Raw genomic sequence first — 115,343 nt, forward strand, 5'->3', positions numbered from 1 at the left:
CGCCTTTGTTCATGTCTTTTTCTAAAACTGAACCAACGGCTCCGGTCACGTCACGTCTTGTCGAAGTTCCGTATCCAATAACAACCACTTCGTTCAACTCGTTTGGAGCTGGAACTAAAGTAATCGTTCCGATATTTTGGTTGGCAGACATTTTAAAATCGCTATAACCAACGTAACTCACGATGACGATTGCGTCGCTATTTTCTACGGTTAATTCAAAGTTTCCGTCGATATCAGAAATGGTTGCGTTCTCTTTTCCAACTTCTTTGACCGTTGCGCCAGGAAGAGGCAAACCGCTTTCGTCAACGATTTTTCCTTTGATAATTTCTTTTTTACCAACTTGATTAATTGTTTTTTCAGAAGTTCCGGCTTTTAAAATAATCTGCGTTTCGCGCACTTTATAATCTGTGGAAGTTCCTTTAAAAAGCGTGTTTAAAACGTTGGCGATGCTTTCATCGTTGGCACGAATTGACACGACACGTTTTAAATCAATGTCTTTTAGATTGTAAATAAATCTAAAATCAGTTTTTCGTTCAATGGTTTCAATAACCTTTTCAACGGTTGTATTGTTTAATTTCAGGCTAACTTTGGTTTGAGCAAAGCTGTTTGCCTTGACATTAAACATTGCGACTAAGAGAAGCAGTGTTGTTAGTTTCACTTTCAGGTCAATTTTGAACAATGGAAATTTAAGCCCACCATTCTTTGGGTTTTTTTTCATAAATTTGTTATTGATTGTAATGGATCAGTTAGGTTCTCAATCACTTAATAAATCGGAAATTGTTCTCAGGCTTTTTCCGATTTTCCTTTTTTATATAATCACTTTTTCATTTTTAAAAAACGTTTTAGGGGGTTATTTAATAGTTACTTGTTTATTTGTTATCGTGTATTGGATGCCATAAACATCGTTAAAATAGCTCAGTACTTTTTCAATCGGCTCTTCTTTAAAACTTGCATTAAATTTCTCATTTGCCAATCGTGAATTTTTATTGGTAATCGTGACATCATATTGTCTTTCCAACTTTTTGCAGATGGTTTCAAAACTCATATTTCTCAAATAAAGTTCGCCATCAACCCAAGCTGTATAAACTTCGGTATCAACAGATTTCGTTGAAATATTATTATTTTTTCTATCAAAACTTCCTTTAAAACCAGGTTTTAAAATGGTACTGTTTTCAGCATCAAATTCTTTGTTCGCTTCATAAAGACCAACCGAACCCTCGACCAAAACAACATCGGTCATTTCATCTTCAGGATAATTTGAAATATTGAAATGAGTTCCTAAAACTCTCACATTCAGCTCATCAGCGTTTACAACAAACGGATGCAATTTGTCTTTTGAAACATCAAAATAAGCTTCACCGTCTAAATAAACCTGACGATTTTTACCAGTAATAAATTGTATCGGATATTTTAAAGTAGTTCCGGCGTTTAAGTGGATGGAAGTGCCGTCAGACAATTGCAATTCAAAACGTTTTCCGTAAGGAATTTTCAAGGTATTGTAAACCAATTTTCCCGCGGAAGCAGTTTTGTTATACACGATTTTGTTTCCAGTTTGGGTTCCAATTATGTTTCCGTCTGAATCTTTTACGTCGATTTTTGTCTTATCAGAAACAACTTGGATTTCGCCATTTTCTAACTGTAACGTAATTTCGTTTCCAGTTAAAATTTGATTTTCTGATTTATCAAAATTTCCAAGTTGATAGGAAATCCCAATTCCCAATAGAAGCAGGAGTGAAGCTGCAACTGCGGTATATTTCATCCAAGAACGGTTACGATTTGGAATTGGAATTACTTTTGGCTCATTAGATTTTGAAAGGATGTTAGCGAAAATTTTATCAGCCGTCATTTTTTCCATTTCTGGAAGATCTTGAAGTAAAAGCTGAATTTCTTCCACCGTCGGAAAATCTTCGGTTAAATTATTCGATTTGCAATAAGCAATTACTTGTTCTATTTCCAAAGAATTACATTGGTTCTTAACAAATTTTTGCAATAGTATTTTTATATCTGAATCTTGGATCATTCTATGATTTTTAGTAACTCTCTCTATAATACAGTTGAAAGCATTTTGAGTACTACTCAAACGTTATAGATTTTTAAGTTTTTTTTAAGATAATTTATAACTTTCTGATTTTTAGCTATTTATTTTTGAAATAAATTCAAAAAAAAATCACCTAAAAAGGTGATTTGATAATTTTCTACAACGTTTTAGGCGATTCCGTCGCCGTGATCCTTCAAATATATCCGAAGCGTTTCTAAAGCTTTGCTCATTTGATTTTTAACAGTGCTGACAGAAATTCCGAGTTCTTGGCTTATTTCTTCGTATGTTTTTCCATGCTTTCGCGACATTTTAAAAATCTTTTTCCGTTTTGGCGGCAGCTGTTTTATCGCTTGTTTTCGCAACTTTTTACAATCTTCTTCTCTTAAGGAATAATCTCCTTCGTCATATGATTTTTGGCTGGCGTAAAAAACCTCATCTTTTAAGGAAGCATCGTTTGCCGCTTTGTTCAAAAAATTAAAAGCGCCGTTTCTGGCAATCGTAAAAAGATATGCTTTAAATGATTTTTCTAAATCTAAATTTTCTCGGTGAAGCCAAACTTTTAAAAACACATCCTGCACATTTTCTTCGGCAAATTCTTTAGACTTTAATAAGCTGAAGCTGAACTTATAAATATCTTGGTAATAAAGATCAAAAAGACTGCGGAACGCAACTTCGCTACTGTTTTTTAGTTCAGTAGTGAGCGAGTTTATGTCGTGTGAATCTTTATTGTTCAACTTGGTTTTTATTTATAAATAAAATAGGTAGAAATTGATATAATCGTAATTTTTAGGGGAAAAAATAAATTATCCGCCAAATATAGATAAAATACTTGATAACATTATGATCAGATTTTTGCGGAGAAACGTCTAAACGAATTACTTAATTGAACAAGTTTTCTAATTTAAAGGAAATGTTTTTTGAAAATGTTACGTATCAAAACTTATTTATTTCTTTCTTCTTCGACAATTAATTTCAGTGAATTTATGTAATCGGTATCAAATTCAATTACTCTAATTTTACTCAGTTTGAAGCTCATTTCTCCTTCAAAAACACCCTCTGGACTTAAAAAATCAATCTCAAGTTCTTCTTTATCTAATGCAATCATTTTTCCTAAATAAACGGCTTTGTCAGATTTTTTGGCAAGCTGAAATATTTCATACTTATCTTTCAAAAAATTTAATATTGCGTGTAAATTGGTTAGCGGAATTATTTCTTCAGCGCTGGTTTTAGACCCTTTCAACTTAATTACTCTTTCCGTGAATTCGTGGTCTTCATCTTGAATAATCGATTTTATATTTTTATTTTTTAAAATTGTATATCCGTCAATAATAAAATCAACCGGATTATTTTTTATCAATATCCAGTCTTCTGTCCAATCAATCAAAAAACCAGTAAAAATCTCTTTTTTATCTTCAAATTCTATCGAAATTAACTGACGCAAATATTTTTCCATAATGTCTTACTTTACAAATTTCAAATTTAACTAAATTCATTTTTATTCTTCCCAAACAGCGATATTGATCTTTAAAATCCTCAAAGTTTACCGAATTCAATTTACTGAAAAGAAACAAGAATCGAATATTTAAATTCAAAAATAAAGCAAATAATAGCAATTGATCGACCTTTTTCATAACAAAAATTGCTGATTGTTAAAGATTTTTTCGCCTAAGTAAAAAGTACATCAGTTAAAGACAAATTTTATTCCAAATTTATTTTTAACAATTCATTTATATGATATTTAAGAAGATTTTTTCTCTACATTTACATTATGAAACACGCAAAGCAATTCTTAACTTCTTTTTTATCAGTTTATTTACTGGTATTGATGGTTTTGCCTTGTAATGACGCACATGCGACTACAGAAATATTCTCAAAAACACACCTTTCGCAAGTCACTCAAGACGAGCACCACGAAGATTTCTGCACGCCTTTTTGCATCTGTTCCTGCTGTACAACTCCAATAATCGTCGCACAGCCAGCAGTTATTTTTGAAGTTTCTTACTTTGAAAATTTTCAAACTCAAACCACAAGTTTTTATAAATCGATAACTTCCAATTTCTACGGATCGATTTGGCAACCGCCACAATTAGTATAATGTTTTGCCGATGCGAGTCGGCGGCTATTTCGTGGAATTTCCACAAATAAAATTTAGCGAAAGCTAAAATAAATCAACATTATATTAATAATCTATGTTAGATAAGATTATCCATTTCAGCATCCATAATAAATTTATTATTGGGCTGTTCACACTGGCATTAATCATCGTCGGAAGCTATTCTGCTTACAATCTTCCCATCGATGCGTTGCCAGATATTACCAACAATCAGGTTCAGATTATCACGAGTTCGCCCACTTTGGCAACTCAAGAAGTCGAGCAATTTATCACTTACCCAATTGAACAGGCCGTAAAACCAATCCCAAAAATCGTGGAATTGCGTTCCATCAGCCGTTTTGGATTGAGCGTTGTTACCGTTGTTTTTGAAGAAAATGTAGATATTTATTGGGCAAGATCTCAAATATCTGAACGTTTGAAAGAAGCAGAAAGTACTATTCCTAAAAATGTTGGAAGTCCAGAAATGGCGCCAGTCAGCACCGGTTTGGGAGAAATTTATCAATATGTAGTTTTTCCTAAAAAAGGCTTCGAAGATAAATATAACGCCACCGATTTGCGTACCATCCAAGACTGGATTATCAAGCCTCAACTTACCGGAACTGCTGGTGTCGCTGAAGTAAATACACTTGGAGGAAACCTAAAACAATATGAAATCGCTGTCCAGCCGGATAAATTAAAGAGCATGAGTGTCACGATTCCTGAGATTTTTGAAGCTTTGGAATCCAATAATGAAAATACAGGTGGCGCATATATTGATAAAAAACCGTATGCTTATTTTATCCGAGGCATCGGAATGGTCAGCAGTATCGAAGATATCAATAAAATTGTAGTCAAAAACCAAAACGGAATTCCGATTCTAATCCGTGATATTGCCAAAGTCCAAATCGGAAGCAGTATCAGATATGGAGCTGTTACAAAAGACGGAAACGGCGAGGAAGTCAGTGGTATGGTGATGATGCTCAAAGGCGAAAACAGCGGTGAAGTTGTCAAGAGAGTCAAGGAAAAAATGGAGCAGATTAAAAAATCCTTGCCCGAAGGCGTTTCCATCGAACCATTTATGGATCGCACAAAATTGGTTGACAAAGCCATAAAAACCGTTGAAACTAATTTGATCGAAGGTGCGTTGATCGTAATTTTCATCTTGGTTTTATTACTAGGAAACTGGCGTGCCGGTCTAGTTGTAGCTTCGGTAATTCCCCTCGCTTTATTATTTGCCATTTCAATGATGAAGCTTTTTGGCGTAAGCGGCAATTTGATGAGTCTTGGTGCAATCGATTTTGGAATCATAGTTGACGGCGCAGTAATCATTGTCGAAGCCATCATCCACAGACTTCAAGTCAGGAAAAAAGAAACTTTGACTTCAGACCAAATGAATGAGGAAGTTTATCAGGCTTCCGCCAAAATCAGAAGCAGTGCGGCTTTCGGAGAAATTATTATTTTAATCGTATATCTGCCGATCTTGGCTTTGGTTGGAATTGAAGGAAAAATGTTCTCGCCAATGGCACAAACGGTTTCGTTTGCGATTTTGGGAGCCTTCATTTTATCACTAACGTATGTTCCGATGATGAGTGCTTTGGTATTGAAAAAAGAAACCGGACACAAATTAACTTTAAGTGATAAAATCATCGGAAGAATTACCCGATTTTACACACCAATTTTGGAAAAAGCATTGCAAATCAAGGGAATAATTCTAGCTTCTGCTTTGGGATTATTTATTGTTTCATTAGTTATTTTCAATTCTTTGGGAGGAGAATTTATTCCAAATTTAGACGAAGGCGATATCGCAACCCACTTAATTATTGCTTCCGGAAGTTCGTTATCGCAGGAAATTGAGTCCACAACAAAGGCAGAAAAAATATTAAAAGCCAAGTTCCCAGAAATTAAAATGGTCGTTACCAAAATAGGAAGTGCAGAAATTCCAACCGATCCGATGCCGATTGAAGCCGGTGACATGATTATCCTTTTGAAAGACAAAAAAGAGTGGACTTCTGCCAAAACCAAAGAAGAACTGATGGAAAAAATGGAAGAAGCTTTGGAAGAAATTCCAGGTGCCACAACCGAGTTTTCCCAGCCGATTCAAATGCGTTTCAATGAATTAATGACCGGAATCAGAAGCGATGTGGCTATAAAAATATTCGGTGATGATATTGATATGCTGGTTAGCAAAGGCGATGAAGTCATGCAGTTAATTCAAGGAATTGAAGGTGTTTCTGATGCCAAATTAGAGCGCGTTGCCGGCCTGCCACAAATCACGGTTCGTTATAACAAAGACAAACTCGCGCTTTACGGATTGAACATCGGTGATTTGAATCGCGTCATAAGAATTGGTTTTGCAGGTGAAGCCGCCGGTTCGGTTTATGAGGGCGAAAAACGATTTGATTTGGTCGTAAGGTTGGAAGCTGACAGCCGTCAGGATATTTCTAATTTGAAATCTTTGTTTGTCACTTTGCCTTCTGGAAACCAAATTCCGTTAGAGCAAGTTGTCGATATTAAATACGAAGACGGACCGATGCAAATCAGCCGTGAAGATGGGAAACGCAGAATAGTGATTGGTTTTAACGTCAGAGGCGCCGACACACAAGGAGTTGTGGAAGAAATTCAAGCCAAATTAGATAAAAATCTAAAACTCCCAGAAGGATATTATACTACGTATGGCGGACAATTTGAAAACCTGATTGATGCCAACGCAAGATTGATGGTAGCGGTTCCAATCGCTCTGGGATTAATTTTTATTCTTCTGTATTTCACATTTAATTCCATCAAACAATCGCTGTTGATTTTTACTGCAATTCCACTTTCAGCAATCGGAGGAATCTTTGCTTTATGGCTTCGAGGAATGCCTTTCAGTATTTCCGCAGGCGTTGGTTTCATTGCGCTATTCGGAGTTTCGGTTTTAAACGGAATCGTCTTGATTGCTTATTTCAACCAGCTTAAAAAAGAAGGCGTGAACGATATTTATGAGCGTATAAAAGAAGGTACAAAAGTCAGGTTGCGACCTGTGATTTTAACGGCTTCAGTCGCATCATTGGGATTTCTTCCAATGGCAATCAGCAGTAGCGCTGGCGCGGAAGTACAAAAACCGCTGGCAACTGTTGTTATCGGAGGATTATTGACAGCCACAATTTTGACACTTATTATTCTCCCGATATTATATTATTATTTTGAAAAAGGATTTAAACGTAAAGGAGAATAGGCAATTGACAATGGGCAATTGACAATTTACAATAAAAAATTTAAAATAAGCAATTAGTAAGCCATATAAAAAAAAATTAAAATGAGTGTTAGAAACTTTAAAGAAACAACAGTATATAAAAAAGCATTTATGCTAGCGATGGATATTTTTAATAAAAGTAAAACTTTTCCAAAAGAAGAGCGATATTCTTTAATTGATCAAATGCGTAGAAGCTCGAGAAGTGTGTGTGCAAATTTGGCCGAAGCCTACAGAAAAAAACAATATCCAGCACATTTTGTTTCTAAGTTATCTGATTGTGACTCAGAAAACTCTGAAACAGGAGTTTGGATTGATTTCGCTTTTCATTGTGATTATATTGATCAACAAACCAGAATCGATTTTGCATCTAGAAATGAAGAAATAGGGCGATTATTACACCACATGATTTCTAATCCTGAAAAATATTAATATGAAAAAGTATAAAATAATTGACAAGTTTCAATTGGCAATTGGCAATTGGCAATGTGCAATTGGCAATAAGCAATCTACAACAAGCAAATGGCAATCGGCAATAGGCGACGAGCGATACACAATTGGCAAGTTGCAATTTTTAAAGTTGATATTTAAATTTCTTGTTATTCTTGCCAATTGTAAATTGCCAATTTTAAAATATTGCCAATTGCCAATTGCCCTTTGTCTATTGCTAATTGCCAATTGCCAATTTTCAAATGCACAAAGTTTGTCTTTAAAAGACGCTTTAGAATTCGCGAATAAAAACAACCTTACAATTCAATCATCTGAACTTGAAAGCAAGATGTATTCTCAATTAAAAGGAAGCGCATACGAATTACCAAAAACGGAAATTCTCGGCACGTTTGGGCAGATAAATACCAACGCCCAAGACAAAAATTTCAGCATTTCCCAAAGCTTCAGTCCGTTTCAATATGGTGCCAAAAAGAAGTTATTGGTAGAAAATAGCAATTTGAGCCAATTAAAAACGGGCGTTACAAAACAGGAAATTACGTTTAATATCCGCCAGTCTTGGAACTCGCTTTTGTATTATTCTGAATTGAATAAAATGTTGCAAAAACAAAACAATCTGATGCAGAAATTTGTACGTTCGGCTTCGTTGCGTTTTCAAACAGGCGAAACCAATTCGCTTGAAAAAACTACAGCAGAAGCCAAACAGCAAGAATTGGAACAAAAAATTAAGCACAACGACGCTATGATTTGGGTAGAAAAATCTAAGATCAAAACGTTTTTAAACCGTCAGGAAAACTTTGCTTCAAGCGATACTTCTTTTGTAGCCTTACCGACGTTTGGGATTTTAGACAGTACTTTGGTCAAGGAAAATCCGAATGTGAAAATGGCTTCGCAACAAATAAATGTAGCTGAAGCCAATCGAAAAGTTGAAAAATCAATTTTGATGCCTGATATTTCCGCAGGATATTTTATACAATCTTTTACAGGAAACCAAGAAGTAAACGGACAGGCGATTTATTATGACGGTTCACCTCGTTTTCAGGGGTTTTCGGTTGGGATTTCGCTTCCGATTTTTGCAGGAAGCAATGTGTCAAAGATTCAAGCTTCCAAAACAAATATTGAAATACAGCAGAAGAACGCCGACTACCTGAAATTAGAATTGTCAACCCATTACCAACAGCAAATCCAGCAGTTGAATACGTTTCAATCTTTGGTGGATTATTACAAAACTACCGCTTTGGCCAATGCAGATTTAATTACGAAAAACGCTGGCAAGGCCTATCAAAACGGCGATGTTTCTTATGTAGAGTATGTACAAGCTTTTGAAACCGCACTTGCAATCAGAACAAATTACATCAACGCAATCAATAATTTTAATCAGACTGTAATCAACTTGCAGTTTTTGGTAAATCAATAAAGATGAACAAAAAAAATATATTATACGGAAGCCTTGCGGTTACTGCAATTGCGGTAATCCTTTATTTTTTACTCCGCCATTCAGATGCTGACGGACACGATCATAGCGAAGAAAATGCAACCGAAATCGAGAAGCCGACAGCCCAGACGCCAATTAAGGAAGTGGAGCTAAACGAAGCACAATACAACGCTTCAGAAGTTGAGTTGGGAACTTTTTCGATGAAGAATTTAAGCGAAGTTGTGAATGCGAACGGTTACACCAAATTGCCTCCTCAGAACCAAGCCGACGTTTCAGTACACCTGACTGGAATTGTGAAATCTATCAATATTATTGAAGGCCAATCGGTCAAGAAAGGGCAGGTTTTGGCCACAATTGAAAGCCCAGAATTTGCGAAGTTGCAGGAAGCTTTTCTGACCTCAAAAAGCAATTTAGAATTTCTGACGTTGGAATATGATAGGCAGAAAACATTGAGTGATGAGAATGTAAATTCTAAAAAAGTATTTCAAAAGACCAAGGCTGAATTTGAAGTGGAAAAAGCAAGATTCAGCTCGTTGAAACAGCAATTGGCAGTTTTGAATTTGAATGCAGGAAACAATACCGGTTCGATCATGCCGATTGTTGCTCCGATTTCAGGATTTATTACCGAAATAAATATTAAAATCGGAAGCAATGCCGAAGTGGGGAAACCGCTTTTGAGCATCGTTGACAATTCGCAATTGCATGTGGATCTGTTGGTTTATGAGAAAGATTTACAGAAAGTAAAACCCGGTCAGAACATCAGATTTGTATTGACTAACCAAGACAATACTGAAATCAACGGTAAGGTTTTTAATGTCGGCAAAGCCTTTGAAAATGAAACCAAATCGGTTGCTGTGCATGCTGATATTTCTAACAAAAGTCAGACGCTGATTCCCGGAATGTATGTGAATGCATTGATTGACGTTGGCGCCAGAAATGTCCCCGCACTTCCCGTGGATGCAGTCGTGAAAGCTGATGGAAGGGAATTTATTTTTATCTTGGAAGAAGGCCATCAAGAGGAAAATCACGATGAAAAAGAAGGCCATTCTCACGAAGATGGCGACGCGCATGAGCATGAAGGGAAAACATTCCATTTTCAAAGGATTGAAGTGAAAACAGGTACTTCACAATTGGGATTTGTTCAGGTTTCAGTCTTGCATAAAATAGAGGAAAATGCCAAGATTGTCTTGAAAGGCGCTTATTATATCCAAAGCCATTTGGTGAAAAATGAAGGCGGTGGCGGGCACTCGCATTAAGATGACCAGTTAAATAATGTTGGGATATAGAAATAAAATCCGAAAAAAATATAAATAATTTTGATACTAATGAGCTCGATATTTATCGGGCTTATTTTATTTCAAATTTAATTTAAATCGTCTATCGATCGATAATCGGACTATTTTTCTTAACGCTTAATTAAGAAAATGACCTTTCAATTCTAATGTTATTCTAATGTTGCGCTTTAAATTTAGCCTTAAATTGCACTGCTAAATTTTCCCCCAACGATGCTGAATAGAATAAAAAATAGTCTTTTGTGCAAGTGCCTTTTGGTACTCATGACTGGTTATTTTTCAATCAGCAGTATTAATATTTCCCGAAGCCTTCTGCCAACAATAAACGACGCAACCTCAATGCAATCTATCGAAGGCATCGCTGGCAACTTGTTGAAAAAAATATTTCAATGCGAAGGTATTGCCGAAGAATTAGAAGAATTTGGAGCTAAAGAATGTAAAACATTAAAGCTGGCAAAGGGACTTGCACTGCAAGATTACTTACTCCCGATCGATTCATCGTGGTTTAGAATGCAATTTCAGATTAAAGCTACTGCAAGAAACTACAAAGAAAATCCTATTTTTCAATTCGACTTTCATGGTACCATTCAGGTGCCACCTCCACAAATAATCGCATAGATATTCATTCCGGTCTGAGAAAATCTCAGGTCATTTTGCATGGCTTTTTTTGCCGTGTTATTATCTATTAAAATTATTTTATAAAACTTTATGACACCTTTCAAACGTTTTACTAATTTGCTTAAACTTGACAAGCGCGATGTGTATCAAATCATATTTTACGCTGCTTTTGCCGGTTTGGTAAACCTTTCGTTGCCTTTAGGAATACAGGCAATTATTAATTTTATTCAGAGCGGTCAGCTCAGTGTTTCCTGGATTGTACTGGTTTTACTTGTAACTGTCGGAGTGGGTTTTGGTGGTGTGCTGACCATTCTGCAATTTCGAATTGTGGAAAATCTCCAGCAACGTATTTTCGTGCGCTCATCTTTTGAATTTGCATATCGTATGCCATTGATCAAATTTAAGGAGATGTATTCTGAGTACGCTCCTGAAAAAGCAAATCGTTTTTTTGATACGCTGATGGTGCAAAAAGGAACAGCGAAGCTACTTTTAGATTTTTGTGCCGCTTTTTTGCAAGTCGGTTTCGGGATCATATTATTGGTGCTTTATCATTCTTTCTTTATGGTAATCGGGTTGCTTTTCATCGCCATTTTGTATATTATTTTCAAATATTCTTATAAAGACGGACTTGAAACTAGCCTTAATGAATCAAAATTCAAGTACAAAGTTGCAGCTTGGCTCCAAGAAATTGCCCGAAGTCGCGAAAGCTTCCGAAAAAATAAAAGTTTTGAATATGCCTTAAAACGAAATGACGCCTACGTTTCAGAATACGTAAACTTTAGGGAAAGCCATTTTCAGGTAATGAAAAAACAATACATTCAATTGACCATTTTTAAAGTCTTAGTAACGGCTGCATTGCTTTCAATCGGAGGCTTTCTGGTAATTCACCATCAGATGAATATCGGTCAGTTTGTTGCCGCAGAAATCGTTATCGTTTTGCTGATCAATTCGGTAGAAAAAATAATATTTGGGTTAGAATCTTTTTATGATGTGCTTACTTCGGTAGAAAAAATTGGACAGGTCACCGACATGGAAATTTCATGTATTCCAAAGACAGCGGGAATTTCTGTTGAAGGATTGACTATAGAAACTGAAAATGTTGGCTATCAATATCCGGGTTACAGCAAACAATCCTTAAAAAATATCAATCTAAAAATAGCGCAAGGCGAAAAAATCTTGGTTACCGGATCTAACGGCGCCGGAAAAAGTACGTTTTTACGACTGCTTTCCGGAATGTTAGAGCCAGAAAAAGGAGCGATGTATGTGACCGACAATTATATGAATCGCTTAGACGAAGATACTTACAGAGCTCATGCGGGAACTTTTTTGCAAGGCGATACGCTTTTTGCGGGCACCATCAGAGAAAACATACTTTTTGGCAATGACACATTGGATAGCGAGGATTTGAAATGGGCTTTGGACAACGTTTGCCTGACGCCTTACATCAAGACATTTCCAAATGGTTTAGAAAATCAAATTCATCCGGGCGGAAGTGAACTTTCAGCATCTGATATCCAAAAAATATTATTAGCCCGAAGTATTGTTAACAGGCCAAATATTCTATTTCTAGAAGATCCTGTCGATAAGATGGACAGTTTGACTTCTCAAAAGATTGTGGATTTCCTGCTTTCTGAAGAAAATAATTGGACCGTCGTGGTAAGTTCGAAAAATGAAATCTGGAAAGAAAAATGCAATCGCATGATTACCATCTACGAAGGAAAAATTAGTAACGATATAAAACTCTAGCCATGCTCAATTTATCTAAAGAAAATAATGTGCTGATCACGCCGGGGAAATATCAGTCGATTACAAACGTAGCCCGAAGGCCTCATTATAAATTATTGAACCGAATTATTATCGGCTTTTTATTATTTTCAATCGGATGCCTTTTCTTGCCTTGGACACAAAATGTCTCCGGAAGCGGTGCTGTCACTACGTTAAAACCAGACCAAAGACCGCAAACGGTTCACAATGCAATTGCAGGTCGTATTGAAAAATGGTTTGTACAAGAGGGAGATTTTGTAAAAAAAGGAGATACGATTCTTTTTATTACCGAAATCAAAGAAGATTATCTGGATCCTAATTTAATTGGAAATACAAAACAGCAAGTCGATGCTAAAAAAATGGCAGTCGAATCTTATGGAGACAAGGTTAACTCGCTTGACACGCAGGCAGCATCACTTGGTACAGAACGACAACTGAAGTTAAAACAGGCGCAAAATAAAATCAAGCAGGCAATTTTAAAAATCAAAAGCGACAGCATGGACCTTCAGGCGGTAAAAACCCAATTGCGAATTGCCCAAACCCAATTTGACCGTTCAGTGGCGCTTAACAAAGAAGGATTGAAACCGCTAACGGATGTGGAACAAAAAAGGCTGAAGCTCCAAGAATCAGAAGCTTATATTATTACGCAGGAAAACAAGCTTTTGAGTAGCATGAATGAATTAATCAATGCGCGCGTGGAAATCAACCGAATTACGGCGGAATATTCAGAAAAGATTTCAAAATCGAAGAGTGATAAGTTTACGGCTTTGAGCACACAGTATGATACTGAAGCTCAAGTAAATAAACTGCAAAACCAATATATGAATTATAGCATCAGAAATGGATTATATTACATCACTGCTCCTCAAAGCGGTTATATAAACCGCGCTCTTTTGGCGGGTCTTGGCGAAACGATTAAAGAAGGAACTCCAATCGTAAGCATCATGCCAGAAAGTTATGATATTGCCGTGGAAACTTATGTCGAGCCGATTGATCTGCCGTTGATTCATCGCGGTGCAAAGGTTCGCGTTTGGTTTGACGGATGGCCAAGAATCGTATTTTCGGGCTGGCCTGGATTGTCTTACGGAACTTTTGGTGGAAAAGTCGTGGCGATCGAAAATTTCATCAGTGCAAACGGAAAATATAGAATTCTAGTTTCTCCAGAAAATCCGAACGAGAAATGGCCAAAAGAACTTAGTATCGGCGCAGGCGCACAAAGTATTGCTTTGCTTGAAACGGTTCCAATTTGGTATGAAATATGGCGTAACTTAAATGGTTTTCCTCCAAATTATTATGTCGGACAAAAAGAAGCCAATGGAAAGGATAAGAAATAATATGAAACTGATATTAAAAATAATTTTCCTGTTGGTTTTTGCAGGAATTACAAAATCAAGCGGACAAGATTTAAGCAATGATTTTAACAAAGAAGAATTGACCTACCGTGAATTTTTGGGCTATGTAAAAAAATACCATCCGATGGTAAAGCAGGCCAATCTTGAAGTGAGCGAGGCACAAGCTGCATTGATGGCAGCGCGTGGCGGTTTTGATCCGAAAATTGAAGTAGATTACAACAAAAAAGAATTTAAGGGAACAGAATATTATTCGCTGTTGAACAGCAGTTTTAAAATTCCCACTTGGTATGGAATAGAAGTAAAGGCAGGATTCGACGATACTGACGGAACTTATTTCAATCCACAAAATCGAACGCCAGAAGCAGGTCTCACATCTCTTGGAATCAGCGTTCCGTTGGGGCAAGGCTTGTTCATCAACCAACGAATGGCCGACGTCAGATCAGGAAAATTGCAACTCACATTAAGCGATGCGGAGCGAAAATTGAAGGCGATTGAAGTACTTTATAAAGCGAGCGAAGCTTATTTTGAATGGCGACGCTGTTTTAACGAAGCCGTTCTTTATAAGCGTTACCTTGGTTTTGCCAGCACGCGTTTTAAAGGAATAAAAAAACTGATTGAGTTGGGCGATTCTCCAGCGATTGATAGCGTTGAGGCGCGAATAACGGTAAGAAATCGTGAACTAAATTTGGAAAACGGAAATTTAAAATTGGCCAAAGCTTCATTAAATCTTTCCAATTATCTTTGGATTGAAAACGTGCCGGTTGAATTAAATGCAAACATGAAGCCCGAAGAAAATCTGATGGAAACGCTACCAGAAACGCTAAAAACCGACACAGCTATTTTTGACAGCCAGTCGCTTGGTTCACACCCAAAGATGACGGCTTTAGAAACCAAACTTTCGATGCTTGAAATAAACAGAAAGTTGAAAGCCAATTTATTGTTGCCAAAACTAAATGTAGGCTACAATTATATTTCAGAACCTGTATATTTTGATACATTTAATACCGAAGATTACAAATTCAATGTCGATTTCAGTATTCCAATTTTTTTGAGAAAAGAAAGAGGAAATTTAAAAATTGCAAAGCTTAAAATTCAGGATTTAAAATTTGATATTGAACAGCAAAGACTAGAACTTGGAAATAAAATTAAAGCACAACAGACAGAAATTTCGTCGTTGAAAAAGCAGAAGAATGTAATTGACAATTTGGTTCAAGATTACATGACGATGCTGGATTCAGAAGAACGCCTGTTTTCGTTTGGAGAAAGTTCTATGTTCTTAATTAATTCCAGAGAAAATAATCTGGTGAGCGCCAAATTGTCCCAAATTTCTATTGAAAATCAATATTACATTTCAAATGTACAATTGTATCGAATTTTAGCTGACCCAGATTAAATTTTAATACTTAGATTAATTTTATTTCCCGATGCAGAAAATAACTAATTTTAGCAGTACCTTGCAGGTTGCGAGGTACAATAGAGGTACAAATTTTCAAAAGTCAAACAAACCAATAGTTTGTGTCAGAGTTTCAATAAAAAATTGATACGGTTATTAGACAAAGATATGATTTTCAATATAAAGTGAGACATTTTTTTGATTTTTTGAAAGAATTATATTTCTCGAAAAAAGCACGAAATTCTCTAGAATAAGAAGTAAACTCTGGTAAAAAAAAACGCCACCTCTCTAAAGGTGGCGCTATTTGCCAATTGTGGAGCCAACGAAATATTACCAAATTTGTATTGGATAGTTTAATTTATCTAATACAACCTCTCAGTTAATTGAAGGTTAGCAAAGAAATTAATTTATTTTGACCAAATGCGCTTCGATTCCTGCTCTGTTGGCTTCATATTGAGCTGGCAACTTTAAGTTTTTTCCTAATTCTTCCAAAGTTTCATCAATCATAAAGCCCGGATTTTCTGTAGCCAATTCAAATAAAACGCCTCCTGGTTCTCTGAAATAAAGAGAATGGAAATACTGTCTGTCAATTTGTGGCGTTATTGATAATCCCAAAGCTTCAATTTTCTCACGGAAATGCATCAATATTGCGTCATTTTTAACTCTGAACGCCACGTGGTGAACAGAACCGTTGGCCACATGGCCGTGTTTCTCATCTGCCAATTCTACCAAGTCAATAATCGCCGCGTTTTCAACAGCGTCAGTTGCATATCGATAACGATTTACATCTTGTTCAATTAATTTATAACCAAAGATTTCAGTCAAAATTGACGCCGTCGCTTTGATACTATTTAAAGTCAAAGTTACATTGTGAAATCCTCTTGTGGCCACGTCAGCTTTGACTTCATCGGTTTCCCAAGGTTTTCTGTCGTCTTCTGTTTTGGACTCAATCAGTTCTAATTTCAATCCATCCGGATCTAGAAAAGTCAGGTATTTTTCTCCGAATTTTTCTGCTGGCTTGTTGTAAATTACATTGTATTTTTCAAAACGTTCTTGCCAAAATTTCAAGCTTCCTTTTGGTACAGAATAACCAATTTCAGTCGCCATTCCAGAGCCTTTTCTTCCTTGCTGGATGCCTTCGCCCCAAGGGAAAAATGTCAAAATTGTTCCGGCACTTCCGACTTCATCTCCAAAATAAAAGTGATACGTTCCCGGATCGTCAAAGTTGACCGTTTTTTTGATAAATCGTAAACCTAAAACTTTTGAGTAAAAATCAAAATTGCGTTTCGCATCGCCCGCAATTGCTGTAATATGGTGTAAGCCTAAAATTTTATTTTCCATGATATTTGCGTTTTATGAGTTGTTATTAATTTTCTTTTACAAATTTACTTCTATTGCAAAATGCGTGCATTGAACTGGAACAAGAAACAATATTTTGCATTTTTTATTTTTCGTAGTTTGTAAGCCAAATTATGTTCCGATTTATCTATATTGTTTTAAATCAATAGTTTATTCTTTTTTTGGTATTTTGGTTTATACGATATATCGTAATTTTATGGTTTCAAATCCGTTACTTTTATGAAAATTGTTAGCACAAAACAATTCCGATTACTTAAATTTACGGCAAGCCAATTTTTTAAAAATAAATTCAAATCATTATGCAAAAGCAAACCGATCAAACAGCAATTCTCATGAATCGATTGCAAGAAAGAGAACGAGAACAATCGCTGATTTTATCGATTTGTACCGAATTTGCAAAAGTTTTGAGTAGAAAGGATTTTCAAATTATTTTACAAAACACTTTAAAACCAATTTTCAACTTTGATGATTTTATAATTGCTTCAACAGATGAAAAAGAATCAGAATATCAACTCTTTCATCAGTTCTTACAGCCAAAAACTTCGGATAAAAATTATGAATTAAAGGATGGATTTTTTGATGTTTGCATGGAATCTGCCGAGACAGTTATTTTCGATTTGAAAAATTTGTCTGGAAAAAAGGTTCCTGATTTTATTTCCAAGATAAATGATTCAGGCTTTAAAAATGGCATCGGAATTTGCCTTCCTTATATAAACGGAAACCGAAATGTGCTTTTTTTGTTTTTCAAAAATCCTACGACTTTTACCAGAGAATCAAATAGAATTATCAGCCGAATTGGCACGCAACTTTCGATTACAATCCAAAATATTTTGACTTCAGAACAATTGGAAAATAAATTTTCAGACTATAAATCGATTAGAAAATCTTCAGAAGAAATAAAACCAGAAGTAAATTCTTCAGAAAACTTTCAAGGAATTATAGGCAAAAGTCCGTCCATGCAAAAGGTTTATGATTTGATTTCTCAAGTCGCAGTTTCACAATCAACAGTTTTAATTTCTGGCGAAACCGGAACTGGAAAGGAATTGGTTGCCAAAGCCATTCACAACTTATCTGGGAATTCCAATCAAAAAATGGTCAAGGTAAATTGCGCGTCGATTCCAGTAAATTTGATTGAAAGCGAATTATTCGGACATGAGAAAGGAAGTTTTACAGGAGCGACTGATTTGCGAATTGGGAAATTTGAACAAGCCGGAAACAGCACGATTTTTTTAGATGAAATCGGAGAATTGCCGTTAGAATTGCAAGGAAAATTGCTCCGGGTTTTACAGGAAAAAGAAATCGAAAGAATTGGCGGGAAGCAGACCATCAAAGTGAATGCGCGAGTAATTGTGGCTACAAATCGTTCACTGGAAAAAGAAGTGGCTGACGGAAATTTTAGAAGCGATTTGTTTTACAGATTGAATGTTTTTCCAATTCAAATTCCAGCTTTGCGTGACAGAAAGCAAGATATTCAAGATTTGGCGAATTATTTTTTGAAAAAACATTCCGAAAAAGCAGGGCAGAAAGTTAACGGTTTTTCTAAAAAAGTTGAAAAGGCAATGACAGCAAATTCATGGCAAGGAAACGTTCGGGAATTAGAAAATATGGTGGAAAGAAGCCTGTTGTTTGCAAAAAGCGAAACGATAAAAGAAATGGATTTTCCAGAAATTGTGGTCTCAGCATCCAATTCTGAATTCCATTTATGTACAAAAACGCTTCAGGAAGTTGAAAAAGAGCATATTTTAAAAGTAGTAAAAAATTGCAACGGAAGAATTTCTGGTCCGCAAGGTGCCGCAATTTTATTAGGCTTGCCTGCAACAACATTAATTTCTAGGATGCAGAAACTAGGAATCAAAAAAGAACATTTTTTAGCCTAAAAAATTAGCTTTTTGAAATATCAATTTTTCCAGAAGAAATGGCCCAATAAATCCACAAAAGCATGCTGATAAGCAAGGCAATTTTGGGAAACTCGAATGAAATTCCGAAAGCAATTAAATATGTAGGAAATCCATATAAATAATTATTTCGAATCTTTCTTATAGCCAAATCAGTGATTTCCGGACGAAGATGTTTTCGATTATGGCTGGCCAAAAACCACAATAAATTATAAGAAAGATTAATCAATACAAAAATTCCAGTGTAAATGGCGACTACAGTTGACGAAGCTTCTCCATCAAAAAAGCGTGCCAGTAAAGCCGTTGGATAAGAAACTGCCGAAGCCAAAAATAAAATCAATCCGTTTGAAAACATGATGGCGGTATTTCTCGTGTAAATCTGCTTGAAAATTTTGTGATGGTTCACCCACATTATAAAAATGCTGAAAAATGAAAGCGTGAAAGCCAAAAAGGACGCCCAATCTTCTTTTAAATAATTCCATAAATCACTTCCATTTTTTATAATTTCTGAACTAGGAACGTGAAGATCTAAAACCAAAAGCGTGATGGCGATGGCAAAAACGGCATCGCTGAAATTCTCGATTCTTACGGTTTCTTTTTCCATTTTTATAGTTTTATGAATATTGATTTTCGGGTTTTGATTTCAAGATTTTTGGTTTTGTGGCCTTTTCCAGTAACGTCTTCAACCAATAAAATGGAACCAGTTTCAAACTTTCTTTTTTGTCCCAAAGAACTTTCGATTTCCACGCCACCGTCCAATAAAATAATATATTGCCGATCTGGCGCATTGTGAAAATCATAATCATACGAAGGAAGAACTTCCCTGAAAACAATTGATTTAACAGCTTGATCTTCTGATAAAAAACCGATATCGCCATTGTTTTGCAACGAAATTTCAAAATCTTCAAAATGACTTTCTCCGTTTGAATCGCTATAAATTCTTGTAATCTGTATCATTATTTCAAGTTAAAAACAAGTTCATTGGCCAAGTTAATTTCGTCTTGGCTGATCGTATGTCCCATATTTTCATAAATTTTCTTTGTCAACGAAGCGCCCATTTTTTTCAAAAGCATTTCGGTTTCATTCACTCTTTCCACAGGAACGTGAAAATCAGGATCGCTTGTTCCGATGAAAACTGGCGTGTTTTCAAAATTTCCAGAATAAGTTTTTTCAGAGATAGTTTCGCCAATCAAACCTCCTGTAAAAGCGACGATACCGCCATATTTTGAAGCATTCCTAGCCGTAAATTCTAGAGCCAAACACGCGCCTTGAGAAAATCCCAAGAAGTAAATATTTTCTTTAGAAATTCCGTTTTCTTCAACAGTTTTTACAACTTCCGAAATTAAGTTTAAGGAATTTGAAAGTGACGGTTCGTTTTGTGAAGTCGGAGCCAAAAAAGAGTAAGGATACCAAGTATTTCCTTGCGCTTGCGGTGCGACCAAGGCAAAATCAGCAACATTCAAATGTCTTGCCAGCGACAAAATATCAGTGGAACCAGCGCCTCTTCCGTGAATCATGATCAACGCTTTTTTGGCTTCATTCAAAGGTTTTCCTGCAGTTGTATTTTCTAAATTCATAATCAGATAATTTAATTTTTAATTAATTGTAGCCCTGTTTGATGCCTAATTTTTTCATTTTTGAATACAAAGTCTGTGCTTGTATTTTCAAAAGTTCAGCAGCGCCTCCTGGTCCAGAAACTTTTCCGTCGCAGGATTTCAAGGCGTTCATGATGTGCTCTTTTTCCATTTCTTCCATAGATTTTAACGGACCAGAAATTTCAAGAAATGGCTTGGAAACAGTTGCTGGCAGATCTAAAGTTTCAATTTCAGAAGTTTTGGCAAGCAAGACATTTCGCTCAATAAAATGTTCTAATTCGCGAATATTTCCGGGCCAATCATAGTTTTGCAATTGTTCCAAAGCAATTTTGCTGATGCTTGAAACTTTTTTTCTGGAACTGGTCGAATATTTATTCAGGAAATAATTTGCCAAGAGGGAAATATCTTCCTTTCGATCTTTTAAAGCCGGCAATTCAATCGGAAAAACATTCAATCGATAATATAAATCGAGCCTGAATCGGCCTTCAGCAACTTCTTTTTCCAATAAACGATTTGTTGCAGCAACGATTCTCACATTCACTTTTATAGTTTTATTGCCTCCCAAACGCTCGATTTCTTTTTCCTGCAAAACCCGAAGCAGTTTGACTTGAGAATCTAAAGGCAATTCGCCGATTTCATCCAAGAAAATGGTACCTTCATTGGCTTGCTCAAATTTCCCGATCCGAAGTGAATTTGCTCCGGTAAAGCTTCCTTTTTCATGGCCAAATAGTTCTGATTCAATTAAAGAATGTGGCAAAGCGGCGCAGTTTACAACGACAATCGGCTTTGATTTTCTACTGGAAAATTCATGGATCGAATGTGCGACTTTTTCTTTTCCGGTACCACTTTCGCCCAGAATTAAAACTGAAGTTTCTGTTGGAGCCACGATTTTTATTTTCTCGATCACCTCTTTTAAAAGCTGGCTTTTTCCGATGATTCCGTCCATAGCTTGGTCGTTATTTTCGAATGAATTTTCTGTGCCTTTTTCAAGGTCAAAACGGTATTTGGCGATATCTAACATTACGATCAAATCGCGTTCTCTGAAGGGTTTTACCATAAATCCGTAGGGTTGCGTGGCTTTCACGGCTTCTAGCGTCGATTGATTTGTGTTGGCAGAAATGTACAAATAAGGCAATTGCATTTCTTTCAATTCCCAAGCCAGATCGATTCCGGTCAAGTCGCCTTTGAGCATAATATCAAGCAACACCCAATTTGGTTTTTTCTCGGCAATCAGTTTTCGGGCTTGCACTACCGAAGAAGCGATTCCGGTGACTTCATAACCAGCTTTTAGCAACATGATTTTCAAGTCATTTGCTACGATAAATTCATCTTCGACAATTAAAATTTTCTCCTTCATTTTTTGGGTTATAGCGTTGTTGGATTTTCTGCCGAAGCTTCAAATTCCATATTTTTTATAAACGTAATTTGTATTGTTAGTCCGTTTTCATTTCTTAAATCGAAGCTTCCGTCGAGCTGGTCGCTTAGGCCGCGCATCAAGTTCATTCCGAGTGAATCAGTTTCTTCAATGTTAAAATTCGTTGAAAGCCCGATTCCATTGTCAGAAATGATCAATTCATATTTATTTTCGCCGATATTTTTTAGGGAAACCAATACATTCCCTTTATTTCCATTCGGAAAAGCATATTTTATCGTATTGTTTACAGCCTCATTTATGATCAGACCAAGCGGCACAGCCTGCGCGACATCCAAGGATACTTTTTCAGTTTCTAAGTTGAAATTAATCTTCTTTTCGGTGCCAAAACATTCCTTCATATAATTGACCAATTCATAAATATACCAAGACATATCAATGCTTGCGAGGTTATTTGACTGGTATAATTTCTGATGAATCAGCGACATGGCGTGCATTCTGTGCTGGCTGTTTTGAATTGCCATCAGCGCATCTTCGTTATCCAAATAAGCCGATTGCGTGTTCAAAAGACTGATCACAATCTGCAGATTATTCTTCACGCGATGATGAATTTCCTTCAAAAGCCATTCTTTTTCGGTCAGCAATTTCTTCAGCTGTTCATTCTGTTCATCGATCTGCTGGCGTTTGATTTCCAGTTTTTTATTTGTTTTTTGTTTTAGCCGCGATCGGTTGTAAAGCAGTGCTACAAAAAGCGCCAAAACTACAATGCTTCCGATAAAAACATATTTTATGAACGTGTCGTTGGCAATTTTTACTTCCTGTAATTTAGATTGTTGGGTCAGAAAATCGATATTCTTGTCTTTTTTTTCGCTTTCAAATGCTACTTGCAGATTACTGATCTGCTTGCTTTTTTCACCCTTGAAAATTGTATCTGAAAGATTTTTATAAAGCTGGTAATGTTTTATGGCATCCAAATATTTTCCTTGTGTAGAATCAACTTTGAACCAAACCAAATGATTTTCTGACTGAATCAGGGTGTTTCCGGCTTTTTTTGCAAAAGAATCTAATAAAGTTGCGGTTCTGTAAAAGTCAGCATATTGTTTCGTTTGGTAATGATAAAATGAAAAACTTCGTAAAAGCGAAAGGCTGTTATTATTCTTTTCAGCGTTTTCGCCATAGTGATTTTTTAATTTTTCATAATAAATTTTGGCGTTTGCAAATTGCTTGATAATCGTATACGTGCTGAAAAGGATGTAATTCTCGCGCATCTCAAATTCTTGGTCGGCAATTGGATATTTCGCCTTGTATTCCTTGATGAATTTTATCGCTTCCTCAAATTTTCGCTGGCGGATGAGCATTGTAGAAATATTGGCAGCAATCGTTCTGACATAGCCATTATCATTGAATTTTTTAGCAATTTCTATGGCTTTTTGCCAATACTCTTCCGCTTCATTATTTTGTCGTAGATAATAATGAACCATTCCAACATTGCTGTAAATCGAGCTCAATTGCAACGAATTATCGTTCATCGCCAAGGCTGTTTTTTCTGCCAACAATCCATATTTTAAAGCTTTTTCATAATCAGATTTTTGAATTTCAGCTTCACTAAGTAAATTATAAACCGATTGTAATTGCTTGTAATTTATAGATTTGTACGTTTCTAAAGACTCTTTCAAATTTAAAAGGGATTTATTCGTATTTTCAGTCAATCCATATAATTCCCCCAAATCTTTCAATACGTCAGCTTGCCTTTTCTTGGAATTTGATTGTTTATAAAATGCAAGTGCTTTTTCTTTTAATCTTATCTTTTCATCAACGTTGCTGTTGTCATAATAATTCGAAAATTCGTCATAACCGTCGCCTTTTTGTTCGGTCAGATTATTTTTTTCTGCGTAAGCAATTGCTTCCTTGGTTTTTGATAATGAAACTTCCCTTTTTCCTTTTTCTTTATCAATTTTTGCATCGAGAAGCATTGATTTTGCTACACCAATTTTATATTTTTCTTGATTACTCAACTGTTTTCCTTGAAAATTCAATACGCTTGCGCTGTCCAAATCAGCTTTTGATTCTCCAGTTTTTGTCAAATAATAAGCACTCATTCTAAATAGCAAATTTGCTTTTTGAGTGTCATTTTTTGTATTTAAAATTAGATTTCTGAGTTGTTTTGGATTTTCTTCAGTTTGCGCGGAAACAGGAACCCTATTTAGCAGGAAAAAAATCACCAGGCAAAATAAGAGTATAGAATTTCTGTGGGGAAAAAAGTATCTTGAATTCATGTTTTAAAGATAATCTATTATCAGGAAAATGCAAGTTTCAATAGTTGCGACTAATTTTTTCGATGGTACATATAACACACGATCATTGCGATTCCGGGGAAGATTAATGTTCCTAAACCGAAAGATTTTCCGGCAACGGCACCTAAAAAACATCCGATAAGAAATCCGAAAATGGTAACTAATTGTTTTCTAAAACTTAGCATCACTTCAAGATCTTTGAATCCATTTTTCAAAAGATTTCCGAGATCTAATGAAGCTTGCGTTACGTTTCCTGTCATCATCGTCGTTGGTCCGTGCGTTTCTTTGGCATATAATTTTCCAAAGGCATTTTGAAGTCCCATCGCAAAAACGGTTGTCATTGCAATTGCATACATTGTCCATTCTGAAATGATTCCGAAATAGTTGAAAAGATACGCCGCGAGTCCGCTTAAAACCAGCAGAAATCCTTCCCAAAATAAAATCGTATAATGATTTGTAACGCGCAAGGCAATTCGTCCTCCGGCAATTACAGCAATGATAAACACAGGAAAAGTCAATAATTTCACCCAAGCGTGAATGTCAGAACCTTTGACAATTTGATAGGCAAAAACGATAAAATTTCCCGTCACGTGTGCCGAAAAGATCGTGTCTGCGGCAACGAAAGTTACGGTGTCGCAATAACCCGCAATTATGGTTAAAAGCAAGGTGACATACCAAATATTTGTTTTAATTTCCATAGTTTTACTTTAAGTGTGAACCAAGCATCCAGGCCATTTTCTCGTGCATTTCTAATAATCCTGTGATATAATCGCTGGTTCCGGCATCGTGCAATTGGGTCGCAAAATTGTTGCTGTTTTCACGTAAATGAATCAGGATGCTCTCGTGATCGCACAGCAATTCATTCATATAGGTCAAGCTGTCGTTGGTTTCCAAAGCGTGTTCCGAAAGATGCGTCAACGCCAAATATTCTTTCAAAGTTCCCGGAGCATAATGACCTAACGTTCGAATTCTTTCAGCAACAGCATCCACGATTTCATCAAGCTGATTATATTGCTGTTCGAAGAAAAGATGCTTGTTGTAAAAATCAGCGCCTTCGACATTCCAATGCGCTTTTTTAGTTTTGGTCAGTAATACAAATTCGTCGGCAAGAATTATTGATAGAATTTCTGCCACTTTCGACAGGTTTTCTTGTTTGATTCCGATGGAAGTTTTCATTTTATAAAAGATTTAATAAGTAAGTATCAAGTGAATATTTTCCGGCTCCGAGTGCTAAAATTAGGAGCAAGGACAAAGTATACATGTAAGGAACATCGCGTACTTCAAGCGAATCTTTGCGGTGAACTACAAAATATCCGATGGCCGTAACGCCGATGGTTGGAAGCACCGCCAGTCTTGTCCCAATTCCTAAAATGATTAAAAAAGGAACGACGGTATCTGAAAAAGTGGCCACCAATCCATTCAGTTTTTCAGGCAGATGCAGCGGATTTGGAACTTGTTCTTTTTGTCCGTTTTCAATCCTGAATTTTTTCAATCCGTGGACCCTGAAAAGTTCAATCGCAAGCAGAATCCTAAAAACAAGAAAAGCAGCATTATTGAACGACGATCCCAAGTCAGAGTAAAGTAGTTGTTTTATAATTTCCATAATGTAAGTTTTAAAATGCAAAGCAAGAACAGCCAAGCGCGCCCCAAAATGCGTTGTAATTATTGACAGGAACATTGCTCAAACGAGCCGCATCGTGATTATGCGCGTGAACGTCGCAACTGCCACCGCAACTGTGAATCTGCGAAGTCAATTTTGGTTTTGCATCGGCTTTTGAATTTTTCTCGATTGCGCTTTGCAAATGACCTCCAGCTGGATAATATCCGTTATAAATATTTGTAGGAGACCAATCTGGCAAAATGGGGATAGTAGGAGGTGAGAAGGAAGAAAAGTCACCTTTCGCATATACAATTTTTCCGTCAACAACCGTCATTTCTGCTTCGATGTTTTTCACGGCTTCGTCTTCCACATTGAAATAATCGTTGTCCAAAACCGCTAAATCGGCAAACATTCCCACTTTGATATCGCCTTTTTTCTGCTGTTCTTGCGAAAACCATGCGCTTCCTCTGGTATATAATTCCAACGCAGTTTCACGGCTCAATCTCGATTCATTGTACAATTGCAAGCCTCCGATAGTTTTCCCAACCGTAAGCCAATACATTGAAACCCAAGGATTGTAGCTGCTGACGCGCGTCGCATCTGAACCGCCACCGACAGGAACTTCCATTTCGAGCATTTTTTTAATTGGAGGCGTGTTTTCTGCTGCCTTTGAACCATATCTGTCAGTGAAATATTCGCCTTGATACGCCATTCTGCTTTGGATCGCGATGCCTCCGCCTAAATTTTTTACACGCTCGATGTTTCTTTCGTCGATTGTTTCGGCATGGTCAAAAATCCACGGCAATCCGTTAAACGGAACGTCTTGATTTACTTTTTCAAATACATTTAAAAATCTCGATATGCTTTCGTTATAAGTCGCATGAAGTCTGAAAGGCCAGCGATTTTCTACCAATAATCGAACGACTTTTTCCAATTCGGCTTCCATGTTTTCAGGAAGATCAGGTCTTGGCTGTAAGAAATCTTCAAAATCTGCAGCTGAAAAAACTAGCATTTCTCCTGCTCCGTTGTGACGATACATATCATCGCCTTGGTACAATTTCACAGAATCAATCCATTCGCTAAAATCTTCAAATTCGTTTTTTGGCTTCTGCGTAAATAAATTATAAGCAATTCTGACCGTCAATTGTTTCTTTTCATTCAGCTCATTCACGACTTTATAATCATCCGGAAAATTCTGAAAACCGCCGCCGGCATCAATCACGCTCGTGATTCCAAAACGGTTCAATTCTTTCATAAAATGTCTTGTCGAATTGATTTGATGGTCATAAGAAAGCGTCGGACCTTTGGCCAAAGTCGAATATAAAATCATGGCATTTGGCGTCGCAATAATCAGTCCGGTTGGTTCGCCGTTAGAATCTCTTTCAATCTGACCGCCCGGAGGCGCTGGCGTATTTTTTGTATAACCGACTGCTTTCAAAGCCGCACGATTCATGATTGCTCGGTCATACAAGTGCAAAATAAAAACTGGAGTTTCTGGTGCAATTGCATTGATTTCTTGCAAAGTCGGCATTCTTCGTTCCGCAAATTGAAATTCAGACCAGCCTCCGACAACGCGAACCCACTGTGGCGAAGGCGTTCTGTCAACCTGTTCCTGCAACATTCGAAGCGCATCTGAAAGCGAAGGAACGCCATCCCAGCGAAGCTCTAGATTGTAATTCAGTCCGCCGCGAATCAAGTGAATGTGCGAATCATTGATTCCGGGAACCACTCTTTTTTTATGCAGGTCGATTATTTTTGTGGTTTCAGAAGCAAATTCCATGATTTGGCTGTCGCTTCCCACGGCAATAAATTTTCCGTCCTTGATGGCAACTGCCGTAATATCTAGAGTTTCTTTGTTGAAACTGTAAATTTTTCCGTTGTATAAAATTAAATCAGCTTTCATATTTTGGTAATTTAGTATTTATTAAAACTTAAGCGTAAGCCTGCTGTTGACAAACATTCCGTCCTTTGAATTCGGAATCACTTCATTGAGAAATTCTCCTGTTTTGAAGTAATGCATGCCACTTGTAAAAGCAAAATGTTTATTGAAATTGTAAGTCAAATTCGCTAAAAAGGAAGTTCCGATGTATCGTTTTTCAGAGTCATTTCCTGCGATTAAAAATTGGCCGCTTGGTCGGTAAACGCCGTCGTTGAGCGAATGTCTCCAATTGAAAATAGCATCAGTTTGAAAGGTCAAATTTGATAGTATTTCCATTGTCGCATACGGATGTAAATCGATGAGATTGACCGGACCAACTTGCGGATTCGAACCAAAATAACCGCCTCTTGGAAACAACGGATTGAACGTCTGGAGATTTCCGTCGTCTTTATTTTTATCTCCCGAAACGTAATCGCTTTTCAGATTTATCGAAGGCTTGAACTTTACATTTTTAAAGGAATAGCCCATGTCGATGGAAGCTGTCCAAGCGGTAATTGTGCCGTTTCCGAAGCTTCCGAATTGGTATGCTAATTCCAAATTATAAAGGAAACCGCCGTTGTTTTTCCAGATTCTGGTTCCAATGGTATGTCTTTTTTCTTTGGAAATTCCTTCTTCAAAAACGGCGTCATTTCTTCGGATTCCCAAATAATAAAGATCAATATTTCCTGTCTTTGAGAACTTTGTTTTGGAATATATTCCCCAAAGATTGAGTTGTTTTGACATTTTGTTATCGAAAATTCCGGTTTCCACTTCATCTTCCGTCATAGCAAAACCGTCGATAGAAAATTTAGAAGAAGCATACATTAGTTTTCCTCCGTTGAAATAAATTCGCACGTTCGGAATTTCCTGAACGGAGATCAATCTTCCTGAACCATAATCTAATTCCTGTCTTCCGGCACGAAAAATCACTTGTTTTTCTGAATTTTCCCAAATATTAATGTCAAGAAATAAATTTTGAATGTTTAGCTGATCTTCATCAATTCCTCTCGGTCCGTTTTTTCTTCCGTCTTCTAAAGCGCTTCGGATTTGGGCAAATACCCTAAAATTTTCTCCAAATTGAACATCGACGTTTAAATCATATCGTTGCAATAAAAAAGTATTGTGACCGATATTTTGCCTTCCCCAATCTTCATTGTTGAAATCCATAAATTCATAGCGCGCTTCACCTCCAAAAGAAACATGAACTTCTTTATTTTTAGAAATCGGAAGGAATTTTACATTTTCATAAAAGCTTCGGGAAGAGTCTTTTAATAATTCATAATTTTCTTCAAAACGCAACAATTTGAAATTTTGCGCAGAAGCCTGTCCGAAAGCTAAAAAAGTAAATGCCAGCAGGAATAATTTAAATTTTATCGATATGTTTTTTATAAATTTCAACATTTGAAGAAGTAGAAAAGGAATTAGTGTTGCAACATTTTGTGTGCATATTGGATTCCCAAGCCATAAGAACCGCCATATTTTTTCATCAGATTCGTCACCGGAACATACGTTTCTTGGCGTGCCCAATCTCTTTGAAGCTCTAATAAATATTGGATGGAAGTGATTGGTTTTACGCCCGCGTGAACCATTCTTTGGATCGCTCTTTCGTGCGCTTCATTGCTAACGTCGCCACAAGCATCTGTGATTACGAATACTTCATAATTTTCGTCAAGTGCTGATAATGCTGGACCGACGATGCAAACGCCTGTCCATAATCCGGCAAGAACCAGCTTTTGTTTTTTGGTTCCGGTGATCGCTTTATAGGCATTTTCATCTTCCCAAGTATTCATCGAGGTTCTGTCGATATAGCCTGAAGTCGCTTGAGGATAAAACTCTTCAATTTCTGGAAAAACGGGTCCGGCAAAACTGTCTTCGGCAACTGTGGTAACGATTGTCGGGACATTGAAAATTTTTGAAGCGCCACAAATGATTGCTACGTTGTTGCGCAATTCGCTCAGTTGGATACTGCTTGTTGCGAAAGCCATTTGGCCTTCAAAATCAATTAATACGAGAGCGTGATTTTCTGGAGATAATAAATTTACTGATGGTTTCATAAAAAATAAGTTTAGATTATTTAAGGTTTAAGCCAATGAAATGCCAAATTTGTAAGCCTTTGGTATTTTGTGTTTTAATTGTTTTTGAGGAAAATTTTATTTACGATATTTCGTAATTTTATATACTTGTTATTTTCTTTTACAAACTTAATAGGCTTGAAATTTGCTCACATTGAACTGGAACAAGAAGTGATTTGGGTTTAATAAATTGATAGCTTTTTGATCATTTCTGTAGAAATTGCATCCGCATAAATTCCAAAAGCGCTGGTCAAAACGCCTTTCGTTTCATAAGAGTCAGAACTGATTCCATACACGATATCCTCATCGCCAGGATCGGTATCGCCTTCAAAACGAAATACATAATCGATTTTAAATTCTTCAGGCGACATCGATTGCTTATTATTATTGAATCGTATGCAGTTTTCATCGAGGTTAAAATTTTCTGTAAAACCTTCTGAATTCAGCCATTGCAAAGCTTCAGTAACGGTGTCAAAAGCGGGTTGTGCGTTCATATATTTGAATTTTAAAACTGCCTGTAACCAAGTTATAGGCAGTTATAGCTATTTTATTTTTTCAAGAATTTTATAAACTCAGAGTTAAATTTATCTTTTTCCTCAAGGAAAGAAGCATGGCCGCTTTTGTCAAACACAACCAATTGTGAACCGGCAATTGCTTTGTGCATCTGTTCTGCCAAAGCAAAAGCCACGATTTTGTCTTCTTTTGCATGTAAAATCAAAGTCGGAATTTTGATTTTTGGAAGATCGCCTCGCAAATCTTCATCTCTCAATGCAATCAAGGCTTGTTCCATCGCAAAAGGTGAAGATTGCATTTCAATGCCGCCGAGCCAAGCGCCAATTCCGGGAGAAATTGATGTGGGTGACAAAGTAAATTTCTCGCCAACGGCAGCCAACAAAGCGGGTCTGTCATTGTTGTTCAGTTCGATCCATTGCGAAATATCTTCTTTGGTAAAAAGCGGATATGGATAATCTTCTTTTTTAGTGTGGCAAGGCGCTGCCGCTGAAAATAAAGCCAATTTGCTCACGTGTGCGCTGTCATATTTTGCAACATAATGCAAGGCAATTGCGCCACCCATCGAATGCCCGCCCAAAGTTGCATCTTTGATATCTAACTTGTCTAAAACAACTTTAATGTCAGCTGCAAACTGGTCATAATCATATTTTCCGTAAGGCTTGTCAGATTGTCCAAAACCTCTCAAAGTGATTCCGATAACGCGGTAGCCTTCTTTTAAAAGTGCATGATATTGGTATTCCCAAGAAGCGTCGCTCAGCGGATATCCGTGGATTAATACGACTGGCTTTCCTTCGCCAAGATCAGTAATGTGGAGTTTTACGTTTGGTTCTACTTCGATGTATTCTGCTCTTGCAGCGCCAATTTTCTCGTTATTTTCTGTTTTGCTTTCAGCCGAATTATTTTCGGTGCTGCAAGAAACAAACAATGTGGTCAGCAAAATAACGGCACTCGTACTTGATTTGATTTTCATGATATTAAAATTTTAAAAGTTGTTTTTAACCGATTTATTTCTAAAACATTCGTTTGTAAATTGGTTGGAATTAAGAAAAAAGATTCTTTTTCAAATCTGCTGCAGCATGTTCAAACAAAGATTTTACTTGAGGCAAGTGCGCCAAAGGATTTAGTAATCCAAAATCGTGAATCATTCCGTTGTAGCGAACGGTTGTGACTTCAACTCCGGCTTCGTCTAATTTTCTCCCAAAAGCTTCGCCTTCTTCACGAAGAACATCGGCTTCTGCAACTTGAATTAATGTTGGAGGGAAATTTTTCAGCAATTCTATAGAAGCATTTAGCGGCGAAGCATAAATTTGTTCTCGTTCTGCCAAATCTGTGGTGTAATTGTCATACATCCACTTCATTAAAGAGGTAGTAAGGAAGCGGTCTTCGCCGAATTGTTTATAGGTTTCTGTTTCAAAATCAGCAGCAACGATTGGCCAAAACATAATCAGTGAAGTAATTTTCGGACCGTTATTTTCTATGGATTTCAAAGCGGTTACCGCAGTCATATTACCACCAACACTGTTTCCGACTACAGAAAGTTTGCTTCCGTCAACATTGATTTCGTTTCCGTTTGCAGCAACCCATTTTGTGGCAGCATAAATTTCGTTTACGGCAACGGGATATTTTGCTTCTGGTGAAGGTGTATAATTTACAAAAACGCCGACAGCTCCAGACAAAACGACCAAGTCGCGAACCATTCTTTTGTGCGTTGGATAATCGCCTAAAACCCATCCACCGCCGTGAATAAAGATAAAAACAGGAAGTTTTTCGGTAGAACCTTTTGGTCTGACGATGTTTAATTTGATAGAAAATCCGTCTTGTGAGATGGTTTTTTCTGATTCCTCGATTCCTGAATAATCAACTTCAACTGAGTTTTGTGCTCCGACTAGAACCTGTCTCGCTTCTTCGGGAGACAAGGTTTCTAGCGGAACACCGCCAGAATTTAAAGCAGTTAAGAATTTCTTTGTTTCTGCTGAAATGGCATCATCTTCTAAAAAAGGGATGCTGTTGCTTTTAAGTGTTGTTGCTTTGCTCATGAATTTACAGTTTAATTATTTGATGTAAATCATGTAGCTAAAAAACGAGCCTTTTTTTTAAATGTCTTGTTTTGAGTTATTTATATTTTAAAGGTATTTTTTAAATTACGATATATCGTAGGTTTATGTAGACTTCAAATTAAGCAATAATTCATAATCAGTAATATTGGTAAGTAATTCAGTAATTTATATACATTTAAATATATAATTTTATGGATCTTTGAAATTATTGAAAGCCAATAAATTATTATCATTAAAATTTCAATTCTGTTTCATTAATAATTAGAATTTAGTTAATTTTATATGAAACGGTAATTTGTAAAAAAACAAAAACTATGATTTCAATGAAAGTAAACGGTCGTTCCGTTGAACTTGATGCAGATCCAAATATGCCACTTCTTTGGGCGGTAAGAGATTTGCTCGGATTGACAGGGACAAAATATGGCTGCGGTGTAGCCCAATGCGGTGCCTGCGTGGTTCATATGGACGGCGAAGCAGTTCGTTCCTGCGTGACAAAAATGAGCCGTGCCGAAGGGAAGACAATTACCACGATCGAAGGCCTTTCACCGGACAATCTGCATCCGGTGCAAAAAGCTTGGGCAGAAATTGACGTGCCGCAGTGCGGTTATTGCCATTCGGGACAGATCATGTCAGCGGCAGTTTTGCTTAGGGAAAACCCAAATCCATCTGACAGCGATATTGATGATGCAATGGCTGGAAACATTTGCAGATGTGGCACATATCCAAGGATCAGAAAAGCAATTCACATGGCCGCCGAGCTGCAAAGAAAACAGAAAGGTTAACATTCAAAAAAACGACTATGAATGAAGATTTAAAAAAAGTCGCGCCAAAAGGTGTGAGAAAATATGCTTTAGTTGCAGTATTTCTTTCGATGACGATCCTGACAGCATTCAGTTTTGCAAGAAAAAATGCGAACGACGGAAAATATGAGGCGATTCCACTTATAAATAAAGACAGCATTGAATCAGTAAAAGCATTTCAAAAAGTTTACAGTGTCTTGATGAGCCCGAGGTGTATGAATTGCCATCCATCGGGAGACATTCCTTTGCAAGGCGATGACAGTCATTTACACCAAATGTCCCCAAAAAGAGGCGTTGATGGAAAAGGCGTTTATGCTATGAAATGCGCCAACTGTCACCAATTTGAAAATACAGCGGGATTGCATTCTCCTCCGGGAAACCCAAATTGGCATTTGCCACCTGCCGATATGAAGATGGTTTTTCAAGGAAGAACGCCACATCAGCTGGCAAAACAGCTTTTAGATCCAAAACAGAATGGAAACAAAGACATCAAGAAGTTAATCGAGCATGCTGATGACGGACTCGTTTTAGCAGGATGGAATCCGGGAGAAGGGTTAAAACTGCCGCCGATGAGCCACGCTGAATTTAAGAAAGCATGGATTACTTGGCTTGAAAAAGGAGCTTATGCTCCAAAAAAATAATTTAAAGTACCAAATTATGTCAAATACCGACAATCAAAATAATTTATCAAGAAGAAACTTTTTGAGGCTTGCAGGTTTAGGAAGTACAGCCTTGTGCCTCGGACTTTACATGCCGGAAAGCGCAGAAGCCAAAGTTTTAAAAGAAGGGCAGATTTACTCAGAAAATCTGGATGTTGAGCTTTGCGCTTGGATTATCATCAATACTTCTGGTTTGGTAACCATCGTAAGCCACCGTGCCGAGATGGGTCAGGGTGCATATCATTCCATCGCACAGATCGTTGCAGAAGAATTGGAAGTAGATCTTTATGGTGTTGATATAAAATTTGCGCCAGGAGATCAAGAAAAATATGGGAACCAGGTGACCGGGGGAAGTTCGACGATCAGAACTTCTTATAAAAATCTGTTGAAATTAAGTGCCACAGCAAGAGAATTACTGATCATCGCAGCCGCTTCAAGATGGAAAGTGTTGCCTACGGATTGCTATGCTGAAATGGGACACGTGATCAACAGGAAAACAGGAAAAAAATTCCACTACGGCGAATTGGTGGAAGAAGCCTCTGGAATGAAAGCGCCTGAAAATATAAAATTGAAAAAGATATCAGAATATAAATTGATACGAAAGCCGCTCCACAGAAGAGACACGCCTTTGAAGACCAATGGCGCCGCCGTTTTTGGCTTAGACAAAAAGCTTCCGGGAATGTTATACGCGGCCGTAGAAAGAAATCCGCGCTTGAGGGGCATCGTAAAAAGCTATGATGATTCAGAAGCATTAAAAATAAAAGGCGTAAAAAGAGTTTTCAAGGTAAAAATGGGCGTACACAATACGTTCCGAGAAGGAGTAGCCGTTGTCGCAGATTCCACTTGGGCAGCCATGCAGGGCAAAAAAGCGTTGCGTATTGTTTGGGATGATTCTGGTTTTGAGCACATCAATTCGGCCACTATTTTTAAGCGACAGGAGGAATTTATAAAAACAAAAGAAGGATTGATTTTAAGCACGCAGGGAAATCCGAATGACGTTATAAAAAAGGCAAAAAAGAAATTAGACATCGTTTATCAAACTCCTTACCAAGCGCATTACTGCATGGAGCCCGTAAATTGTGTCGCACATTTTCAAGGTGATAAGGTGGAAATCTGGGGTCCGATCCAAGCCCCCGACTGGGTACAAGATTACATCAGTAAAGAACTTAAAATTGAAAGAAAATCAGTCATTGTAAACCCGACTTTTCTAGGAGGAGGTTTTGGAAGAAAGGCTTTTATGGATTATCCGCACGAAGCTACGATGATCTCAAAAGAAATGGGAACGCCGATTCAGGTAGTGTGGACGCGAGAAGACGATGCCACGCAAGGGCCTTACCGCCCGGGAATTTCTTACCGTTGCGAAGGCGTGATTGACAATGGAGAAATCAGCGCACTTAAATTCAGAATGGCAGGACAAAATAACGACCACTGGCGTGGTGGAAAAAAAGATGTGGCCAACAGAAGTACTTCTGAAGGGTTTTTGAAGCCTTATTTTGATTCTATTAAAAGCTTAAGTTTTGCTGAAGTTCCTTTTGAAACTCCAGTGCCGACTATGTGGTGGCGTTCGGTATATGCTTCCACCAACGGATTTGCTTATGAAAGTTTTTTGGATGAGGTGGCTGTTGAAGCAAAAACCGATCCGTTAGATTTGAGAAGAAAATATCTGAAAGACGAGAGGAGCCAGAATCTTATTGATAAGATGGAGGCAATTTCTGGCTGGAAAAACAGAAAGAAAAATGAAGGTTTCGGAGTTGCCATTACAGAATGTTTTAAGTCAACCGTAGGACAGATAGTGAAAGTTTCAAGAAATGCATCCGGAAAATTGAAAATTGATAAAGTTTGGGCTGTTATGGATTGCGGCTGGTACGTGAATCCAGACATTATCAGGGCTCAAGTCGAAGGGTCAATCGTTATGGGCTATGGCGCGGCGGCTTTCCATGAAGTTCATTTTGACGACGGAATGGTGGTGGAAAAAAATTTCCATTCTTATCAAATGCCAAGAATAAACGACATCCCCGAAATTGAAATCCACATAATGGAAAACGAAGAAGATGCCGGCGGTGTCGGCGAACCAGGATTGCCTGCTTTTGCTCCAGCACTGACCAACGCTATATTTGATCTTACCGGAACAAGAATTAGAAAATTGCCTTTTGACATGGCTAAAATCTAGTTTTTGGTCAATTTTAACGATAACGAAAATTACAACGCGCCATTTTTCTGAAGAAATTTTGTACCTTAGTGAAAAGCCAATATTCCCCCAAATCTAAATTTTGGCCAAATCATATTTAGAATTGAAATGATTACGTCACAAAAAATTAAAAGATTATGAGAAAGACAACCTACACCACGATTTTTTCAGCATTCATGGTAACGCTGATGGCCTGTTCCTCTGACAAAGACAATTTTTCAGAACCCTTGCCAGACGGTCCTCCAGTGGAAACTGGGGAACCAAACACAACGTATGTTCCTGCTTTTGAAGGACAGACAAGAGCCAACGGAGCCACAACTTCTACGCCTTACTCGTCAACGATCATAACGTCCACTTTGTCATCGCCGTGGGGAATTACGAGTCTTCCAGACGGACGTCTTTTGATTACTGAAAAGGATGGGAATCTTCGAATTGTAACGCCTTCAGGTCAAGTCAGTGAACCAATTCAAGGCTTGCCAGCGGTTAATAATAGCGGACAAGGTGGCTTATTAGGTTTGTGCGTCGATCCTGATTTTGCTACAAATAGAATGGTATATTGGGTTTTTTCAGAAGCTATTTCTGGCGGCAATGTTACGGCTGTGGCCAAGGGAAGGCTTTCAAATAATGAAACCTTAATCGAAGCACCGACCGTAATTTATCGAGCAAATCCGGCAAACGGAAGCGATCTGCATTATGGCGGAAGAATCCTCTTTGATTCCACAGGAAATTTATTGGTCAGTACCGGCGAACGCTCCGTTCTTGAAACGCGACCTCTGGCACAATCGGTTTCGGCCGGTTTGGGTAAAATTGTAAGAATTACTACTACGGGTGCTCCGGCTTCTGGGAATCCAAATTTCAACCAGACAGGTGCCTTGCCAGAATTATACAGCATCGGACACAGAAATCCGCAAGGCTTGGCAATTCATCCCGTGACTGGAGATTTATGGCAGAGCGAACACGGACCAAGAGGTGGCGACGAAATAAATAGAGTTCAGGCTGGCGCAAATTATGGCTGGCCGACAATAACTTACGGAATCGAATATGGCGGAGAGCCGATCGGTGATGCGATTCAGCAACAAGAAGGAATGCAACAGCCGGTATATTATTGGGACCCCGTAATTTCTCCGAGCGGGATGACTTTTTACAGAGGAAATCGAGTTCCAGAATGGCAAAATAATTTATTCGTGGGTGCTTTGAGCGGCTCGCATATTGCAAGGCTGGTGATTTCCAATAACAAGGTTGTTGGTGAAGAACGACTTTTGGGACAAGAAAACCAACGATTCAGAGACATAACGCAGACTGCCGATGGCGCTTTGTATGCCGTTACCGACCAAGGGAGATTGTATAAAATAGACAAAACCAATTAGATAATTTCCAGCATAAATTCCAATATGAAAGAAATCACTGAGATATTAAAGTCTTATGCAAAGGCAAAAAAGGAAGGCAAGAAAACTGCTTTGGCAACAGTTGTCAAGGTAGAAGGTTCGTCTTACCGCCAGCCTGGAGCAAGGATGCTGGTGACCGAAGACGGAATTTTAACCGGAGCAATCAGCGGTGGATGTCTTGAAGGCGACGCGTTGCGGAAGGCGCTTTTGGCAATTAACCAGACGCAGAATAAGCTGATTACGTATGACACCAGCAATGAAGGCGATGTGGAATTCGGCGTGCAGTTGGGCTGTAACGGAATCGTTCACATCTTGTTTGAATACATAGACGATTCAAGATCAGGAAATCCGATGGAATTGCTCCAGAAGATTGCCGATGAACGCCAAGAAGCGGTGATGCTGACTTTATTTTCTTTGGGTAGAAATACGTCGCAAATCGGGACAAAATTACTGTATCGAAAGAACGAAATTCCTACCGAAAATGATTTTGGAATATTGGAAGATATTGACAATGTTTTGCTAAAAAGAGCAACAGTCATAAAAAAGATAAAGCTTGAAAATGCGGATCACGAAGCATTGATAGAATACATTGCGCCTCCAATTTCATTGATAATTGCCGGCGCTGGAAACGATGTACAGCCTGTAGTTAAAATGGCTGATTTAATGGGTTGGGAAGTAACTTTGGGTGACGGAAGGGCGGCACATTCCACAGAAAAACGTTTTCCGGAAGCCAAAAAAGTAATCGTTGCCAAACCGGAAGAATTGGTTGGAAGTACCAAAATTGATGCACAGACTTATTTTGTTCTGATGACTCATAATTACAAATACGATTTAGAAGTTTTGAAATTATTGCTAGAAACAGATTGCGTTTACATCGGAATTTTAGGTCCAAAAACCAAATTGGACAGAATGCTCGATGATTTGAAAAAAGAAGGAATTATGGTAACTGACAACCAATTAGATAAAATTTACGGCCCAATCGGTTTGGATATCGGAGCAGAAAATTCCGAAGAAATTGCGCTTTCCATAATTTCTGAAATAAAAGCGGTCATCGAAGGCAAAAAAGGAACTTCGCTGAAATATAAAATTGATAAGATTCATACTGCTGCGAACGTGGTTTAAAATATAAAAGATGATAAAGGACACTTTCGGACGCGTACACGATTATTTGCGGATTTCGCTTACAGACAACTGCAACCTGCGCTGTTTTTACTGCATGCCAGAAGAAAAATATGCTTTTGCGCCAGCTTCAAAATTGATGCAGGTCGATGAAATTGAAACCATCGCAAAATTATTTGTAGCTAATGGCGTAAAAAAAATCCGCTTGACGGGAGGAGAACCCTTGGTCAGAAAAGATGCCCCGAAGATTATAAAATCGTTAGGGAATTTAGGAATCGAGCTGGCCATAACCACCAACGGAATCCGGGTCCATGAGATGCTTGACGAACTTTTGGGAGCGAATATAAAAGCAATAAACATCAGCCTTGACACTTTACAGCCCGATAAATTTCTGAAAATCACAAGACGCGACTTATACCACCGCGTAAGAAGTAATATTGAATTATTATTACAGCATAACATCCGAGTAAAAATTAATGTTGTGGTAATGAAAGGCCTGAACGATAACGAAATTCTTGACTTTATCGCCTTGACAAAACACAATAATATCGAAGTGAGATTCATTGAATTTATGCCTTTCAGCGGCAACAAATGGACAAGCAACCAGGTTTTTACGCTGCACGAAATTTTGATGGAAGCAGCTTCAAAATACGACGCGATTCCGGTGGAACCCGAACCAAATGACACTTCAAAACGATACATGATTCCGGGCCACGTCGGTTCGTTTGCGGTAATCAGCACGATGAGCGAGCCATTTTGCGACACTTGCAACAGAATGCGATTGACTGCGGACGGAAAACTAAAAAATTGCCTTTTCAGCAAAGATGAAACCGATCTGCTTGGGGCGTTGAGACGAGGAGAAGAAATTTTGCCTTTGATACAGGAAACGATTTCGGCGAAAGCTAAAGCATTGGGCGGACAGTTCAGCGGTGTTTTCGAAAATATCGACGCTTCAAAATTAGAAAACCGAAGCATGATTACAATCGGAGGCTGATGGAAACAGGAATACTAATTTTAGCCGCAGGAAACTCCTCCAGACTTGGTCAGCCGAAACAATTGCTGCAATTTAATGGAAAAAGTTTGCTGTCTCACGTCGTGTCGCAAGCCCTTGAAATAACGCAAGCTGTTGTAATTGTCACGGGTTCGAAAAATGATGAAATTGAAAAAGAAATTCACGATTTAAAAGCTCTCGTAATGGAAAATCAAAATTGGCAAGACGGAATGGGATCTTCCATAAACGGCGGATTGAAAAAACTTCTGGATAATTTTCCAACTATTGAAACGGTCATTATCTCAGTTTGCGACCAGCCTTTTATCAAAGCTTCCGTTTTTTCAGAATTGATTTCAAAGCAAAAAGATTCTCAAAAAGGCATTGTCGCTTCCGCGTATTCAAACACGCTGGGAACTCCGGTTATATTTGCAAAAAAATATTTTCCAGAATTAATAGCACTTTCTGGAAATGAAGGCGCCAAAAAGCTTCTGGATAAATTCAAAGAAGATGTTGCCCAAATTAGTTTCGAAAAAGGGGCAATCGACATCGATACAATTGAAGACTATGAACAACTTATAAAACAAAAATGATTTCTGTAACCGAAGCAAAGCAAATTATCCAAAATTCAAGAACGCCTAAAAAAAGCGTCGTTTTGCCACTTTCTGAAGCTTTCGGTCTGGTGACTTCAACAGACGTTATCGCAACGACCGATATCCCGAATTTTGCACAATCTTCAATGGACGGCTATGCCTTAAAATATGAAGACAGGCAAACGCCACTTAAAATCATTGGCGAGATGGCGGCAGGAACTTCCAAGCAGTTAAAAATAAACAACGGTGAAGCCACAAGAATTTTCACCGGAGCGCCTTTGCCTGAAAATGCCGACACAGTCGTGATGCAGGAAAAAATACGTCTTGAAAATAATGCATTGGTTATCGAAGATGAAAATCTGCAATTCGGATTAAATGTTCGTCCAAAAGGCGCTGAGGTCAAAAAAGGCGAAGTGGCGATGGCGTCAGAAACCTATCTTTCGGCAGCGACAATTGGTTTTTTGGCAGGAATTGGATGTGTGGCAGTTTCAGTTTACGAGCCTCCAAAAATTGCAATTATCTTAACCGGAAATGAATTGCAGCAGCCGGGAAATCCGCTTGAATTCGGGCAGGTTTATGAGGCGAATTCGTTCCAATTGAAAGCCGTCTTGAACCAAATCGGAATTAAAGATATACAAGTTTTTACTGCAGAAGATAATCCCGAAGAACTTCAGAAAGTGCTGGAGAACGCGCTAAATAAAAGTGACGTAGTTTTATTAAACGGTGGCGTGAGCGTTGGCGATTATGATTTTGTGACGCAAGTGGCCAAATCGTGCGGTATTGAAGAGAAATTCCATAAAATCAAGCAAAAACCTGGAAAGCCGTTGTTTTTTGGAACAAAAGAGGACAAGCTTGTTTTCGGACTTCCGGGAAATCCTTCTTCTTCGTTGACTTGTTTTTATGAATATGTCTTGCCGGCTTTAGAAAGTGCAATGGGCTTGAATGCTGGTTTACAGGAAATAAAAGCTTCTGCAACACACGATTATCCAAAACCAATCGGCCTGACGCATTTTTTAAAAGCTTTTTATTCCGACGGAAAAGTAACACCGTTGCACGCTCAGGAATCGTTCCGACTGCATTCTTTTGCGCAGGCGAATTGCTTTATCGTTTTGCCCGAAGAATCTGCTGGTTGCAAGGCTGGTGAAAATGTTACCGTACATCTTTTGCCATTATAGCAAAAAAAACTTAAATTTAAAATCACATAATAATCGAATGTCTATAGAAATTTTTTACGTACTGCTTTTCTTTGTTGCTTTTTTATACGCGGCTGTCGGTCACGGCGGTGCGAGCGGTTATCTGGCCTTGATGGCGCTATATGGAGTGGCTCCTGAAGAAATGAAGCCGACTGCTTTGGTGCTGAATTTATTCGTGTCGATGACCTCTTTCATACAATATTATCGGGGCGGTTATTTTTCTAAAAAACTTTTTCTGCCTATTGCTGGAGCGTCGATTCCATTGGCTTTTGTAGGAGGAATGATTACGGTCGAAGAAAATATCTACAAGAGGATCCTGGGAATTTTACTGCTTTTCCCGGTCATCCGATTCTTCTTTTTTAAAAACGTGGCAGACAGCGAATTGAAATCCCATAATGTCACTATTGCGATTTTCACAGGAGGAATCGTCGGCTTGCTGTCGGGAATGATCGGCATCGGCGGCGGCATCATACTTTCTCCCATTTTATTATTGCTGCAATGGACCAACCAAAAACAGACGGCGGCAATCAGCGCGGCATTTATTTTCGTAAATTCAGTCGCTGGATTGGGCGGTATGCTGACTCAAGGAATTTCGTTTACTGGTGATATGGTGATGTACATCATTGTGGCTTTTATCGGCGGATTGCTAGGCGCTTATCTGGGTTCAAAGAAATTTAATCAAGATGTTTTAAAATATGTTCTGGCCACAGTTTTATTGATGGCTTCCTATAAATTATTATTCACAAAAGCTTAATCATGAAAAAAATAGCACTCATTATCTTATTTTTTGGTTTAAATGCAAATGCACAGGTTTCCAAGACGATTTCAGTTGCCGGAAAAATTGCAAAACCATTTACGATTAATTTTGCAGATTTAAAAAATTACGCATCGCAATCCATTGACAGTCTTGTGATTTTGAACCATAAGCAGGAATATAAAAGCACGCTGAAAAAACTAAAAGGGGTATTGCTGAAAGAAGTTTTGTCAAAAGCAGAGTTTACGGTAAATTCCCCAAAAGTATTGAGCGAATTTTATATAGTTTGCGTGGCTGATGACGGCTATAAAGTTGTTTTTTCTTGGAACGAAATTTTCAACAGCCCAACCGGAGACAAGGCACTAATTCTGACAGAAATCAATGGAAATTCTACAATTACACAAAAGGAAGGAATTATTTTAGTAACGCCAATAGACAAAGCTACTGGAAGAAGATACGTGAAAAACCTATCAAAAATCACAATTCACCAAGTGCAATAATTATGGAAATTAAAATCATCGCATTTGGGCAAATCGCTGAAATCACAGGCAAAGAAATTACGCTGGAAGCAAGTGATATTGATTCGTTAAAGATCATTTTATCTGAAAAATTTCCTGCACTTTCTGACCGAAAATTTGCGATTGCGGTAAACAAAAAGCTTAATCAAGTAAATCTTGACTTGAAGCAAAATGACACGGTAGCATTGATGCCACCTTATTCTGGAGGATAAATATGGAAAATTATAACGCGAGATACGCACGGCATTATTCGCTCAAGGATTTTGGGAAGGAAGGACAGCAAAAGCTTCTGGGAGCCAAAGTTCTTGTGGTTGGCGCTGGCGGTCTGGGCTGTCCGGTTCTGCAATATCTCACGGCGTCAGGAATCGGAACGATCGGAATTGTGGATCACGATTTGATCACATTGAGCAATTTACAGCGCCAGGTTTTATATGCCATCGAAGATATCGGGAAATCGAAAGCCAAAATTGCTTCTGAAAAATTGAAAAGTCTAAATCCAGAAATTCAGATTGACGTTTATGATTTAGAAATTAATGCCAAAAATGCTCTAGAAATTATTGCAAAATATGATATCGTCGTTGATTGTACGGACAATTTTGCTTCAAGATATTTGATAAATGATGCTTGTGTTTTATTGAAAAAGCCACTTGTTTTCGGAGCGATTTTTCAATACGAAGGACAAGTTTCCGTTTTTAATATTGAACAAGACGGGAAAAGCATCAATTATAGAAATTTATTTCCAAACCCACCCAAACCAGGCGAAGTTCAAGACTGCAACGAAGCTGGCGTTTTAGGAATTTTGCCCGGAATTATCGGAATGATGCAGGCTTCTGAAGTGATTAAGATACTGACAGGAATAGGTGAAGTGTTGGTAGGCAAGTTGCTTACATTCAATTTACTGAATTATGAAATATTTGTTTTGGAAATTACAAATGATAAAGATATTTCTCCCTTAATTCCGAATGATAAAACAGCATTTGAAACTACCGATTACAATTGGCTCTGCGGTATTTCAAACAGCAAAATTAAGGAATTAAGTCCAAGCGATTTTTTAAGTAAAATTGCTGAGAAGGATACGATTGTAATTGATGTCAGGGAAAAGTATGAACTTCCAAAAGCGGATTTTCCAAACCTTAACATTCCGTTGTCAGAATTAGAAGCAAATTTATCAGAACTTCGAGGAAATACAATTTTGTTATTTTGCCAAAGCGGAAAAAGAAGTTTGAAAGCGGGTGAAATTTTACTGGGAAAGTTTGGAGAAGCAAAAAAAATAAGCCACTTAAAAGGTGGAATTATTGCATTACAAGAGCAAAATAATGAGCAAGACAATTAAAAATATTTTTATAGAAGGCGCGATAAGTCCTTTGTTTATTTCGGAAAGTATTGCAAAACATGCTTCCAAGAAAGACATTGGTGCGCACAGCATTTTCTTGGGACAAATCAGGGAAGATGTTATCGATGGAAACACGGTAAAAGCAATAGAATATACGGCTTACGAAGATATGGCTTTGGAAAAAATGAACGAAATCAGGGAGGAAATATTTGAAAAATACGACTTGACTTGCATGCACGTCCACCACAGTCTGGGAGTTGTAAATGCTGGCGAAATCTGCCTTTTTGTGTTCACTTCTTCCAAGCACAGAAAAATGGCCATGCAGGCCTGCGACGAAATGGTGGAACGAATCAAGGCTGAACTCCAAATCTGGGGCAAGGAAATTTTTAACGATGAATCACATCAGTGGAAAGTAAATAAATAATGGTTGATATTACACACAAATCGTTCACGTTGCGAAAAGCAATTGCAACGGCAACAGTCCTGACTTCTTCGGTTGAAACGATTGAAGCGATCGAACAGCGAAAAGTTCCAAAAGGCGACATCTTCGAGTTTTCGCGCGCCGCCGCATTATTTGCCATAAAAAAGACGAGCGATGTGATTCCGGATTGCCATCCTCTGCCGGTGGAATTCGCCTCGATTACTTACAAAATTGAAAATTTATCCGTAATTATTTCTGTTGAAGTGCATACGATCTACAAAACCGGAGTCGAGGTTGAAGCAATGCACGGAGCTTCTGTCGCCGCTTTGGTGATGTATGACATGCTGAAACCGATCGATAAAAATGTAGAAATCCAAAATATCAGGTTGCAGGAAAAACACGGTGGCAAATCATCCCATAAAAAATATTCCGAGAAAGGGCTGAAATGTGCGGTTGTGGTTTGTTCTGATTCGGTTTACAGAAGTGAAAAAGAAGACTCTTCCGGAAAAGCAATTGTGTCGATATTAGAAAAACACGGTCTGAACACTGTTGATTATCAGATTATTCCGGATGATTTTGATACGATTCAATCGACATTTAAAAACTACAGAGACCAAGATACAGATTTGGTTATTTTCACAGGAGGAACTGGGCTTTCGCATCGGGATGTCACGCCAGATGCGATTTTGCCGTTGATCGACCAAGAAATTCCCGGGATTATGGAAACCGCCAGAAATTATGGACAGCAACGCATGAAGACGGCAATGCTTTCCCGTGGCGTTGCAGGATTTTCAGAAAATACGCTGGTACTTACATTTCCCGGTTCTAAAAAAGGCGTGGAAGAATCGATGGAAGCTTTGTTTCCGCAGGTACTGCATGTTTTTGAAGTACGCGAAAACCGTCCGCATTAGAGATAAAACAAAAAAATAGAGCTATGGAAACGAACGAAACACACCAAACCTCGTTGCGGGTAAATGGCACAGAGTACCGCCTCGATCTCGTGCCTTGGGTATCTTTGCTCGATGCACTGAGAGAAAAAATTCACCTCACGGGCACAAAAAAAGGCTGTGATCACGGGCAATGTGGCGCTTGTACCGTCCTGATTGACGGTAAACGAGTGTTGAGTTGCCTCACCCTTGGCGTAATGAAAGACGGTGCAGAAATCACCACGATCGAGGGCATTGCTGACGGAGAAAATCTGCATCCGGTTCAAAAGGCGTTTATCGAGCACGACGCTTTCCAATGCGGCTACTGCACGCCCGGACAGATATGCAGCGCAATCGGAATGATTCAGGAAGGAAAGGCAAAGACCAGAGAAGACGTGCAAGAATTGATGAGTGGCAACCTTTGCCGATGCGGCGCAAACCGTGGCATTATCGACGCCATAATGGAAGTGAAGGAAGGAGGCCATCATGAATAATTTTTCATACGCTAAAGTTTCAGATGTCGCTCAGGCAATCGCACAGCTCGATGGCAATGCAGGAAACAAGATTATTGCAGGCGGAACCAACATTAATGACCTCCTGAAATATTTCGTGACCCAGGCTGATAAATTGGTTGACATCAATCCGATTGCTGAAAATCATTCGATAGTTGAACTTGAAAACGGAGGTATCCGAATTGGCGCACTGCTGACCAATGCTGACACGGCCTATCACGCTATAATTGAAGAGAAATATCCGCTGCTTTCAAAGGCAATTTTGGCGGGTGCGTCCGCCCAGATCCGCAATATGGCGACCAACGGGGGCAACCTCATGCAACGAACGCGATGCTATTATTTTTATGATATAAATACGCCCTGCAACAAGCGAGAGCCCGGTTCTGGCTGTTCGGCGATCGGCGGTTACAATCGGATCCACGCGATTTTGGGACACAGCGAAAATTGCATCGCCGTTTTTCCTTCGGATATGTGCGTGGCTTTGGCCGCATTGGATGCAAAGGTAAATATTTCAGGATCAGATGGTGAAAGAACATTAGATTTTGCTGACTTTCACAGGCTTCCGGGCGATACGCCTCATTTGGATAATAACCTGAAACAGGGCGAAATAATCACTTCTATAGATCTTCCTGAAAATAATTTCAATAAAAAGTATTCCTATCTAAAATTGCGTGACAGAAGTTCTTATTCCTTCGCTTTGGTTTCTGTAGCGGTTGCTTTTGACATCGAAAAAGATAAGATCAAGGAAGCTAGAATAGCGTTAGGTGGCGTTTCCCATAAACCCTGGCGTGTGAAAGAAGCAGAGGATTATTTAAGGGAAAAAGAACCCATTCTCGAAAATTTCAGCAATGCCGCAGACCTGATCTTGCAAGGCGCGAAGGGCTTCGAGCACAACGAATTCAAGATTGAGCTGGCAAAAAAAGCAATCATCCGCAATTGCGTGATGGCAATGCATCCAGAAACGCAGCGTCCCGGTGCAAAACCGTCTTTATAATCTTCCAAATAAATAAAAATTATGACAAAGTTACCCTCTATAGGACAGCCGGTCAGCCGTTTGGAAGGCCGTGAAAAAGTAACGGGAACCGCAAAATATGCGGGCGAATATGATGCAACAGATTTGCTATACGGATATGTAGTGAACAGTAGCATTACAAAAGGAAAAATCAAGTCGATCGACACTTCGGAAGCTGAAGCGTTGCCGGGAGTCGTTGATATCATCACGCATAAAAATAGGCCGTCGACCGCTTGGTTTGATTTTCAGTATGCGGATATGGACGCGCCTCCGGGAACAGTTTTCAAGCCGTTAAAGGACGATGAGATAAAATACAATGGCCAGCCGATCGCTTTGGTGGTTGCCGAAACTTTTGAAATGGCGCGCTTTGCGGTGACTAAGATAAAAGTACGCTATGAAACGGAAGATTTTAATACAGATTTAGAAGCGAATGCAGCAAAAGCGCGCGAGCCTAAGAAAGGGCTGGCATCGATGCTGAAACCGCCGCCACCAAAACCTACAGGCGATTTCGATGAAGCTTACGAAAGCTCATTCGTAAAAACGGATTCCAAATTCAGGCACGGGACAGAACACCACAATCCGATGGAGATGTTTGCGACCACGGTCCTTTACGGAGGGAAAGGGAAGCTGAAGATATATGACAAGACACAGGGCACGATAAATTCACAGATGTATGTGGCCAATGTCTTCGGGCTGAAGATGAAGAATGTTCAAGTGATCGCACCTTTTGTAGGCGGCGGTTTCGGATCAGGATTGCGTCCGCAGTACCAGCTTTTTATGGCGGTCATGGCTTCCTTGAAATTAAAAAGAAACGTTCGCGTTACGTTAGACCGCACACAGATGTATACGTTTGGCCACCGCCCGCCGACATTGCAACACACTAAATTTGGCGCTGATGAAAATGGCAGGTTGAATGCAATCTATCATAAGGCGGTCGGGGAAACTTCGCAGTTTGAAGACTATGTGGAAGTCGTGGTCAATTGGGCAAATATGCTTTATCCCGCCGAAAATACTTTGCTTGAGCACGAAGTCGTGCCTTTGGATGTTTACAGTCCGCTAGACATGAGAGCGCCTGGCGGAAGCACGGGAATGCACGCCATTGAGGTTACGATGGACGAGATCGCTTATAAATTAGGCATCGATCCGTTAGAACTGCGCCTGATCAATTATTCAGAAATTGACAAAAGCAGCGATAAGGAATATTCTAGCAAGCAGTTGCGGGCTTGTTATCTTGAAGGCGCAAAGAAATTTGGTTGGGAAAAAAGAAATCCAGAGCCACGAAGCATGAAACGCGGCAATAAATTGGTAGGCTATGGAATGGCGACCGGAATTTGGGATGCCAACAGGATTTTAGGCAGGGCTCAAGCCATCATGACGCCAGACGGAAAAGTCGAAATTAAAAGCGCGGTGACCGATATCGGGACAGGAACAAAAACGATCATGACGCAGATTGCTTCCGATGAATTGGGCCTTCCGATTGACCATATCACTTTTTCGTATGCCGACAGCAAGATGCCTTTCGCGCCTATTCAAGGTGGCTCTTTTACGACAGCAACCGTCGGTCCTGCAGTGAAAGCGGCGTGCCATGCATTGAATAAAAAACTGTTTAAAAAAGTAAAAAATAGCGAAGATTCCCTTTTAAAACAGCTGAAATTTAAGGAAGTCGTTTTTAAAGATGGTTATATAATTTCTAAAGAAAATCCTGAAGCAAAAGTGAGTCGCAAGGAAATAATGGCGTCGAACGAAGGGAAAAGTATCAAAACGACAAATTCAGCAATGCCGAATCCGCTGACCTACGGAAAAAAAGCGAGAGCTGTTCACAGTGCCGTTTTTGTGGAAGTAGAGGTCGATCAAGAATTGGGTATCATCGAAGTTAAAAGAGCGGTTACGGCAGTAGCGGCAGGGAAAATCATCAACCCAAAGACGGCCGAAAGCCAAATATTAGGCGGGATGGTTTGGGGAATCAGCAAGACGCTTCACGAAGAAACGCTTCTAGACCATCGGTTTGGCAAATATATGAATCCAAATTTAGCGGAGTATCATATTCCCGTTCATGCGGATATTCATGATTTAAACGTACTATTTATCGAAGAAAATGATGATTTCGTGAATGATCTTGGTGTAAAAGGCGTGGGGGAAATTGGTGTGGTGGGAATGCCTCCCGCTATCGCCAATGCGATTTTTCACGCTACTGGAAAAAGAATCAACGACCTGCCGATACATTTTGATAGATTGCTTTAATTTACGGAAATTTCAAGTTCTGGGAAATTAGTTTTGCTCGAGACGAGTCCATTTGTTGTTGGTGGAAGTTCATTTATTGTTGGTAGAAGTTCATTTCTTTTCTCGAAATGCTTATAAATGCTACGATAGTATACGAAATATCTTTTGCAGTCTCTATTTTTTTTAAGATCTAAATTGCTTCACGAGCTCAGTGACCCTTAAAATGGCCTGTTCGATTTCTTCGAAAGTTGTAAACCTTCCCAAGCTGAATCGGATGGAACCCAGCGCATCTTCATCCGACAATCCCAATGCTTTTAATACATAAGAAGGTTCTGTCGTAACAGAAGAACAGGCCGAACCGTTCGATACAGAAATAGTCTGCAAGGCAAGAATTAGGTTTTCTGAATTAACTTTGGGAAAGCAGATATTGCTCGTATTGTAAAGCCTTTTTTCAACAGAACCGTTCACAAAAGTTCCTTCGATTTTTAATAGCGATTCTTCCAAAAAATCTCTGAGTCGTTTAATTCTTTCATGATCTTTTCCCATCTCAAGCTTTGAAATTTCACAGGCTTTTCCCAAACCAATAATGCCGGGAACGTTTAAGGTACCGCTTCTTCGGTTTTTTTGCTGTCCGCCGCCGGTGATCTGAGGAATGAGTTTGTTCTTGGCATTTTTTGAAACAAATAAACCTCCGGCACCTTTCGGTCCATAAAATTTATGAGCAGAAAAAGGCAAAAGATCAATACCCAATTCATTCACATCAATTGGAATTTTCCCTACTGCCTGCGTGGCATCGCATAAAAATAAGGCACCTTTTGAATGTGCCATTTTTGCAATTTGTTTTACATCTTGAAGCGTTCCAATTTCGTTGTTCGCCATCATGGCGATTACCAGCAACGTTTCTTCGGTTGCTGCTGCAGCCAAATCGTTTAAATTTATAAATCCTTGCTTGTCGACGGGCAAATAAGTCACCTGAAACCCTTTGGTTTCCATAGCATTGCACGTATCCAAAACAGCCTTATGTTCTGTAGAAACCGCCACGATATGTTTTCTTTTTTCGAAATCAAGACCTTTGACAGCCAAGTTTATGGCTTCCGTGGCACCTGATGTGAAAATGATCTCGCTCGGTTTTGCGCCGATCAAATCTGCGGTCTGCCAAGCGGCATTTTCAACGGCTTCGCTTACCGTCAATCCGGCCAAATGACTGCTGTTGGCATTGGCATAAAAATCGGTAAAATAAGGAAGCATCACAGCCAGAACACGCTGGTCGATCTCCGTTGTGGCGTTGTTGTCTAAATAAATCGAAGGTAAAGTCATACTATAGCTGTTGTTGTAAAAATACGATTTTGTAAGCCTAAATCAGTTCAAAATAAATGTTGAAGTTTTGTTAAAAAGGAATCTTGTTTGAAATATGTAACTTTTTCTAGATAACTATCATTAAATTTGAGAGACAACACATTTCACAGCTATTTGCTAACCTTAAAATTCCTAAGCATGGCCGACAAAAATACGCACAACGATATGCTGCCAGAAGACGATTCGAACAATTCACGTCGAGATTTCCTGAAAAAATCCAGCCTTTTTACCGCTTTGGCTATGGCGCCGCCTTCCTTGGTGATGGCTTCTGAAAACAAGTGGGACGAAAAGCTGGCTGCCTATTTTGAAACAGTGCCGCTTTCCCTAGAAATCAATGGCGAAAAACACAATCTGAAAGTAGAGCCTCGAACCACTTTATTAGACCTTTTGCGCGAGCAATTGCATTTGACCGGAACCAAAAAAGGCTGCGACCACGGGCAATGCGGCGCCTGCACGGTCCATGTAAACGGAACGCGGGTTCTGTCTTGCTTGACTTTGGCGGCAATGCAGCAGGATACCGAAGTGACTACCATCGAAGGACTTTCAAAAGGCAAGAAACTGCATCCAATGCAGGAAGCTTTTATCAAGCACGACGGCTTTCAATGCGGTTATTGTACTCCCGGACAGATCATGTCGGGGATTTCTTGTATTAAAGAGGGCCATGCCGGAAGCCGTGAAGAAATTAGCGAATACATGAGCGGCAATATCTGCCGGTGCGGTGCCTATCACAATATTGTCGATGCGATCCAAGAAGTTAAGGAAGGAGGGAAGCAGTTATGAAAAATTTCCAATTAGTTAGGGCGCTATCCACTGCTTCGGCCGTTGGAATTATGTCAAAAGATACCGCTTCGATGTTCATTGCAGGCGGTACGAATCTGGTCGACTTGATGAAAAAAGATGTGGAAAGACCAGATAAGCTTATCGACATCAACGGCTTGGATTTGAAAGGAATAAATCGCTTGAAAGACAAGATTTCAATAGGAGCTTTGGCAAAAAATAGCCAGGTTGCAGAAGATAAAATCATCCAAGAAAAACATCCGTTGCTGGCGTTGGCGTTGGCCGCTGGAGCTTCACAGCAAATCAGGCACATGGCTACAGTTGGTGGCAATATGTTGCAAAGAACGCGCTGCCCTTATTTTTATAATACCGATATGCCGTGCAACAAACGTGTGGCAAAAAGCGGTTGCGGTGCGATTGGCGGCTACAACAGGATGCACGCGATTTTTGGCGCGTCTGAAAGCTGCATTGCAGTTCATCCGAGTGATATGTGCGTGGCGTTAGCAGCTTTAGATGCGACGGTTTGTGTCGAGGGTCCAAAAGGAAAACGAGAGATCAGGTTTGGAGATTTTCACCGTCTTCCCGAAAATAATCCTGAGAAGGACAACACGCTGGAAAGCAAGGAATTGATCGTATCGGTAGAAATTCCGGATAATGCCTTTTCTAAAAACGTACATTATCTGAAAGTAAGAGACAGGAGCAGCTATGCGTTTGCATTGGTTTCGGTCGCGGTGGCCTTAGATATAAAAAACAATAGGATTAATGAGGCAAGATTGGCACTTGGCGGAGTGGCGCACAAGCCTTGGCGGCTGACCGAAGTTGAAAAATTTTTGAAAGGGAAAACGACAAGCGAAGCCATTTTCAGACAGGCGGCAGCAATGGCAATGCAAGGCGCAAAAGGACAGGGAGAAAATAATTTCAAGTTGAAATTGGCTCCAAACGCAATCACGGAAGCATTGACAATCGCAGCATCAAATAACAGATTATGAGCAAGACAAGCAACTTAAATAGAGTGGACGGACGTGCAAAAGTAACCGGTGCGGCGACCTATTCTGCAGAATATAAAACGAATGGTGTGGCTTATGCCTGTTTGGTCGGAAGCACGATTGCCAAAGGAAAAATCAAAAAGATAGATGCCAAAAAAGCCGAATGGGCTCCGGGTGTCTTGGCGGTGATTACGCACGTAAATGTGGACAAGCCGGCAGGCTACCAAAAAGCCAAGGAGCCTGCAAATTTGGCACAGCCGCTCCAGATTTTAAAAGATGATTCTGTCAAATATTACGACCAGCCGATTGCGATTGTGGTGGCCGATACTTTTGAAAGAATGCAATATGCGGCCAAGCTTATCAAAGTGGAATATGTAAAAGAAGAACATTCAACCGATTTGCACAAAGTAAAAAACAACGGAAAGATGCCTTCTGGCAAGCGTTCGCAAGATTATCTCCGAGGAATTGACAATGCTTATAAAAATGCGGAAGTAGTTTTTGAAGCAGAATATATCCAGCCGACAGAAGTCCATAATCCGATGGAATTGGCGAATATCATCGCAAAGTGGGATGGAAACAAACCAACGCTTTACACAAAAAGCCAAGGTGTGGAAGGAACGCGAAAAAGCGTGGGAGACGTTTTCGGAATGCCGCCGGAAGATGTTTCGGTGCATTCTGAATATCTCGGAGGCGCTTTTGGGATGGGACTTCACACTTGGCCCTATGAAATCGCAGCTTTAATTGCTTCAAAGAAATTGGCGAGACCGATAAAGCTGGTCCTGCACCGCGAACAGATGTTTACCAATGTGGGTTTTCGACCGATTACCATCCAAAAAATGGGCTTGGGCGCTACAAAAAGCGGAAAGCTTACGGGAATGACCCACGAAGCGGTTGCGCAGACGTCAAGTTATGAGGATTTTACAGAAGCGACTGTAAATATGTCCCGATTTATGTACGATTGCGAAAATGTGGCAACGCGATACAGAATCGCGTCGATCGATACGTGCACGCCGATCTGGATGCGCGGACCGGGCGAAGCCACAGGTTCCTTCGCATTGGAAAGCGCGATGGACGAACTGGCGCACAAGCTTGATATGGATCCGATTGAATTTCGGAAAATAAACCACGCCGAATCGGACTTGGAACAAAAAAAACCTTGGAGCAGCAAACATCTTTTGGAATGCTATGAAGCCGGAAAAGAAATGATCGGTTGGAAAAACCGCAAGAATGTACCGGCATCCGTGAAAGAAGGCGACTGGTTTGTGGGCTACGGAATGGGAACCGGTACTTTTGGTTCTTCAAGAAATCCCACATCTGTCAGGGCTAAATTTTTATCGGATGGAACTTTGGTCTTGCAATGCAGCGTCAATGACATGGGACCGGGAACGGCGACGATGATGACGGCAATCGGTTCAGAATCAACAGGAATCTTGGCAGAAAATATCAAAATTGAAATGGGAAGCAGCGGTTTGCCAAAAGGACCGACTCAGGGAGGTTCGGCAACGACTTCTTCTGTGGGATCGGCGGTTTTTGAAGCGTGCAAAGCGTTGGTCGAAAAAACAATTGCAATGGCAAAAGAAACAAACACGTTTAAAAATGCTAAAGTGGAAGATCTGGCTTTCGCCGAAGGCATTATTTCTTCCAAAAAAGAGAAGTCAAAATCAATTTCGCTGGCAGCACTATTGGAGAACCAGAAATTACAGGAAATAGAAGCGGTTACCGATTCTAAAAATACCGAAGAAGCAAAAAAATATTCGATTTATTCTTTTTCAGTGCATTTTGTGAAAGTTTTGGTGAACCCAAATTTGGGGAAAATCAGATTGGCGCACGTCGTTTCTTGTGCCGATATTGGAACAGTTATAAACCAAAAAACTTCCGCTGGGCAGATGTTTGGTGGCGCTGTTGGTGGCATCGGGATGGGAATGATGGAAGCTTTGGAAATCGATCACCGCTTCGGCCGCGCCATCAATAATAATTTTGCCGACTACCACGTTCCGGTAAACGCAGATATTGAAAAACAGGAAGTGTTTTTTGTCAATAAAAAAGATCCTTACAGCAACCCGATGGGAACAAAAGGGCTTGGTGAAACCGCGTTGGTGGGAATGGCGCCAGCGATTGCGAATGCCGTTTTCAATGCCACCGGAAAAAGGGTGAGGGAGTTGCCGATAACTTTGGATAAGATTGTGTAAGCATTAGGCTGCTAGCACCATTATCTCCCAGGGTGTTTTTTTTTAAGTACCTCAAGTAACAAAAAGAAAGCAGACAGATTAGTTTGCAATCGTTGGTATATCGAAGCCGTATTTCTAAACATTATTTTTTTCCTTATGAAACTAGCCACTTACAATGTAAACGGAATTAACGGCCGCCTTGATGTGCTGCTGCGCTGGCTGGAGGAAGCATCGCCCGATATCGTCTGCCTCCAGGAACTAAAAGCCCCTCAGGATAAGTTTCCGATCGAAGCGATAGAAAAAGCAGGGTACAAGGCGGTCTGGCACGGCCAGAAACAGTGGAACGGCGTGGCAATCCTGTCCAAAGATCTGGAAATAAAAGAAATCGGAAGACTGCTGCCAGGCGATGCCGAAGACGGCCAAAGCCGCTACCTCGAGGCGCTGGTTGGCGAAATGGTAGTAGCGTGCATCTACCTTCCTAACGGAAATCCCGCTCCGGGACCCAAGCTGGACTATAAGCTGCGATGGCTTGAAAGGCTGTCAAGACGCGCAGAAAAATTATTGGAACACAAGATCCCTGTAATAATTGCCGGTGATTTTAACGTGATGCCGACCGAGCTCGATGTCTACAAGCCGGAAAAATACGAAGACGACGCATTATTCAGGACCGAAGTGAGGCAAGCATTTCATGAGCTTCTGGGGCAGGGCTGGACGGACGCACTGAGATATCTTTATCCATACGAAAAAATGTATACTTTTTGGGATTATTTTCGAAATGCCTATGCGAGAAATGCGGGCCTTCGAATCGATCATTTTCTGCTGAGCCCTGAACTGCTGCCAAAACTCAAATCTGGCGGCGTCGACATGGAAGTCAGAGGCTGGGATAAAACCAGCGACCACGCTCCGGTCTGGATTGAGTTCAGTGCACCTTCTAAATAGCACATATATCTTGGTAGAATTAATTGCCAGTCAATAGGAACTGCCCCTAATTTAGCAATGCTTACCGAGTGCTGTTCGCCAATGCGATGGCAGCGTCCTACAAATTTATCTTTAGACAGGGTATGCACTGCCTTCAGGCATGTATGAAGGTATAGAACGGACGTCCCTGAATCTCTCCGGCAGGCTTTACGAAAAGCAGCGCGCGTATCGCTATCCTGCTGGGCATTTCCGACCGAGATGCGCCTTCAAGCGTGTTGCTGAAATTGCCACAGATCCAATTCGATTCTTCCCGTGACAGCGTATCACCGGCAGCCCAAGACTGTCTGACTGCCTCGAAGGGAGCAAAGGTTTCGGTTTTGCTAGCAGCATCGAATGGCAGCACCTCAATAAAATTTTCTAGATTTTCCATAAGGTATTTTTCTCTAAAGCTAAATAAATTTCACAGTCCGGGACTTACAGAGTTACGGTATAAAATTACAGTTATCCAGCGTCAAATAGTCTGTCGGGCCACTTCGGTGGACACGCTAATTGTTTTCTTTAAGCATGCTTTACCCTGCATTAAAGGAACTACATAGGGATATTGATAAATTATGTAGGGCAGGTTGTGAAGCTGCCCTATCTATTTGCGTACGATTTTATGAAGTGGTATTATACAATCGAATTTGCTCAAGGAGAAAAGGAAACTTATCTCTTTTTTATTGCCTGGTCTTGAGGAGTCAGGAGGCTGGTTATTTTCCTGAGGAGAGAATGAAGTCTTGCCACTGGTAAAATGTTGTGCCTCAGATGCCTAAAGTTTGATATGATGGAAACAGGTTACAGCCTGAAGGTGGTGCTGGTAGACGAGGACCCCGCCGACAGAACGCTGTTCGGATGGGGCAGGACTTTTACGACACTGCATCGGAAATCATGACGCATAACATGCGCAGGCGAAACTAGGTGTGGACCACCATTAAGGAAGGGAATCAGCCAAAAAATAGGTTGATATCGAAATCACTGCTGGACTTGTAGCCTTCGATGATCGTGTGCATATAGAGCTTCTCTTCGCTGTCAGAAATTGAATGCAGTAGAAATGCTTCTTTAATCTTGGAAAAATTAATATGGTTCTCCAGTCCGCAGGCGTAGCCGTAGCGGTACATTTCCTCGGTACGATCGCCGTTCGCCGTGGAAAGGGCAGTATACAGTTCGTTGCTGTTCATGATTGCAGTTTTAATAATTGAATTTACGGATTGTCTCGCTCCCAAAGTTTACATATTTCAATCTATTGGCTGCATAATTTTTTTGATAATAACGCGCGCCAATCAAGCGACTCTTATGCTATGCAAAATCCAGTTTAAAATAGTGCAATAAATTCTGACATATCTATAAAATCGTGTTGCTAATTTTTTAAAATTTCATCTTACATATTTCAAACTACATACGAGATATAATCATGAGCATTGTAGATTTTAGCCAGATAGATTTTGAAGACGATCTGATAAAAACTAAATTTAAAATTTATAATATTGGATGGCAGAAATCAATACGCCTTTTAAAATAACCGCGCCGGAATTGTCCATGCTAGACTTTAATTTCCCAGTCAGTGGGGAACCGGGTGTTGCAGTCTCAGGCTAACGCCAGTTCATCAAGGGTGCTGCTCGCAATTTTGGTTGTTTTGGTTTCCTGTTTCATCGTGGGAAGAGGAAGGATATTTATCGCCTGCAGGGTAAAAAAAGACAGATAAACGATACACGCCTGGTCGGTTTATTTCTTCTTTCGGGCACTATTGAATAGTTACGCCACAAGCGACCGATTCCTTCACGCCTAGATAAGTCTGGAATCGGAAGAATACGCAGGAAGGCCCTTTGTGAGTAACGCCACAAGAATTTCTGCAATTCCGAAGACGGCGTGTGGCAGGCAGACGCTCTCGTGGAATCCGAAGAGCCAAGGGGAGGAAGCCAGAAATATCCCCGACAGCACATCGATTAGAAGGTGCGTTTTCATGGGTATGATCTTCAAGACGCTGTTTTCATAGTCCGTCATGAGGCTGACGGCGATTGTCGCGACACCTAGCAACATTGGCACCAGGCTTTCCGGACCGGTAGGATTATAATCCCAAATCCATGGTAGAAGTAGAAGAAGCACGCCCGCAATATAATCTATAATGCCGTGCGTTTTTGTGGTAAATAATTTCATAGTACTACATTTTTATATTTTATTTTATATCTTGAAGCTTTACACGAGCGCAAGTTTTATTTGGCTGCTACATGAAAATTGGCGGGTGCGCCTTTTTTTAGATGCCACCCGCCAATCAGGAGCATTAGATAGTAGCCCCGGATTCTGGTTCTCCCGTCGCCTCGTCGGCCGCGGCCTCGAGATTGATTCCGTTATAAGCAGCCTCGGTGAGCTTTATGTCGGCTTCTTTTTCTTCTGCAAGCGTTTCTTCCAGAAGCGCCGCGACTTCATTCTCGCCAAGTATCTTAGCGAACGCCACCAGCGTCCCATAGGACGCAATTTCGTAGTGCTCGATCTTTTGCGACGCGGAAATGATTCCGGCATCGCGTACCGGTCCCGGTTCGGTTTCCTCAAGGATGCTTTCGCCTTCCTTGATTAGCCCTTCCATCGCGTCGCATTTCTTTCCCCTGTCCGATTCGCCGAGGATTTCGAAAACCTGCACAAGGCGGGCAACCTGTCCTTCAGTAACTGCCACATGTTCTTCTATGGATGCCTTGAGTCCGGGATCGAACGCATTGTTTGCCATTTTCGGAAGCGCCTTCACCAGTGCGCGTTCTGCGTAAACAATGTCTTTCAGCTCGTCGACGAACAGTTCTCGAAGCCCTTCGGCCGCAGCCGATTTTGGCGGGACGATTCGCTGCCCCCTGCCGTCCCCTTTCGGGTCTTTTTGGTTTGCCATGGTAATTGTATTTAGTGGTTATTAAATTATATACTGATTCTTCTGACTTAGCAAGGCACCGGCAATCAGTGCTGCGGTGCGGTCGATTGCCTGGAGCACTATAGCTTCAGGATCGCCTTTGAATACTTCGCGATGGGCGATAGACTCATTTGGAAAGACAATATGGAGAAACATTGTTCCGACAGGCTTCTCGGCTGTTTCACTGCCTCCGGGCGCGATCAGTCCTGTTACGGCAACAATAATCTCTGACTTGAACAGCGGCGCTGCATTGGCTGCAAGCGATTTGGTAACTTCGGCAGACTCAGCGGTATGCTTTTCTATCAGCGCGTGCGGTACTCTCAGGATGTTTTCCTTGATGAAGACCTCATAGCAGGAAATTCCCCCGCGCAGTATGTCCCCTGATTTTTCGGTGAGCGCAAATTCTGCGCACATCCTGCCGGCAGTAGCGCTTTCTACAAACGCAATTTTCCATTTCCGTTCGGCAATCGCTTGTGCGCATGCCTTGACTTTTTCTGATGGCATAATCTCAGTATTTATTGTATCTATTCTCCTGTTTCGCCGTTCGGAGCATCGACCGGCTTTGACTGCGAGGATCCCTTCTGGCGCAGGAATATGGACAGCAGTATGATCGCGAAAATAGACAGAAACTCACTCTGCCAGTTTTGCAGCGATTCGAACCAGAAGCGCGAGCTGCCTATAAACTCTGTTGGGCTTTCAGCAGGAAGCCCCCGAAGCGCATTCTGCAGGTTTTCGTCTTTTAGGCTTCCATAGAAGTGCGCCGCAAGGCTGCCCGCGAACAGCAGTGACAGTGCAATAGTGAGGGAATGCTTGTAGATCGACAGTACCCAACCCGATTCTCGAACTGGCCACGGTGCGCCTTTTCGCGCAGGGTCTGGCTCTCGGTCCACTTCCTCTTCCCGGTCAAAATCTTTTGATTCCGAGGATCCTTTCTGCTGCAAGAATATGGTCAGCACCACGAACAGTGCCATCTGCAGGAATTCCGACTCCCAGTTTTCAAAAGTTGCCTGGACGAAATGCCCCGAGTAGAGATACTCGTTTGGCGCGACAGGACCCGCGCCCAGTTCCAAGAGTTCCTTCTGGTATTCCTCGTACCCGAAATAGGCCTGGCCCGCCAGCGAAAGCACAAAGAGCAACCCAAAGCATATTGAAAGCGAATTATTCTTGAAAAATGTCCTCATCTTCAGTACAGTTGGAAATTTATTTAAAGTTCCGAAATTAAACAGTTGTTAATTTTATATTTCTAAAAGCAAATTTTATAGGATTCTACAGACTGCCGATTGCCATCGTCGCTATAAACGTTACAGCTGTAGTTGGACGGGACGACCCTGATTTACCCCATGCCTACCACTCGATTTTTATAGAACTGCAGCCGTTAAGGATGTATTCTTTGAACGCTCCCTTTGCAGTCGCAAGCGCATGCACCGGCATCCTTTTTTTGGAAGATTGGCCGGCGGCCACAGTCAACTTGGGAATCGGTTTATCTTTTTTTATGGGAACTGTGGCCATCCGACACTGCATTTCACTGCCGCCTTGCAGCTGGAAGGTCAGCGTATTTCCGGACTTCCTGAAATTTGCGGCAGGGTAGTCTGTAAATACCATCAGGTTGGCTTCATCTACCCGATGGTACTGTCGTGGGACGATTCCAAACGCCACTCCGGCGCCGTACACTTCCTGTCCCACCTGTCCGGACCTGTTCCAACCGTCTTGGAGGTCTTCGAGCGCTATCCATAGATTTGGGTCAATTTCTCCTGTTTTCACGTCTTCCTTATCTGCAATAACTTCGTTTGGGAGCATGGGAGGATAATAGTACGCCACCCTGTTGATGATGTGGCGCAGGCATTCGGCCAGCAGCATCTTCACAGAAGGCAGCACCTCATCGACGCTGTCGGCTTCGATTAGAAATTCGTGGAGTGCGGCAAAAACTTCCTGCTCTTCGTAAGCCGCCGTATAGGGCGCATCCTTGAGCGGGTAGACGGCAAAGAAAGTCGGGTAGTGCCTTGCGTTGCCGTAGTTGCATTCCCACAGCTGCACGTTATTCAGTATCGCCGCGATGCAAAGGTGGCTGAGGTCCAGGAATATCTTATCCTTGGTTTCCTTGTACAGGGAGAGCAGTGCTCCCGCGCTGAAGGCCGTATTGTTTGCCTGGTAGAAAACATCCAGTCCGAGGCCGTCCAATTTTTTCGCGGCCCTGCAGGCTTCTTCCAAATAGGTTTTGTTGCCGGTCAGCTTCCATGCCTGCAACATCAGGTGGGCGTAAGCGCCCGGAACGTCTTTTTCGCCTCCCTTTCCAGGAGCGGTTTCTGCTTTCAATACCTCCAACGTGGCCATATTGTAGAAAACCGGCCATTCATAGCTGAAGTGCCTTGCTACTTTGATGGTATAGGGAAGGGAATCCAGCAGCAGTTTTTTGGCATTGGCGTCGCCCTTCAAGGCGAGGCGGGAAAGGTTCAGCAGCGGGTGGTGGAGGTACCAAGAGTCCATCACGCCGGGCTCCTTCTGCTCCTCGCTCCAGTCTAAGTTTTTCTCCAGTGCAGGAAGCCACCGCACGATGGTTCCGAGCTGCGGATCGTAAAAGTTTTCGAGCCCGTTGTGGAGCGCTTCGATGATAGGGCTGTGGTCCTCGCCGCTCCATTCGTCAAAATCGGTCAGGGGCAGGAGTACGGCGAGCTGTACCATGCTCTCAGGCGGTGTCTTGTAATCGCTTACATAGGCGTTCAGGTACGAACGCCCATCCGCAAATTTCCAGCAGCCCTTGTGATTGCTGAGCCCGTCGAGGCCCCTTTTGAGGATATCGGGCCAGTCGTGGTATTTGGTTTCCGGAATCGGAAGCAATCGGTATACGGCAGCAAGGCTGTCCAGGTAAAGCCTGGAGATTTCATAATTGTCGCTCGGGACAGCGTCGCTCAAGCAAACATACGCATCTGAAATAACATATTCTTTGTCCTTTTTTAACGGCTTGCCGCTTGAAGTCTCGGGCAGCTTCAAGCCGATTTCAGGCCATGATCCCCCTACAAGATCTCCAGCGGACGTGCCTGTCGCTTCGCAGAAGGGGTTGAGTGCGGTAAGGTTTTGGAAATAGAATACGGAACCGCTCTTGGGCTGCTCGAGCGTAAAGAAAAGCAGTCCGGATCGGAGCCCGATCTGGCTGGCATGTATCCGGCCACTAGTATTCTGGGTCCGCCCTTGTCCTTTGAAAAGAGGCATAATGTCCCGCGCCGCGTTTGGGGGCAGCAGGTCGAAGGCCGGCGTAAAGGATGCAGTATAATGGAATATCGGCTTAGCCGGGTCTGGAAAATTCAGGTTTATTTTTGTACTGCCCGTCTTTCCTTCAAGCGCAATCTGGATGCCGTCGGTGGTCTCCCGCTGGGACTTCAATTGGAGCTTTTCGGTATTGAAAAGACCTGCACGGAACGCCATGCGCCCGCCGTCAGGCCAAATCGCGACGAGCCACAGGCAAAACCCATCGAAGAGGATCTGCAAGGGATAGCAACCGAATGCTTTTTCCAGAAGCACCGTACCGTTTTCGAGATTGTCTTGCGATGAAGATGTCAATGCAGAAATTGGCTTCATATGTTCTTGTATTAATTTAGAAAATCAATCCAGTCTAGATTCGCTGCAGGTGCGGCCTGATCTTTAATTCGACGACGTCGCAGCGTTTGGGCTGCGAAAGGCAGTACAGGATGCTTGCGGCAACGTCGTCCGCGGTGAGCATTTCCATCGCTGTTACCATTTTAAGTTTTTCAGTTCCGGACTGTGGCTGCATATCGGTATCCACGGCCCCCGGTTCGATGAGCGTTACTTTGATTCCCTGCTTGTTGGTGGCCTTGCGGAACGCTTCTGAAAAGCCCTGTACGCCAGATTTTGTAGCTACGTATACCGATCCGGTTTCTTCACGTACATCCGCGCTCATCGATCCGATATTGACGATGTGTCCGTCACCGTCCATGATTTTGACAGCTTCGGCGCTGCAGGCTATGTAGGCGAGCAGGTTTGTAGAAACGATACGGCTCCAATCTGTATAATTTCCTTCTTCTGCGTTTCCAAATGGGAGGGCGGCATTGTTGACCAACACGTCAAGTTTTCCAAAACTTGCAGCGGCATCAGCAAAAAGCTTTTCGATGCCGCTTTCAGTAGACAGGTCCGCCAGCACACCGTGCACATTACCAGTGGCAACGGTCTTTATATCATGGAGTGCGTCCAGCAAGTGCTGTCGGTCCAGACCTGCGACCATAACATTCGCGCCCAATTTTGCAAGCAATACTGCCGTGGCGCGTCCGATCCCGTGGTTGCTCCGGTGATCAAGATGTTTTTTCCAGCGACGGGCTGGGGAAGGTAGTGCGTAAGGTCATCCATGCTCAATGAGTTTAAGGTGCTGCAATAAGTAGCGCTGAGATGCAGGCATTTGCATCTTAAAATTCTTGCATATTAAAGTTACGACTGCTGAATTAGATTTCAAAATAACGAGATGTTAAAGTATGTAAATGATCCGTTAAAATGGGATGCACGTCCAGCATTGCCCATTTTGTCGTTTGCGCCTACTAGTGCAACATTCTTAGCGGTACATGCCGACAGGATTGATAATGCACAATCCGCTGGTAGCAAATAAACAGGCGGGTGGCAGTTGCGTTAGGTCAAAGCGCACTTGAGATCAGCGAACGACTTCCTTTCTTTGGTGTAACTATCACCTTGCATCCGTTCAACTATTTTACGCGATCATATTATTCCAAAATCTGGACATTTTTTTGTCGCTTTAGTTCAGTTCTCTCAGGTATGGGACAGGCTTAATTATCAGGGCACTGCATGCATTATTTTTGCCAGTTTTATAATATTAACAATTGTTTAGCGTTTTTTTATACAGTATATTTACCGCACCATGAAAAGAAGACGAAAACTTTTGCTCTCCGGACAGACCTTTCCCTGCATCGAAATTAGGTACAAGCACCGCGGGCAGCTGCAGGTGCGGACAGCCATCTGCATTGCTTGCTACGTAACCCTTCCCAAGGTATATCACTATGCAGCTGCCGAGTTCGGGGACTGTTCTAAAATTGCCACGAAAGCCTATCCTGGTATGATCTATTCGTTTCTTATCATTCCGGTCAGGAGCCACAGCGAAGCAGTCCCGATACTGGCACTTTTGGAGAGAGAAACGATCCTGACATTCGCGTAGGGAATCTCCAATCCAATAGGCCTGGGACTTAGATTGGTGTAGAGTGGGATAGATATCCATCGTTTTGACAGTCGCTGGCTGCCAGATCCCAGATCACTCGAAGCCTTCCGCTTACTGCTCTTGCGCATTTGGCGGGGTGATTTCCCCTGATACAGAATCCCTGCCGCCCGACATTCTGGAAGCATCAACATTTTGAAGCTTGGCGGTGTCCGCCTGCGTGGCAGAATTTTCGTTTTCGGAGCTGGCATCCAATGAATTTGTATTCTCGGTGCCAAGGCCGGTTGCTTCTGTACTTTCCGTTTTCGAATTACACGAGATCGCTGCGGCTGCGAAGAACAGCAATGCGGCCATTTTCTTTAAGATGGTAGTCGTCATAGGTTAACATTTTAGGTTTGAATTTTAAGGCGTGCAACGGTCGCATCCTCTATTTTTTATTTTTTTTGCCTTGTGATAGGGGCATACCTGCCTCTCGGCGCGGCGTTTTATTTGCAAGCTGCTGCAAATAGCAAATGTCAATTATACAGGTCAGTTTGACCTGCCTCCGGAAGCAGGCGATTTGGGAGCCACAGGCCCTACGGTGGCTGAGTCTTTCATCGCGCCTGTCTCCGTCCCGCTGTCGGTGCGAATGTTCCCCCCATCCTCCAGCGTCTTGTCTCCTTCGTTTTTCACATACGGCTGCTGGTCGGGCGCAGTCGTGTTGGACTCGTTACGATTGCTGCAGGCCTGCGCAACGAGGCAGATGGCGCCTACTGCTGTAATCTTCAGCATTTTCAGATTTTTCATATACAGTTAATTTTAGTAGTTAAGCCCATCACGCGGCGGTAACCATTTAATTATCAATACTGTAAATTTATGGAGATTGTGTGAAAATTGGTTACACCTTTTCCACCTAACCTTATTTAATCTTTAGTTTCAAGAAGACTCGGGCAGCGCAACTGCAAGCGAAAGAGATGGCAAATGCTACTCGTCGAGTGCGCTTTCCAGCTCCATGAAAATGGATTACGGGATGATCTTTTCCTGCCTTAGCTTATCAAACAAGTCGGTAAAGGAATCCAAGGTGCTCTGGTAGGCTGTGAATCCAGCTTTTCGGCTATTGGCCATGTCGGTCATTACTTCGATCGGCCTGCCTAGGTCCAGGTCTGTGTGCCAGGCGCTCGCGATTTTTGAGAGCTTGCTTTCCTTCAGTCCGTGGCGCTGCGCGATTTCCTCCCAGAGCAGCTGGTCGTGCTCGAGCTCTCTTTCCAATGGCCTTGCCGATCCGGCAAAGCCTTCGGGTTCGATCTGGAAATACGCCGCAAGCTGCAGCCATAGCCATTTCCATCTAAAGATATCGCCGTTCGTAATGTTATAGGCTTGGTTTTCTGCGCCTTCTGTCGTAGCGGCCCAGACCAACTGTCTGGCAAGGATTCTTGCGTCGGTGACATCGCAAAGCCCGTTCCACTGCTCTGACGAACCGGGGAATATAAATTTCCTTCCGGTTTCCTTGCAGATGCTGGCATAGACGGCAAGCGTAGCACCCATGTTCATGAGGTTTCCGACCGCATATCCGATCACGGTATGCGGCCTGTGGATGCTCCAGTTAAAGCCGTCCCTTGCCGACGCCTCATACACCGCGTCTTCCTGCGCGTAATAAAAGTTAGGGTATTCCAGGCGGGGCTGGTCCTCGCGCAATGGAGTCTCGGGCAGGCTTCCTGCTTTCGCATAGGCTTCGAATGGGCCCAAGTAATGCTTCAGACCGGTAACCAGGGCAACGTGGCGCACGGATTTTTTAGGGGACAGGACATTCAAGAGGTTCCGCACGAGCGCGCTGTTGATGCGGATATTTTCCTCTTCGGTGTCGTTTCTCATCCAGGTAGTGAAAAAGACATGCGTAGGGGAGATGCCATCCAGTGCGGCGGTAAGGCTTTCTTCATCCAGCAGGTCTGCCGTAACGGGTAGCAGACCCATCGTGCCATTGCTTGGATTCCTCGCCAGCCCGTAGGTTTTCCAGCCCTGATAAACTAATTCTCGAGCGAGGTTGCTGCCTGTTATTCCCGTGGAGCCGACCACCAATGCTATATTTTCCATGCTTGATTGTAATTTGATTAGAACACAAAGTTACGCAGCAGGATTTTCCTGGTACTTGACGCAGGTCATCAGTATTTCTTGATCTGCATCAAGAAATACTACCGGAGCGCTATCTTTTTCCGTATCCTGCTGACCGTTTCCGGACTCAGGCCGAGGTAGGACGCTATCAGGCCGTGGGAAAGCTTCTTGGCCATTTCAGGCTGGTTTTGCAGCAGGTTGAGGTATTTTTCCTCTGCCGTAAAGTTGTTGTGCATGATCAGCCGGTAGTCTTTGGTCACCAGGCTGTTTTGGTAGAGCAGCCTAAAATACCGGTCCATGACGGGTATTTCCAATGTAAGCCTTTCATAATCTTCAAGGGTGATCAGGAGCAGTTCCGAGTCCTGGACGGCGTCGATGTTCAGTACCGCCTTTTCCGCATTTAGGAAACTGCTGAAATCCGAGATCCACCATCCCTCGAACGCAAAGAGGTTGATGCGCTCGGTTCCCTTGTCATCCAGCACATACGATTTAAGCAGGCCGCTGTTTACGAATGCCAATGTCCGGCAGACCTCGCCCTCCTGGAGCAGGTACTGCTTCCTGCGGAGTTTTCTTAAAGTAAAGAACGACTGCAGGGCAGCCGCCTGCGTGTCGGTCAGGTCGACTTTCTGCCGGATATGCATAATTAGGACGTCTAACATAAAGCTGCGGGTTTGCGTAAGTACTGGATGATACAAAGTTACTCTTATATTTTAAGAAGCCCTCCTGGGCCAGACAAAAAAATATTTTCCAATGCTGTACTGCCTCCTATCAAGCGCCTGTTCCCGGAGTAGCTCTTCCCGGGAAGCGTTTTTTTTTTTAAGAAAACTGACGTGCCATTTCGGTGCGTCCAAGACAGCTGGCACGGAAAGCAATCTTTTTATGAGCTGGTAGCGATTGGTTCAATCCCTTTACCCCAATTATGGTAAAGCCGCCTTTCGCTGATCGAAAATTTCTTTCCCGCGCCCAGGACATGCACTTTTATCCCTTCTACGGTAATGGGGTCGCCGTCCTTTATTGATGGCAGATCGGTATATTCGATTTCCTTTCCGTCCACGATGATCACCAGGCCCGAACCGCAGACCTCCAGCATGCCTTCTCGGATGACCACGCAGGTATCTTCGCCGACGCCGAGTCCAAGGATCCCGGGATTGCAGGTAACGGTCTGGATAAGCCTGCCGAGCCGTGCCCGCTGCGTGAAATGGGTATCGATGCAGACGCTGTTGATCAGGTCCAGACCATTGGTAAGTTCTAGCGTGCCCTTGATCAGCGCATGTTTGCTGCTGCCAGAGATGATCATGGTATTGGACATGGCGGCGGCGCCCGCGCTGGTTCCCGCCACGACGAATTCGGCTTCGTCAAAATAGCGCTCCCTGATCAGGGAGAGGAGTTTGGTGCCCCCGAGCAGGGTGCCAAGCTTCAGTTGCTTGCCCCCGCTGAAAAGGACCATATCGCAATTTCTTACCTTCTCGAGGTTCTGCTCGCTGTCAGCCTCGCGGCGGGCGTCATAGTGGATCACCTCCAGTGAGGTTATCTTGAGGTCATCGAAGGCGCTCTTGTAGGCAGCGGCAACCTCTTCGGGCAGGTCTGTGGCAAGTGTGATCAGGCAGATTGCAGGATCGGCTTTACCGGTTTCTGCAATGATGCGGCAGAGCACATCCTTTGACTGCTGTTTGTCCTCGCCACCGCCGACTGGCACTAGTATTCCTTTAGGTTGGATATCTGTCATGATTTAATTGCTTTAATTTTTGGTGTGATCTTGCGCCCTACGCAGGCTTGTATGTTTTAGGTATCGCAAGCCCGCCGGCACAGTTGCTATTGTATTTTGATACACTTGCTTATTGCGCTTCGGATTGGAACTGGGCTGCAACAATTTTGGTCAGCCCCACCGTGTAGGTCGCATTGTCTGCGCAGATAACCACGACGCTTCCTTTTTCTGCAGTGGCTACCGCATGGTGTATCGCTGTCTGTGTATCGGGTATGACCTCAAATTGCCTTCCAGGATCCTTCTCGCGGATACCGCTCGCGAGGATGTCGAGGATTTGCTCCTGCGACCTGCCCCTGAGGTCCCTGTCAAACCTGATGATGATCCTGTCGTACATGGAGGCGGCAATCCGTCCGAACGCTGCAATGTCTTCCTCCCTTCGGTCGCCGGTTCCCGTGATGATACCGGTCTTAAATCCGGGAATGTTTTTAAGGTAGCCGGCCAGGGCAAGAAGCCCATGCGGATTGTGCGCATAGTCCACAATGACGTTGACCCCGTTAATTTCGAATTCATTGATGCGTCCGGGCGTGTGCTCGGCGCTGGGAACGAATCCTTTGAGCGCGTCGGCGATGGTCGATTGTCGGAACCCCGAGAGGTGCGCGGCAAGCGCCACCGGCAGGAGGTTTTCAATCATGAATCCCGCGAGCCCCCTGCGTGTTATAGGTGCCTCTGCTGCGTTCAGCATAAACAGGGCAGCCCCTTCATGGCAGACATAGATGTCTTGTTTCGCATCCATATATACTGCGGTGCCTCCGGCATTCAGGTGTTCCTGCAGGCGCGGGTTTTCATGGTCGGTGCAGAATAGCGCTACGCGGCAGCGGAGCGCCTCGCGCATCGCGAAGGCATGGTCGTCCGAGGCGTTGAGGATTGCCCATCCGTCCTTATGTACCGAACGCGGCACTACCGACTTTACTACCGCCAAGTCCGCCACGGTGTGGATGTCCTTCAGTCCCAGGTGGTCTGCCGCCACGTTGGTAACGATCGCGATATCGCACTGGTCGAATCCTAGGCCGGACCGAATGATGCCGCCCCTGGCGCATTCCAGCACCGCAAAATCGACCGTGGTGTCGTGCAGGATGGTACGCGCGCTCTGGGGACCGGAGCAGTCGCCCGACTGGATCTTTTCGCTACCGATGTAGATGCCGTCGGTCGAGCTGAAACCGACGGTCTTTCCGGCACTGGAAGCTACATGGGCCATGAGTCGGGTGGTCGTCGTCTTGCCGTTGGTGCCCGTGATCGCTACAATCGGGATGCGTCCCTGGTCGCCCTGCGGAAACATCAGCTCGACAATAGGAGCGCCGACCTCCCTCGAAGCGCCTTTGCTTGGGAACTTATGCATCCTGAGGCCCGGCGCGGCATTCACCTCGATAATGGCAGCACCGTTCTCGCGCAGCGGCAGTGCGATGTCGCCAGAAACGATATCAATCCCGCAGATGTCCAGGCCGATGACCCTTGCGGCCTTTTCGGCAGCCCTAATATTCAGGGGGTGTATCAGGTCCGTCACATCTTCTGCAGTACCTCCCGTGCTGAGGTTGGCGGTCGACTTCAGGCAGACCTGCCTGCCCATCACCGGGATCGAGCCGGTATTTAGGCCCTGGGATGCCAGCAGCGTCTCGGAGGACTGGTCCAGTCTTATCTTGGTCAGGGCATTCTCGTGGCCCTGCCCGCGCATGGGATTGTTATTTTCCTGCTCGACCAGCTCTGCCACAGTCCGAATCCCGTCGCCGATCACCATGGCCGGCGAGCGCAGGGACGCGGCGGCAAACTTGCCCCCGATCACCAGGATCCTGTAGTCAGACCCGGAAATCTCTTTTTCGACGATCACAGACCGTGAGAGTTCTTTCGCGTGCCGGAAGGCGTCGCGCAGCGCATCGAGGCTGTAGATGCCGCAGGTTACGTTGCGTCCCTGGTTGCCGTTGAACGGCTTGGCAACGAGCGGAAAACCCAGTCTCTCGGCTGCCGCCTCGAGGTCAAGCTCTTCGGCTACGACTACTCCCTTTGGAACGGGAAGGGCGGCGCTTTCCAGAAATTTTTTAGTGTGTTCCTTGTTGCCGGCGATGTTGACCGCGATGCATGAAGTATTGTGCGACATCGCGGCGCTGATTTTTTTCTGGTGCTTTCCGTATCCCAAAATCGTGTAGCCCCCCGGACCAGGTGTTACGGGAATATTTTTGCTCCTTGCCGCATCAATGATCATGGTCGTGGACGGCCCTTCCCCGTAGCGTCGCCTGGCTGCCAGGACGACAGCGGCCGCCTCGGCGAAGGTCGGCGGCTGGCCGCCTTCGAGTAGGCTTGCCAGTATCGATGATGCAAGTTCTACTGCCACCGTGCCGGCCTGCTCGACTTCATACCCTACCACCCCAAAGGTAAGGTCGGACGTGGGAGCGCGAAGTCCGTGGAACATTTCTGATCCCTGCAGTGCCGCGGCCAGGCGTACAGTCAGGCGCAGGAGCAGCGTTTCGCGCTCGGTACCGTCAGATTCCGTGATTGCAAGTGGCGCAAGGTAGTCGCTGATAGCCTGGAGCTGTCCCGTGCTGATGGACGGAACCGAGGGATGCATCTTGACAGCCAGCACGTGGCTGTGGCTGTCCGACCACATATTAGGGCCCCTCATGACCCTTACTTCCTGTATTAACATAGCTTGAGATGGATTGGTTATAGATTTCCATGCAGGCATATCTTGCCCTGCGGTTTGAATTATGGCAATAACGCGCCCGCCTAGCGGTCGCTCACCTGATAGTGGATGGGCTTGAATGTGCCTCCGTTGCTGTCCTCGGCGGAACAGGCAGTGAGGCACACGATCAGGTCCTGCTCGGCGCGGAATCGGATGCGGTCTCCCGCAACAGTGGTAGGCGGGAGGACGGACAGCTTTCCGTCGGGACCGAACTGCACGTTCATGAATATGTTGAAGGCGGTCGGTATATCGTCCAGCCCGATGCCGTACTCGGCCAGGTTTGCCCGCAGGTTGTTCAGGCAGCTGGGATGCTCCTCATGGTTGCCGTACATGATCTGGAAAGTCTCCGGACTGCAAGGAGCCAGCAGAAAGTCATTGCGGCCGTTGGTGTCCTCGATGATTTCCATCATCTTGCGGGAGCGGTTGCTCCAGAGGTAGTTGCCCTTGGTCAGCAGGATGGTCTCCTCGAAATCCATTGATTTTCCAGCGGAGATTTTCTCCCTTTTGTCCTGCAGGTTAAACAGCACCATGTCGCTGACCTGGCGTCCGAGCGGATCGGACACGGTCAGGATCTGGCCCTTTTTTATGGTGAATGCGGTGCCGGTCTGCGGCTCGATAATAGTATAGTTGCTCATTTTAGCTAATTTTTATGGCGGAAGGGGCACTTCCAGTCCGGTTCTACATTCCTGCCGCTGTACTGCCTGGTCTCGCTCGCATTTCCGAAGTCCGCGAGGGCGGGATTGATGCTTCCCTGCAGGGCCTCGTCCCTGCGGCGGATCCGGTTGCGGACCGTATCGTAGGACCCCATCTCGCGCAGCTTCTCAAACTGCCAGTGGAGGTTCAGCACTACCGTGCAATAAGGTGCGCGGCGCGCAAGGCGGGAGCTCACAGGATGCATCCCTATAATATAAAATGCGGTGCCGCCAAGGCTGAAGCTAAAATTGGCGTCGTCGGGATCGGCGCTGACTTTGGGGTCCCAAGGCGAGCTGTCCGCTTCATGCAGGCGCTGCAGCAATGCCCATAGGGCGCGCTCGAAGTCGCCCTCGCTGGCAAAGGAGCTGTGTTCAAAGCAAAGGATCAGGGACTCAAACTTGCTGGAGCTTAAATCGTACCCCTCAAGATAGGCACTGATATCTTTAAGTATGGATTCTGTGTTCGAAGCCGATTCGATATCGTCATACACCCGCAACTGGTAATTTTCCATCTGAAAGACGGTATTGGCCATCACGCAGGGATGGTTCTGTCCCACTATAAAGTCGGCGTATGCCGTGCGGATGGAATCATGCAATTGTGTTTTCATAGCTTGCTTTTTTTCCTCGTGATTTAATGTCGGCGGCATTTTTTTGGTCGTTGAGCCTGTGCCAGGGCCACTGGTACCGTACCGCCAGTTGAGTAAAATTACATCGAAAGAATGAGGGAAAAGTTATATGATTGCGCGCCAGAAGTTGCAGGATTAGTCAAGACCGTTACCTGCAGAAGTTATTTTGCATTACGGCCTTAGACTGCGTACGATTCTGTACCATGTCTGGACGGGAAATGGTAGCCTGTTAAAAATGTAACAGTTGCTGAAAAAGGTATAAGGCATTCTGCGTATCTTTAACTAACTTTGGAAGGAGCGGTCCTTGCATTTGATATAATATAATTGATATAATGGTATGTTCGGTCAAGCGAGACCCTAAGGTTTGCCATATCGTCCTTTTCTATTTCTATGGGTACAGCACTGGCAGTGAGAATATGACCCGGCAGGCTCAAGCTCCTTCGCATATCCCGCTTTGGATTTATGGTGAATTGCATTGATAGCAGATAAAAATGCCCGCTGCCGTTTGTAACGAAGATGACGGGCAGTCAGATTGCCGAGGAGGCTGTAACTGGTTCCTGCACTTTCCGCCCGTTCGTGCAGGATTAGACCAACGTCGGCGCATTTATGCGGAAACCGATCAGCAACACGGCAATAGGAACGGCGGCAGGTATTGCTCAGAAATCCCGGCAGGAATGCCGGGATTTTTCTTTCGGTGAGTCCGGGGAGATTTTCCCGCCACCAGGAGACCGCGCTGGTCCATTTTACGTCAGCCTGGGATTTGTGACTTGCGCTTCTTTTGAACAAATTGGAATACAGCGCTGCCACATGCGAACGATTTGTAATGCACGTGTTCGGGGTACTTTTTAGCCCGCCCTGCTTGGAGTTAGCAGACTGCCACGCGCTGCTTATTTAGGTATTCAAAGCACTCCGAATAGCTTGTCTTTGCAGTCAATGATCACAGTGTTGCTCAGGAAAAAGGCATTTCCAGTGAGCCCCCAGATATCGACATACTTGTAAAAATCCTGAAAGGTCTCCTGCTCACCATGGTAAAGGGTCGGGCCTTGAAGGACCTTATTCCCGAACTTTATCGGCTTCTTTGCCTTGAGGCCATAAAAGGTCAGCTTCTTTCCCCAGCTGTTTACGCTAAGGGAATTTATAACTGCGGCGCTTGACGCTTCGAGGGCTTCCTTTTTTGTGGTCTGCAGGGCGAAGATGCCCGACCCCGTATATTATAAACTATTTTTTAGTTGCCTATTTAGAACAAACCATCAACACATCTTGAAGCCAGTGCCAATTTAAAGTTAGGGTTTTGCGGACGGACTGAAAAGCTACAGGACGTTAATAATTGCAACCAAAAGTTAAAGATTGTTTCCGGCGTATAACTTGTCGGCAATGCTGTCGCGGGTCCGCTTTGATATTGAGAGGTTTTGAATTCCAGGTCACGCAGGCTTCGACTAGACGATCAACCTTATCGCATAGTTTGAATCAAATTTGCCATTGCAGGTATTTTTTATAGCTTTACTATATAAGTATTAAGTAAAAAAACAATGCTGTATGGGATAGACAGGGTTATGGCCGTGCTGGTAGATGACGATCCTAACGACAGGGATCTTTTTAAGGACGCCTTCTCCTCACTTCGGGTCAAGAGTACCCTGGCCTTACTGAAGGACGGAGAAGAGGCGCTGGAGTTTTTCAGCACTGCTGCTGAACTGCCCCATATCCTGTTCCTGGATCTCAATATGCCACGGGTAGGGGGCATGGAGGTGCTCAAGGTGCTGCGTTCAGATCCGAAATTCAGCAGCCTTCCCATAGCAATCTACTCGACCTCAAATGCTGAAAGCCATATTGAATCTAGCCTCAGCTTTGGAGCGAACCTCTGTATCGTCAAGACCAACAGTTTTGAAAAATTGAAAAGCGCAATCGAAAGCGCACTGAAAATACAGTGGCGGTATGCAACTTCGGCATTCGACATTGCCAATTATGTAATGGTAATCAACTAGGGGCTGGCGAGCATTGCCCCTTAAGTATTTTTCCTGTTTTGTAAAAACAGCTCCCTGCGCGCTGACAATTCCCAATTACTGTATGGGCTTGCATTTGTAATCCGGTGCGGGCCGGCAAGACGCTGCGGCCACACCCAAGTAGTTTTCTGATTTATTTTCAATGCACGATTAGATGTAACTAAATTTTAATATCATGTAATTAGTTTGCAGTGCTGCGTGCTACCTTTATCTGAAGAATCAAGCAACCAACTAACTGAAAATTAACATGAAAAATTTTAGATCGGCGCATGAAGAAGGTGTCAACACGAACAAATCTACTAACAAAGAAAATGGCAAAAATTATGACATGATTGTCTTTTGCCACCTCAGATGGCAGTTCGTGTACCAAAGGCCACAGCATATCATCAGCAGGCTCGCTAAAGATTTAAAAGTTCTTTTTGTCGAAGAGCCGATCGGTTTCGATCCAGAAGAAGAAAATACGGCAATCTTAACCGAAGTCAATCAGCAGCTTCATGTGCTGCAGCCCAAGGTAAGAACCATAAAAGACATTTCAAATGTACTTTCAAAGTATGTTTCCAATTCCCAAGTTTCCATGGGATGGTTTTATTCTGCAGCCTTCAGCGAGCTGTTGCAAGAACTAAATTTTGAAACCATCATTTATGACTGCATGGATGAACTTTCCTTGTTTAAAGGCGCACCGCAGGAATTAATTGACCAAGAAAAATTTTTGATTTCCAATGCAGATATCGTTTTTACCGGTGGAAAATCACTTTATGAATCTAAGAAAAAAATGCACGGAAATGCATACTGTTTTCCAAGTTCAGTCGACGAATCACATTTTGCACAAGCCTTGAACGGAATTGAAATCCCAATGGACATTGCTCATATCAAGGCGCCAGTCGTGGGTTATTATGGCGTGATTGACGAGCGAATCGATTTAGAATTATTACATGAAACTGCTGAAAAGTCGCCAGAAGTTTCTTTTGTAATGATTGGCCCGCTGGCGAAAATCGGTGACAGCGATTTGCCAAGATTGACCAATATTCACTATCTGGGCATGAAAACATACGATGAACTTCCTGCCTATTTGAAAGCTTTTGACATCGCCATGATGCCTTTCGCTTTGAACGATTCGACCAAATTTATAAGCCCAACGAAAACTTTGGAATATATGGCGGCTGGAAAGCCAATTATTTCCACCAAAATTAAAGACGTGGTCAGAGATTACGCAGATTGTGTGGCACTAATTGAAAACGCGGATGATTTTTGCGAAGCAATTTCATACGTTTCTTTAGGAAACAACTCGAATCTTTTGTCTTACAAAGAAATCCTTGCAAACACGTCTTGGGACGCTACTGCCCAAAAAATGAGTGCCATCATCAAACAAAAAGCTTTATGAAAAACATCGACATATTAATTATTGGCGCAGGAATTTCGGGAGCGGTTTTAGCGGAACGTTATGCATCTTTTGGAAAAAAAGTTCTTATTATCGAAAAACGCGACCACATTGCGGGAAATTGTTATGATTATATGGATGACAACGGCATCTTGGTTTCCAAGTATGGCGCGCACCTTTTCCATACCAATGAAGAAATCGTCTGGAAGTATGTGCAGCAATTTTCAGATTGGTATCCGTGGGAGCACAAAGTTGTGGCTCGCGTGGACGATAAAAACGTGCCGATTCCGGTAAATATCACCACGGTCAATACGTTATTTGGAGAAAATATCACTTCAGAAGAGGAAATGTCTGCGTGGTTAGAAACCAATAGAAAACCGTTCGAAAAACCTGCCAACGGCGAAGAAGCAGTTCTGAATCGAGTAGGCAAGGTATTGTACGAAAAAATGTTCAAGCATTATACCAAAAAGCAATGGGACAAATTTCCTGCCGAGTTGGATGCTTCGGTATTAGAACGAATTCCAGTGCGAAGCAATTATGACGACCGCTATTTTTCGGATAAATACCAAGCGCTTCCAAAAGGCGGTTACACCCAATTATTTAATTCAATTTTAGCCAACAATAACATAGAAATTCTCCTGAATACCGACTATTTTGACGTTATGGACGAATATGCGGGTTATGGAAAATTATTTTACACCGGACCTGTCGACCGCTTCTTTGATTTCAAGCACAGCATGGAGGAAAAATTGGAATACCGCTCAATAAATTTTGTCAGCGAAACTTTAGACCAACAATATTTCCAAGAAAATTCGGTGGTCAATTACCCAGGAATGGAAGTTGATTTCACTAGAATTATTGAGTACAAGCATTTTGGAAACCAACAATCAGAAAAAACCACGGTCGTGAAAGAGTTTACGGTTGATGGCGGCGAACCCTATTATCCGGTTCCAAATCCAAGAAACCAGAAGATATACGACAAATACAAAGAAGAAGCGGATAAGTTAACCGACGTTTATTTCGTGGGACGACTCGCCAATTACAAGTATTTCAATATGGACCAAGCATTTAAAAATGCATTGGATTTATTTGCTTCGCTCGAAGAAACAGCACCAGAAAATTATAAAGCCGTCATCTGATGAATCCGTTTCAAACATTTTTTATGGGCGGTTTCGAATGTGCCGACCATATAAATCGTTCTGGAGAAAGAGTCAATTTGCTCTTTGAAACCCAGCACAATATCCGCGTGGACGAAGATTATCGGCTATTGTCAGAAATCGGGATAATGACGGTTCGAGAAGGAATTTGCTGGAGCAATGTGGAGAAAGTGCCTGGAGAATTCAATTTTTCTGAGGTTTTACATCGAATGTATGCCGCCGAACGATATGGAATACAACAGATTTGGGATCTAATCCACTTCGGCTATCCAGATGGAATTTATCCAACGCATCCCAACTTTTGCGACCGATTTGTCAAGCTCTGTGAGGCTTTCGCGAAATTTTATGCGGCCCACGCAAAACAGCCGCTGTTGGTGGTTCCCATTAATGAAATAAGCTTTCTGGCGTGGCATTCCGGCGATGTTCGCGGTACCGTCCCCTTTGCGGTAAATAGCGGTTGGGATATCAAATACCATCTCTGCAAAGCCGCCATTCTGGGTATCAATGCCTTAAAAGCCGCTGACCCGTCCTGCAGGATTATCTTGGTGGAACCCATGGTGAAAATCCATTTGTGTGAAGATGAAACCGAAGCCTGTCTGCACGAAAGAAACCAGCATCAGTTTCAGGCAATGGATATCATTTCCGGAAGAATTTGCCCTGAATTAGGCGGCGACGAATCAATGCTGGACATTCTGGGCTTCAATTATTACTGGAACTGCCAGTGGCAAGGACCGGGACAAACTTTGCCATGGCCGGAAATGGAATCAAGAAGAAAACCATTGAGCAAAATGCTTGAAAGCGTTTACGCGCGTTACGGAAAGCCCATTTTTTTATCGGAGACGGGACATTTTGGCTGTGGCCGAATTCCTTGGCTGGAAGAAGTAACGGAACAAAGCATCATTGCTATGAAAAACGGCGTGGAATTTTATGGGATGTGCATTTATCCAGTGACCGATCGCCCAGATTGGGATGATTTGACCAGCTTTAGCAATTGCGGTATTTGGGATTTAGACGAACATTCAAACCGAATCCCAGAACGTGATTTTATTACAGCAATTCTAGCGCAACAGCAACTCGTGAAAGCATTCAAACGACCAATTCAGCCTTTGAGAATGACAATTTAAATGATAAAAAATGGAACCAAAACCAACCATCGGCATTACTTTCAGCACATTTGACCTGCTACACGCAGGCCATATCCGCATGCTCGCTGACGCAAAAACACAGTGTGATTACCTGATTGTAGGGCTTCAAACTGACCCCACAATCGACCGACCAGAAAAAAACAGGCCAACCCAAACCCTCGTGGAACGATACACCCAGTTAAAAGGGTGCAAGTTCGTCGACGAGATTATACCCTACACCACGGAACAGGATTTAGATGACATTTTACGATTGTTTCATATAGACGTCAGAATTATCGGAGAAGAGTATCGGGAAAAGGAATTTACTGGAAAAAGGTACTGCGAAGAAAATAGAATTTTACTCATTTATAATTCCAGAAACCATCGTTTTTCGAGTACTGGATTACGCCGAGAGGTATATGAAAATGAATGTGCGAAGCATTTGAAAAAGGTCTGATTTCAAATATTTGGCTTATAAAAGTTTAAGCAATTCACAACACATCATATAATAAACAATAGCGAATTATGTAAGGCTTATCGGTCTGAGAATCACGTACTTTATCTACAATTTAATCAACAAGCACAATGGAAAAAAATACAGGCAAGCCTAATCAGCAAGAAGCCAAACAAGAAGATTTGAGCATCAACAAATCAGACGGGACTAATAAGTTTTTGACCACAAACCAAGGTGTCAAAATTAATGATGACAATAATTCGCTGAAAGCCGGCGAACGAGGTCCGTCATTGCTCGAGGATTTTATTTTAAGAGAAAAAATCACACATTTTGACCATGAAAGAATTCCGGAACGAATTGTGCATGCGCGCGGTTCAGGAGCGCATGGCTTTTTTGAAGTCACCAACCCAATTCCGGAATTTACCAAAGCAGGTTTTTTACAAGAAATGAATCAGAAAACACCCGTTTTTGCTCGGTTTTCTACAGTTGCCGGTTCGAGAGGTTCCACAGATTTGGCGAGAGATGTTCGTGGCTTCTCTGTTAAATTTTATACTGAAGAGGGAATTTACGATTTCGTGGGAAATAACATTCCGGTGTTCTTTATCCAAGACGCCAACAAATTCCCAGACCTTGTTCATGCTGTAAAACCAGAGCCTCACAATGAAATCCCTCAGGCAGCATCAGCGCATGACACGTTTTGGGATTTTATTTCACTGATGCCAGAATCCATGCACATGATTATGTGGCTGATGTCTGACCGCGCCATTCCCAGAAGTTACAGAATGCAGGAAGGCTTCGGAGTACATACGTTCAGATTTATCAATGAGGCGAATGAATCTCATTTTGTCAAGATTCACTGGAAGCCAAAATTAGGAACGCACGCCGTAGTATGGGACGAAGCGCAGAAAATTTCCGGAAAAAATCCTGATTTCCACAGGCAAGATTTATGGGAAGCTATTGAACAGGGAAATTTTCCAGAATGGGAACTTGGCGTGCAGCTGATCCCGGAAGCAGATGAGCATAAATTTGGATTTGATCTTTTAGATCCTACCAAATTGGTACCTGAGGAATTGGTTCCCGTGACAATTGTTGGGAGGATGGTTTTAAACCGAAATCCAGATAACTTTTTTGCTGAAACGGAACAAATTGCTTTCCATCCAGGACACGTAGTTCCGGGCATTGATTTTACAAATGATCCGCTATTGCAAGGAAGGTTGTTTTCTTATACAGATACGCAGCTGTCTCGATTGGGCAGTCCCAACTTTCATGAAATTCCGATCAACAGAAGCATTTCTCCAACGCACAATAACCAGCGCGACGGACACATGCGACAAGAAATCAATAAAGGACGCGTGAGTTATCACCCAAATTCTTTGGGCGGAGGATGTCCTTACCAAGCGATGATCGCTGAAGGTGGCTTTTCAAGCTTTAATGAACGAATTGAAGCACACAAGGTTCGCCAACGAAGCGATAGTTTTACCGACCATTTCAGCCAAGCCAAAATGTTTTTCGAAAGCCAGACTACCACTGAGCAGAACCATATGATCAAAGCGCTGCGTTTTGAATTGGGTAAAGTAGAAAATACCGCAATACGTTCTCGCATGCTGGGATTGCTTTCACAGGTGAATTTGGAATTAGCCGAACGCGTCGCCACAGGGCTTGGAATGAAAGTCCCGGCGCAGCCGGAAAAACCGATGAACCACGGCGTGGGAGCAGATGATGTGGGAACAAAAGAGCCCAAGGAAGTTTCTGGAGATATCCAAATTTCGGACGCCCTGAGCATGATAAAAAATCCGACCGTGACACCTACGATCGCATCCAGAAAAATTGCCTTTTTGTGCAATGACGGGGTGAGCGAAGCTTCTGTGATGGGAATCAAGAAAGCACTATTGGAACAGGATGCGAAAGCTTGCATCATCGCACCGCACCTGGGTTTTGTCAGCACGGAAGAGGGCGGATCAATTGGTGTGGATTTCAGTTTTTTTACAGCTTCCTCAGTTCTTTTTGATGCCATTTTTGTTCCTTCTGGAAATACGCAGCTAGCCCTGGGCGATAATTTAGACGCTATGGAATTTATAAATGACGCGTACAGGCATTGCAAAATCATCGGAACGGAAGGCGACGGTATCGATCTGCTTTCCGCACCGCAGTTTTTAGCCAAAGGCGATGCGCTTATCGACGGGGGCATTATTTCGAGCAGTACCGTGGGAGATGCAGGATTCGCTTCGGAATTTATCAATGCCATCGCCGGCCACCGCTACTGGAAGAGAGAAGAGGTATTGAACGCTGACAAATAAATCTAACCAACAAAAATATACGTGATATGAAAAATTCAAAAGAATCAAGTAAAAAGGGTGCGGGGGAAAATGCGCCGAGCCAGGTGACTGTTGCCCCGGCAGCTGATGCCGCGACTAATCTTGGGGCGCTCTTTCTAGAATGCTTAAAGGATATCTACTGGGCAGAAAATGCGCTGGTGAAAGCACTGCCGAACATGGAAGCAAATGCCACGGACCCGAGTTTGAAATCCAGCATCAAAGACCATCTTGCCGTAACTAAAAACCAGGTGGTTCGGCTTGAGACTATTTTTGAGCTGCTGGGACAGGAAGCCCAAGGCAAGAAATGCGAAGCAATGGCTGGACTTATTCTAGAAGGAAACGGTATTCTTGAGGAAACGCATCCGGGACCGGTAAGGGATGCCGGAATCATTGCTGCCTCTCAAAAAGTGGAACATTATGAAATTGCGACTTACGGAACGCTTCTTGCTTTCGCAAAGGCGCTCGGAGAGAATGATGCCGCTAAACTGCTGCAACAGACGCTAGCAGAAGAAATTGAAGCCGATAAGATACTTACCGATGTTGCCATCGTATCGGTGAATGCAGATGCGATGGAATTGACTGGCGTGGCAGAAAAAAGGATGTAAGCTATATGCCAAGCTTTATATGTGAAGCCTGCAGGAATCCTATCCTGCAGGCTTTTTTGTAACCGATGCGCCTTGCAAAAATTACGCTTGCGTCAAGGTTTCTGAGGGCTGGAGCGCTCCCGACACGGACGGCACCGTTATATCGTTACGATAGTTATTGGACATGAGTCGCATAAGCCTGGCCTGCATTTATTTCTTAAGGCCTCCCAGCCTGGCAAATGACTTGGCCATCGATGCCGCGTCGGATGCATATTCTTTTTCGTAATACCTGGTCAGGCTGGACTTCGTCTGCTTTTTCTGCTTGCCGTGGCCTTCCCAGATGACGCCAAGCGAGGCGTAGGCCGGTACGGTGATGCCGATGCTGCAGAAAAAATTGGCAATATTCCCGGTCACGTGCTCGACGCCGTCGGAATCGCCGGTGATGATGACGCCCCCGAGCTTTCCATCCAGCGGCGAGGGCTTCCCTTCGTTGATGATATCGTAAACCTCGTCCAGGCGTTCAATGATGCGCTGTATTTCGGACGAATGGCTGTTCCACCATATTGGGGTCGCAAAGAGCACGATGTCCGCCTCCAGTATTTTCTTGTAGATGGCCGGGAAGCCGTCCGGCTTTTCCATCCGAATGTAGGTACCCCTGCCGATCTCGTGTTCCGCCAGGCGAAGGATCTCGCATTCTATCTTTTCTTTTTTCAGGTAGCCTGCAGCAAAATCAGCTAAAGCCGCCGTGTTGGATGTTCCGTTTTCTTTCAGTGTCCCGAGCAGGATGATTGCTTTCATGGTATCGTTTTATATTTATTAAGTTTTTGATGCGGCCGGCTGTCTTACCGGCCTGCTTGCAGCTGCGGGAGCGAGTCAGCTGCCAGCCTGACGGCTTTCCACTTCTCGAGCTTCTGTTCGAAGGTCATGGAGGCATAGGCGGGGCTGGGCGAGGGAAGCAGGCCGTATTCTATCGTGTCGAGCAGCGGGTGGTACTTCTGGTAGAATTTCTTGGCTGCCCTGCTGTCGAAAAAGACATGCCTGATTCTCGGATGCTGCGCCAGAAACCGGGGCACGTCGTTAGGCCTCTCGTTTCGAATCGCGCTGTCGCTGCTTCCGATGCGCTCGCAGCTTTCAAGAACCTCCCACAGCGCAATCCCTCTGGCCTGAAGAAACTTCATTTTTTCCTGGTAGCTGACCGCCGAGGACGTCTCGAATACAGCAAAAAGAAGCCTCCAGAACTGGTTTCTGGGATGGGCGAAATACTCTCCCGATTGCATCGCAAGGGCTCCTGGAGCCGTCCCCAGGATCAGCACCCTGCTGTCGGGGCCAGCCAGCGGGTCAAGGGTTTCTATTCGGCTGTTGGGTTCCATGCGTTTATTTTTGGTGTCAGAGTGCCATCGCCCCAGTGATGAGCGGTGGGTCACCTGCTGTTATCAGGGCATCATAGAAAAAAGGGCTGCCTGAATTATTTTCAGGCAGCCCTAAGTAGTATATTACAGCACTTCTTTGGACTGCGGTCCGTCCTTTGCCGCTTTTTCACCGGCTGCTTCCAGGTTGATGCCGCTGTAGGCGGCGTCGGTCAGCTTATCGTCGGCTTCTTTTTCCTCCGCCAGTGTTTCTTCCAGGAGGGCTGCCACCTCGTTCTCGCCCAAGATTTTTGCAAAGGCTACAAGGGTGCCGTAGGAGGCGATCTCGTAATGCTCTATCTTTTGGGAAGCGGAAATGATCCCGGCATCCCTTACGGGTCCCGGCTCTGTTTCCTCAAGGATGCTTTCGCCTTCCTTGATGAGGCCTTCCATGGCATCACATTTTTTGCCCCGGTCAGATTCGCCAAGTATCTCGAAAACTTTGACAAGGCGCTCCACCTGGCCTTCGGTTACGGCTACATGCTCCTCGATGGAAACCTTAAGGCCGGGATCGTGGGCATTATTGGCCATTTTCGGCAGCGCCTTGACAAGTGCGCGCTCCGCATAGACAATGTCTTTCAGCTCGTCAATGAACAATTCTCTCAATCCGTCAGCCGCGGCTGACTTGGGTGGCACGGTGCGCTGCCCCCTGCCGTCTTTTTTTGGTGCATTTTGATTCGCCATGTGTGGTTGTATTTGATTGGTTATTGATTTAGTGGGCTTGCGGCCCTTTATTTTTATCCTTTTCGCCCCGATTGGCGCCGCTTCAGCCGCCGCGCGCGACGGGACTTCCTGAATTCATTATAAAGCTACGGAATGTCTGCGGTCTATTTTTTTATAGAAAAGTTAATAAGTGCAAACAGATGTTAAAACTTCTCAGGCTCTCGGCAGCGCTTGCCGCTATTTCGGCAGTGGCACCAGGCGCGCGTGCTGGATCGCAAATTTCTGTGACGGCACCGAGGTGCTGTCGACGATCTCAGAAAAATTGGCGTTCATCACCCAGACCTTTCCTTTTGCGCTTGCCGCGGTAGAAGGGTAGGTGAACCTGTCTGCCGCAAGGGTAGAGGCCGAAAGCCTTGCTGTGGCCCAGCCGTCTTCCGATGCCAGCTCGTAGATCTTGTCGCTTCCTCCGTTCTGTACTACGACAAGCTTGTCCCTGTCGGTAAGCAGCAGTCCGTCCCCGTTAATAAAGAACTGTTCGGCAGCGACTCTTGAAACCTTCTTCGGATCCTTCGTGTCGATTTTGTAGAGGGCCCCGGTGCCGCTGCTCACAACGAGCAGGTAGCCGTCCGGATGCCAAGCGATGCCGTTGAGCCCTATGCCCTTTGTCTTGAAAAGCGGGCTGTCGGCAAATACCGAAGCCTTTCCCTGGGGCGTGACCTTGTAGACCACGTTGGCGAAGCTGTCGGTAATGTAGGCATTCTGGCCGCTGTCGAAAGCCAGGTCGTTTGGGAAATGTTCTCCCGGGACCAGGCCTGCCAGGTCGATATCGCTTACTTTCCTGCCGGTCAAAAGGTCGACCGCTACCAGGCGCGCCATTTTCTTTCGTGTGGCAGGGGAAGTGAACTTGCTGTAGTTGGCATCCCCGACGCAGGCAAATACGCGCTTGCCGTCAGGATGCACCTTGATTCCGTAGGTTGACTTAAAAGAAGAATCTTCGATCAATTTGGTGTAGGCGCCGCCAGGCGTCACCCTGCCCAGGGTCCCCAGCCTTGCGGAAGACACGATAAAAGAATCTGAGATGCTGTCATAGGCAATGCCTTCAGGGTAGCTCTCCGGGGCGGCAAATTCGATTCGTGCGGTTGGCTGGTCGGGTATCGCTGCCGCGCATCCGGCAAGCAGGAAACAGTATGCTAGTTTTTTCATAAGGGTTAGTTTTGTTTTATACAATAGAGTACTCCGTTGGCGTCATCGGTAACGTATACCGTGCCCGATGTGCTTATGGCTACACCCGCCGCCCTACCAAATCGGGTCTTTCCTTTCAGGAAGCCGGAAAGGAAGTCTTCAGCAGCTACGGGAATGCCGTTGGAAAATCGGATCAGCTGGACCTTGAAGCCGACGGATCCCTTTCGGTTCCAGGAGCCGTGCCAGCAGACCAGCCCGTTGCCTGCCAGCGTAGTGCCGGCCGGGAAGAACCGGAAGCCGATGGGCGCCATATGGGCCTGGAACTCAAGTACGGAAGGCTCGGTATTCTTTACCCATTCTTCCTTGCTGTTGCCCGCGGGGTCTTCCCTGGACTGGTCGACTTCTTTTTTCCCGTAAGCAAAAGGATAGCCATAATTCTTTCCCCCTTCTATGCGGTTGAGCTCTTCCGGAGGCCAGTTGTCGCCCTTGGCGTCGCCTCCGTTGTCCAGGCCGTAAAGCGCGCCGGTCTGTGGGTGCCAGTCGAATCCTATCATGTTGCGAAGTCCCGAGGCGTAGATGGTGCGGGTCCAGGAAACGGGATCGACCTGCAGCAGGGTAGCGGCTTCGCGGTCGGATTCCTTGCAGTCGTTGCAGAGCGTGCCCACGGAAATATAGAGCTTGCCGTCGGGCCCGAATCCCATGGTGCGGTTCGGGTGCTGCCCTGCACTAGGCATGTCCTTGAAAAGCATTTCTTTTCCTTCCAGCATGCCCCCGGCCCCGATGCGGTAGCGTCGGAGCTCGTTGTTGTTGCACAGGTAGAGCCAGCCGTCCTTTTCGGCTATCCCATGGACGCCCTTGAACTCGGCCACTACCGTCACGGCATCCTCGAACTTGCTGTCGCCGTCCTTATCCGTCAGCAGCAGCACGTCTCCCGCATCGCGGCGGGTGACATAAAGCCTGCCGTCCGGCATCAGGTGCATCATCCTGGGCTTGCCCAGTCCGGAAGCGGCTACGCTCACGCTCCAGCCTTCGGGAACCTTGAGCAGCTTGGCCATTTCCGGCAGGAAATCCAGGTGCTCGGCATATTTGGTAGTATGGGTGACCTTGGTCACGTCACCCGGGGGCAGTCCCCGCTGCGCGCTGGCGCCGGTTGCCGCCAGGAGCGCCATTGCTCCGATAATTCGTGCTGTAATTTTTCTCATGGTTCTATTTTTAATTTAAGTGGTTTCATTATTACGACATCGGGGCGGTCAGGAAGTGCCGCCCGAGCGGACGCTATCCAATGCCCCTTGCAATACTTTAGATGGCTGATAAAAAGCTTAACGACTGCTAGCATTGGTGGCTTCTATTAGCAATTCTGCCGTCCTGTCTATTGCCATAAGCACGATATCTTCAGGGATGCCCGTGAAGATTTCGCGGTGCGCAATCTGGCTGCCCGGCAGGATGATGTGCAGGAACATGGTGCCTACCGGCTTGTCGGACGTCTCGCTGCCTCCTGGGGCGGTCAGCCCTGTTACGGCTACCACGATTTCACACCTGAAAAGAGCCGCGGCATTGCGGGCCAGAGACGCTGTCACTTCAGCAGATTCCGGCGTGTGCTTTTCAATCAGCTCGTGCGGCACCTTCAGTATGTCTTCCTTGATGAAGACCTCATAGCAGGAAATTCCTCCCCGCAGGATGTCGCCCGAATGCGCGGTCAGGGAAAATTCAGAGCACATCCTGCCTGCCGTGGCACTTTCCACGAAAGCGATCTTCCATTTTTTTTCGGCAATGGCCTGCGCGCAAGCCTTGACTTTTTCTGATGGCATATTTGTTATTTTTTACGTTTTATTCTCCAGTCTCGCTATTCGGCGCGTCCACGGGCTTGGATTGCGAAGAGCCATTCTGCCGCAGGAATATAGAGAGGATGATTATTGCAAAGATGGAAAGGAATTCGCTCTGCCAGTTCTGGAACGACTCGAACCAGAACCTCGAACCAGCAAGATACTCGCTGGCGCTTTCCGCTGGCTTGCCCGCCATGCGCAGCTGCAGGTTCTCGTCTTCGAGGCTCCCGTAAAAATGGCCGGCGAAACTCGCCGCAAAAAGCAGCAGGAGCGCGATAGTGAGCGAGTGCTTGTAAGCTGCCAATATCCAGCCGCTTTGGCGTACAGGCCACGGCGCACCTCTTCGCAGAGGATCTGGCTCGCGATCGACCGGCTCATCAGTATCGAAATCTTTGGATTCCGACGACCCTTTCTGCTGCAGGAATATCGTCAGGACCACCAGCAGTGCCATCTGCAGGAATTCCGACTCCCAGTTTTCAAACGTGGCCTGCAGGAAATGTCCAGATGACAGATACTGCAGAACAGATACTGGGTCCGCTCCGCCCTCGGACAGTTCTTTCAGGTGCTCCTTGTAGCCGAAGAAGGTCTGGCCGGCCATGGAAACCGCAAAAAGCAGCGCGAAGGTCAGTGAAAGCGAATTGTCGCGGATGAACTTTTTCATGGTACTGCAATTTCGCATCAGATAAAATTGCAACATTTTACACCTGCTAACATTATATATCTTTATGGAATATTTATATAATTATCTAGCGCCGAGCTGCAGATAGCAACAGCTGAAGCAAGGGTAGTTGGAGTACGGCACAGCTACATACAGGCGATTACACGAAGATCCCGCTTCAGGGCGGCACCAGCTCTATCTGGCTCCTGCCACGGGGATCGAATGATGGCGAATAGACGATAACCAAATTCCTGGAGGCCACGCAGGCATTTGTGAAAGGTGGGCAGCGACCTGATATGCGAAAGGGCCACCAGCTCGCGACGGCTTGCCGTGAGCCTGCGCCGCCCGCCTTGTTCGATGGCGATATGCAACAATGCGGCCACGATCGCTATATGCCATGCGTCGAGCCGCCGGTCGTTTTGCAATGCCGCAAAGTAGGCGGAAGGGTTAACCTCGGCCATTGAAGATGCGCTCAAGGTCAGCCCTGCAGTGAAAGTAGGTGCCACGCGTTTCGCTGAAACCGAGCTTCCCGGAAACCCTGAGCTTTTGGAGCGAGCCGGGCGAGATCTGCAGCAAGCTGCGTACTGCCTTTCCATTCAGCCACTCGGCATCGGAAACCTCCGGGCCCTGGCATGACTCCTTTTTTTTAAGCATTTTCTCTAATTCTCCGAGCAGGAAGCTTCCAAGCTGCTCCAGGTCCTTTCGCGTTACATTTTCTTCCTTAGCCTTAATGTTTATAATGGGGCAGCAAGTTTGCAAGTTTAGAAGGAGCTGCCCCGAACAGGTTCCAGGGGGCGCGCATTGACCCACGCTGGCTGTGTACCTGCCACTGTCGGCAGGAAGCACGCTGCGCCAGCTTAATCCTATAGTAAATAAAAAGATCGAGGAAATTCTCAGCAAGAGTATTGGTACTTTAATTTTACCGTTATAGCAGTAAAACAACATTGGATTCATTCCATTGTCTTCGTTAATAAACATGTTTACTTACATTTACCGCTAAAACGGTAAAAATGGAAGATTTTAATTTAGGCGCATTTATTAAAATTCATCGTAAAGAAGCTGGACTAACGCAGTTACAGCTTGCAGATTTTGCTGGTATTGGCAAAACTACGGTTTTCAATATAGAGAAAAATAAGGAGTCGATACGATGGGACAACTTAAAGGCCGTCATGAAAGTTCTAAATATAGAGATTAGATTAATAAGCCCTCTAACAAATAAATTATGAGAAGTGCCATTGTTTACCTTCATGATATTAGAGCCGGAATTCTTTCCCAAGATGATTATGGAAAATATCAATTTACATATGATGATGGATATGCCTTAGCACCTGTTTCATTAACTATGCCTGTAAGTCATAGCACCTATTCATTTAACGATTTCCCCCTTTTTTCGAAGGGCTTCTTCCTGAGGGAATTATGCTCGAGGGACTCTTAAAGATAAATAAGATTGATAGAAAAGATGATTTGACACAGCTTGGTGCAATCGGGGGTGACCTGGTAGAAGCTGTAACTGTAAAAGCAATTGATAATGAATAGATATCTAATTACATATGAACCGTGTGGTGAAAATGTATACAGTGAAACAGGTTTGCGAATGCTTTCGCCTGATTTAAAAACCCTTAAGCGCCTTCCATTCTCTGCATCAGAATTGAGACAGGAAGCAGCGCAACGGCAACTAAGTTGTCAATTCAGGGCGTACAGCCAAAATTAAGCGCGATACTGTCTGCCAGAAACCAGCAGTTTGAGATTGTAGATCAGCATGGAAATTTCATTATAAAACCTCAGAGTTACATTTTTCCAGAATTGCCCGAAAATGAAGATTTGACTACGCGGATGGCCAAATTTTTTGGAATAAGCGTCCCGCTGCATGGACTGGTGTATGGAAAAGACAACTCAAAATCATATTTTATCAAAAGATTTGACCGCTTTGGCAAAAACAGAAAATACGCTACCGAGGATTTTGCCCAGCTGACAGGAAGTTCAAGAAATACCAAATATAATTTTACAATGGAAAAAGTTGTACAGGTTATTGACGAATACCGCACTTTTCCTTCCGTTGAGAAAGCTGCGTTTTTCAAAAGAATTATTTTTTGTTTTATAACCGGAAATGAATACATGCATTTGAAAAATTTTTCACTAATGACAAAATCTGGACAGGTTAAGTTGACTCCCGGATATGACTTATTGAATTTATCTATCGCTATTAAAAATCCTCAGGAAGAAATGGCTCTTGCTTTAAAAGGAAAAAAAAGTAATTTTAAATCTGGTGATCTGATAGAATATTTTGGAAAAGAACGATACAGTTAAGTGATAAAGTAATTGATCTTACGATAAGAAAAATGTTTGACAGCAATCCAAAATGGAAAGAATTAATCGAAATTTCTTTTTTATCATCGGAAATGAAAGAAAAGTATATTCGGCTATTAACAGAAAGACTGAGCAGATTTTAATTTGGAGAACATAATTTAATAGATTTACAAAGTTAGCTGGCTATTGTAGTTTAATTCATTGATTAAAATTCGTCATTACGTCAAAAATCATTTTATCTATATTGCTTCCGACAAGTTCTAACTTCGATAACCTGAATGTATTATCAAATGCATACAGCATGTAATATTTTCAGAGCAGTTTAGCTACATCTGCAGTTTAACTGATCCTAGTAGATTTTGAACACAGCCACGGATTGGTAAGAAATCTAGAATGCATTACCGATATTTTTAATTTTTAAAGGCATAGCTCCTCCGTATTACTTGACGGATAATCTTTTAGCGGGCAAAAATTTTGCTGAGAAGCATAGCGGGAGCAAAATTTGCAATTGACAGCTAACGCCCTTTGTGCGGCTTCTAAATTCCCTACTGCTACGAACGCCTTATTTCATTTCTTTATAAAATGAATATATCGAAGGTTCACTAGTCAATTAGGGAGCATTTAGGAATGATGTTTCATAATCAAAAAGGATTTATGCTCGGCGAGATTTTATAAGGCCTACGTAGTTCGGTTTGGGTCTTAACTTTAATTACATTCATGGCCTTTTAAAGATTGGCAACTTACTTCTTAAAAACCTCCTCTCTATGTTTTATTTCCCAATTTTTCAACGCATCTAGAGTGTGGCGGCATCCTGCCTTAAAGGTAGGGTTACTGTAAAAATGGCTCCATTCCCTTTCTGGCTGGAAGCGGTGATGCTTCCCTGGTGCCTCTTCGCGATTTTTCTGCAGAGCGCCAGCCCAAGTCCGTTTCCTTCATAATCGTCTTTTGAGTGCAGCCGCTCAAAGGTGCCGAAAATCTTATCGGTATAGGCTCGGTCGAAGCCAATTCCGTTGTCCTGCAACGAAACCTGTATAAAGTCCCTGCCTGCCTCGTTTACTTCCACGGCGGTTATAATTATTTTAGGAGGTTCTTCGGCCTTGGAGAATTTGAGCGCATTGTGCATCAGGTTGTAGAACAGCTGGCTGATGAGTATCGGAGCGCCTTCTATTTCAGGAAGCTTGCAGGCAACCAGTATGGCGCCTTTCTCCTTCATGATGAGTTCCAGGTCGGTTTTCACATTCTGAATCACAACGTCAAGGGCTATGGCTGTCACCGGCTGCAGGGTCTTGTCAAGGGTAGAGTAGGCCAAGATGCCCTCTATGATGCTTCCCATCCTTACTGTGGATTGCCCGATCTTGTCCAGAAATTTTCTGGATCGCTCGCTGATCCCGGCATCATCGCTGTCGTGGAGCATCGTATTGAAAATACTGATCTTGCGCACAGGCTCCCTGAGGTCGTGGCTGACGATGCTGGCAAAGTGCAGCAGGTCGTCGTTCGACCTCTTGAGTTCTGAGGTGCTCTCGGCTACCTGACGCTCGAGCTCCTGCTCAAATGCGCGCTGCTCGCTGATGTCCTGTACAATTCCGACAATCGAGTAAGGATTGCCGTCCTCGTCCTTGAGTATACTGCCATTTATCCTGGTCCAGCGCACGGTCTGGTCGTGATTGAGTATGCGGGCCTCGTAGGCAATTTTCCCTGTAGTTTCGGCCTTCAGGTGCGCCTGTTCGCGAACCGGAAGGTCATCGGGATGCAGCCGGTCTATGAGCTCGGCGCTGGTGAGTGGAGGCTGGGTGCCACAGATCGTGTTGAACCGATCGTTGGTTTGGACCAGACCTGTCGCCAGATCAATTTCGTAGGTTCCCAGACCCGATGAATCAATCGCGACGCGGAGCCGCTCCTCGGCATTCTGCACCTGGTTTCGCGCCTCGTGCAGGTCCGTAACATCAACGCCTGTATTCATGACGCCGTAGATGTTGCCCTGCCCGTCAAAAAGGGGGATGAAGCTGTAGTTGAAATAAAAGGTTCGGAGTTTCCCCTCGACTACGAGATCGGTCCTTTTGTCCTTGGCATGTACCGGGATGCCTGTTCTCAAGACGCCAAGGGCCTCTTCAAAAAACACATCGTCGCGTATTTCGGGAAGTACTTCAAGATAATTTTTTCCCACGATCTGATCTCCCTTTCCCCAGGCGCGGACCATCGCCGGATTGGCAAGTTCTATTTTGAGCTGTTCGCCTGTAAATACAGCAATCGGGAGCGGGGTGTGGTCCACGATATCTTTGAGGAACGTCATCTTTTGGTGCATAACTATTGTGTTTGTCGTGATGTCGAAAGCTATAGCATTTTTAAATCTCGCATGTTATATTACTTGGCCTCAATGCTGCGTCATTGCAATACGTGGAGGAGTCAGATTGCCGTGATTTTGCGATATTGGCCAACCTTATTTCTCTTCAACAGGAAAGTAAAAGGCTAGTACCGGCTCCGCCGCCACTGAGATTAGCGGTCGCTAATTTAGGAAGTTTTATAATTCTGTTTAGGTTTTTTATGAAATATTTAAACAAATTGGAATACATTTGTTTACAATGTGTTAGCGTGCGGCCCAAGGCAAGAAGTTTCAAGATGAAATGGCGAAGGCGGACGGATTGAAAAGGGAGGGTGATACCAGTGAAGCGTGGATCAAAATACCCTAGGTACTGAAGTTCCCAAAAAGCAGACGGCTCTGTCGCCAAGGCGACCTTTACAAGAGTATTTTTAAAGATGAGAATTGGATATCTGTTAAGCAAATACGGTGGAACATGATACAGATAGACAGGGAGGAAGTTATATTAAAGCGAGGCTACAATCATGAGTATAACGTACCCAATATGTCTATGATCAATTCGGAAATATAACATATGTAACCCCTCCGAACGTTACCAATCCAAATAGCCAGCTTGACGTACAATGCTACCAGTACCGGTATGATAGCTAAACCGAATAGCAAAGAAGAGATTGCTTGGAAGAAATCGGGAATACATCATATATGGCAAACTCGATCGGTTGGCAGCAAGTGGTCCCACAAGCCCTCCTTTCACAGATTTACATGGCCCGGGATGGCTTGTTAAAAAATATGATTCAAGCAATTGTATCGTATATACTCGCCAGATGGTGACTGGATCACTAAATAGTTCTGAAAGAAAGGCCATACAGGCTCAACGGAATCCACCTGTGCAGGCAGGTAGATTCAATGAGACCGGGACGGTATTGTTTATTCCGTACCGTCAATAGGACTTGCAAAAGAATACCCCCGACGGAATGCGCTTCAAATTTGGCATGCATCATTAATCGGCGGCTCTCGCTTTCGACATGTAATTCAGGCAGGCTTGAAGGCAGATACTTACCGATCCTTCAAATACCGGATAAGTCTTCCTGGGCTACCTGCAAGCTTAGCTTCTCCTGCGCGTACAGTTGGCCGCGCGTCCAAACAAGCGTGCTGGTAATTCCTGGCAAGCTGCCTACTTTATCCATGCTCGGGCGTCTCGCGCTATACAAGCCGTCTTTTCTTGAAGCCCGCTTTCAGTGTATTCGAACAGCTGTCTAAAGACTCTCCCAGTCCACCGTTATAGCTTCGGTTTTTTCCGGATTTTCGAAGAAAAGCCTGCGTGTACTCTCAGATATTTCATCCGCTGACTGCCAAGTGCATCAGGAGAGGAGTGGGACAGGGGGACGCCGTAAAGCCGCGCCGGACAAACCAAGCCAAGGTTAACTATTTCGATTTACGGTGGCGTCGCCTGCCGGCGGGCCAAAGGGTATCGTGACCGCAGTCTTACACCCTTCACCCGCTTTGCTCTGTATTTCCACTTTGCCGTTAAAAGCCTCGACCCGATGTAGAATATTGGAGATTCCCAGCCCGGTTCTTTTTTGTTTTATATCATATCCCTTTCCATCATCTTCCACCGTAATGCAGATACTGTCCTTGCTGGCAGCCAGAGCAATATTGACATTTTTTGCCATTGCGTGCTTCACGATGTTCTGCAATTGCTCCTGCACGATCCTGTATATATTCAATTTGAGATCATAAGGAAATTCAAATGGGATGGCGTAGGAAAGCTTAATACTCAGAGGAGTGTCTGTACTGCGGCCAATTTTTTGGATGAGTTCTGTAATAATTTCCTGCAGGTCAACATCTGCCATGGGCGTTGCCAGACTTTGGCATAGCGCTCGGATTTCCTCCATAGCTTTGCCGATTTGCTCTACGGGGGGCCTCAATAGTTCCTGTAAGGTTTTGTTCTCGTGCCCTGCAACGCCCAGATGAAATCGGACACCAAAAAGAATCTGGTTGATGTTGTCATGCAACTCCTGGGCAATATGGTTTTTTTGCTGTTCCTGGGCTTTTATGATAGCCTTGGAAATCTTTTTCTGTTCTTGTATTTTCTGTTCTTTGATTTGGCCTTCCAGCTTTTGCGCGGTTGCTTCCGCTTCCTTCCGTTCAGTTATGTCCTGCAGAATTCCTAATAGCCGTATCGGGTTCTTGTCCGCGCCATATTCGAGGCGCCATTCGATATGCCCGTATTTTTTTACTCCGGCGGCGCTCGCGAACCTGAAATCCATCCTGGCCTCCTTGAAATCACGCATAGCCTGGTTTAATAAGTCTTGTGCCATTGTTTTGTCCTCGGCATGGATGAGAGACAGGAAGAGGGCGCTCGATGGCTCGGTTTTCAATTTATGCAGGCCGAAGATTGTATATAATTCGTCCGACCACGTATGTAAATTCTTTTCAAGGTCAATATCCCAATTGCCGAAATGTCCAAGGGCTTGTGTCTTAGTGAGCTTCATTTGGTTTTCCAGAAGCCTTTGTTCCATAATCGTTTTTTGTGTTATATCATTTACGATCACTACCCGTACCGCTCTGCCGTCATGACTGAACGAGTGGGCTGTTGCTTCCACGGTCAGGAGAGCGCCATTTTTTTTCAGGTGCCGCCAGTTGCCATGTCTCGAGCTGTCAGAATCTTTCTGCACCTCGGCGATATCTTCCAGCAGTGCCGGTATATCTTCCTGGGGCCTGATATCTTTTATGGTCATCGATAGAAATTCATCGCGCGTATATCCGTAATGCTTTACCGCGGCGTCGTTTACGTCTATAAAGCGAAAACTTTCAAAATCGTACAGCCAGATGGGGAGCGGGCTTTTATAAAATAGCGTCCGGTATTTTTCTTCACTTTTGATCAGTTGGATTCTTGCCTTCTTGCTTTCGTCAATGTCTTGATAAAAAATGGTGAGCCCCGTATCCGAGGGGTAGACCTTGACAGAAAACCACTTCTTCATGGCTTCATAGTAGCTTTCGAACGCCATTATAGTGCCTGACGCCATTGCCTCGTGATAGGTATTCCAGAAAGTGGTTCCCACCAGTTTAGGGTGTACTTCCCAAAGCACTTTGCCTAGGGTCCCTTCGCGGCCCAGCGTATGGGCTTCAAGGGCCGCGTCGTTCAAAAATGTATACCTCCATTCATTATCGACAGAAACTACTGCGTCTGTGATCCTGTTGAGTGTTAAGTCCCGCTCGTTTTGCGACTCACGGTAATTTTTTTTGGACAGGCGACCCTTTTTCTGTGGTTCAGTGTAGTATTTTTCTCTGAACCAGAATGCCAGATTGACCAGCGCAATCAATGCGGGCACTTCAACAAGCGGACCGATAACGCCAGCGAATGCCTGTCCGCTGTTGATGCCGAATACGCCAATGGCAACAGCGATAGCCAGCTCAAAATTGTTTCCGGTTGCCGTAAAGGCAATAGAGGCGCTTTTGGAATAATCCGCCCCGAAGTACTTTCCAGTAAAGAAGCTGACCACAAACATTAGCGTGAAATAGATGACCAGCGGGATAGCTATCCTTACTACATCCATGGGTATCTGCACAATCAATTCGCCTTTCAGGCTGAACATGATCACGATAGTAAACAATAATGCTATTAGTGTTATAGGTGATATAAAAGGAACATATTTTGTCTCAAACCAGTCCCTGCCTTTTAATTTAATCAGTGCATATCGGCTGATAATTCCCAAGGCAAAAGGAATGCCCAGGTAGATGCCTACGCTTTCAGCAATCTGCCCTATGCTTATATCGACGTTGAAACCATCATATCCAAAGTAGGGCGGCAAGACTGTGATGAAAATATAGGCGTATACGCTGTAAAGAAATACCTGAAAAACGCTGTTTAGGGCGATCAAACCTGCTGCATATTCGCGATTACCGTCGGCAAGGTCGTTCCACACCACTACCATAGCGATACATCGCGCCAGTCCTATCAATATTACCCCGATCATGTACTCGGGATACCCCTTAAGAAATAGCAGTGCCAAGGCAAACATAAGGATCGGACCGACTATCCAGTTCAAGAACAGGGATGCGCCAAGTACTTTTGTATTGGAGAAGACTTCGCCCATCTTGCCGTAGTCTACTTTAGCCAGGGGCGGGTACATCATCAGGATTAATCCTATGGCGAGTGGGATATTTGTGGTACCGCTTGAAAAAGAATTGATGAAGTTACTGCTTGATGGCATGAAATAACCTATTGCCACGCCGATACCCATAGCCAGAAATATCCACAATGTTAGGTTACGGTCAAGAAATCCTAATTTTTTTCGCCCTGCCACGGGCGCACAATTATTTGCTGCCATAATTTTATTTGATTTGTGAGAATAGGTAAAACATTTCAGTTGCAATCTGCAGGCTTCTTTCCTGGTACTTTTCAGCTTGCTCGGGCGTATTGTCAAACGCCTTCGGATCTTCAAAGGTTATCGGAATTCGTTTTTCAGCACCGGCAACAAACGGGCAGCCGCCATCAGCCTGGGAGCAGGTCATTATTGCGGCAAATCCGCTTTCAGGGTTGAATGCATCATCATAGGTTTTTGAAAAGCCAATGACGGGAGGCGTATTTTCGCTAAATTTTATGGCATATACGGGATTGTTCCCATCGGCAATTACCTGAATCCTGAATCCCGAATGTTTTAAGGTTTCGGCGACCTTCGGAAACAAAGCAGTAGCTTCCGTTCCCCCGGAATAGCAAAAGACATTTTTGATGCCATAATAAGCTGCTGCCGTCTGTGCCCAAACTTGGGAAAGGTGGCTTCTGCGCGAATTATGGGTACATATCAGATTAAGCCTTATTTCTTCATGGGAAGTGTACTTTTCCTGAATAAAGTCGATTAAGGGCTGCAATACAGCCTTGCGCTCGACAGTTACGCTTTCGAATTCAAATGCAGTAACTACACTTTGAATTTCCTGAAAAAGATTTGTTTCTAATGTCATGGTCCTATTTTGAAACTAGCAGCAGCCTCCGCCCGGAGTACAGCTATTTGACTGAGACGAAATTGCTGATAAGCTCACTTTTTGCTTATCAGCCGGAACGCCGCACTGGTCTTGTGCAAGGCAGGCTGTCTGTTTATTCTGAAGTGTAAAGCTTTTACCATCAAATCCTAAATCGTATTTTCCGATTGTCGTGTCCTGGTATTCGACTTCAATTTCAAAATCTTCAATACCCAGTACCCTTTCAGATAAAGCAATAATGCTTAATAGCTTCTTTGGCTTCAGCCTGTGGTCTTCATCGTTTGAGTCTTCCCACAATTGGAAGTTAACGACCGTTTCTTTTCTGACAGTACCGCCGCAATCAATAAAGTTCTTGGTAATCAGCCCCACTTCAGTTACGTGGAAATTTTGCGGAACAAATGTGCCATTTGGAAGCATAAAGCTTAAAGCTTCCATACCGGCTAGATGATTTTTAATTTCAGATAGTTTCATTTTTCTTATTTTTTAATGTGTAGATCGATTTTTAACAGCATTCGCTTCTTTTCTTTTCCAGGCGCTCCGTTATATGCTGGAAAAAGCCCTTGATTTTTTCAAATCCCGGTTCGTTGATGCAATAGCAGATCGCATTGCCTTCAATATTTCCCTTTATAAGTCCTGCGCTTTTCAGCTCCTTCAAGTGCTGTGAAACCGTAGGCTGGGCCAAAGGCAGCTCGTTGACAAGATCACCGCAGATGCAGGCGTCAACTTTTAATAGGTATTCAATTATCGCTATACGGGCAGGATGCCCTAAAGCTTTCGCCAGAATGGCAAGTTCGTTCTGCTGGTCTGTAAAGTGATCTGTTTTTGTCGCTCCCATTGTAATATATTTATATTGCAATATTACGATATATATATTAGTTAGGAGCTATATTGAATTCATTTTTTTATTACCTGCTATAAAGCAAAATACTCAATCAGCTTCAAGATTTTTGACTGCTTTCTTCCGGGGTTAGGCACCAAGACTCTCAGGTTCTTTACAAACAGGTCATTTTTAAAAACCTGCCGCACAGTGGCAGGTGTTCTGACCTTGCATTCCTTTCTTGTCTTTCATTGCTTCCCGTTCATTTTTAAATGCAATAGCCAGCATGCTTTTGTCTCATTTCAGCAGCAAAGGTATTTCCGTGTCGGTAGCGCAATAGCAAGGCCGGGCCCTTCAGGTCTTTCAAAAAATCTCCACCCAGCCGGGTCGTATTTTTTGAAAGAGCGTTGCTATGGCTAGACACTGACCTTTTGATGCTCCCGAAACGAAACACAGCATACTCCGGCTCTTTAGACGAATAAAAAAAATGTCAGCAATGAAAAGTAAAATAGTAAAGATGGATTTGATGAAACAAAACAGCACCTCCTTTCATTGCCGAATAAAATTTCAAAAGAAAAGCATAAAAATTAATCACTTAAAAAGTAGAAATCATGAACATCACAGGAAGAGTGACAGCGGATGCGCAGGTGCGCAACGTGTCGGACAGCAGGACAGTAGTAAGCTTCTCGGTAGCCATCAACGACAGCTACAAAAACAGGGCGGGTGAGCGAATTGAGCAGGTGACATATTTCGACTGCGCCTACTGGCTCAGCCCTAAGGTTGCCACAATCTTGACAAAAGGTACGGTGGTAGAACTTACGGGAAGGGTAAGCGCAAGGGCGTGGACAGGAAAAGACGGGGAAGCGCGAGCAGGGCTGGATTTCAACACCTCCAGCATCAAGCTGCACGCAGGGGGCAGGAAAGCGGATGCGGAGCGTGCTGTTCCGATAACGGAGCGTGCAGCGCTCGAAGCAAAGCCTTTGGAAGAAGACGTCCCTTTTTAATTAATAGCATTCAGACAATTAATAAATATATAAATCATTTTATCATGGCACACAATATCAATTTCAACAGCGAAACAGGACGCTATTCCTTCTTTAGCGTAAAGGAAAAAGCATGGCACAAACTAGGGCAGATCGTAGCGCAATACCCGACAAGCGAGGAAGCTATCAAATTTGCAGGGTTGGATTACGAAGTCGTTAAAAGGCCGCTGTTTGCCAAAGGTTCGGGCATTATTCAAACGGCTGACAGTATCGAGATGGGCAGCAGCGAATTGGAAGTCCCTGACTACTTTGCCAATATACGCACGGATAACAATGCAGTATTGGGCGTGGTAGGCAAAGACTACCATATCGTGCAGAACCGTGAAGCGTTTAACTTCTTTGACGCCATTGTAGGCGGCGGCGAGGGAATTCTCTATGAAACCGCAGGAGCGTTAGGGAACGGGGAACGTATTTTCATCACAGCCAAACTGCCTGACTATATCCGTGTTGGAAATGGCGATGATGTTACGGAAAAGTACATTTTCCTGACCACTTCGCACGATGGCAGCGGGAGCATCACAGCCGCTTTTACGCCTGTCCGTATCGTATGCCAAAATACCCTGAACGCTTCCTTGCGCAATATGACCAATGTAGTACGTATCAGGCACACCTCGGGAGCAAAACAGCGTATTGAGAGCGCCCACAAGATTATGGGGTTGACGGACACCTTGAGCAGCCAATTAGAGTGCATTTTCAATGAATGGGCAAAAGTAAAGGTAACAGACAAGGAAGTGAGAAAGCTGCTGCAGTTGGCACTTTGTCCCAATAAGGAAACTTTCGATTTACTCAAAAAAGGTGCAGCGCATGAGGTTTCAGCACTTTTTAAAAATACCGTCGAGGATGCCTTTGCGTATGCAATGGCAAGCGACTCGCAGCAGATGGAAACGACAAAGGGCACGTTGTTCGGAGCGTACAATGCGGTTACGGGCTACTACCAAAACGTGAGAAATTACAAGAACGATGAAGCAAAGTTGCAGAGCATTGTTTTGGGCGGAACTGCACAGCTCAAATCACAGAAAGCATTTGACTTGTGTACAGGCTTTGCCTTGGGCGGTGCAGAAATCCTAAACCTTAATTAGATCACCAAAGGCTGCCGCCGATCAAGGAGGCAGCCTTTTAAACCAACCCGCATGTAAGGCGGGCAGCGATTATTTAGGAATCGTGCCGATTAAAAAATAAAAAACCGACTGCTGTCGGTTTTTTATATGTCACGGCAACTGGCTCAATCGCTGCTATTAAATTGAAAGCTTACTTTTCTTTCATTCCCGAAGCTATCTGAAATCCAAACATCAAACGACTGCGAGACGGCAGATGCAGCGGTATAGTATAACCGGAACTGCGCGGCTGGCAACGGATACAGATCATTGGGCAGGTAAGCCGGGTCATCGAAACAGCGAAGCGTACCTTCCCCGTCAAATTGAAAGTAGCGGAGGAAATACTGCGTGCCGCTATAGTTCCCGCTGCGCTGTATGGTGATGCGTATTTCTACGGTCTGCCCATTGGCAACCTCTTTGGGAACGGGCATCACATTGACCTCAAAAGGAAAGTTGTTCTGTATTTCGAGTTCATCATCTTTGCTACAAGATACTAAAGAAACCGAAGTTGCAAGGATTGCTAACGTTATATATATTGAGCTTAATCCTAATCTGAATTTATTGAATAGTGCTATCATTTTTCTGTTTTTAAAAATTAAATCTTATTCCCACACCAGCAGAAGGACGGAACTGCTTCATATCCGTACCCCAGAAGACTCTTGTACGCCCAGCTAGGACTAACACAAAATGGTCTGATAGGTAAGTCTCAAAAGTTATTCTTCCGCCAGCTCCGTAGATGATATTGTCTTCACTAATTATCTTTGCCCCGTCAAATAACAGTGCTTCGCCGCGATTGATGGTTTCATGCCCGGCTATGCCAGTTATTCCGAAGTTCAATGTGAAGTTCTTGCGGGCATCGCCCAGCAGGAAGAAACTGTAGCCGCCTTCTGCCGTATAGGTTTCCTGCGGAATTCGGATGTCCTTATATTGATAATAGTGGTGTGCATACTCTAAAGCCCAGAGACGGTAGTTTCCATTTTTACCGTTGATGGTCATTCCGATAGTGATGTAATAATCGTTGCCGATTTTATCATTGGTTAGTACACCGGCATTTACTTCCAGTCCTTTTTGCTTAGGCAGCATGCGTTGTGCGTTTGATATCATGATGGACGCCAGGAGGAGCATCACGGTATAGATATATTTTTTCATAGGATTGCTTTGAAAGGGTTGCTAAAATTTGAGGTGCATATCATTAATAAGGCGCGCCTTGATTAAGTCTGCGTTTTCGACTTGGAGTGTCTGGTGCCTGCCGCCGTTTTTCTCAAAAATGGCAATTAGCAGTACCTTGTCATCGGCGATTGTAAGCTGGTCCAGCAGGAATACGTTTTGTCCGGCCGATTTGCCGCCAATTCCTTCCAAAGGCTTGTAACTGCGAAGCGGCGGCACCGGTCTTTCCTGTATCACGGTGCGTCTGGCTACTTTCTTATCCACCACCTTGAAATTGATAAAATCAATCTGGAACGGAACATTCGTGCGATTTTCCAGTTCCGTATGGAAATAGTACTTGCCGTTGTGGATGTAGATTCCCTTGAGAATAAACTGGATTCCGAAACTTTTCGCCCCGATATGTTTTACAATGCGGCTGTCCTTTTTATAGATTGTTTCCAGTATAAGGCCTGCCAGGGATGGCGAATTGTTTCCCAACTCTTCAAATAGTACATCCTGTCCGGAAGATGTAGCCGCCGCCTCCTGCATTGCTTGCAGGCTGTAGCTCAATGTAGTCGGGCAGGCGCTGTAATAGGCGTCGAAGCTGTAAAAACGCCCGTCTTCGGTAATCACCGAAAAATTGGTTTCGGGCACAAAATCCTTTATCGACGCTTTTACGCGAAGCACATTTTCTGCATCAGCTGCTTTTCCTGCAATCAGGTACTCGCTTCCCATATCCACATAACGTATGGCGCTCGGGAAGATCAGATGGGAAGTCTTATCGTAGGTAACCTGCATTTCGTACGATGCTATCCTGCCCAAGGCAAGCGGGTTTTTTATAGTTTCCTGTGCAAGAGCGGCAGCGGCAGCGCCGATCATAAGGGCTGCAGCCCCAATGGTTTTTAAATAATTTTTCATTTTTAGGTTATTTTAGTTTGCTATTGTTTTTTAGAGACAAGAAATACCTGATGGCCCGCTTTCAGGGTCACTTTTGGCGTTTTTACTTTTTTGGAGAAATAGCCCGAAATGCCCTGAACGACGCCCCGGCTCAAATCGGCCGCAGCCTGCTGTCCCGCGGATTGGGTCAGCATCAGGCTGGTTCCTGAAGTCTGGCTCATGTTGCCTGCCATCTCGGCAAGGGCATTTATTTCAGGAGAATACGGGACGTGCAGGCCCTGCTGCCCGTCAAGGTCGTAAATGATGATGTCCACGGGGATAATATTGCCATCAAGTTCCAGGGAAGTAACTTTCAGCTGCAGGCGGCCGCTCTGGAATTTAGCGATTGCCGTCAAGAGCGTTCCCTGCGGAATGGTTCGGCCGGGGGTCTGGGCAGGTTCCAGTAAACGCAGGCGCACGCCAGTTTCACCAATCAGGGTCTGTGTTTCCTGTATGCAGGCTTTCACGCTGTTTTTCGGCTGGGCGGTCTGCCGTCCATATCCAGATGTATAAAAGTTCCTGTTTCTGTCAGCACTCCAGTCCGCTAAAAAAGCACTGTCAGAAGGCTCCCTGTACAAGGCCGAAACGGCGTTCTTCTCTGCTGGGGCGAATGCTGCAAAATAATCGTTTTGCTTACTGGCAGCTGTACCGCTTTTTTCTGTGGCAGCTCCATTAGTATGGGTGCCGTTCGGAAGGTACTTTGCCGCCATCTGGTAGGATTTTTCCATAAGTGCCAGCTGGTCGTCCACGGTCGCGCTTTTGGGAACGTCATTGGCAGCCAGCTTTTCTTGCAGCTCATCCAGCTGTCTTCGGAGCTCGCGGGTCTCATTATTGTCATCCTTATAAAAGGAACCGAGCGCGCTTTGGGAACTGCGGTAGCTGCTTAGCGCAGGATGATCTGAACTTTCGGGATTATTGTCGTGACCCATGCTTTGGTCTTTCTGGCCAGCGAGTGTATCTTGCTTCTTACTGGAGGAACTGCTCTCATTCCAGTAATCCGAAAGCGTGGTCAGGGCACTGCGTTTTTCCTGGTTTTTCTGTTCCAGCATTTCCTGCTCGTACGCCTTCTGCTTGTCGGCCTGCATCCCGGCTTCGCTGGCCTGAGGGACGGCGCCGTTCAGTCCGATATTCTCGATTGCCTCGGGGTCTGGCGCCGGGTTGAATATCAGGTATAGGCATCCGAGAAAGACGCTTCCCATAAGTACAAATATCGCAGGTTTTTTAAGCCGTTCCATGCCGCTCTTTTCAGCATCAGGCAGAGGGTGAGCGCCGGAGGTGCCGGCTTCCTTGACCAGGACGCTGGCCTTTTTTTCATTTTCCTTCATAAATTATTTCTTTTAATTGGTTTGGTAATGTGTGCAATTTTTTGAGGCAGCGCCTCCTTTTTCCGCACAGGGCTGTCAATGTGCTCGGTGAACATCCTGCTGCCAGATGTTGCCATGTCGTACCAGATCTTCAGGAATACTGCGGCGGTAAGCAGCAGGTACGCTGAAAAAAAGTACATCGTATAGCGCTGCTGCCTGTGTAAAGGGAGAGCCCGCCAGCGCTCATCCTGGCGGTCAAGCCAGTTGCTTATAGCTGTTCTTATTCTTTTCATGATAGTCCATTTAGCGTTCGATGACTTCGATGTCCCTGTTTTCCACCACGGAGAACTTTTCGATGTTGAAGCCCTGCGGGTTGTTGTCCGAGCGCACGGAATTCACCAGAAAGCAGGACGTCACAAGGCCGCGCTTGGTCACGTTGCTCGAGCGGATGATGTACTGCCTGGCATAGGTGCGGACCGCATACGGATACTTCTCGAAATTGCAGGCCACGCTGTCAATCTCGATGCGCTGCTGCACGTTGCCCGATATGACGCGGTTGTAATATCCTTTTTCCGAGAGGTCCTTGTAATAGTCAAAGGCGCTCCTGTCGGCCAGATTAAAGGCCCTCTTCATGTTGCCCTCGATGGCGTTTTTATCCGGAGCGAGCGTAAAGAACAGTTCGTGGAACCGCCTTACGTGTTCCCTTGCTTCCACAGGCCGGTTGATGGACGCATCCTGCGCAAGTGCGAGCATGAGCGATTTGCCGTTGTCCAGCACATATATTTTCTGGCGCTGCGCTTCCGCAAAGCTGTAGGACCTCCATACCGCATATGCTGCCATGCCCGTGCAGAGCACGGCAAACACGATTGCGTATAATCTTATCTGCCTGAAGCTGTTTTCGATATTTCTCAGTGTCTTAAACTCCATTTTCTTGACTGTTTGGTTAATTTTATCTGTTCAGCAGCCTGCCGCCGATATTTCCTGCCGCCGAACCGGCTCCGGCACCCGTGATATTCCCGGCTTTCATCGCGGTCTGGTTGACATTGCGGGTAAAGTTCCCGGCGCCGCCGGCCTGGATGATCCAGCCTGTCACGGTCGGAATGGTGAAGTAGCCCACGATGCCGATGATCATGAAAATGATATACACGGTGTTTGACGTGTCGGGAATAAATGCCGGATCAGACAGCATCTCGATGTCGCGTTCCAGTATCAGGGACTGGATCCTGGCCAGCATCGAGCTGAAGAGGTCCGCGACCGGAAGCCAGAGGTAGACGCTTATGTACCGCGTAAACCACTGGTTGAGCGTCGACTGGAAACCGTCCCACACGGATATGGCAAAGGCGATGGGCCCGAGTATGGAAAGCACGATCAGGAAAAATGTCCTGATGGTATCGATCACCAGTGCTGCCGCCTGGAAAAGGACTTCCAGCAGGTTGCGGAACCAGTCCTTGATCGCCTTCTCCACCTTGTAGGCCTGGCGGTCCATGTACATGCCTGACATGGTCCCGATGTCCGAGGGCGACCAGCCCAGCTCGTCCAGCTGCCTGTCGAACTCTTCATCCGAAACCATGTAGGCGGTCTCGGGATTCCGGACCATGGCCTCGTATTCGAGCTGGTCTTTCTGCTCCTGCAGCTTGTTGAGGTCCAGCACCTGGTCTTCGAGTATTTCATGCGTGCCTGTCACCACGGGGCTCAGGATTGCATTAATGCTTCCCAGCACGATGGTGGGGAAAAACATGATGCAGATTCCAAGGGCAAAGGGGCGCAGCAGCGGGTACATGTCGATGGGTTCGGCGCGGCTGAGCGCCTGCCAGACCTTCAGCGCCACATAAAACAGCGCGCCCAGTCCTGCCAGCCCTTTTGCCACCGCGGCCATATCGCCGGCAAGCGGCATCATGTCATCGTAGAGCGAACGCAGGACTTCGTGTAGGTTGTTCCATTCCATGGCCTACCAGTATTTTTGGTTGGAAGTGCCATAGAGCTCAAGGGTGCGCCTGGCATCATTTTTCTTCTTGGCCCTGAGGTAGCTTACCGAGATGTTCTTGCTGGTATAGTAGCGCACCAGGCTGTGGTACTGCTTGACTTCTTTGTAGACCCGGTCGATGATATCCATGCGCTCCTTGTCATTCAGGGACAGGTTGGTAGCCGTTATGATCTGCTTCAATTCTTTAAGCAGTTCGGTGCTTTCGCTGAGCAGCGCCGCATAGCCGTTGCCGATGGCAGCGAGTTCCTGCGGGGTGAACTTGGGATCGTTCATCATCTTGCCGAAATTGGTGACGTACATCTCGGAGACGTCCCCGACCAGAAGCACGGTCTGCTGTACCTTGCGGGCGTCTTTCACAAGGCTGCTCACGGCCTTGAGCTTGTCATAGTATTCCTTGCCCTGCTCGTAGACTTTCTTGACCTCGTTGAAGTTCTTGACCACGTTGCTGACCGTGTTGGAAGTCTGCACGATCTCGTTGGCGCTGTTGACGATTCCCGAGGCCAGGCTGGCCGGGTCCGATACTACCATCTGGCCGCTGGCCGGTGCTGCGCAAAGGATGAGTGCTGCGCAGGCCGTAAAAATTAGCTTTTTCATTTTCTATGGTTTTAATTGTTATTCAGTTCTGATTTGATTCCTCCCGCCGCTGCTGGGCGATGTGCTTGATGGCGAGCTCCACATTGCCGCCCAGTTCGGACGCCAGCCGCATCACTTCCATTTTTTCTGTTTCTTCGGTAGTGTAGGCGAGATACTCCTCCAGGCTGACTTCAGTGGCATACACTGCCGAGTCCGTACCGCCCAGGCCGATCCACACCTCTTTGTAAAGGCGGGAGGCATCGTTATCCATATTCATCGACAGCACCTGCGCCTTTTCCTTGTCGGTCAGTCCCAGCATCGCCTGGATGTCATCGAACTTGTTCATGTACTTGCGCTGGTCCAAAAGGATCTTGCAGTCGGAATTGTTGATGATGCTTTCCTTGACGATAGGGGACTGGATGATGTCATCCACTTCCTGGGTCACTACGATGGCTTCCCCAAAAAACTTCCTGACCGTCTTAAACAGATACTTGATGTATTCGGCCATACCTTCCTTGGCTATAGCCTTCCAGGCCTCCTCGATCAGTATCAGCTTGCGGACTCCTTTGTGCCTTCGCATCTTGTTGATAAAGACTTCCATGATGATGATGGTCACGATGGGAAACAGGATCTTGTGGTCTTTGATGGCATCGATCTCAAAAACGATGAACCGCTTGGAAAGCAGGTCCAGCTGCTTGTCGGAATTGAGCAGGTAATCGTACTCGCCGCCTTTGTAATAGGGCTCCAGCACATTGAGGAAATTGGCGAGGTCAAAATCCTTTTCCCTGACGTGTTTTTCCTCAATTACCCGGCGGTAATCGCACTTGGCATATTCGTAAAAGCCGTTAAAGGAAGGATGCAGTTGGTCGTGCCTAATCCGTTCGATGTAACCGCTTACCGCATTGGAAAGGGCGACTTCTTCCGAGCGGGTCGGGGGCTCGTCATCCCGTTTCCAGAGGGTAAGGATGAGCGTCTTTATGCTTTCCCTTTTTTCAATGTCAAATACGCCGTCATCGGTGTAAAAGGGGTTGAAAGCAATCGGGTTGTCTTCGGTATAGGTAAAATAGACCCCGTCTTCCCCTTTGGTCTTACCCTTGATGAGCTCGCACAGTCCCTGGTAGGAGTTCCCGGTATCGACCAGCAGCACGTGCGCGCCCTGCTCGTAATACTGCCGTACCATATGGTTGGTGAAGAACGATTTTCCCGAGCCGGAAGGACCTAGTATGAACTTGTTGCGGTTGGTGATGATCCCGCGCTTCATCGGCAGGTCCGAGATATCAAGATGGATGGGCTTGCCCGTGAGCCTGTCCGCCATCTTGATGCCAAAGGTCGAGGACGAATTGCGGTAATTGGTTTCCTCGGTAAAGAAGCACAGGGCCGGCTCGATGAAGGTGTAGAAGCTTTCCTCGCTCGGAAAATCGCCTGCGTTGCCCGGAATTCCCGCCCAATAGAGCGCAGCCGTGTCGGTGGTATTGTGCCGCGGCTTGCATTCCATCAGCGCCAGTGCGCTGCCGCAGTCGTTTTTCAGCTGCTTGAGTTCTGCCGGGTCGTCGGACCAGGCCATAATGTTGAAGTGCGCCCTGATCGAAGAAAGGCCGAAGGAATGGGCTTCGTTCAGGTATTTTTCGATCCACTCCCTGTTGATCTGGTTGGCGCGGCTGTACCGGGCCAGGGAGTGCATGTTTCTTGCAGACTTCTCGAACTTCTGAAGATTGTCTTCGCTGTTGTCCAAAAACAGGTACTGGTTGTAGATGTGGTTGCAGCTCAGCAGGAGCCCGACCGGTGCGGCAAATGACAATCGGCAGTCGCTCCGGTCGGTAGAAAGTTTTTCATAGCGGTCGTCCGCCGAAACGGTTCCGGGCAGGTCGTCCGTATCGGAGAGGGTATGCAGGCAAAGCCTCTTGCTTCCGATGCGGACCTCTTCAGCGCCCAGCGCGATGTCCTGCAGCGGCGTCCCTGCTTCCCTGGAAAGCGTCAGGTACTGTTCCAGAAAGCCCTGCTTTTCACCGGTGCCGACAATATCTTCTTCACGCAGCCGGTCCAGCCGGATCAGCCCGCTATCGTTGATGCTGCGCTCGAACTGCGCGACGGCTTCCATAAAACGATGGATCGCTTCGGTATCCCTGATTTCCTTTGGCAGGAGCGCGCCTTTGCACAGGGAGGAGAAATTGCTCTGCGTGCGCAGCCGCTCCTTGGTGGTCTTGGTCAGGAACAGGTAGCAGTAATGGTTTAGGAACGGGCGCTCGTTGAAATGGCGCTGGTAGGATTTCGCCAGGAAGCTCTGGTCTTCCTTTTCCAGATCAGGGGCATAGCTTTCCTTGATGTACCAGTCCTGCTTGTGGACCACCGTAAAATCAGGCAGTGTCTTGACAGCCTTGTGCCAGGCGGCATGGATGGCTTCATATTCCGCAGAAGCAACCGTGAACAGTTCCGGAAGCCGCACTTCAAAGCAGGCGGTAATGTCTGCGTCTTTAGAGACGATACAGTTGTGCTCGACTGCCAGCAGCGGAAACTTGCTTTCCAGCGTTGCTGTTTTTGCTGTGTTTCTCATAAGGCATTAGGTTTTGTGGTGGTTTTTAAATAGCGGCGTACCGATCTGCGGCAGATGATGTAGCGGGGATGCCTTTTCCGTGCGCCGATTTTCATCAGCCCGTGCGCTCCGTATTTCCTGTTGAGGGAAAAGGTCTGCCACACGAGGAGCGAAGCGCCGCCAGCTCCGAGAAGCAGGCAGAAATAAGAATTGGCGCCTGCCATGTACAGAATCATGACCAAGATCAGGATCCCAAGCAGCCCGCCGGCAAAAATGAACAGGTACTGCGCTTTCAGCCCCTTGAACTCTACCGTCCTTCCGATGCCTTTGTTGATGTTGTAATTCATAGGGCGCAGGATTACAGGAAGAAGGAGCGGAGCACGGTAGCTGCCACGATCAGGAAGATGCAGGCGCCGAACCAGGAAGCTGCCGTCTTGCTCGTGTCGGGGTCGCCGGAACTGAATTTGTTGTACACCTTGACGCCGCCTATCAGCCCTACCACGGCACCGATGGCATAAATGAGCTGGGTGGCGGGGTCGAAATAGGAGGTGACCATCTGGGTAGCTTCCGTGATGCCGGCCGTGCCGTCTCCCTGTGCGGAGGCACCGGTTACTGATAGCATGGCCAATGCTGCCAGCAGTACTTTTTTTCTTTGTTTTTTCATGATTGAAACACTTATGTTTTTAGACTTATCCTGCGCTTTGCGGGCTTTCGGGAGCAAATATCTTAGCAAAAAGAAGCTCTTCTTCGAGATGGAAGCGGTTGGGATTTCTTGGCAGTAAGAGGCATTGCAATGACTATCAGGCATAAAAAAACGCCGGCACTTATTGGGATCGCTGCTTTTCTTTTTGGAGGCACCCTACGCAAAGTCGCCGATGTCAAACTGCTCCAGGTCATCCTTACTCAAAGCGGAAGAACGGTCCTTCGTTTCAGATGAGAGTGTGCTGTCCAAGAGTGCGACAATTTTTTGGGAAGCGCCCGCGACGGAATTTTCCAGCAGGCTGAATAATTCAGTACCCTGCAATCGCTGGACAACCGCTGCTGCTGTTTGCTTTTGGGCTTGTTGCAGATTTTCTTTTTGGAGCAACGCCGCTGCAGCGCTTAGTTCTTCATAGGTAACTCCTTGGGCAAGACTGTCATCGCCACCGGATATTCCGTACCTGCTCCATTCTTCTTCCTCTTCCTCTAAATCAGGCCTATTGCTGAAAACTTCGTCCAGTGCTGACTGCGGCATTTGAATGCCGACGTTTTCATTTTCGTCATATTCAATGTCTAAATCAGCTGGGTTAATCTCTGGTTCCAGAACTTGGCGCTCAGTGGAAGTGACTGCAACTGGAAGTGTTCTTGCGGCTTTGGGCTGCCCCATTATATCAGGGAGGTTCGGTGTGGCTTTTTCCATTGTCGGTTGCTTTTGATCACACCTTTTTTTAATGGTAATCTTGTCCTGTACTAGCAGGATAATAATTATAAGCAGGCAAATCACAATTACTATTTCCATAATCAAATGTTTTAAAAAATAGGCTTAAATTTTTCGTTGAAATCATCCGTAATCGCTTTCTCGAAGAGTTCAAAATGATGCTCCAGAATATTGTCAAGATAAGCGTACAGCGGTATCTCATCCTTTCCCATGACTTGAATGATGCGGGAAAGCCGCTCGTGGTATTCCTGCCGGATATAGATGCTTTTATTTCCACGCCGGGTCATCGAATGGGTTTTTAAAAAATGGTCGCCATAACTTTCACCAAGGTTTTGCTTTGTTCGGCTCTTTTCTTTTTGAACGGGTTTATGCCTTGTAGATCCTTCCGGTTTTACATTTTCATTTTCCAGCTTTTCGGCGGGTTCAGCAGGGAGGCGTATTCCGTCTTTTTTTACGCCGTCCACCATCAGGTTCATCATCATTTCCTCATTGATATCCGGCGCAGCTTTTTTTCTATTCTCTTTCTCCATAGGGCTATAGCTGAATGATTTTCAAAAATTCCGCGACAAATAAGTCCAATTGGCACGCTTTCATCAGCCGTTCCTCTGGAGGCATCAGGGTAGAGCGGAACACCGTCCTGCTGTCCGCTTCGCTTTCCTTGCGGAAGCGGGTACTGCTCTTGATCTGGCTCTGCATCAAGGGCAGTCCCAATTGTTCGATTAGCTGGTGGTAAACGCCATACAGCGGCGTGCTTTCCCTGCCGTCCACCTGGTTCCAAAAGAGATTGATGGTTTTTATGGAAGTTTCCCCTTTCTTCATGATCACGTCCTGCAAAAGCTGCGTAAAGATGAGGGTGCTCTCCATGACCACGCGGTCTGCCGTGATGGGCGTGAAAACGTGGTGCATGCCGGCCAGCGCTTTGAGGATTCCGGGCGTGTTTACGGTTCCCGGCAGGTCAAAAAATACCACATCAATGGGAACGGCAGCAGCAGCAGCAAATTCGTTTGCCGCTTCCAATACATTATCCGCCTTGTGCTGCAATATCGGATAGGCTTTTTTGTTGATGGTAGTAAATTGCCTGTAGGCCAGCTTTTTCAAAGTTTCATTTTCCATGACCATTGCCAGATCTCTTGCTTTCATTTTCACTAGGCTGTGCTGTGGAAAATCCGCATCGAATACAGCAACATTGTAGCCCAATCGATAGTGCATCGTGCTTGCAACGAGCGTTGTAAAGGTGCTTTTGCCGACACCGCCTTTTTGGGAAGAAAAGGCGATAAAAAGCGGTTTCTTTTTTGTGTCCATATTTTAAAAATTTAAAGTTTCTTAGTAGTGGCAGTCCTGCGGGCAATCAGCCGGGCATTCCTGCTTTCGTTCAGGCTTGCTTGCCGGATAGCCGGCAGGCTTTCTTGGCTTCCTGATTGCTCGAGAGCAGGCAGGAATGCTATCCGGCAGGGTAGGCATCTCACTTGCATTCCTATACTCCGGCATTCTGGAGAGCAAGCTAGCAAGCTTGATTGGAAGCCATTACGCTTTTGTTCCAGCAATCTCGGAATCAAGCCGTTAGTATAGCAGTACCGGCTGCCTGCATGCTGTCGGTCTTTCTTTCATGATGGAGTTCCTGCCATCCGTCCAGCGCAAAGAAATAAGGATACTGCGGTCATACTAGCAATGTGGCATGGGTTGGCATTCAGCTGAAGTGTTTGTCCGGGCGCGGTTTTGCAATATTCCGACGGCCAGGCCTTTACTTTGCAAAATGATTTTAACTGACGGATTCATGCAAAATACGATTGGCAAAAAGAACAATAGAAAGAAGTGCGCCGGGGCATTATCCCTGTTGCATCCAATCCGTCCCGAAGGGCGGATTCTTGTGTTCGACAGAACACGGCAAGTTGTGTTTTGAGGCACTCGAAACCGAGTTCGTGCCTCAAAACAACTTGCCCTGCCGGGGGCTGGAAAAACCACTCCGGAGTCGGGGTTTTTTATGGATTATAAATGGATTTGTGATGAAAGAGAACAATAACAGAAAACAGAACAAAGGCGGGCGTAAGCCAAAAGTCCAGCCGAGCATCCACCGCCATGTATTCCGTCTTACCGACGAAGAAGATGCCAGGCTATTATCGCTGTATGAAGCATCGGGAATGCCCAACAAGGCAAAATTTATCATTTCGCTCTTGTTTGGCAAGGAAATGAAATCGGTTAAAATTGACAAGGGCACGGTTGATTTTTATATGCGACTGACTTCGTTTCACAGCCAGTTCCGTTCCGTAGGCGTGAACTATAATCAAATTGTAAAGCTATTGTACAAAAATTTTTCCGAGAAAAAAGCAGGAGCCTATCTCTACAAGCTGGAAAAGCAGACTGCGGAATTGGCAATGCTGTGCCAGAAGATCATTCAGATAACCGAAGAATTTGAAGCAAAACATCCGAAAAAATAGTAAAAGTATGATAGCAAAAATTGGCAGAAGCAGCAATTTATATGGAGCATTGGCATACAATCAGCTAAAAGTGGAGAATGAAAACGGACAGATTTTGCTCGCCAACAAGATGATTGAAACCGCGAATGGTCATTATTCTGTTGCACAATTAGCCCAATCATTTGCACCTTACCTAATCGCCAACCGAAATACCGAGAAACATACCTTGCATATTTCTCTCAATCCCGACCAGAATGATAAGGTAAGTGATGATAATTTCAGTGAAATGGCGGAAGAATATATGCGTGAAATGGGTTATGGGCAGCAGCCTTTTGTGGTTTTCAAGCATACCGATATCGATCGCAGCCATATCCACATCGTATCGGTCTGTGTGGACGAAGAGGGTAAAAAGATTTCGGACAAGTTCGAAAAAATGCGTTCTATGAAGGTGTGCCGTGAGCTCGAAAGGAAATACGGATTGATAACCGCAACTGATAAAGAACACAAGCATAATGACAAAGTTTTCCGTCCGGTAGATTGCAAAGCTGGAGATATAAAAAGCCAGTTAGCTTCTGTTATCCGCCATTTGCCGAACTACTATAAATACCAAACTTTGGGCGAATACAACGCCCTGCTTTCCCTTTTCAAGATTACCGCCGAAAGGGTAGAAAGTGAATTGCAGGGGCAGTTGCGACAGGGTTTACTATACATTCCATTAAATGAAAAGGGAGAAAAAGCCGGCCATCCGTTCAAAGCTTCTATGTTTGGGAAAAGTGCTGGACTTCCAGCTTTGGAAATGCATTTTGAGAAATGTAAAATTGAATTAAGAAATAATCCTGTTCGAAAAACTTTAAAATCTGCTGTAAACATTGCTATACAATCAACAAATGATGAAGTGAGTTTTAAGAAACAGTTAGCCGTACAAGGGATTAATGTAGTGATTAGGAGAACTGGTACAGGAAGAATTTATGCGATAACTTTTATTGACCATAATTCTAAAACAGTTTGGAATGGTTCGCGATTTGGAAAAGAACTTTCTGCCAATATTTTTAATGAGTATTGGAATAATAACATCAAACCGGAAACTAAAGAATCAGTCCAATCACAAGTAAGTTTTCCTATGTCGAACGATATGGAAGATTTGCCTGTGGAAGAAGCTCACCATTTGTTCGACTTTCTGAGTACTAAAAAGGGCGAGGGCGGTGTGTTAGCAGTTTTGGGCTCCTTGCTTCCTGAGGCAATGGGAGAAGATTATGAAGAACAGTACTTTGCAAACAGCATGCGAAAGAACAAGAGACGAGGGAAGTGATGATTGCAACGGATTGGATGTATATCCCGGTCCAATAAAAATTAAATGTATCAATTCCGTTTTTCGGCGTTTAATTATGTTATTTATATTTGAATTAAATTAAATTTGCATTCTAAATTCCACACCCTTGCCGATGACACTTTCGCAAAATAACCCCGTTCGCTTTCTAACTTTTCTTAACAACACTGTTGTAAAATGCCTAATCTCCAGCATGATACTGACGCTTAACGCATCTTACGCTCAGAAACAAAGCAAATTTGATAGTATTTTCTACAATACCGCTGTCAATGTCTCTGGCAAGGACAATGGGAAGGCCTTGCTGATTGCAGATTCGCTATTCCGGCATACAATTGATGGCACAGACAAGGTCAGGGCATTAATGCTGTCGGCCGACATTAACACCAAAAAAGGGGACAGGAACAGCGCGATAAAATATGCCCTCAAAGCAAATGCGATTGCCGTGGAACTGGGAAATCATGAGTGGGTTGCGCGCATTTCCGGCTTTCTGTCTACCCAGTACAGATCCATGGGCCTAAAGCATTCAGGCCTCAAATTCCTTTCAGAGGGGCTGGAGGCCTCGAAAAAAATTGAAAATCCCAGCCTGTCTCGTCAATTTCAGGCTATCGCACTACAGGAGCGCGCCTATTACCAAATGGAAGACAGGCAGTACCACCAAGCAATTACGAGCCTTGAAGCTGCCGACAACCTCTTTCATACGCTGCGCGACTCCCAGTCAAAATTTTTTTTCCTTGCCACCAACCAGGAACTGCTGGGCAAGAACCATATTTCCGCATCGCGCTATGATGTGGCCGAAACCGACTACATGAAAGGCCTTGCCTACCTGGAAAAGGCTTCAGGGGGCGATTCGCCACTGAAAGGGTTTATCTACGATGGGCTGGGCAAGATCTGCATGAGGAATAAGAAACTCAATGAAGCGAAAAACTATTTTGTTCAGGCACTTTCCATAGCAGAAAAGGCAGATTTTGTTGCCTTGAAGCTTGACGTTTATAAAGATCTCTCAGCCTACTATGAACGCACCGGCGACATGGGCAGTCACATGCGCTACAACAAGCTCTACGACCAAACGGCAGCAAGCCAGCTTATAGAAGACCAAAAAAGCGCCGATACCATTGTTATTTCTGTAAAAGAAGAGGCGAAAGGGTCGGAACATAAGAGCAGGGTATATGCCTACGGGGGAGTCGCAGCCCTGCTCATCCTGATTGCGTCATTTTTAGTCTACGGGGCTAGGAAAAAGAAAGAGAAGAAAAAATTTCAAAAAATCATAAAGCAGCTTCGGGAACGAAGAGCACAGGCAAACGAACCTGTGGCAGACACGGCCTTACCATTCCTCCCGGCGGACAAAAAGGATGCTGCCATGATGTCGCCCGAAGTCGAACAGCTCTTGATTGAGAGGCTCGCCAAATTTGAATCTGGCAGCAAGTTTACGGACAGCACCATATCCCTTGCATCTGTTTCCGCGTTGCTGGATACCAATTCGAAGTACCTCTCCTATATAATAAACAACCGAAAAGGGAAAGATTTTAATTCCTACATCAATGAGCTTCGCGTATATTTTATTGTCAATAAAATAGAGAATGACGCAGCCTACGCTAATTACAAGATCAGCTATCTAGCTGAAGTAGCCGGATTTTCTTCTCACAGTAAATTCTCAGCCGTGTTTAAATCAGTACTCGGCCTCTCGCCCTCTATTTTTTTGGAACAACATAAGGCGTCCAAAAAGCACAAACACTCTGAATAGGGTGTTTTTTTTTTTCAATTTTTTTGTTTTTTGGCAGTGCGAACTTCAGTCGCTTGCGCAATTCTTATAGGCGCGGCAGAACGCGCGAGTACCTTGAAATATTGAGGTTTATCGCACAAATTGTGTATTCAGATTACTGAATACGGACAGTGCATGATTGGTTTTCTATGCTTAAGCGGAATACTTTTACCGCCGAATAAAAGAAATAGAACAGGTTGCAATTTTATACCGCCTTGGTAGCATGATCAACACCCTAATTAATCCTGTCCTTTTCAATTAATACACAATACTATGAATAAGAACTACTCTTGCAAGACGGGCCTGTTAACCTGTCGACGCATGAATGTGTTTCTCAGCGGTACCGCGGCGAGAATGAAACATGCATTTGCAGCAAGCCTAATCCTCATGACTGGCTTTTGGTCAGGCGCGTATGCTGACGGAAGTAAAGATTTGTATCCTGCGGGAGCTGCCGGAAACCGAGCCTTCCTGTACAGTAACAGCTACACAGCTGGGGGGACAACAATTAATTCCTGGCCGTTCAAGACCCTGGGAACCCATTATGTATATGCCGGCGCGGGAGAGACAATTGCCGCAGCGTCAAGTGCCCAAAATATCGGAAACGGCCGCATCCGGCTTATCGCCCCAGATGGTGCAGAATATACTACAGCAGCTGGCACGACCGGCCAGATACCCAATCGGAATGGCGAACTAGCCGGTCCCCGATATCCGGGACAAGGATCGGGGGGCAACAGGTATGTTCCCTATACGGTTACCGTAGGTGCGGGACAGGCGGGAATATGGAAAGTAGAATTTTTGCCGACCGGTTCGGCGACCAGCAGTACGACACCCACCGTTTCTGACACGGCTGCCGACGGCGCATGGACGCAGTCCAGCAATACCGAACTCATCAGTGCCTGGGACGTATCCGTCAGAAATGCATCGAATGCAGCCTGGATTCCAGGAAGGGTATACTCAAATGTTTTCAACCTCCACATCCAGGGAAGCTCGTTTTTAAATACAAAAGCCTTTTACGGCAATTTTTTCGTTTTGACCAGGGATGGAGTTGCCTACAGAGTAACAAACAACGGATCCAACGGGGTAGGTTTTACGTTTTTTGTAAATAATAAAGGGTTTTTAGATACTGCAGGAAATTCATCCTACAGCAGCTTAAACATCTCCAACCCATCGAATGCGGACTTCAGGGTCCATGACCCTAGGGCCTTGGACAATGCCAACAATGTCACGCATAAGATATTTTATACGGCGCCATCCGCCGACCTGCCTTCAAGCGCGGCACAAGCTGTCAGCACAACCTCAAGCGTCTCGACATGGTTGAAAAATAACACGGTGACGCCCACTGCGACAAACATAACCTATACGGGAGTAGAAGGAACGCCAAATCTTTCAGGAAACAAGGGAGCATATATCGGCTTTGATTCCAACCTCGCAGGAAGCTATAGAATTGAAGTAATTGGCGATTTTCCAACGAGAACAATTACAGGGAACTGTATTGTCGGAACTAATACTATTCTATGGGACGGTAAAGACGGTGCAGGCAACATTTTGC

The 115,343-nt window shown here is 44.0% G+C and carries 108 protein-coding genes and 2 pseudogenes (1 of these 110 running past the window's edge); 46 read left to right on the forward strand and 64 right to left on the reverse strand.

Annotated elements, in window-relative coordinates; genetic code table 11:
* The 4 genes from ACFPVY_RS01630 to ACFPVY_RS01645 all read right to left on the reverse strand — a co-directional run.
* A protein-coding gene (locus ACFPVY_RS01630; protein WP_379789947.1) for a TonB-dependent receptor crosses the window boundary here: on the reverse strand, positions 1-718 show its start. 2,543 nt of this gene lie to the left of the window's left edge; 718 of the gene's 3,261 nt are visible here — the first part of the coding sequence; the start codon lies at positions 716-718; its stop codon lies off the left edge, out of view.
* Between the two features lie 132 nt (positions 719-850).
* Positions 851-2,020 (reverse strand): FecR family protein, encoded by a 1,170-nt coding sequence (locus tag ACFPVY_RS01635; protein WP_379789948.1) that lies wholly within the window; start codon positions 2,018-2,020, stop codon positions 851-853.
* Between the two features lie 185 nt (positions 2,021-2,205).
* On the reverse strand, positions 2,206-2,772 hold the full coding sequence (locus ACFPVY_RS01640; RefSeq protein ID WP_379789949.1) for an RNA polymerase sigma-70 factor: 567 nt from the start codon (positions 2,770-2,772) through the stop codon (positions 2,206-2,208).
* Positions 2,773-2,978: 206 nt separating this feature from the next.
* Positions 2,979-3,491 carry a hypothetical protein gene (locus ACFPVY_RS01645; RefSeq protein ID WP_379789950.1) on the reverse strand — a complete coding sequence of 171 codons (513 nt, stop codon included), beginning with the start codon at positions 3,489-3,491 and terminating at the stop codon, positions 2,979-2,981.
* Positions 3,492-3,806: 315 nt separating this feature from the next.
* Here ACFPVY_RS01645 and ACFPVY_RS01650 point away from each other — a divergent pair, with 315 nt between their 5' ends.
* The 9 genes from ACFPVY_RS01650 to ACFPVY_RS01690 all read left to right on the forward strand — a co-directional run bounded on the left by ACFPVY_RS01650 (position 3,807) and on the right by ACFPVY_RS01690 (position 15,660).
* Positions 3,807-4,133: a DUF6660 family protein gene (locus tag ACFPVY_RS01650; protein ID WP_379789951.1), complete on the forward strand. Its 327-nt coding sequence runs from the start codon at positions 3,807-3,809 to the stop codon at positions 4,131-4,133.
* A 94-nt stretch (positions 4,134-4,227) separates the two neighbouring features.
* Positions 4,228-7,344 carry an efflux RND transporter permease subunit gene (locus ACFPVY_RS01655; protein ID WP_379789952.1) on the forward strand — a complete coding sequence of 1,039 codons (3,117 nt, stop codon included), beginning with the start codon at positions 4,228-4,230 and terminating at the stop codon, positions 7,342-7,344.
* Between the two features lie 81 nt (positions 7,345-7,425).
* Positions 7,426-7,791 carry a four helix bundle protein gene (locus ACFPVY_RS01660; RefSeq protein WP_379789953.1) on the forward strand — a complete coding sequence of 122 codons (366 nt, stop codon included), beginning with the start codon at positions 7,426-7,428 and terminating at the stop codon, positions 7,789-7,791.
* Position 7,792: 1 nt separating this feature from the next.
* Positions 7,793-9,223 (forward strand): TolC family protein, encoded by a 1,431-nt coding sequence (locus ACFPVY_RS01665; protein WP_379789954.1) that lies wholly within the window; start codon positions 7,793-7,795, stop codon positions 9,221-9,223.
* 2 nt (positions 9,224-9,225) lie between these two features.
* Positions 9,226-10,497: an efflux RND transporter periplasmic adaptor subunit gene (locus ACFPVY_RS01670; protein ID WP_379789955.1), complete on the forward strand. Its 1,272-nt coding sequence runs from the start codon at positions 9,226-9,228 to the stop codon at positions 10,495-10,497.
* Positions 10,498-10,773: 276 nt separating this feature from the next.
* Positions 10,774-11,151, forward strand: a complete 378-nt coding sequence (locus ACFPVY_RS01675) for a hypothetical protein (protein WP_379789956.1) — start codon at positions 10,774-10,776, stop codon at positions 11,149-11,151.
* A 90-nt stretch (positions 11,152-11,241) separates the two neighbouring features.
* On the forward strand, positions 11,242-12,897 hold the full coding sequence (locus tag ACFPVY_RS01680) for a peptidase domain-containing ABC transporter (RefSeq protein WP_379789957.1): 1,656 nt from the start codon (positions 11,242-11,244) through the stop codon (positions 12,895-12,897).
* Between the two features lie 2 nt (positions 12,898-12,899).
* Positions 12,900-14,249: an HlyD family secretion protein gene (locus ACFPVY_RS01685; RefSeq protein ID WP_379789958.1), complete on the forward strand. Its 1,350-nt coding sequence runs from the start codon at positions 12,900-12,902 to the stop codon at positions 14,247-14,249.
* Complete coding sequence (locus tag ACFPVY_RS01690) at positions 14,230-15,660, forward strand: TolC family protein (RefSeq protein ID WP_379789959.1); 1,431 nt, start codon at positions 14,230-14,232, stop codon at positions 15,658-15,660. Before ACFPVY_RS01685 ends, ACFPVY_RS01690 begins: the two co-directional genes overlap by 20 nt.
* Before the next feature lie 402 nt (positions 15,661-16,062).
* Here the strand turns inward: ACFPVY_RS01690 and ACFPVY_RS01695 are convergent, their stop codons facing one another.
* Positions 16,063-17,001 (reverse strand): ring-cleaving dioxygenase, encoded by a 939-nt coding sequence (locus tag ACFPVY_RS01695; protein WP_379789960.1) that lies wholly within the window; start codon positions 16,999-17,001, stop codon positions 16,063-16,065.
* 317 nt (positions 17,002-17,318) lie between these two features.
* Here ACFPVY_RS01695 and ACFPVY_RS01700 point away from each other — a divergent pair, with 317 nt between their 5' ends.
* Positions 17,319-18,896, forward strand: coding sequence for a sigma 54-interacting transcriptional regulator (locus ACFPVY_RS01700; RefSeq protein ID WP_379789961.1), 1,578 nt, complete (start codon positions 17,319-17,321; stop codon positions 18,894-18,896).
* Between the two features lie 4 nt (positions 18,897-18,900).
* Here the strand turns inward: ACFPVY_RS01700 and ACFPVY_RS01705 are convergent, their stop codons facing one another.
* The 14 genes from ACFPVY_RS01705 to ACFPVY_RS01770 all read right to left on the reverse strand — a co-directional run bounded on the left by ACFPVY_RS01705 (position 18,901) and on the right by ACFPVY_RS01770 (position 32,314).
* Positions 18,901-19,518 (reverse strand): TMEM175 family protein, encoded by a 618-nt coding sequence (locus ACFPVY_RS01705; protein ID WP_379789962.1) that lies wholly within the window; start codon positions 19,516-19,518, stop codon positions 18,901-18,903.
* A gap of 2 nt (positions 19,519-19,520) precedes the next feature.
* Complete coding sequence (locus ACFPVY_RS01710; RefSeq protein WP_379789963.1) at positions 19,521-19,871, reverse strand: cupin domain-containing protein; 351 nt, start codon at positions 19,869-19,871, stop codon at positions 19,521-19,523.
* Positions 19,871-20,491 (reverse strand): alpha/beta hydrolase, encoded by a 621-nt coding sequence (locus ACFPVY_RS01715; RefSeq protein ID WP_379789964.1) that lies wholly within the window; start codon positions 20,489-20,491, stop codon positions 19,871-19,873. The genes ACFPVY_RS01710 and ACFPVY_RS01715 overlap by 1 nt, the downstream gene beginning before the upstream one ends.
* Positions 20,492-20,513: 22 nt before the next feature.
* A complete protein-coding gene (locus ACFPVY_RS01720) occupies positions 20,514-21,866 on the reverse strand; it encodes a sigma-54-dependent transcriptional regulator (protein ID WP_379789966.1) in 1,353 nt (450 codons plus the stop codon).
* 8 nt (positions 21,867-21,874) lie between these two features.
* On the reverse strand, positions 21,875-23,980 hold the full coding sequence (locus ACFPVY_RS01725) for a histidine kinase dimerization/phosphoacceptor domain -containing protein (RefSeq protein ID WP_379789967.1): 2,106 nt from the start codon (positions 23,978-23,980) through the stop codon (positions 21,875-21,877).
* A 227-nt stretch (positions 23,981-24,207) separates the two neighbouring features.
* Positions 24,208-24,873 (reverse strand): YoaK family protein, encoded by a 666-nt coding sequence (locus ACFPVY_RS01730; protein WP_379789968.1) that lies wholly within the window; start codon positions 24,871-24,873, stop codon positions 24,208-24,210.
* Between the two features lie 4 nt (positions 24,874-24,877).
* Positions 24,878-25,351: a Dps family protein gene (locus ACFPVY_RS01735; RefSeq protein WP_379789969.1), complete on the reverse strand. Its 474-nt coding sequence runs from the start codon at positions 25,349-25,351 to the stop codon at positions 24,878-24,880.
* A 1-nt stretch (position 25,352) separates the two neighbouring features.
* Positions 25,353-25,778: a DoxX family protein gene (locus ACFPVY_RS01740; RefSeq protein WP_379789970.1), complete on the reverse strand. Its 426-nt coding sequence runs from the start codon at positions 25,776-25,778 to the stop codon at positions 25,353-25,355.
* A 10-nt stretch (positions 25,779-25,788) separates the two neighbouring features.
* Positions 25,789-27,678, reverse strand: coding sequence for an amidohydrolase (locus tag ACFPVY_RS01745; RefSeq protein ID WP_379789971.1), 1,890 nt, complete (start codon positions 27,676-27,678; stop codon positions 25,789-25,791).
* Positions 27,679-27,699: 21 nt separating this feature from the next.
* Positions 27,700-29,094 (reverse strand): alginate export family protein, encoded by a 1,395-nt coding sequence (locus ACFPVY_RS01750; protein WP_379789972.1) that lies wholly within the window; start codon positions 29,092-29,094, stop codon positions 27,700-27,702.
* A 20-nt stretch (positions 29,095-29,114) separates the two neighbouring features.
* A complete protein-coding gene (locus ACFPVY_RS01755; RefSeq protein WP_379789973.1) occupies positions 29,115-29,747 on the reverse strand; it encodes a hydrolase in 633 nt (210 codons plus the stop codon).
* Between the two features lie 200 nt (positions 29,748-29,947).
* Entirely contained in the window at positions 29,948-30,259 is a 312-nt protein-coding gene (locus ACFPVY_RS01760) for a phosphoribosylpyrophosphate synthetase (protein WP_379789974.1), read from the reverse strand.
* A 53-nt stretch (positions 30,260-30,312) separates the two neighbouring features.
* Positions 30,313-31,248, reverse strand: coding sequence for an alpha/beta fold hydrolase (locus ACFPVY_RS01765; protein ID WP_379789975.1), 936 nt, complete (start codon positions 31,246-31,248; stop codon positions 30,313-30,315).
* Positions 31,249-31,318: 70 nt separating this feature from the next.
* Positions 31,319-32,314 carry an alpha/beta hydrolase gene (locus ACFPVY_RS01770; protein WP_379789976.1) on the reverse strand — a complete coding sequence of 332 codons (996 nt, stop codon included), beginning with the start codon at positions 32,312-32,314 and terminating at the stop codon, positions 31,319-31,321.
* 335 nt (positions 32,315-32,649) lie between these two features.
* Between ACFPVY_RS01770 and ACFPVY_RS01775 the strand changes: the two genes are divergently transcribed.
* From ACFPVY_RS01775 to ACFPVY_RS01855, 17 genes are all read left to right on the forward strand, one after another.
* Complete coding sequence (locus ACFPVY_RS01775) at positions 32,650-33,117, forward strand: (2Fe-2S)-binding protein (protein ID WP_379789977.1); 468 nt, start codon at positions 32,650-32,652, stop codon at positions 33,115-33,117.
* A gap of 17 nt (positions 33,118-33,134) precedes the next feature.
* Positions 33,135-33,776 (forward strand): hypothetical protein, encoded by a 642-nt coding sequence (locus ACFPVY_RS01780; RefSeq protein WP_379789978.1) that lies wholly within the window; start codon positions 33,135-33,137, stop codon positions 33,774-33,776.
* A gap of 16 nt (positions 33,777-33,792) precedes the next feature.
* Complete coding sequence (locus tag ACFPVY_RS01785; protein WP_379789979.1) at positions 33,793-35,964, forward strand: molybdopterin cofactor-binding domain-containing protein; 2,172 nt, start codon at positions 33,793-33,795, stop codon at positions 35,962-35,964.
* A gap of 155 nt (positions 35,965-36,119) precedes the next feature.
* Positions 36,120-37,349 (forward strand): PQQ-dependent sugar dehydrogenase, encoded by a 1,230-nt coding sequence (locus ACFPVY_RS01790; protein ID WP_379789980.1) that lies wholly within the window; start codon positions 36,120-36,122, stop codon positions 37,347-37,349.
* A gap of 24 nt (positions 37,350-37,373) precedes the next feature.
* The gene (locus tag ACFPVY_RS01795; RefSeq protein WP_379789981.1) at positions 37,374-38,489 is read left to right on the forward strand and encodes an XdhC family protein; all 1,116 of its coding nucleotides are present in this window, start codon (positions 37,374-37,376) and stop codon (positions 38,487-38,489) included.
* 10 nt (positions 38,490-38,499) lie between these two features.
* A complete protein-coding gene (gene moaA / locus ACFPVY_RS01800; RefSeq protein ID WP_379789982.1) occupies positions 38,500-39,480 on the forward strand; it encodes a GTP 3',8-cyclase MoaA in 981 nt (326 codons plus the stop codon).
* The gene (locus ACFPVY_RS01805) at positions 39,480-40,067 is read left to right on the forward strand and encodes a nucleotidyltransferase family protein (protein WP_379789983.1); all 588 of its coding nucleotides are present in this window, start codon (positions 39,480-39,482) and stop codon (positions 40,065-40,067) included. Before moaA ends, ACFPVY_RS01805 begins: the two co-directional genes overlap by 1 nt.
* Positions 40,064-41,242: a molybdopterin molybdotransferase MoeA gene (locus ACFPVY_RS01810; protein WP_379789984.1), complete on the forward strand. Its 1,179-nt coding sequence runs from the start codon at positions 40,064-40,066 to the stop codon at positions 41,240-41,242. The genes ACFPVY_RS01805 and ACFPVY_RS01810 overlap by 4 nt, the downstream gene beginning before the upstream one ends.
* 37 nt (positions 41,243-41,279) lie before the next feature.
* The gene (locus ACFPVY_RS01815) at positions 41,280-42,014 is read left to right on the forward strand and encodes a sulfite exporter TauE/SafE family protein (RefSeq protein ID WP_379789986.1); all 735 of its coding nucleotides are present in this window, start codon (positions 41,280-41,282) and stop codon (positions 42,012-42,014) included.
* A 2-nt stretch (positions 42,015-42,016) separates the two neighbouring features.
* Complete coding sequence (locus tag ACFPVY_RS01820; RefSeq protein WP_379789987.1) at positions 42,017-42,514, forward strand: molybdopterin-binding protein; 498 nt, start codon at positions 42,017-42,019, stop codon at positions 42,512-42,514.
* Between the two features lie 2 nt (positions 42,515-42,516).
* Entirely contained in the window at positions 42,517-42,744 is a 228-nt protein-coding gene (locus tag ACFPVY_RS01825; protein ID WP_379789988.1) for a MoaD/ThiS family protein, read from the forward strand.
* A gap of 2 nt (positions 42,745-42,746) precedes the next feature.
* Complete coding sequence (locus tag ACFPVY_RS01830) at positions 42,747-43,865, forward strand: ThiF family adenylyltransferase (protein ID WP_379789990.1); 1,119 nt, start codon at positions 42,747-42,749, stop codon at positions 43,863-43,865.
* A complete protein-coding gene (locus ACFPVY_RS01835; protein ID WP_379789991.1) occupies positions 43,849-44,289 on the forward strand; it encodes a molybdenum cofactor biosynthesis protein MoaE in 441 nt (146 codons plus the stop codon). Before ACFPVY_RS01830 ends, ACFPVY_RS01835 begins: the two co-directional genes overlap by 17 nt.
* Positions 44,289-45,197: a bifunctional molybdenum cofactor biosynthesis protein MoaC/MoaB gene (moaCB, locus tag ACFPVY_RS01840; RefSeq protein ID WP_379789992.1), complete on the forward strand. Its 909-nt coding sequence runs from the start codon at positions 44,289-44,291 to the stop codon at positions 45,195-45,197. The genes ACFPVY_RS01835 and moaCB overlap by 1 nt, the downstream gene beginning before the upstream one ends.
* Positions 45,198-45,220: 23 nt before the next feature.
* Positions 45,221-45,706 (forward strand): (2Fe-2S)-binding protein, encoded by a 486-nt coding sequence (locus ACFPVY_RS01845; protein ID WP_379789993.1) that lies wholly within the window; start codon positions 45,221-45,223, stop codon positions 45,704-45,706.
* The gene (locus ACFPVY_RS01850; RefSeq protein ID WP_379789994.1) at positions 45,699-46,718 is read left to right on the forward strand and encodes an FAD binding domain-containing protein; all 1,020 of its coding nucleotides are present in this window, start codon (positions 45,699-45,701) and stop codon (positions 46,716-46,718) included. The genes ACFPVY_RS01845 and ACFPVY_RS01850 overlap by 8 nt, the downstream gene beginning before the upstream one ends.
* A 21-nt stretch (positions 46,719-46,739) precedes the next feature.
* The gene (locus ACFPVY_RS01855; RefSeq protein WP_379789995.1) at positions 46,740-48,977 is read left to right on the forward strand and encodes a xanthine dehydrogenase family protein molybdopterin-binding subunit; all 2,238 of its coding nucleotides are present in this window, start codon (positions 46,740-46,742) and stop codon (positions 48,975-48,977) included.
* 162 nt (positions 48,978-49,139) lie between these two features.
* On the opposite strand, the gene ACFPVY_RS01860 is transcribed toward ACFPVY_RS01855, so the two are convergent.
* Complete coding sequence (locus ACFPVY_RS01860) at positions 49,140-50,273, reverse strand: cysteine desulfurase family protein (RefSeq protein WP_379789996.1); 1,134 nt, start codon at positions 50,271-50,273, stop codon at positions 49,140-49,142.
* A 177-nt stretch (positions 50,274-50,450) separates the two neighbouring features.
* Between ACFPVY_RS01860 and ACFPVY_RS01865 the strand changes: the two genes are divergently transcribed.
* From ACFPVY_RS01865 to xth, 4 genes are all read left to right on the forward strand, one after another.
* Complete coding sequence (locus ACFPVY_RS01865; RefSeq protein ID WP_379789997.1) at positions 50,451-51,092, forward strand: (2Fe-2S)-binding protein; 642 nt, start codon at positions 50,451-50,453, stop codon at positions 51,090-51,092.
* The gene (locus ACFPVY_RS01870; RefSeq protein WP_379789998.1) at positions 51,089-52,078 is read left to right on the forward strand and encodes an FAD binding domain-containing protein; all 990 of its coding nucleotides are present in this window, start codon (positions 51,089-51,091) and stop codon (positions 52,076-52,078) included. The genes ACFPVY_RS01865 and ACFPVY_RS01870 overlap by 4 nt, the downstream gene beginning before the upstream one ends.
* On the forward strand, positions 52,075-54,264 hold the full coding sequence (locus ACFPVY_RS01875) for a xanthine dehydrogenase family protein molybdopterin-binding subunit (protein ID WP_379789999.1): 2,190 nt from the start codon (positions 52,075-52,077) through the stop codon (positions 54,262-54,264). Before ACFPVY_RS01870 ends, ACFPVY_RS01875 begins: the two co-directional genes overlap by 4 nt.
* A 135-nt stretch (positions 54,265-54,399) precedes the next feature.
* On the forward strand, positions 54,400-55,182 hold the full coding sequence (gene xth, locus ACFPVY_RS01880) for an exodeoxyribonuclease III (protein WP_379790000.1): 783 nt from the start codon (positions 54,400-54,402) through the stop codon (positions 55,180-55,182).
* Between the two features lie 133 nt (positions 55,183-55,315).
* Here xth and ACFPVY_RS01885 read toward each other — a convergent pair whose 3' ends face one another.
* From ACFPVY_RS01885 to gntA, 16 genes are all read right to left on the reverse strand, one after another.
* Positions 55,316-55,591 (reverse strand): hypothetical protein, encoded by a 276-nt coding sequence (locus ACFPVY_RS01885; protein WP_379790001.1) that lies wholly within the window; start codon positions 55,589-55,591, stop codon positions 55,316-55,318.
* A gap of 553 nt (positions 55,592-56,144) precedes the next feature.
* Positions 56,145-56,378: a hypothetical protein gene (locus tag ACFPVY_RS01890; RefSeq protein WP_379790002.1), complete on the reverse strand. Its 234-nt coding sequence runs from the start codon at positions 56,376-56,378 to the stop codon at positions 56,145-56,147.
* Positions 56,379-56,982: 604 nt separating this feature from the next.
* Positions 56,983-57,354: an SPW repeat domain-containing protein gene (locus ACFPVY_RS01895; RefSeq protein WP_379790005.1), complete on the reverse strand. Its 372-nt coding sequence runs from the start codon at positions 57,352-57,354 to the stop codon at positions 56,983-56,985.
* Positions 57,355-57,478: 124 nt separating this feature from the next.
* The gene (locus ACFPVY_RS01900; RefSeq protein ID WP_379790006.1) at positions 57,479-58,072 is read right to left on the reverse strand and encodes a YciE/YciF ferroxidase family protein; all 594 of its coding nucleotides are present in this window, start codon (positions 58,070-58,072) and stop codon (positions 57,479-57,481) included.
* A gap of 21 nt (positions 58,073-58,093) precedes the next feature.
* On the reverse strand, positions 58,094-58,594 hold the full coding sequence (locus ACFPVY_RS01905) for a CinA family protein (RefSeq protein ID WP_379790007.1): 501 nt from the start codon (positions 58,592-58,594) through the stop codon (positions 58,094-58,096).
* 20 nt (positions 58,595-58,614) lie between these two features.
* Positions 58,615-59,271 (reverse strand): DUF6766 family protein, encoded by a 657-nt coding sequence (locus ACFPVY_RS01910; RefSeq protein WP_379790008.1) that lies wholly within the window; start codon positions 59,269-59,271, stop codon positions 58,615-58,617.
* A gap of 163 nt (positions 59,272-59,434) precedes the next feature.
* Complete coding sequence (locus tag ACFPVY_RS01915; RefSeq protein WP_379790009.1) at positions 59,435-61,663, reverse strand: glycoside hydrolase family 88 protein; 2,229 nt, start codon at positions 61,661-61,663, stop codon at positions 59,435-59,437.
* A 34-nt stretch (positions 61,664-61,697) separates the two neighbouring features.
* Complete coding sequence (locus ACFPVY_RS01920) at positions 61,698-62,372, reverse strand: SDR family oxidoreductase (protein WP_379790263.1); 675 nt, start codon at positions 62,370-62,372, stop codon at positions 61,698-61,700.
* A 999-nt stretch (positions 62,373-63,371) separates the two neighbouring features.
* Entirely contained in the window at positions 63,372-63,635 is a 264-nt protein-coding gene (locus ACFPVY_RS01925; protein ID WP_379790010.1) for a hypothetical protein, read from the reverse strand.
* 150 nt (positions 63,636-63,785) lie between these two features.
* Complete coding sequence (locus tag ACFPVY_RS01930; protein ID WP_379790011.1) at positions 63,786-64,043, reverse strand: hypothetical protein; 258 nt, start codon at positions 64,041-64,043, stop codon at positions 63,786-63,788.
* Positions 64,044-64,259: 216 nt separating this feature from the next.
* On the reverse strand, positions 64,260-65,327 hold the full coding sequence (locus ACFPVY_RS01935) for an SDR family oxidoreductase (RefSeq protein ID WP_379790012.1): 1,068 nt from the start codon (positions 65,325-65,327) through the stop codon (positions 64,260-64,262).
* Positions 65,328-65,425: 98 nt separating this feature from the next.
* The gene (locus ACFPVY_RS01940) at positions 65,426-66,004 is read right to left on the reverse strand and encodes a Crp/Fnr family transcriptional regulator (RefSeq protein ID WP_379790013.1); all 579 of its coding nucleotides are present in this window, start codon (positions 66,002-66,004) and stop codon (positions 65,426-65,428) included.
* 218 nt (positions 66,005-66,222) lie between these two features.
* Positions 66,223-67,071, reverse strand: a complete 849-nt coding sequence (locus ACFPVY_RS01945; RefSeq protein ID WP_379790014.1) for a cyanophycinase — start codon at positions 67,069-67,071, stop codon at positions 66,223-66,225.
* A gap of 109 nt (positions 67,072-67,180) precedes the next feature.
* The gene (cphA, locus tag ACFPVY_RS01950) at positions 67,181-69,706 is read right to left on the reverse strand and encodes a cyanophycin synthetase (protein ID WP_465254354.1); all 2,526 of its coding nucleotides are present in this window, start codon (positions 69,704-69,706) and stop codon (positions 67,181-67,183) included.
* A gap of 119 nt (positions 69,707-69,825) precedes the next feature.
* Positions 69,826-70,416 (reverse strand): DUF1989 domain-containing protein, encoded by a 591-nt coding sequence (locus ACFPVY_RS01955; protein WP_379790016.1) that lies wholly within the window; start codon positions 70,414-70,416, stop codon positions 69,826-69,828.
* Between the two features lie 5 nt (positions 70,417-70,421).
* Positions 70,422-71,120 carry a guanitoxin biosynthesis heme-dependent pre-guanitoxin N-hydroxylase GntA gene (gene gntA, locus ACFPVY_RS01960; protein WP_379790017.1) on the reverse strand — a complete coding sequence of 233 codons (699 nt, stop codon included), beginning with the start codon at positions 71,118-71,120 and terminating at the stop codon, positions 70,422-70,424.
* 1,508 nt (positions 71,121-72,628) lie between these two features.
* Here gntA and ACFPVY_RS01965 point away from each other — a divergent pair.
* From ACFPVY_RS01965 to ACFPVY_RS01995, 7 genes are all read left to right on the forward strand, one after another.
* Entirely contained in the window at positions 72,629-73,081 is a 453-nt protein-coding gene (locus tag ACFPVY_RS01965; RefSeq protein ID WP_379790018.1) for a response regulator, read from the forward strand.
* Positions 73,082-73,346: 265 nt separating this feature from the next.
* Entirely contained in the window at positions 73,347-74,480 is a 1,134-nt protein-coding gene (locus ACFPVY_RS01970; protein WP_379790019.1) for a glycosyltransferase, read from the forward strand.
* Positions 74,477-75,616, forward strand: a complete 1,140-nt coding sequence (gene glf / locus ACFPVY_RS01975; RefSeq protein WP_379790020.1) for a UDP-galactopyranose mutase — start codon at positions 74,477-74,479, stop codon at positions 75,614-75,616. The genes ACFPVY_RS01970 and glf overlap by 4 nt, the downstream gene beginning before the upstream one ends.
* A complete protein-coding gene (locus tag ACFPVY_RS01980; protein ID WP_379790022.1) occupies positions 75,616-76,758 on the forward strand; it encodes an alpha-amylase family protein in 1,143 nt (380 codons plus the stop codon). The genes glf and ACFPVY_RS01980 overlap by 1 nt, the downstream gene beginning before the upstream one ends.
* A 10-nt stretch (positions 76,759-76,768) precedes the next feature.
* On the forward strand, positions 76,769-77,215 hold the full coding sequence (locus ACFPVY_RS01985; RefSeq protein ID WP_379790023.1) for an adenylyltransferase/cytidyltransferase family protein: 447 nt from the start codon (positions 76,769-76,771) through the stop codon (positions 77,213-77,215).
* Positions 77,216-77,343: 128 nt separating this feature from the next.
* Entirely contained in the window at positions 77,344-79,509 is a 2,166-nt protein-coding gene (locus ACFPVY_RS01990) for a catalase (RefSeq protein WP_379790024.1), read from the forward strand.
* A 26-nt stretch (positions 79,510-79,535) separates the two neighbouring features.
* Positions 79,536-80,132, forward strand: a complete 597-nt coding sequence (locus ACFPVY_RS01995; protein ID WP_379790025.1) for a YciE/YciF ferroxidase family protein — start codon at positions 79,536-79,538, stop codon at positions 80,130-80,132.
* Positions 80,133-80,321: 189 nt separating this feature from the next.
* Here ACFPVY_RS01995 and ACFPVY_RS02000 read toward each other — a convergent pair whose 3' ends face one another.
* The 8 genes from ACFPVY_RS02000 to ACFPVY_RS02035 all read right to left on the reverse strand — a co-directional run bounded on the left by ACFPVY_RS02000 (position 80,322) and on the right by ACFPVY_RS02035 (position 86,821).
* Positions 80,322-80,909, reverse strand: coding sequence for a flavodoxin family protein (locus ACFPVY_RS02000; protein ID WP_379790026.1), 588 nt, complete (start codon positions 80,907-80,909; stop codon positions 80,322-80,324).
* A gap of 44 nt (positions 80,910-80,953) precedes the next feature.
* On the reverse strand, positions 80,954-81,481 hold the full coding sequence (locus ACFPVY_RS02005; RefSeq protein WP_379790027.1) for a DNA-deoxyinosine glycosylase: 528 nt from the start codon (positions 81,479-81,481) through the stop codon (positions 80,954-80,956).
* Positions 81,482-81,604: 123 nt separating this feature from the next.
* Entirely contained in the window at positions 81,605-82,201 is a 597-nt protein-coding gene (locus tag ACFPVY_RS02010; RefSeq protein WP_379790029.1) for a YciE/YciF ferroxidase family protein, read from the reverse strand.
* A gap of 216 nt (positions 82,202-82,417) precedes the next feature.
* Positions 82,418-83,383, reverse strand: a complete 966-nt coding sequence (locus ACFPVY_RS02015; RefSeq protein WP_379790030.1) for a gluconolaconase — start codon at positions 83,381-83,383, stop codon at positions 82,418-82,420.
* Positions 83,384-83,388: 5 nt separating this feature from the next.
* Complete coding sequence (locus ACFPVY_RS02020; protein WP_379790031.1) at positions 83,389-84,564, reverse strand: PQQ-dependent sugar dehydrogenase; 1,176 nt, start codon at positions 84,562-84,564, stop codon at positions 83,389-83,391.
* A 117-nt stretch (positions 84,565-84,681) separates the two neighbouring features.
* Complete coding sequence (locus ACFPVY_RS02025; protein WP_379790032.1) at positions 84,682-85,170, reverse strand: CinA family protein; 489 nt, start codon at positions 85,168-85,170, stop codon at positions 84,682-84,684.
* Positions 85,171-85,189: 19 nt separating this feature from the next.
* Positions 85,190-85,846 carry a DUF6766 family protein gene (locus ACFPVY_RS02030; RefSeq protein ID WP_379790033.1) on the reverse strand — a complete coding sequence of 219 codons (657 nt, stop codon included), beginning with the start codon at positions 85,844-85,846 and terminating at the stop codon, positions 85,190-85,192.
* A 444-nt stretch (positions 85,847-86,290) separates the two neighbouring features.
* Positions 86,291-86,821, reverse strand: coding sequence for a hypothetical protein (locus ACFPVY_RS02035; protein ID WP_379790034.1), 531 nt, complete (start codon positions 86,819-86,821; stop codon positions 86,291-86,293).
* 32 nt (positions 86,822-86,853) lie between these two features.
* Between ACFPVY_RS02035 and ACFPVY_RS02040 the strand changes: the two genes are divergently transcribed.
* The 3 genes and pseudogenes from ACFPVY_RS02040 (at position 86,854) to ACFPVY_RS02050 (ending at position 88,150) form a co-directional block, all read left to right on the forward strand.
* Positions 86,854-87,069 carry a helix-turn-helix domain-containing protein gene (locus ACFPVY_RS02040; RefSeq protein ID WP_379790035.1) on the forward strand — a complete coding sequence of 72 codons (216 nt, stop codon included), beginning with the start codon at positions 86,854-86,856 and terminating at the stop codon, positions 87,067-87,069.
* Positions 87,066-87,379, forward strand: a pseudogene (locus tag ACFPVY_RS02045) (HipA N-terminal domain-containing protein). The gene ACFPVY_RS02040 and the pseudogene ACFPVY_RS02045 overlap by 4 nt, the downstream one beginning before the upstream one ends.
* Before the next feature lie 144 nt (positions 87,380-87,523).
* Positions 87,524-88,150, forward strand: coding sequence for a HipA domain-containing protein (locus ACFPVY_RS02050; RefSeq protein ID WP_379790036.1), 627 nt, complete (start codon positions 87,524-87,526; stop codon positions 88,148-88,150).
* Positions 88,151-88,943: 793 nt separating this feature from the next.
* Here the strand turns inward: ACFPVY_RS02050 and ACFPVY_RS02055 are convergent.
* The 6 genes and pseudogenes from ACFPVY_RS02055 to ACFPVY_RS02080 form a co-directional block, all read right to left on the reverse strand.
* Positions 88,944-90,440: a sensor histidine kinase gene (locus ACFPVY_RS02055; RefSeq protein WP_379790037.1), complete on the reverse strand. Its 1,497-nt coding sequence runs from the start codon at positions 90,438-90,440 to the stop codon at positions 88,944-88,946.
* A gap of 1,448 nt (positions 90,441-91,888) precedes the next feature.
* Positions 91,889-93,721, reverse strand: coding sequence for a PAS domain S-box protein (locus ACFPVY_RS02060; RefSeq protein WP_379790264.1), 1,833 nt, complete (start codon positions 93,719-93,721; stop codon positions 91,889-91,891).
* Between the two features lie 18 nt (positions 93,722-93,739).
* A pseudogene (gene arsB, locus ACFPVY_RS02065) lies at positions 93,740-94,801 on the reverse strand (ACR3 family arsenite efflux transporter); the annotation flags it as partial.
* Positions 94,802-94,805: 4 nt separating this feature from the next.
* The gene (locus ACFPVY_RS02070; RefSeq protein WP_379790038.1) at positions 94,806-95,432 is read right to left on the reverse strand and encodes an arsenate-mycothiol transferase ArsC; all 627 of its coding nucleotides are present in this window, start codon (positions 95,430-95,432) and stop codon (positions 94,806-94,808) included.
* 15 nt (positions 95,433-95,447) lie between these two features.
* A complete protein-coding gene (locus tag ACFPVY_RS02075) occupies positions 95,448-95,921 on the reverse strand; it encodes a DUF6428 family protein (RefSeq protein ID WP_379790039.1) in 474 nt (157 codons plus the stop codon).
* Between the two features lie 31 nt (positions 95,922-95,952).
* Positions 95,953-96,285 carry an ArsR/SmtB family transcription factor gene (locus tag ACFPVY_RS02080; protein ID WP_379790040.1) on the reverse strand — a complete coding sequence of 111 codons (333 nt, stop codon included), beginning with the start codon at positions 96,283-96,285 and terminating at the stop codon, positions 95,953-95,955.
* A 593-nt stretch (positions 96,286-96,878) separates the two neighbouring features.
* On the opposite strand from ACFPVY_RS02080, the gene ACFPVY_RS02085 reads away from it, so the two are divergent.
* Entirely contained in the window at positions 96,879-97,271 is a 393-nt protein-coding gene (locus ACFPVY_RS02085) for a single-stranded DNA-binding protein (RefSeq protein WP_379790041.1), read from the forward strand.
* A 44-nt stretch (positions 97,272-97,315) separates the two neighbouring features.
* Positions 97,316-98,389 (forward strand): DUF932 domain-containing protein, encoded by a 1,074-nt coding sequence (locus tag ACFPVY_RS02090; RefSeq protein WP_379790042.1) that lies wholly within the window; start codon positions 97,316-97,318, stop codon positions 98,387-98,389.
* Between the two features lie 143 nt (positions 98,390-98,532).
* Here the strand turns inward: ACFPVY_RS02090 and ACFPVY_RS02095 are convergent, their stop codons facing one another.
* The 14 genes from ACFPVY_RS02095 to ACFPVY_RS02160 form a co-directional block, all read right to left on the reverse strand.
* Positions 98,533-98,982: a DUF3872 domain-containing protein gene (locus tag ACFPVY_RS02095; RefSeq protein ID WP_379790043.1), complete on the reverse strand. Its 450-nt coding sequence runs from the start codon at positions 98,980-98,982 to the stop codon at positions 98,533-98,535.
* Between the two features lie 10 nt (positions 98,983-98,992).
* Positions 98,993-99,553 carry a conjugal transfer protein TraO gene (locus ACFPVY_RS02100; protein ID WP_379790045.1) on the reverse strand — a complete coding sequence of 187 codons (561 nt, stop codon included), beginning with the start codon at positions 99,551-99,553 and terminating at the stop codon, positions 98,993-98,995.
* A 21-nt stretch (positions 99,554-99,574) separates the two neighbouring features.
* Positions 99,575-100,468 (reverse strand): conjugative transposon protein TraN, encoded by an 894-nt coding sequence (gene traN / locus ACFPVY_RS02105; protein WP_379790046.1) that lies wholly within the window; start codon positions 100,466-100,468, stop codon positions 99,575-99,577.
* A gap of 20 nt (positions 100,469-100,488) precedes the next feature.
* On the reverse strand, positions 100,489-101,811 hold the full coding sequence (gene traM, locus ACFPVY_RS02110; protein WP_379790047.1) for a conjugative transposon protein TraM: 1,323 nt from the start codon (positions 101,809-101,811) through the stop codon (positions 100,489-100,491).
* Positions 101,808-102,083, reverse strand: coding sequence for a nitrogen regulatory IIA protein (locus tag ACFPVY_RS02115; protein ID WP_379790049.1), 276 nt, complete (start codon positions 102,081-102,083; stop codon positions 101,808-101,810). The genes traM and ACFPVY_RS02115 overlap by 4 nt, the downstream gene beginning before the upstream one ends.
* Positions 102,084-102,093: 10 nt before the next feature.
* Positions 102,094-102,717, reverse strand: a complete 624-nt coding sequence (gene traK, locus ACFPVY_RS02120) for a conjugative transposon protein TraK (protein WP_379790050.1) — start codon at positions 102,715-102,717, stop codon at positions 102,094-102,096.
* A 22-nt stretch (positions 102,718-102,739) separates the two neighbouring features.
* A complete protein-coding gene (gene traJ, locus ACFPVY_RS02125; RefSeq protein WP_379790051.1) occupies positions 102,740-103,735 on the reverse strand; it encodes a conjugative transposon protein TraJ in 996 nt (331 codons plus the stop codon).
* Positions 103,736-103,738: 3 nt separating this feature from the next.
* Positions 103,739-104,368, reverse strand: a complete 630-nt coding sequence (locus ACFPVY_RS02130) for a DUF4141 domain-containing protein (protein ID WP_379790052.1) — start codon at positions 104,366-104,368, stop codon at positions 103,739-103,741.
* A 22-nt stretch (positions 104,369-104,390) separates the two neighbouring features.
* The gene (locus ACFPVY_RS02135) at positions 104,391-106,898 is read right to left on the reverse strand and encodes a TraG family conjugative transposon ATPase (protein ID WP_379790053.1); all 2,508 of its coding nucleotides are present in this window, start codon (positions 106,896-106,898) and stop codon (positions 104,391-104,393) included.
* A complete protein-coding gene (locus tag ACFPVY_RS02140) occupies positions 106,895-107,224 on the reverse strand; it encodes a DUF4133 domain-containing protein (protein WP_379790055.1) in 330 nt (109 codons plus the stop codon). Before ACFPVY_RS02140 ends, ACFPVY_RS02135 begins: the two co-directional genes overlap by 4 nt.
* Before the next feature lie 11 nt (positions 107,225-107,235).
* Positions 107,236-107,541 (reverse strand): DUF4134 domain-containing protein, encoded by a 306-nt coding sequence (locus ACFPVY_RS02145; protein WP_379790056.1) that lies wholly within the window; start codon positions 107,539-107,541, stop codon positions 107,236-107,238.
* 195 nt (positions 107,542-107,736) lie between these two features.
* A complete protein-coding gene (locus ACFPVY_RS02150) occupies positions 107,737-108,375 on the reverse strand; it encodes a conjugal transfer protein TraD (RefSeq protein WP_379790057.1) in 639 nt (212 codons plus the stop codon).
* A gap of 11 nt (positions 108,376-108,386) precedes the next feature.
* Entirely contained in the window at positions 108,387-108,824 is a 438-nt protein-coding gene (locus tag ACFPVY_RS02155) for a DUF3408 domain-containing protein (protein ID WP_379790058.1), read from the reverse strand.
* 4 nt (positions 108,825-108,828) lie between these two features.
* Positions 108,829-109,596 (reverse strand): ParA family protein, encoded by a 768-nt coding sequence (locus ACFPVY_RS02160; RefSeq protein ID WP_379790059.1) that lies wholly within the window; start codon positions 109,594-109,596, stop codon positions 108,829-108,831.
* Positions 109,597-110,297: 701 nt separating this feature from the next.
* Between ACFPVY_RS02160 and mobA the strand changes: the two genes are divergently transcribed.
* From mobA to ACFPVY_RS02175, 3 genes are all read left to right on the forward strand, one after another.
* Positions 110,298-110,729, forward strand: a complete 432-nt coding sequence (gene mobA / locus ACFPVY_RS02165) for a conjugal transfer protein MobA (protein WP_379790265.1) — start codon at positions 110,298-110,300, stop codon at positions 110,727-110,729.
* Between the two features lie 7 nt (positions 110,730-110,736).
* Positions 110,737-112,017: a conjugal transfer protein MobB gene (mobB, locus tag ACFPVY_RS02170; protein WP_379790060.1), complete on the forward strand. Its 1,281-nt coding sequence runs from the start codon at positions 110,737-110,739 to the stop codon at positions 112,015-112,017.
* A 211-nt stretch (positions 112,018-112,228) separates the two neighbouring features.
* The gene (locus ACFPVY_RS02175; RefSeq protein WP_379790061.1) at positions 112,229-113,776 is read left to right on the forward strand and encodes a tetratricopeptide repeat protein; all 1,548 of its coding nucleotides are present in this window, start codon (positions 112,229-112,231) and stop codon (positions 113,774-113,776) included.
* Positions 113,777-115,343: the final 1,567 nt, after the last annotated feature.

The sequence above is a fragment of the Flavobacterium qiangtangense genome (assembly GCF_042658345.1).
In the GTDB taxonomy this organism is placed as follows: Bacteria; Bacteroidota; Bacteroidia; order Flavobacteriales; family Flavobacteriaceae; genus Flavobacterium; species Flavobacterium qiangtangense.

What these genes read in the sequence shown, in the direction of transcription:
- ACFPVY_RS01635 (WP_379789948.1), bottom strand. Translation starts at nt 2,020, where the DNA reads ATGATCCAAGATTCAGATATAAAAATACTATTGCAAAAATTTGTTAAG.
- ACFPVY_RS01645 (WP_379789950.1), bottom strand. Translation starts at nt 3,491, where the DNA reads ATGGAAAAATATTTGCGTCAGTTAATTTCGATAGAATTTGAAGATAAA.
- ACFPVY_RS01650 (WP_379789951.1), top strand. Translation starts at nt 3,807, where the DNA reads ATGAAACACGCAAAGCAATTCTTAACTTCTTTTTTATCAGTTTATTTA.
- ACFPVY_RS01655 (WP_379789952.1), top strand. Translation starts at nt 4,228, where the DNA reads ATGTTAGATAAGATTATCCATTTCAGCATCCATAATAAATTTATTATT.
- ACFPVY_RS01660 (WP_379789953.1), top strand. Translation starts at nt 7,426, where the DNA reads ATGAGTGTTAGAAACTTTAAAGAAACAACAGTATATAAAAAAGCATTT.
- ACFPVY_RS01665 (WP_379789954.1), top strand. Translation starts at nt 7,793, where the DNA reads ATGAAAAAGTATAAAATAATTGACAAGTTTCAATTGGCAATTGGCAAT.
- ACFPVY_RS01670 (WP_379789955.1), top strand. Translation starts at nt 9,226, where the DNA reads ATGAACAAAAAAAATATATTATACGGAAGCCTTGCGGTTACTGCAATT.
- ACFPVY_RS01680 (WP_379789957.1), top strand. Translation starts at nt 11,242, where the DNA reads ATGACACCTTTCAAACGTTTTACTAATTTGCTTAAACTTGACAAGCGC.
- ACFPVY_RS01685 (WP_379789958.1), top strand. Translation starts at nt 12,900, where the DNA reads ATGCTCAATTTATCTAAAGAAAATAATGTGCTGATCACGCCGGGGAAA.
- ACFPVY_RS01690 (WP_379789959.1), top strand. Translation starts at nt 14,230, where the DNA reads ATGGAAAGGATAAGAAATAATATGAAACTGATATTAAAAATAATTTTC.
- ACFPVY_RS01695 (WP_379789960.1), bottom strand. Translation starts at nt 17,001, where the DNA reads ATGGAAAATAAAATTTTAGGCTTACACCATATTACAGCAATTGCGGGC.
- ACFPVY_RS01700 (WP_379789961.1), top strand. Translation starts at nt 17,319, where the DNA reads ATGCAAAAGCAAACCGATCAAACAGCAATTCTCATGAATCGATTGCAA.
- ACFPVY_RS01705 (WP_379789962.1), bottom strand. Translation starts at nt 19,518, where the DNA reads ATGGAAAAAGAAACCGTAAGAATCGAGAATTTCAGCGATGCCGTTTTT.
- ACFPVY_RS01710 (WP_379789963.1), bottom strand. Translation starts at nt 19,871, where the DNA reads ATGATACAGATTACAAGAATTTATAGCGATTCAAACGGAGAAAGTCAT.
- ACFPVY_RS01715 (WP_379789964.1), bottom strand. Translation starts at nt 20,491, where the DNA reads ATGAATTTAGAAAATACAACTGCAGGAAAACCTTTGAATGAAGCCAAA.
- ACFPVY_RS01720 (WP_379789966.1), bottom strand. Translation starts at nt 21,866, where the DNA reads ATGAAGGAGAAAATTTTAATTGTCGAAGATGAATTTATCGTAGCAAAT.
- ACFPVY_RS01725 (WP_379789967.1), bottom strand. Translation starts at nt 23,980, where the DNA reads ATGAGTGCTTATTATTTGACAAAAACTGGAGAATCAAAAGCTGATTTG.
- ACFPVY_RS01730 (WP_379789968.1), bottom strand. Translation starts at nt 24,873, where the DNA reads ATGGAAATTAAAACAAATATTTGGTATGTCACCTTGCTTTTAACCATA.
- ACFPVY_RS01735 (WP_379789969.1), bottom strand. Translation starts at nt 25,351, where the DNA reads ATGAAAACTTCCATCGGAATCAAACAAGAAAACCTGTCGAAAGTGGCA.
- ACFPVY_RS01740 (WP_379789970.1), bottom strand. Translation starts at nt 25,778, where the DNA reads ATGGAAATTATAAAACAACTACTTTACTCTGACTTGGGATCGTCGTTC.
- ACFPVY_RS01745 (WP_379789971.1), bottom strand. Translation starts at nt 27,678, where the DNA reads ATGAAAGCTGATTTAATTTTATACAACGGAAAAATTTACAGTTTCAAC.
- ACFPVY_RS01750 (WP_379789972.1), bottom strand. Translation starts at nt 29,094, where the DNA reads ATGTTGAAATTTATAAAAAACATATCGATAAAATTTAAATTATTCCTG.
- ACFPVY_RS01755 (WP_379789973.1), bottom strand. Translation starts at nt 29,747, where the DNA reads ATGAAACCATCAGTAAATTTATTATCTCCAGAAAATCACGCTCTCGTA.
- ACFPVY_RS01760 (WP_379789974.1), bottom strand. Translation starts at nt 30,259, where the DNA reads ATGAACGCACAACCCGCTTTTGACACCGTTACTGAAGCTTTGCAATGG.
- ACFPVY_RS01765 (WP_379789975.1), bottom strand. Translation starts at nt 31,248, where the DNA reads ATGAAAATCAAATCAAGTACGAGTGCCGTTATTTTGCTGACCACATTG.
- ACFPVY_RS01770 (WP_379789976.1), bottom strand. Translation starts at nt 32,314, where the DNA reads ATGAGCAAAGCAACAACACTTAAAAGCAACAGCATCCCTTTTTTAGAA.
- ACFPVY_RS01775 (WP_379789977.1), top strand. Translation starts at nt 32,650, where the DNA reads ATGATTTCAATGAAAGTAAACGGTCGTTCCGTTGAACTTGATGCAGAT.
- ACFPVY_RS01780 (WP_379789978.1), top strand. Translation starts at nt 33,135, where the DNA reads ATGAATGAAGATTTAAAAAAAGTCGCGCCAAAAGGTGTGAGAAAATAT.
- ACFPVY_RS01785 (WP_379789979.1), top strand. Translation starts at nt 33,793, where the DNA reads ATGTCAAATACCGACAATCAAAATAATTTATCAAGAAGAAACTTTTTG.
- ACFPVY_RS01790 (WP_379789980.1), top strand. Translation starts at nt 36,120, where the DNA reads ATGAGAAAGACAACCTACACCACGATTTTTTCAGCATTCATGGTAACG.
- ACFPVY_RS01795 (WP_379789981.1), top strand. Translation starts at nt 37,374, where the DNA reads ATGAAAGAAATCACTGAGATATTAAAGTCTTATGCAAAGGCAAAAAAG.
- moaA (WP_379789982.1), top strand. Translation starts at nt 38,500, where the DNA reads ATGATAAAGGACACTTTCGGACGCGTACACGATTATTTGCGGATTTCG.
- ACFPVY_RS01805 (WP_379789983.1), top strand. Translation starts at nt 39,480, where the DNA reads ATGGAAACAGGAATACTAATTTTAGCCGCAGGAAACTCCTCCAGACTT.
- ACFPVY_RS01810 (WP_379789984.1), top strand. Translation starts at nt 40,064, where the DNA reads ATGATTTCTGTAACCGAAGCAAAGCAAATTATCCAAAATTCAAGAACG.
- ACFPVY_RS01815 (WP_379789986.1), top strand. Translation starts at nt 41,280, where the DNA reads ATGTCTATAGAAATTTTTTACGTACTGCTTTTCTTTGTTGCTTTTTTA.
- ACFPVY_RS01820 (WP_379789987.1), top strand. Translation starts at nt 42,017, where the DNA reads ATGAAAAAAATAGCACTCATTATCTTATTTTTTGGTTTAAATGCAAAT.
- ACFPVY_RS01825 (WP_379789988.1), top strand. Translation starts at nt 42,517, where the DNA reads ATGGAAATTAAAATCATCGCATTTGGGCAAATCGCTGAAATCACAGGC.
- ACFPVY_RS01830 (WP_379789990.1), top strand. Translation starts at nt 42,747, where the DNA reads ATGGAAAATTATAACGCGAGATACGCACGGCATTATTCGCTCAAGGAT.
- ACFPVY_RS01835 (WP_379789991.1), top strand. Translation starts at nt 43,849, where the DNA reads ATGAGCAAGACAATTAAAAATATTTTTATAGAAGGCGCGATAAGTCCT.
- moaCB (WP_379789992.1), top strand. Translation starts at nt 44,289, where the DNA reads ATGGTTGATATTACACACAAATCGTTCACGTTGCGAAAAGCAATTGCA.
- ACFPVY_RS01845 (WP_379789993.1), top strand. Translation starts at nt 45,221, where the DNA reads ATGGAAACGAACGAAACACACCAAACCTCGTTGCGGGTAAATGGCACA.
- ACFPVY_RS01850 (WP_379789994.1), top strand. Translation starts at nt 45,699, where the DNA reads ATGAATAATTTTTCATACGCTAAAGTTTCAGATGTCGCTCAGGCAATC.
- ACFPVY_RS01855 (WP_379789995.1), top strand. Translation starts at nt 46,740, where the DNA reads ATGACAAAGTTACCCTCTATAGGACAGCCGGTCAGCCGTTTGGAAGGC.
- ACFPVY_RS01860 (WP_379789996.1), bottom strand. Translation starts at nt 50,273, where the DNA reads ATGACTTTACCTTCGATTTATTTAGACAACAACGCCACAACGGAGATC.
- ACFPVY_RS01865 (WP_379789997.1), top strand. Translation starts at nt 50,451, where the DNA reads ATGGCCGACAAAAATACGCACAACGATATGCTGCCAGAAGACGATTCG.
- ACFPVY_RS01870 (WP_379789998.1), top strand. Translation starts at nt 51,089, where the DNA reads ATGAAAAATTTCCAATTAGTTAGGGCGCTATCCACTGCTTCGGCCGTT.
- ACFPVY_RS01875 (WP_379789999.1), top strand. Translation starts at nt 52,075, where the DNA reads ATGAGCAAGACAAGCAACTTAAATAGAGTGGACGGACGTGCAAAAGTA.
- xth (WP_379790000.1), top strand. Translation starts at nt 54,400, where the DNA reads ATGAAACTAGCCACTTACAATGTAAACGGAATTAACGGCCGCCTTGAT.
- ACFPVY_RS01885 (WP_379790001.1), bottom strand. Translation starts at nt 55,591, where the DNA reads ATGGAAAATCTAGAAAATTTTATTGAGGTGCTGCCATTCGATGCTGCT.
- ACFPVY_RS01890 (WP_379790002.1), bottom strand. Translation starts at nt 56,378, where the DNA reads ATGAACAGCAACGAACTGTATACTGCCCTTTCCACGGCGAACGGCGAT.
- ACFPVY_RS01895 (WP_379790005.1), bottom strand. Translation starts at nt 57,354, where the DNA reads ATGAAATTATTTACCACAAAAACGCACGGCATTATAGATTATATTGCG.
- ACFPVY_RS01900 (WP_379790006.1), bottom strand. Translation starts at nt 58,072, where the DNA reads ATGGCAAACCAAAAAGACCCGAAAGGGGACGGCAGGGGGCAGCGAATC.
- ACFPVY_RS01905 (WP_379790007.1), bottom strand. Translation starts at nt 58,594, where the DNA reads ATGCCATCAGAAAAAGTCAAGGCATGCGCACAAGCGATTGCCGAACGG.
- ACFPVY_RS01910 (WP_379790008.1), bottom strand. Translation starts at nt 59,271, where the DNA reads ATGAGGACATTTTTCAAGAATAATTCGCTTTCAATATGCTTTGGGTTG.
- ACFPVY_RS01915 (WP_379790009.1), bottom strand. Translation starts at nt 61,663, where the DNA reads ATGAAGCCAATTTCTGCATTGACATCTTCATCGCAAGACAATCTCGAA.
- ACFPVY_RS01925 (WP_379790010.1), bottom strand. Translation starts at nt 63,635, where the DNA reads ATGACGACTACCATCTTAAAGAAAATGGCCGCATTGCTGTTCTTCGCA.
- ACFPVY_RS01930 (WP_379790011.1), bottom strand. Translation starts at nt 64,043, where the DNA reads ATGAAAAATCTGAAAATGCTGAAGATTACAGCAGTAGGCGCCATCTGC.
- ACFPVY_RS01935 (WP_379790012.1), bottom strand. Translation starts at nt 65,327, where the DNA reads ATGGAAAATATAGCATTGGTGGTCGGCTCCACGGGAATAACAGGCAGC.
- ACFPVY_RS01940 (WP_379790013.1), bottom strand. Translation starts at nt 66,004, where the DNA reads ATGTTAGACGTCCTAATTATGCATATCCGGCAGAAAGTCGACCTGACC.
- ACFPVY_RS01945 (WP_379790014.1), bottom strand. Translation starts at nt 67,071, where the DNA reads ATGACAGATATCCAACCTAAAGGAATACTAGTGCCAGTCGGCGGTGGC.
- cphA (WP_465254354.1), bottom strand. Translation starts at nt 69,706, where the DNA reads ATGTGGTCGGACAGCCACAGCCACGTGCTGGCTGTCAAGATGCATCCC.
- ACFPVY_RS01955 (WP_379790016.1), bottom strand. Translation starts at nt 70,416, where the DNA reads ATGAGCAACTATACTATTATCGAGCCGCAGACCGGCACCGCATTCACC.
- gntA (WP_379790017.1), bottom strand. Translation starts at nt 71,120, where the DNA reads ATGCCGCCGACATTAAATCACGAGGAAAAAAAGCAAGCTATGAAAACA.
- ACFPVY_RS01965 (WP_379790018.1), top strand. Translation starts at nt 72,629, where the DNA reads ATGCTGTATGGGATAGACAGGGTTATGGCCGTGCTGGTAGATGACGAT.
- ACFPVY_RS01970 (WP_379790019.1), top strand. Translation starts at nt 73,347, where the DNA reads ATGAAAAATTTTAGATCGGCGCATGAAGAAGGTGTCAACACGAACAAA.
- glf (WP_379790020.1), top strand. Translation starts at nt 74,477, where the DNA reads ATGAAAAACATCGACATATTAATTATTGGCGCAGGAATTTCGGGAGCG.
- ACFPVY_RS01980 (WP_379790022.1), top strand. Translation starts at nt 75,616, where the DNA reads ATGAATCCGTTTCAAACATTTTTTATGGGCGGTTTCGAATGTGCCGAC.
- ACFPVY_RS01985 (WP_379790023.1), top strand. Translation starts at nt 76,769, where the DNA reads ATGGAACCAAAACCAACCATCGGCATTACTTTCAGCACATTTGACCTG.
- ACFPVY_RS01990 (WP_379790024.1), top strand. Translation starts at nt 77,344, where the DNA reads ATGGAAAAAAATACAGGCAAGCCTAATCAGCAAGAAGCCAAACAAGAA.
- ACFPVY_RS01995 (WP_379790025.1), top strand. Translation starts at nt 79,536, where the DNA reads ATGAAAAATTCAAAAGAATCAAGTAAAAAGGGTGCGGGGGAAAATGCG.
- ACFPVY_RS02000 (WP_379790026.1), bottom strand. Translation starts at nt 80,909, where the DNA reads ATGAAAGCAATCATCCTGCTCGGGACACTGAAAGAAAACGGAACATCC.
- ACFPVY_RS02005 (WP_379790027.1), bottom strand. Translation starts at nt 81,481, where the DNA reads ATGGAACCCAACAGCCGAATAGAAACCCTTGACCCGCTGGCTGGCCCC.
- ACFPVY_RS02010 (WP_379790029.1), bottom strand. Translation starts at nt 82,201, where the DNA reads ATGGCGAATCAAAATGCACCAAAAAAAGACGGCAGGGGGCAGCGCACC.
- ACFPVY_RS02015 (WP_379790030.1), bottom strand. Translation starts at nt 83,383, where the DNA reads ATGAAAAAACTAGCATACTGTTTCCTGCTTGCCGGATGCGCGGCAGCG.
- ACFPVY_RS02020 (WP_379790031.1), bottom strand. Translation starts at nt 84,564, where the DNA reads ATGAGAAAAATTACAGCACGAATTATCGGAGCAATGGCGCTCCTGGCG.
- ACFPVY_RS02025 (WP_379790032.1), bottom strand. Translation starts at nt 85,170, where the DNA reads ATGCCATCAGAAAAAGTCAAGGCTTGCGCGCAGGCCATTGCCGAAAAA.
- ACFPVY_RS02030 (WP_379790033.1), bottom strand. Translation starts at nt 85,846, where the DNA reads ATGAAAAAGTTCATCCGCGACAATTCGCTTTCACTGACCTTCGCGCTG.
- ACFPVY_RS02035 (WP_379790034.1), bottom strand. Translation starts at nt 86,821, where the DNA reads ATGTTTATTAACGAAGACAATGGAATGAATCCAATGTTGTTTTACTGC.
- ACFPVY_RS02040 (WP_379790035.1), top strand. Translation starts at nt 86,854, where the DNA reads ATGGAAGATTTTAATTTAGGCGCATTTATTAAAATTCATCGTAAAGAA.
- ACFPVY_RS02055 (WP_379790037.1), bottom strand. Translation starts at nt 90,440, where the DNA reads ATGACGTTCCTCAAAGATATCGTGGACCACACCCCGCTCCCGATTGCT.
- ACFPVY_RS02070 (WP_379790038.1), bottom strand. Translation starts at nt 95,432, where the DNA reads ATGACATTAGAAACAAATCTTTTTCAGGAAATTCAAAGTGTAGTTACT.
- ACFPVY_RS02075 (WP_379790039.1), bottom strand. Translation starts at nt 95,921, where the DNA reads ATGAAACTATCTGAAATTAAAAATCATCTAGCCGGTATGGAAGCTTTA.
- ACFPVY_RS02080 (WP_379790040.1), bottom strand. Translation starts at nt 96,285, where the DNA reads ATGGGAGCGACAAAAACAGATCACTTTACAGACCAGCAGAACGAACTT.
- ACFPVY_RS02085 (WP_379790041.1), top strand. Translation starts at nt 96,879, where the DNA reads ATGAACATCACAGGAAGAGTGACAGCGGATGCGCAGGTGCGCAACGTG.
- ACFPVY_RS02090 (WP_379790042.1), top strand. Translation starts at nt 97,316, where the DNA reads ATGGCACACAATATCAATTTCAACAGCGAAACAGGACGCTATTCCTTC.
- ACFPVY_RS02095 (WP_379790043.1), bottom strand. Translation starts at nt 98,982, where the DNA reads ATGATAGCACTATTCAATAAATTCAGATTAGGATTAAGCTCAATATAT.
- ACFPVY_RS02100 (WP_379790045.1), bottom strand. Translation starts at nt 99,553, where the DNA reads ATGAAAAAATATATCTATACCGTGATGCTCCTCCTGGCGTCCATCATG.
- traN (WP_379790046.1), bottom strand. Translation starts at nt 100,468, where the DNA reads ATGAAAAATTATTTAAAAACCATTGGGGCTGCAGCCCTTATGATCGGC.
- traM (WP_379790047.1), bottom strand. Translation starts at nt 101,811, where the DNA reads ATGAAGGAAAATGAAAAAAAGGCCAGCGTCCTGGTCAAGGAAGCCGGC.
- ACFPVY_RS02115 (WP_379790049.1), bottom strand. Translation starts at nt 102,083, where the DNA reads ATGAAAAGAATAAGAACAGCTATAAGCAACTGGCTTGACCGCCAGGAT.
- traK (WP_379790050.1), bottom strand. Translation starts at nt 102,717, where the DNA reads ATGGAGTTTAAGACACTGAGAAATATCGAAAACAGCTTCAGGCAGATA.
- traJ (WP_379790051.1), bottom strand. Translation starts at nt 103,735, where the DNA reads ATGGAATGGAACAACCTACACGAAGTCCTGCGTTCGCTCTACGATGAC.
- ACFPVY_RS02130 (WP_379790052.1), bottom strand. Translation starts at nt 104,368, where the DNA reads ATGAAAAAGCTAATTTTTACGGCCTGCGCAGCACTCATCCTTTGCGCA.
- ACFPVY_RS02135 (WP_379790053.1), bottom strand. Translation starts at nt 106,898, where the DNA reads ATGAGAAACACAGCAAAAACAGCAACGCTGGAAAGCAAGTTTCCGCTG.
- ACFPVY_RS02140 (WP_379790055.1), bottom strand. Translation starts at nt 107,224, where the DNA reads ATGAATTACAACATCAACAAAGGCATCGGAAGGACGGTAGAGTTCAAG.
- ACFPVY_RS02145 (WP_379790056.1), bottom strand. Translation starts at nt 107,541, where the DNA reads ATGAAAAAACAAAGAAAAAAAGTACTGCTGGCAGCATTGGCCATGCTA.
- ACFPVY_RS02150 (WP_379790057.1), bottom strand. Translation starts at nt 108,375, where the DNA reads ATGGAAATAGTAATTGTGATTTGCCTGCTTATAATTATTATCCTGCTA.
- ACFPVY_RS02155 (WP_379790058.1), bottom strand. Translation starts at nt 108,824, where the DNA reads ATGGAGAAAGAGAATAGAAAAAAAGCTGCGCCGGATATCAATGAGGAA.
- ACFPVY_RS02160 (WP_379790059.1), bottom strand. Translation starts at nt 109,596, where the DNA reads ATGGACACAAAAAAGAAACCGCTTTTTATCGCCTTTTCTTCCCAAAAA.
- mobA (WP_379790265.1), top strand. Translation starts at nt 110,298, where the DNA reads ATGAAAGAGAACAATAACAGAAAACAGAACAAAGGCGGGCGTAAGCCA.
- mobB (WP_379790060.1), top strand. Translation starts at nt 110,737, where the DNA reads ATGATAGCAAAAATTGGCAGAAGCAGCAATTTATATGGAGCATTGGCA.
- ACFPVY_RS02175 (WP_379790061.1), top strand. Translation starts at nt 112,229, where the DNA reads ATGATACTGACGCTTAACGCATCTTACGCTCAGAAACAAAGCAAATTT.